Raw genomic sequence first — 98,180 nt, 5'->3', positions numbered from 1 at the left:
ACAGGCTCTCTATACCATTTCCAGCCTTTTTTTTCGGTCATTTTGGTATTGAGACCAGATCTCTATACCATTTCCGGCCTTTTTTACAGTCATTTTGGTACAGAGACCGGGTCTCTATATCATTGCCGGCTTTATTTATTTAACACTTTGTAGCTTCAGCATCGAAATAACTCCTAAAATCGGGCCAATGCTCAAAAAGATAAATACTCTCTCCCATCCAATGTAGTTTTGGATAACGGGTAATAGGTTAATAGAGACCACAGTAATGATAAATCCTATCGCCATTTGAAAAGTTAATGCTGTCCCAACATAGTCATCCTCGGAATGTTCTGTCACCAATGCCGAAAACTGGGCAGAATCCGCTATAACCGATAGACCCCAAATCAATGCCACTATAAGAGTTAACCATAAAGAAATAGCACTAGCAAACCCGACGAATATAGCACAACCTGCACTAATTATCATCGCAACTATGGTAAGCCTTTCTTTTCCTATTTTCTCTCCTAAAGCACCACCTGCGATACAGCCTATGGCACCAGCTATCCCAATGATAATAAAGGAAGCTAAGGCACTATACCAACCCACTTGTTGCGGGTAATCGTTCTTGAAAATTCCTGTTAAAAAGGCAGGCAGCCAGGTCCACATAGCATATAGCTCCCACATATGCCCGAAATAGCCATAGTTAGCCAACATCACTTTCCTGTTCTGAATAACTTTCCTAATTAACCGAATATTAACTTTCGACTTTTTAGATACAATGGAGCAGTCGTGAACGAACCAATACATTATTCCTGCAGAGAAAAGGGATAATACTGAACTCGCCATGATAACCCCACGCCAATTAAATCCTCCCAATAGCGACACAAGAAAGTGAGGAAATGCTGAGCCGAGAGTCAAAGCTGCAATTAATACTCCAATGGCCATTCCTCTCTGATTCGGATAGAGCATAGAGATTAATTTAACCGCTGTCGGATATACCCCAGCAAGTGTTACACCCGTTAAAAATCGCATCATAATCCCTAACCATGCCTCTGAAACAAAGAAAAGAACTCCATTAAGCAATGCACCTAGTAAAGCTGAAATGGCAAATATTTTACGGCTGTTGTATCGATCGGGGAGGCCCAAAAAGGAACTACCTAAGGCACCAACAATAAAACCGATCTGAACAGCGGAGGTAACCCAAGCTGAGGAAGCCTGATTCAAGTCCCAAGCTTCCGTAAGCTCAGGCAAAATAGCAGATGCGCTAAACCAAAGACTTAATCCGAATAATTCCGCTAATGATATCCAAATTAGCGCACTCCAACGATTAATCCACATTTATTTTACCTGATCTCCCAATCGAGATTGGCCAACTCATAAATGGCCCGTGCATAAATGGCAGTCGCCTTTAATAGGTCCTCCATTTCAATATACTCATCCTTTTGATGGGCGGTCATCAATTTACCCGGGAAGCAAGCTCCAAAAGCGACGCCATATTCCATAAATTTTGCATAGGTAGCTCCACCAGTTGACAGAAGCGTCGGTTCCAAATTAGTTTCTTCTTGATATACCTTTTGCAAAACCTTTATCATTGGGTGATCTGCCTCGACATGATGGGGTTGCGACTCTCTTAATCCAGCTATGGTGAAGCCAGACGTTGTTAGGCTATCAGCCAGTTTCTGTTTGGTTAGCTCATAGCGGGTTGAAACCGGGCAACGAATGTTTAATTGTACAGTTCCACCATCTTGTTCAAAGGAAAACACCCCTGGGTTAACCGTTAATGGACCAGTGATAGAGTCTTCATAATTAATGCCCAAAGATTCTCCATAAAAGTCCTCGTGTAGTAGAGTACAGAACGCTAAATATTGATTAGCTGTTTTTTGAAATGGAAACCTTGATAAATAGTTCGCTAAAGCAGTAGCAGCATTTTCACCTTTATGTGGCTCCATTCCATGCGCAGATAGACCAAAAAGTTTTAGCTCCACTTGAGCATCTTTAAATGAGAGTTTATATGGATAGCCATTTTCATGACAAAACAATTCAAAGCCTTCAATAAATTCTTTTTCAATATCTCCTTCTACAATAGCCACTGCACTTTCCGGAACCATATTGATTCTATTTCCCCCTTTAAAGGAATGAAGCACTAATGGACTCTGTGGATAAGGAGAGTCATCTTTTATGGACAACGTAACGTTAATTTGTCCCTTTTCAGCATGAATGATTGGGAAATCTGCATCGGGAGCAAATCCCAAAGCAGGCATCCTTTCAACCTCGCGATAATGCTTGATGCAGCTCATTCCACTTTCTTCGTCTGTTCCGAAAATGATGCGAACGTTATTTTTCATGGGAAGTCCAAGCTCTTTAACCATTTTCAAACCATAAAAAGCTGCGATGGTTGGACCTTTATCATCAATAGCGCCTCTTGCAAAAATTTTCCCATCGCGGATGGTAGGTTGAAAAGGGGGACTCGTCCAATCGCCAGTTGCCGGGACAACATCAAGATGGCATAGTATTCCAATATAATCATCGCTTCGGCTATTTTTATCCTCTAAATAACCGACATAACCATCTAAATTTTTGGTGGTAAAACCGGCTTGAAGAGAAAGGTTTAACATGTAGTCAAGGGCCTCTCCTACTTTTTCGCCCATCGGACGAACTGGTGATTGACTGCTAACATCTTTCACAGACTCGATTTCTAATAAACCAAATAAATCTTTTATAATAGCATCTTTTCTTCGTAAAACTTCTTCGTACCAATTAACCAAAGTATTTCACCTCTCCGTTATCTTTCTTCTCTATATAACTTACCACAGTTTTTAAGGCAGAAAAAAATTCAATCACACGTTTGATTGAATTTTTTGCTAACTTATAAGACTTTACTTAAAAATGATTTAGTACGGTTATGCAGCGGATTTTCGAATAGTTGTTTCGGGACATTTTCTTCAACGATAAGGCCATCGTCCATAAAAATCACGCGATCACCAACTTCACGTGCAAAGCCCATTTCGTGGGTGACGACGACCATCGTCATCCCTTCCTTAGCAAGTTGTTTCATGACTTCCAGCACCTCTCCAACCATTTCGGGGTCGAGAGCCGAAGTTGGTTCATCAAATAGCATCATTTTCGGTTCCATCGCTAACGCCCTGGCAATTGCTACTCGTTGCTTTTGTCCACCTGATAAGGATGCCGGGTAAGTATTTGCTTTTTCCTCAAGTCCAACCTTCCTTAATAATTGCAGCCCTTTTTCCCGCGAATTTTCTTTAGAGGCTTTTCGTACTTTGAGTGGAGCCAACATAATATTATCCAACACGGTCATATGCGGAAATAAATGAAAGTGCTGAAATACCATTCCCACTTCCGTTCTAACCTTATTGATATCCGTTTTCTTATCAGCAACATCGACATCTTCGATAAAAATATGACCATCCGTAATTGTCTCTAACTGATTGATACAGCGTAGGAAGGTTGACTTACCTGAACCCGATGGGCCAATCACGACCACAACCTCTTTGGGCTGGATGACAACGTTAATGTCTTTTAATACTTCGTGTGGACCAAATGATTTTTTTAACCTTTCGACTCGAATCACTCTGTTGTCAGCCTCCTTTCAAGCCGATTTAAGAAGTAGGTTAAAGTAACCGTTAATACTAAATAGATGATAGCAGCGGTTAAATATGGCTCCCATACACGGTAGTATTGCCCTTTGGCTAGTCCAACGTAATACATTAATTCAGGAGCTGCCACAATGGAAATTAACGAAGAATCCTTTAATAAGACGATAAATTCATTCCCGAGTGGCGGGATCATTCTTTTAAAAGCTTGAGGCAAAATGACATAACGCATTGCTTGTACATGAGTCATCCCTAGTGAGCGGGCGGCTTCCATCTGCCCCTTTTCAATCGACTGAATCCCCGCACGAAAAATTTCTGAAATATAGGCTGCCGCATTTAGCGATAAGGCAAGGATTCCTGCGAGAACAGCATTTGTCCCATCCACAATGAGCGTGACCACCCCAAAATGGATAATGAGAATTTGAACAAGCAGTGGTGTACCGCGGAAAAAGGTAATATACGCTTTAAACGGGAAAGCTAGCAACTTATTCTTCATCATATTTCCTAACCCTATAAACAGACCCAAAATAGTCCCGATTACAATACTAGCGATTGATAGACCAATGGTAAGTAAAGTACCCTTTAACAGCAATGGTCCATACTAAACAATGATGTCAAATCGAAAATCCATCATGTCACCTCCACTATTAAAAATTGCGTAACGCATCTCTGAGTTACGCAATCTTGCCGTTTCATATTATTCCGATTACTTATCTTGCTCCGCAATGATGGTGTCTAGGTCTGGCTCTTGACCGAACCATTTTTTATAAATGTCCTTATAGGTGCCGTTTTCAAAAATAGTTTTAATTGCCTTATTAAAATCAACTACAACCTCACTACCTTTTGGAAATAACATTCCGTAAAACTCAGCTTCAAATGTATCACGATCACCACGAACAACTAGCTTTTTATCTGGATTATTTTTTGCATAGGCTTCGATTACACCGTTATCGGCCACAACTGCGTCAGCCCCGCCATTGATTAATTCCAAGATTGCTAGATTGTTATCATCAAATTTCTTGATATCCTTATGATTTTTCCCAAGGATTCCTTCTACAGCAGCGTCACCAGTTGTTGCCTTTTGAACGGCTACAACTTTACCAATCAAATCTTCAGCACTTTGAATAACACTGCCTTCAGGTACTAGAATCTTGTTGGTTGAAAGGAAATATGGCAGAGAGAAATCATAGGATTGTTTTCGTTCGTCAGTGATGGTAATCGATGAAATCCCCACATCGGCACTTCCCTGGCCAATTTCAATAAAAACCGGGTCCCACCCAACATGGGCAATATCAAGTTCGTAGCCTGCTTCCTTCGCAACTGCATGAATGATATCAACGTCAAATCCTACAATCTTGCCTTTATCCTGGTACTCAAATGGAGCATATGCCGCGTCCGTTACTACACGAAGAGTTTTCTTTCCCTCTCTATTTGAACCATTTTTGTCATTTTCCTTATCGCCGCTAGCCTGATTTGTCCCACATGCAGATAAAATGAGCATTAGGACAACCGTCATCACAAACATAAAACCCGATATCTTTCTCATTGCTTTCCCCCTACTATTTTTATTAATATTTTTATGCTGAATATTCTGTTTTTATTAGTGATAGGAAGATTATCTTACTTACAAACTGAAACATTATTTTTTTATTAATTAAAAAAGGTACCGAGATTTTTCTTAAGGTACCTTTTTTAGAGATGATATTTTATTCATATACGGGACTATTTTCAACTAATAGCATCCACTCGAATTGTCGCAGCCTCAATTCAAAAATGGTAATTGGGTCACGGACAATCTCAGGATTTTCCTGATGTTCTAGAAGTGTTGTTTCATCTGTTCTTTTGAGTTGTTTGATTTCATCCATTTTCTGTGATAAGACTTCATATGGCTGTTTAAAGAATAATTTTAAATCTCTATCTAGGCCTTTTTCAAATAAATTAAATTGAACGAGAAACTTTGCAATCATTTCATCTGTTACTTCTTTAAAATCATCTGTCTCAATTAACGTTCTATATTTGCTAGATAACAGTGAGTTTTTCGTAAAGGCACTCAAAAGCTTTCCGGCATTGCTTATCAAAAATTGCGTAGTCTTGAATTTGCGTAAAACATTCAATTCATCGATTGAAGTACCGCTTGTCATTCGTTTAATATCTCTATGCCAATCTTCTATTATCGTAAAATCACAATCTAACGGCAATTTTTTATCTAAAAGAACGTGAAAACCATCTCTCCTATCATGGAGCCATGCTTGACATGTTTCTAACTCTTCCTTTGAAAAATCAAGCCAATACTTTAGTGATTCATAATAATCCGGTAAAATCTTTTCCTCTATATATTGCTGAACACGCCTATTCATTTCTTCGTTTAAAACATTGTTTATTTTTCCAAAATCGCTATCGTCTTTAATAACTTCTGCGCATTCCTGAAGTAGCTTTGGAATTCTCTTTATTAATTCAGACTTGACGATATCTTTACTTTCAAAGAAAACCTTTTTAATTGTTTTCATTTTTTCATCTTGCAAATCCTGTAGTTGATGATTTGCCCCATTTAATTTTGTAAGGATCTCTTCCAAACTACTAATGGAATCCACTAATCGATTTTCCACTTCTATTCTTTTCTCGGACAACTCTGTTATTACTTTTCGCATAGTGGATATGAGTTTTTCAACCGGTTCAGTTTCGGAATATAGCTGGGTTCCTTCGACATCCAGCATGCCCTCATGTTGGATGATCCCATTTGTTTCTGCCCAGTTTAAGATTAATTCAAATAGCGGGAAAATTTCCTTTTCGCTTAGTTGTTGGCCTTTATTGTTATGAAAATGGTACTCAGCCTCATTGACCGTCTCTGATTCCAAGCTAGTTGGAAACAGGTCCTTCCAAGCTAAAATAGCTGACGCAGCAAAATGCGATTGAGTTATTTTAAACCAGTTGCTTAAAAACAAAGGAATCACACGATTTAATTGTGATAATAAATATTGCCCATTCAGCAAATGATGATAGGTATCTTTAAAAAGGTAAGCGATTTTCGGTGATGAAGTTTGGCCATCTTCTACAAGCTCAGCAAATAGCTCATTCATTACGGTTACCCATGCTAAATCATTTCGATAGCTTTCCGAGAGTATCGTAATCAATTCCTCAAAACGATGGCGATCCAATTTATATAATCGCTTTAAAACATTCATAAAAAACGATGGTGCAAGACCCTCTGTGTAGCCATCTTTCACATAGTCTTTCAGGTGATCGAACCAAGACATGCTTTCGGTTCTAAGCGCTTCACTTGCAGCAAGCTCGGCTGCACTCAACCAATCCTTTTGGCTCACAAAAAAATCAAGTGCGATTTTCGTCACATTCGAATAGTTTGGATTTAGCGAAACCACTTTTTTAATCACTTTAAAAGCCGAATCCATCTGCTCTAGAAGCGAGTATAGTGAGAAAAGTTGCAAGCCAATCTCGGTATTTAGCAAAACGGAATCGGAGATGATCGATTTATACCGTTCTTCTGCTTCTTTAAATAATTTCAATTGAACGAGAGCATCCGCCATATTCTTTTTTGCCCAAGGCTCCAATTCGTTTTGGATGTGTTCCCATTTGAAAATTGCTGTTTCAAAATCTTTATGATGAAAATATACTTCTCCCTGAGCAAAGCGAATCGTCGTTAAATCGGGGACCTCTGTACTCTGTTCAGTGATAAAACATTCACCAAGCACCCGAATGGGGTGAGCTAATTCATTATCTTTTATATAATTTTCGTAATAACGCTTTTGAATCAATTGGTTCTCAGACATTTTCTTCCCTCCGAAGCTTAGACTCCAAAGCACTACTTCTCAATATCATTCGTTGAAACATCTCTTTTTCTGCCTGTACAATAAAAAAAGATTAACCATTTGGCTAATCTTTTTTATTATGATTGAGTTCATCCATTAATTGCTTTGTTCTTTTTGCATTTCCTTCGGCAAAATTTTCAAGGCGTTCTTTTAATTCGTCATCATCGTGAATCCGTTCTGCGGTAATCAAGTATGTACGCATCAAGTCCTCTTCGAGCTCAATGGAATGAGAAAGTACTTCTTCAACCGTTTCTTTTTGGTCATTATTTTTATTAAAAACGGACATTTGTAGCCCCCCTTTAACAGTAGATTTCCCAATCTTTCTACCCTTTTATGCAAAAAAGACCGCTTCAAATGGGAGCGATCTTTTGTATAACCTAGGGTTAGCTTTTGACCATTTTAATCACATCTGCAATCGTTGTCTTACTTGTGTATCTCATGACTCCCTTTAAGTAGATTCGATTGGAGATTAGTCCGATTACGAGAATAGAAACTACAAGGATGACTATCGATAAAATAATCTCGAGCAAATACGCTTCACCTAGCACAATTCTAGAGAATGTCACAATCGGTGAGAAAAATGGTATGTAAGATCCAATTAACACCAGCGTATCATTCGGATTTAACATCGATTTCATTCCGAGGAAAAATGCCCCCATTAATAAAAGCGAAATCGGAAAAATAATGCCACCAATATCTTCAATTCGACTAATCACCGATGAAATGGCCGCAAACAATAAGGCGTAAATCATATAACCTAAAGCAAAATAAACGGCTAGGAATAGAAAAATTTTCGCATTCAGGACGGATAAATCCAACGGCATTCCGAATAGAGTTAGCTCGTCTGAAGTCCAGCCAAGGATTCTTGCAATGATATATCCAAGGGCGACCATTCCGATTTGGGTAATTCCCACAAGCATGGAGGAAATGACCTTAGCATATAGCATGGTAATCGGTCGGACCTTTGTAATCATAATCTCCATCACACGGGTCGTTTTTTCCCCTGCAACACTCATCGCTACCTGTTGACCGAACATGATGATGAACATGTACATTAAGAATAGAAAGAAATAGACAAGTCCAGTCGATTCAATATCTTTTAATGGAATTGGCTCTATCGCAACCGGAGTTAATATAGCTTTGACCACATCAGGTTGAACCTGTTTTTCAGTGATGACTTGTTGTAAATATTGTGGTTGTATTTGTGATTTTAATAAATCGAGCAATTCAAAGTTTGGGTTTCGTCTGAAAAAGTATTCGACATTTGGTTGGCCATTTTTTTCACTAATGACCACTAATGCATCAAGCTCACCATCTTTAACCTTGTCTTTTGTTGGGACGATATCATTTTCCCCTACGGAGGTAAATTCAGCAAATTCGCTTGTTTTATTTAGTTCTTCTGCATTAAATTCATACTTGGAACTTGTATTCGCCACGGATACAGTGAGCTTCTCTTCTTTTCCAAAGAAATGGGTAAAAGCAAAGAATCCAAGGATTGCTGCCAGCAAAATAGCTGTAGTTATTCGAAAGCTTTTTGAAGCAAATCCTTCCTTTAAATGAAAACCCAAAACGATATTAAATTTGTTCATGTTTAGCTCACCCTCTCAACGAAAATTTGGTGTAAGCTTGGCTCTAATAAGGAATAGTTTTGTACCGTAATATTTTTTGCCGACAGGGCATTAAGGATGCTCAAACCTTCTGAATCATTATGCACCTTAGTTATGTAAACATTGGCTTTCTTTTCAAACGTTAGGTTCTGTTCTTCAAAGAATTTATCAAGAGAGGCTTCTGAGGTGATGGAAAGATTTTTATAGCCATAGTCGTCTTTTATTTTTTGTAATCGGCCGGAAACAATGATTTTCCCATCTTTCATCATGATAATATTTTTACAAAATGCCTCAATCTGCCCCATTTGGTGACTGGATAAAATAATCGTTTTACCTGCATTGACTTGTTCTTCAATAATTTCGCTCAAAAGAGTGGCATTTACCGGATCTAATCCGCTGAATGGTTCATCTAAAATCACGATTTCCGGATCATGTAAAAGCGTGCAGATAATTTGGATTTTTTGCTGATTTCCTTTTGATAGTTCGCTGGCTAGCTTATTTTTGTACTCTGGAATTTGAAATTTTTCAAGCCAGTAATCGATTTTTTGGTGAATATCCTTTTTACTAATGCCCTCTAGCATCCCAAAATAGCTGAGCTGGTCGACAATTTTCGATTTTGGGTATAAACCGCGCTCTTCAGGTAAGTAGCCCACTGAAAGCTGATCCTTTTTGAATGGTTTTCCTTCCCATAAAATGGTGCCGTTATCAGGTTGGATTAATCCGAGCATCATCTTAATCGTCGTTGTTTTTCCGGCACCATTTCGCCCGAGTAAACCGAGAACCTCACCTTTAGGCAATTGGAGTGAAATATTGTCGACTGCCTTTTTTTCACCATACGTTTTTGTAAGGTTTTGGATTGATAGTGTCATAGTTATTCCCTCCTCTTTTTGTTGAATTTTATTTTTCTAATATAAATTATAGCATTACATGAAATATTTCCCAATAAGTAAGTGTGTAAAAAGTCACAAAAAAGCGGAGATATTGCATCCCCGCTTTTAGTTAGATGTTATATATAATGTTTCTTCCGCTAATTTGATTTGCTCTATCACTTGGGTAGGAGCTGTCCCACCATAGCTGTTTCTTGCTGAGACAACATGTTCAGGCGACAAGATAGTGTAGATGTCCTCTTGGAAAAGTGAGCTAAACTGCTGATATTCTTCCAGAGTTAAATCTAATAAGTATTTGTTATATTGAATAGAATATAAGACTATTTTTCCAATAATCTCGTGGGCATCGCGGAAAGGTAAACCCATTGTGACCAAGTAATCTGCAATATCAGTAGCATTAGAAAAGTCTTGATTAAGCGCCTTTCGCATGACGTCTTTATTGATGGTCATCGTTTCAATCATCGGTGCTAAAAGTTTCAGCGATCCTTCTAGCGTTTCCACTGTATCAAACATGCCTTCTTTATCTTCTTGCATGTCCTTGTTGTAGGCAAGTGGTAGGCCTTTGAGAACTGTTAGCAGTCCGATTAAATTGCCGTAAGTACGGCCGGTTTTCGCACGAAGCAATTCCGGAACGTCCGGATTCTTTTTTTGCGGCATGATGCTTGAACCCGTGCAAAAGGAATCATCTAACTCAATAAATTGAAATTCTTGGCTCGACCAAATCACTAACTCCTCGGAAAGTCTTGAGATATGGGTCATGATGAGTGCACCTATGGATAGGAACTCGACGATAAAATCTCGGTCGCTAACAGCATCCATACTATTTGGGTATATCGTTTGGAACCCGAGGTGGTTTGCGACGCTTGCTCGGTTAATTGGAAAGGTCGTACCAGCGAGGGCACCGGCGCCTAAAGGGAGCCAGTTAATTCGTTTTAGGCTATCTTGGAGCCTTTCCTTGTCACGCTCAAACATCCAAAAGTAGGCCATTAAATGATGGGCAAAGGAAATGGGCTGTGCTCGTTGCAGATGTGTGTATCCAGGGATAAGTGTTTCGATATTTTCCTTGGCTTGGTTGAGAATCGATTGTTGGACTGTTTTGACTAGCTCAATGATCTCAGTCGTTTTGTTTTTTAAGTATAAATGCATGTCAGTGGCGACCTGGTCATTTCTGCTGCGTCCAGTGTGCAGCTTGCCTCCAACAGGGCCAATTTTATCAATTAACAACTTTTCGATATTCATATGAATGTCTTCGTGTTCGATTTTGAACTGAATTTCGCCATTTTTGATCTGTTGTTTGATTTCGAGTAAGGCATTTTTAATGGTCAGGGCATCTTCGGTAGGAATGATGTTACATTCCCCCAGCATTTGGACATGGGCTAAACTACCTTCGATATCTTCGATAGCTAGTTTTTGGTCGAACTGGATTGATGCGGTGAATTCTTCAACAAGTTGGTTCGTCTCTTTGGTAAAACGACCGCCCCAGAGTTTGGACATAGTATGATGACCTCCTTAAATTGTGGGATTGCATATGCGTTTGGCTTGATATTTGGAAGTTAGGCATTTCGTGAAAAACTTGGGCATATGTTCTAAAAGTTGGGCATTTCGGAAAGAACTTGGGCATTTGTCATAAAAAGTTGGGCATAAATCTTGAAAGTTGGACATATCGCACCAAAGTTGGGCATATGTTGAAAAACTTGGTCATATCCAAGATTCATTTTTAGTTAATGTTGAGCTTTTTTATGAAAAAAGGAGAAAATTCTGTTCCTACTAGCGGTTTTTTTTAAAAAAACACCATTAATTACAGTAAAAGTGACTTTTTTCTAGGCTGATTTCCGGTTTATCTTCTAAAAACTCTTAAAATGCAATTATTGGAGAGCCGCTTCCTGAAAAAGCGAGCTCCCTTCTTCAAGCTAGCGTTCTATAATACTTCCTGGCCAACTAAAGTTTCCTTTTTTTGGTTCACTTCGGAGTAAACCTTTGTTGTTAATCCCCATAACTTGATAAAACCTACAGCTGCATTATGATCAAACGCATCGCCTTTTGAGTAAGTCGCTAGTTCTTCATTATAAAGGCTGTGTGTTGATTTACGTCCGACAACCATATGATTGCCTTTGTGGAGCTTTACACGAATTGTTCCGGAAACAACTTTTTGCGTTTCGTCCACAAATGCATCTAATGCTGCTTTTAATGGAGAATACCAAAGTCCGTCATAAATCATTTTCGCCATTTGTTGGTCGATTTGTGTTTTGAATTGAGTGACTTCGCGTGGTAAGGTTAAAAACTCTAATTCCTTGTGGGCATTGATTAAAATTAATGCTGCTGGATTTTCATACACCTCACGAGACTTAATTCCAACTAGACGGTTTTCAATATGATCGATACGGCCGACCCCATGCTTTCCACCTAGGGCATTTAGCGCCTCAATTAGTGGTACAAGATCGACCTTTTCGCCATTTAGTCCGACCGGTACACCCTTTTCGAATTCAATTTCCACATATTCCGGCTCTTCCGGTGCTAAATGAATTGGATTCGTCCAGTCAAAAGCTGCCTCAGGTGCTTCTGCCCATGGGTCCTCTAGCACACCCGCTTCGCAGGCGCGTCCCCAAATATTAGCGTCAATTGAAAACGGATTATCTAAATCTACTGGAATGGGAATTCCCTTTTCGGCTGCATAAGCAATTTCCTCATCACGAGTCATTCCCCACTCACGAACTGGAGCAACAACTTTTATGTTTGGATTTAGCGCTTGGATCGAAACCTCGAATCGTACTTGATCGTTGCCTTTTCCAGTACAACCATGGGCAACTGCCGTCGCCCCTTCCTTTTCGGCAATATCAACTAGAATTTTAGAAATTAATGGACGCGATAATGCAGAGGAAATCGGATATTTCCCCTCATAAAGGCAATTTGCTTTTAATGCAGGCAGGATGTATTCCGTAGCCAACATCTCCTTCGCATCAATCATATAAGATTTAATAGCGCCAACCTTCAATGCCTTATCTTTAATCGCCTCTAGATCCTTCCCTTCACCAACATCTAAACTAACCGCAATCACATCATACCCATACTTTTCTTGAATCCACTTCACTGAAACCGAAGTATCCAGCCCACCAGAATAAGCTAAAACAATCTTCTCCTTAGACATCTAAACCATAACCCCTCTCTTCGCTTTAATGCTTTAGCGCTTTAAATAACGTGGGGACTGTCCCCACACACTTCACCGCGTTAAAGCATAGCGGGACTGTCCCCACATGCTTTAATGTGGTGAAGTGTTTGTTTATTTTTGTTGTATTAATATATAATAATATGAATTTTTATACATTATTTTCAAAAAAAATTTTTAAGACATTAGTAATTTCAGAATAGCTTTTTGAGCATGAAGGCGGTTTTCAGCTTCGTCGAAGACGACCGAGTGCGGTCCGTCAATGATTTCCGCTGTTACTTCCTCACCACGGTGAGCTGGTAAGCAATGCAAGAATAGATAATCATTTTTTGCTAGTTTGCAAAGCTCTTCATTCACTTGGAAGGGTTTAAACACTTCTAGGCGCTTAGCCGTTTCAGCTTCCTGCCCCATGCTGGTCCAGACATCTGTAACCACTATATCAGCATCCTTGATCGCTAATACAGGATCCGCAGTAATCTCTACTAAACTACCACTCAACTTTGCTTCTTCGATCACAGCAGCCGTAATCTCAGCATTCGGCTCGTAGCCAGCAGGACTCGCCACACTAATATGCATACCTACCTTTACAGCACCTTCCATTAAGGAATGCGCCATATTGTTATTTCCATCGCCAACATAGCACATCTTTAGTCCAGCTAATTTCCCTTTATGCTCAAGTATCGTTAATAAATCAGCCATAACTTGTGTTGGGTGATGAGAGTCCGTTAAGCCATTAATGACTGGAACAGTGGCATACTTAGCGAATTCTTCCACAGTCTGATGTTCAAATGTTCTTACCATAATTCCATCCACATATCGTGACAACACTTTCGCAGTGTCCTCAATCGTTTCACCCCTACCTAATTGGATATCCTTCGAGCTAAGAAATATGGCGTGTCCGCCAAGCTGCAGCATCCCAACTTCAAAAGAAACTCGCGTCCGTGTTGAGGATTTTTCAAAAATCATCCCCAGTACTTTTCCAGCCAAATGAGGATGGGCCTTTCCTTGTTTTTGTTGCTTCTTAAGATCCAAAGCCACATTTAATAAATGATGGATTTCTTCAGATGTAAAATCTGACAAGCGCAAAAAGCTCTTTCCTTTTAGTGTAGACTCTACCGAACCAGCCTGACACAGTTTTACAACATTCATCCCATTTGCACCTCACTTTTAGTTAATTCCGCAATAGTGTTTACCGAAACAGAATACTCTTTTAAACCTAACATTGCTCTCACCGTATCTAAATGGGTAAACATAGGAACCTTGTAACGAATCGCCTGTTCACGAATGGCGAAGCCAAACTTATCGTTATTTCGTCCTTGGGTGGCAATGTTAATTACAGCTACTATTTGATTCTTTTTTAGCAAAGAATTCAACTGAATTTCATTGGAAATGACTCTGTCAATAGGAATCCCATTTTCCCCCAGAAATTTTGCAGTACCGGTAGTTGCCATAAGCGAGACATTCATTTGCCTTAGCCTTTTAAAAATCTCCAAACTCTCTAATTTTGCACGATCCGAAATAGAGCATAAAATCGCTCCTTCTCTATGGAGCAGAGGATTCTTCCCATCCTCTAATAGTACCTTCCCTAGTGCCTCCTCTAAAGAAAACCCTATACCAAGTACCTCCCCGGTCGATTTCATTTCTGGCCCTAAGCAATAATCGACGCCTTTCAACTTACTGGAAGAGAAAATCGGCGCTTTCACCGAAAAATATGCGGGTTCCGCTAATAACCCCAATCCCTCACAAAAATCCTTCAGTGAATCTCCTAATTGAACCTTCGTAGCCCATTCAATCATTGGAATTCCAGTAATCTTACTCATGATCGGTACAGTTCTCGATGATCGCGGATTTACCTCTAGAACATAGACCTTATCCTCATGAATGACATATTGAATATTCATTATCCCGATGACCGGCAATGCCTTAGCAATTCGCTCGGCATATCCTATCAAGGTAGTCTTGATCTCCATCGATAAGGACACCGAGGGAAAAATCGAAACACTGTCACCCGAATGGACTCCCGCTTTTTCAATATGCTCGAAGATCCCTGGGACAACAATATCAACCCCATCACTGATGAGATCAATCTCACATTCTAGCCCAGGAACAAACCGGTCAACCAATAATGGCCACAACGCCTTATTCGTCTCTACCTGCTTCGCGTACGCCAAAAGCTCCTCTTTTTCATAAAACGTAAACATGGATTGCCCACCAATAACATAGGATGGTCGAACCAACACCGGAAGGCCAATTTTTTCTGCCACAGCCAATAATTCACTAGCGTCGCTAACTGCTTCACCCTCAATATGCGGAATATCCAATTTCCTTAATAATTGATAAAATTGATCACGATCCTCTAATTGATCAATCGCGTCAACTGACGTTCCTAATAGAGGTACTCCTTCCTCCTGTAAAGCAGCTGCCAGATTAATCGCCGTTTGGCCACCAAACTGAATCAGAACACCGTCTACCTGCTCCTTTTCAATCACACTCAAGACATCCTCGGCAGCTAAAGGCTCAAAATAAAGCTTATCAGCAACCGAATAATCGGTACTTACCGTTTCCGGATTGTTATTTATCACAATCGCCTCAAGACCTTTTTTCTTGATTGCCTCTGCGGCATGAACAGAACAATAATCGAACTCAATCCCTTGCCCGATACGGATTGGTCCGGAGCCGATAACTAATATTTTCCGTTTCGATGAGGTTTCCACCTCATCAGATCCCTGCCAAGTAGAATAAAAGTAGGGTGTTATTGCATCAAATTCGGCTGCACATGTATCAACCATTTTGTAGCCCGTCCTCAAGCCCCATTCCTTCCAGCGGCCACGAACCTTTTTCTGTTTTACTCCATAAACTTCTGCGATGAATTGATCGCTTATATTGTATCGTTTCGCTTTTATTAAAAGTTGTTGCGGGACACTATCCCAGGACCACCTTATCAATTCCTGCTCTAATTCGACAATTGCCTTCATTTTATTTAAAAACCATTGATCAATATCGGTGATTTGGTGAATCTTTTCCACTGTCATCCCTTGAAGCAGCCCGGCCACTATCGCAAACTGTCGTTGATCATTAGCTTGCTCTAAATCTTCGATGGTAAAGGACTTTAACGCAGAAGTACTGAGCCCATATGCATTTATTTCTAACGACCGAATCGCCTTATTTAAAGCCCCTTCAAATGTTCGGTCAATCGCCATTACTTCTCCAGTTGCTTTCATTTGAGTCCCGAGTGTCCGGTCGGCTTCAGGGAACTTATCAAACGGGAACCTTGGCAATTTGACAACGATGTAGTCGAGTGCCGGCTCAAACGATGCGAAGGTATTGCCCGTAATAGGATTCAAAATTTCATCAAGGTGATAGCCAATCGCACATTTAGCAGCCATTCTTGCAATGGGATAACCAGTAGCTTTTGAAGCAAGTGCGGAGGAACGACTCACCCTTGGGTTAACCTCGATAATGTAGTACTGATTGGAATTCGGATCTAACGCAAATTGAATATTACAGCCCCCGATAATGGCAAGCTCGCGAATCACCTTCACGGACGAATCACGAAGCAGTTGGTACTGCACATCAGTTAACGTTTGCGATGGAGCAACAACGATCGAATCGCCTGTATGCACGCCAACCGGGTCGATATTTTCCATATTGCAAACGATGATACATGTATCATTTGCATCACGCATGACCTCGTACTCGACCTCTTTCCAGCCCTTAATGCTTCTTTCAACCAAAACCTGACCAATCGGGCTGGCCGCAAGTCCTTTTTTCAAAACAGCCTCAAATTCCTCATCATCATAGGCAAAACCACCGCCATCGCCACCAAGCGTGTAAGCCGGGCGAATAATGACAGGGTAACCAATCTTCCCTACAAACTCGTATCCTTCATTTACACTCTCCACAATCGTTGATTCCGGAATGGGTTCACCAATCTCAAGCATAAGATTGCGAAATAATTCGCGGTCCTCCCCTTTTTGAATCGAGGCTACCGATGTTCCAAGGAGCTCAACTCCATATTTCTCAAGAATGCCCTGTTCATATAGTTGAACGGTTAAATTTAAACCGGTTTGACCACCAAGCGTGCCAATGAGGCCATCAGGCTGTTCTTTTTTCAAAATTTCCTCAATCGAAGAAAGTGTCAGCGGCTCGATGTAGACCTTATCCGCGATTGCCTCATCGGTCATAATCGTTGCCGGATTGCTGTTGATGAGAATGACCTCGATTTCTTCTTCCTTCAAAGCAATACAGGCTTGCGTTCCTGCGTAATCAAACTCAGCAGCCTGACCAATCACAATTGGACCGGAGCCAATCACTAGAACCTTTTTCAAATCTTTACGTAGCGGCATAATGAAGTTCTCCTATAGAAGTTAATCCTTTTACAAAGTTATTGAATAAATAAACGGTATCATTTGGTCCTGCATGCGCTTCAGGATGGAATTGTACTGATTCAATCGGTAGCGAAACATGCTTTAGGCCCTCAATCGACTGATCATTTACATTACGGAAGGTCACTTGAAACACTCGTTGATTAATACTTTCATCTACCACTACATACCCATGATTTTGCGAGGTGATTTTCACTTTTCCGGTTAATAACTCTTTCACCGGATGATTAGCCCCCCGATGGCCGTAAGCCGATTTACTCGTTTTTGCTCCGTAAGCTAAGGCAATTAACTGATGACCTAGACAAATTCCAAAAGTAGGGTACGCTTGGGTGATTTTTTTAATTTCTAAAAACCAAGGCTCTAATTCCATCGGATCCCCAGGGCCATTGCTTAAAAATATCCCCTCCGGATTTAATGTCTTAATTTGCTTTAGAGTCGTATCGTACGGGACAATGGTTACCGAACAGCCTTCTGCCAACAACGCATTCAAAATTGACTTCTTGTATCCATAATCAATCAACACCACATGGGGTCCTTTACCTGGATAGTGTTTCACTTTTTTCGTTGATACTTTTTCCACCCAAAAGGTTGGTTTTTCTTCACTCTTTGAATAGATTTTTTCCCGACTGATTATTCCTTTAACCGTTCCTTTTGAACGAATTGTTTTCACTAATAAACGGGTATCAATTCCAGTGATTCCCGGGACACCTAACTGTTTAAGATATTCCGATAGACAATGAAGCGCCTGATAATGACTTGGCTCCTCACATATATCACCAATGACAACTCCGGATAATGGTGGATTTTCACTTTCATTATCTTGTGAGTTAATCCCGTAATTCCCGATAATCGGATAACTAAAGGTAATGATTTGACCTGCATAGGAAGGGTCGGTGATGATTTCCTGATAGCCCGTCATACTTGTATTAAAGACGACTTCACCGACAGACTCTTTGATCATCCCGATTAACGACCCGCAGAAAACTTCCCCAGTCTCCAAAACAAGGTACCCCTTTTCCATCTTCATCACTCCTTTAGATCTTCTTTAATACGTTTTCCAAGACAGCAACGACTTTTAATGCTTCCTGTTTTGTTGCTGTTAATGGTGGTAAAATACGAACTACATCTGGCCCCGCTGTCAAAATCAAAACATTTTGGCTCATGGCTTGTTGAACAACCTCCATTGCCTTCCCGGGTACGACTAAACCAATTAACAAGCCCTTGCCTCGAACAGCCTCAATCATTGGGTACTTACCCTTTAAAATCTCTAACTGCTCTAGGAAAAAATCAGCCAGATCATTTACATGAACTAAAAGATTACTAGAAAGAATATGTTCAATGGTTGCCAGCCCCGCAGTTACAGCTAGTGGATTCCCTCCGAACGTGCTTCCATGGCTACCCGGTTCAAAGGCTTGAGCCACTTTTGCTTTAGCAATAATTGCCCCTATCGGAAAACCAGACCCTAATCCTTTAGCTATACTAATCACATCCGGCTCAATCCCATATTGCTCATAGGCAAATAGTGTTCCTGTTCGCCCGATTCCTGTTTGAATTTCATCAACCATGAACAAAATGTCATGTTCTTTACAAATTTGGGCTAATTGGCAGACCCATTCCATGTTTGCCGGAACGACCCCACCTTCTCCTTGAACTAGCTCTAAAAGCACAGCACATGTTTTGGATGATGGTAATGTATCTAATGCGGCAACATCATTAAAAGGTAAATAGCGGAACCCCGGCATTAACGGCAAAAAGCCTTGTTGGATTTTTTCTTGACCAGTTGCCGATAATGTCGCTAACGTTCTGCCATGGAACGATTGTTGAAATGTGACGACTTCGTAGGCATCCGTGCCCTTTACTTTTTGGCTATAGCGGCGAGCTAATTTAATGGCTGCTTCATTTGCCTCTGCACCACTATTACAAAAGAATACTCTGTCGCCACTGCTATTTTCGACTAAAAGAGCGGCAAGTTTTTCCTGGTTCGGGATGTTATACAGATTCGAGCAATGCCAGAGATTCTGCAATTGCTCTTCTAATTTTTGTTTTACACTCTCAGGTACATGCCCTAAATTACAAGTGGCAATTCCAGCCGTAAAATCGATATATTGATCCCCTTGATCATCCCAAACATAACTTCCTTTTCCTTTCACTAAGGTTACCGGGAATCGGTTATAGGTTGACATGACTGGAGAAATTCCTGAACTCACTGTATTATTTGACATAAACAGCCTCCTTGTTTAACACAATTCTCGTACCAATTTGTTCGCCAAGGCAATATTGGAGCAAACTGTCTTCCTTCAGGCCGTTAATGATTGAAACCTCTGGTACAGCGTGAACGAGCCCGTCAAGAGCCGCCCTTACCTTCGGAATCATTCCGCCGTAAATTTGCCCGCTTGCAATTAACGATTCAACCTCCATATTTGTAACGGTCGTTAACACTTCCTTTTGCCCCGCTTTTTCTACATAAATCCCTTCAATATCACTGATATAACAAAGCTTTGCAACTAAAGCGCTAGCGACTGCTGAAGCTGCTATATCACCGTTAATGTTATAGTGCTGACCATTTTCGGCGATTCCGATCGGGGAAATGACAGGAATAAAACCTTGTTCTATCATTCCTCTGATAAGCTCTGTATTTACGTCCACCACCTCACCAACAAGGCCCAACTCTTCGAAACATTTTATTGGTTGGGCTGCTAACAAGGAACCGTCAACACCACTAACACCAAGGCCTCTTCCGCCAACTTCAATCAATCGACGAACTATTTTTTTATTAACTGCCCCACTTAAGACCATTTCGACGAGGTCGAGCACCTGCTCATCAGTCACACGCAAACCGTTCACAAATTTTGGTTCAATGTTCAAAGTTTTAAGCAAAGAATTAATCAGTGGTCCGCCGCCGTGAACAATAATTGGAGTCCACTGTTTCGATTCATGTAAGGCAACGATATTTTTATAAAAGCTTTCCGGAAGTTGTTCCATTACACTTCCACCAAGCTTAATCACTAAACACTTCATACCACTTCCCCCTTAGGTGCGATAGGAAGCGTTGATTTTGACATAGTCATAAGATAAATCGCAACCCCAGGCAGTAGCCTTTTCTTCACCTTGATTCAAATTCACGTAAATTTGTACATATTCTTGCTCTAAATATTTTTTTACGTCTTCCTCAACCATAAAACTAGGCAAACCCTTTTCAACAACAGAGAAAGGTCCAATGGCTACACTAACCAATTGAGGATCCAACAACACACCACTGTATCCTACTGCACACACGATTCTTCCCCAGTTCGGGTCCGTTCCATAGATGGCGGTCTTGACTAGGTTAGAAGAAATAATCGCCTTCCCAACTGCACGTGCCCCATCAAGAGTTGGGGCTCCAGCAACATTCACCTCAACTAACTTCGTTGCCCCTTCACCATCCCTAGCAATTTGCTTGGCAAGAGATTCGCTGACAATCTTGAAACCCTCGATAAAGGTTTCCCAGCCAGGATGCTCTTTCGTTAGTTTCATGTTTCCGGCCATTCCATTTGCTAAAACTAACACCATGTCATTCGTACTAGAGTCACCGTCAACCGATATCATGTTAAATGTTTGATTGGTGATTTCTTTAAGTAATCCCGAAAGCTCGGAATAATCAATATTGGCATCGGTTGTAATAAAGCCAAGCATTGTCGCCATATTTGGATGAATCATTCCAGAACCTTTGGCTGCACCACCGATACTAATGATTCTCCCGTCTAGTTCCAGTTGAACGGCAATATTTTTAACCCCAGTATCAGTTGTTAAAATCGCCTGCTGGAATTGACTTGCACCGCTATATTCTTCTTTGAAAATCTCACCGATTCCCTTTGAAATTTTATCCATTGGCAACGGAACACCAATCACACCGGTAGAGGTTACCGCAACATAATGGTCTTTAATCCCTAGTACGTTAGCAAACTCCTTTTGCATCGTGTACGCGTCATGGATGCCTTGAGTTCCAGTACAAGCATTGGCATTTCCGGAGTTTACTAGAACCGCTTGAATCTTTTGTTCGATTCCAATACTCTTTTGCGTGACGACTAACGGTGCTGCTTGAAATAGATTGGTTGTATAAACCCCAGCAGCGGTTGCCGGAACATCAGAATAGATAAACCCTAGGTCCAGCCTCTTGCGTTTTATGCCTGTATGCATTCCCCCGGCGCTAAATCCCTTTGGTGTTGTCACATTACCTTCTTGTAATATGGTGATTTTCTCTGATGCTAACACCTGCATATTTCTCCATCTCCTTTTATTTTTTATGGATAGACCGGTATTTCTAACAGCCCCGTTCGCACATTCCAACCATTCATTATATTCAGGTTTTGTATCGCCTGGCCGGAAGCTCCTTTTACTAAGTTATCAATCACGGATATTATCGTAAGCCTGCCTGTTCGCTCATCAGCATGCAAACCGATATCACAGAAATTACTGCCTAATACATCTTTCGTTGAAGGGAACTTTCCTTCCGGTCGGACCCTAACAAAAGGGTGATTTTGATAAAATTCAGAGTACAACTCTACCAGTTCACTTGTCTTCATTTCCTTAAGCAAACTAGCATGAATTGTACACATAATCCCCCTAGTCATCGGCACTAAATGGGTCGTAAAGGTAATCGCTTGCGAATCACCAGACTCATCCTCAAGCACCTGTTCAATTTCCGGAATATGCTGATGGCTACCAACTTTATAAACTTTTAAATTCTCATTTATTTCTGAAAAATGTGTTGACAGAGATACGCCTCTCCCCGCCCCAGAAACACCTGACTTTGCATCGATGATAATCGATTTGGTGTCGATCCATTGACTTTTTACCGCCGGGATAAGTCCAAGTAGTGTTGCAGTCGGATAGCAGCCAGGATTGGCGATGAAGGAGGCGGTTTTAATCTTTTCAGGATAAATTTCACTTAAACCGTATGTAGCTTTTGCTACATACTTCTCATCTGCAGCAGGATGCTTATACCAGGCTAAATAGGTGCCAGCTGACCTCAGACGGAAATCACCTGACAAGTCAATACATTTCACACCATTTTCTAGTAATGTAGGCACCAGATTTTTACTTACCCCTGATGGCGTTGCCAAAAATACAACATCGACTGCTTGAGATAATTGTTCAATATCGAAGGATCGTAATGTTTGGTCAATGATGCTTACGGTATGTGGAAATATGTCATCTAACAAACTTCCCGATTGGGAGTTTGAAATAATCGTAGTTACGTCTACAAATGGATGTTGATTCAGTAATCTTAAAAGCTCAATGGAGCTATAGCCAGTTCCACCAATAATGGCAGCTTTCATTTTAATCTTCACTCCCATAAGTATAATTACTGGATTATTATACTTATAGTTTTATAAATATACAATATCTTTTATGAAAAAATATTATCACTCGATAAAACCTACTATTTTTCGCCCTATATATTTATAAAAATACAAAAGGCTGGATTCTTTAGAATCCAGCCCCGAACGATTTCCCCATATTTCATTGTTAAAACCTAGATGTTCCTTTTTCACTAGTATCAATTTAATAGTTTCCTTAATTCTTCATTCGGTACTGGTTGACTAAAATAATAGCCTTGACCAATCCGGCATGTATATTGCGTTAGAAAATTGACTTGTTCTTTCGTTTCAATTCCTTCGGCGACCACAGTATAGTTTAAGTGATGCCCCATGTCGATGATCGTTTTTACAATCGCCCCTTGGCTAGAATGGTGAATAATACCATCAACAAAGGATTTGTCGATTTTAATTTTATCGATAGGGAGGTAATTAAGATAATTTAACGATGAATAACCAGTGCCAAAATCATCGATAGAAATCTTTACCCCAAGCTTCTTTAAATCATTTAAAATAGCCGTTGATCGCTCAATATTAAACATAATACTTTCGGTCATTTCCAATTCTAAATACTTGGCATCCAGTCTAGTCCGATTAAGAATTTGCGCTACTGTCTCAACAAAATGATCATCTTGAAGTTGGCGGGCGGAAATATTAACAGCAACTGGAACAGGTGGAAGACCCTCCTTTTGCCATGCTTTGTTTTGTTCGCAAGCCTTTTGTAAAACCCATTTTCCCAATGAAACTATTAATCCTGTTTCTTCAGCTAAAGGAATAAATTCATTTGGGGGAATGTAGCCAAATACAGGATGTTTCCAGCGAATTAATGCCTCAACCCCGGTAATTTTTCCTGAGGTTAATTCCACCTGCGGTTGATAGTATAGCATTAATTGATTCTTCTCTATCGCCTTTCTTAACCCATTTTCAAGGTCAATTTTCCCTACGGATAGACGATTCGGCTGTGAAGAATAAAATTGGAAATTATTTTTTCCTTTTTCCTTCGCCATATACATCGCAATATCTGCTAGCTTGATTAATGTTTCCTCATCTGTAGCATCAGTTGGATACAGACTGATGCCAATACTTGGTGTTACATAAAACTCTTGCTGTTCTAACTGAAGCGGAAGTGAAAATACCTCCAATATCTTTTCCGTCACGACGGTGACTTCTTCTTTATTCATATTCTTTAAAAGGATGATGAACTCGTCCCCGCCGTGGCGTGAAACAATCCCATCCTTTTCGACTATTGAAACTAAACGTACAGCCACTTGCTTTAATAATAAATCTCCTATGGTGTGCCCCTTTGTATCATTAATAATTTTAAAGCGATCAAGATCCAAAAATAAAACAGCTAGTCTTTCGACATCTGATTGGGTCATTAGTTTATTTAATTCTAAACTAAATTTATTTCGATTAGGAATTCCAGTAAGCGCGTCATAAAAAGCCATTTTTTGAATGAATTCTTCATTTTCTTTTCGGTCTGTAATATCAAATAGCACGCTTGTAAAATCAATTAATTTCCCATGACCATCCAGGGTAGGAATTCCCCTGTCTTGTATCCAGCGAATTTGTCCATCTGGCCGAATGATTCGATAAATGCTAGTAACCGGCTCACCTGAAGCAATTTTCTCTGCTCTTTTATCCAATTCTTGTAGATCATCCGCATGAATCACTTTTTTCCAAAGCTCATTGTCGCGATAAAAGGATTCCGAAGGATAACCATATAATTTTTCAATACCCGGGTTGATTAACAACGTATTCGCTCGTAAATCATGTGACCATATGGCTACATCTAGTGTATCAAATATATTATTTAACCTTTGTTTACTTTTCTGCAATTCGGCCGTCGTATTTCCCATTCCTTTGAGCATGAGGTAGATAACCAAAAGCTTAGTCATGAGAAAAAGTACCTCAATTGTAACCGCCATCACATCATTTGCTTTAAAGGACATAGATGAGGTTTCTTCAAATAATTCGATAATCACAATAATCAGAAAAATATAAGTCCAATTATGCCTGTATAATTCAAATTTTCTTATCAATGAAATTGGCTCCTATTTTGACTTTTTATGATATTCACGGAAATCCTTTAATAATAACATATCAAAAAGGGAGATCCTTTTACAATAAAATTGGAAATAAAAAAAACTGGCCCTACAAGTAGGGTCAGCCTTGTCTATTACCAAAGTGGTACAGGAGGGTCGATAGCTAATACTCTTTCTCCATCAACTGTTAGCCAAATATAGTAATGGTTAATCTCGGTTTTTGTTAATTTTTCAATTTTTGCAATAAGTTTTTCTTGCAGTTCAAAAGAACGCTGAGCTGTTTCTGAGCCTAATGGAATACTTTTTAATCCCATTAGATCGGCAAGTTGGCGTGCTTCTTTTGCTGAAACCTCAAGTTCATAATCGTACTGACTTACGTATGCAGCCTCAGCTGGTTTTACTACAAAAACCACACTTAACAAAAATACCATTAAAACTAAACCAACCTTTTTCACCTTTTCTCCCCCTTATTTCAATAATTTTATTTTATCTTTTAATGCAATGAACACATCGACAATCTTTGGATGATACATCGTTCCTTTACACCTGATAAGTTCCTGGAACGCTTCATCAGTTGTCATTGCTTTTCTGTATACTCGATCGGTAGTCATAGCATCAAAAGAGTCAACCACCGCAATTATGGATGCTTCAATAGAGATTTCTTCCCCTTTTATACCTTTAGGATAGCCTTTGCCGTCATATCTCTCGTGATGTTGCTCTACTACAGGTGCAGCCATTACTAGTAAAGTATTGGCAGATGATTCTAGTATTTCCTTTCCAAAGGTGGAATGCATCTTCATGATATTCCATTCTTCATCCGTTAATTTCCCAGGTTTTTGTAAAACCTCTAAAGGAACTTTTAACTTTCCGACATCATGTAAAAAGGATGCTAAATTTAATCTCATCATTTCTTTTGTTTTTAATCCTAAGGTTTCTCCAACTAGCATCGAAAGTTTATTGATTCGATGACAATGGTCGACCGTATATCCATCCTTTTCTTCAATCGAAACAGAAAGTTCCATGAATTCCTTTGTAATTTGACTATAATGGTGGAAAATCGGCTGTGAAGTTACATATAGAAATTCCGTTATTCCAATGGATTGAAAAATATGATGTTCCTTTACCGGTACTCGATAAAATGAATCCCCACTTTTAATCATTTTAAATCCATCATCGGTTTGTAACTTTAACTCGCCATTCAATACATGCAAAAATTCCATGGCGTCCCAACCTTCAGATGGTTCTAAAGCCCATCTTGTTCCAGGTTGAAGTTTATGATAAATAATCTCTGTACCATCACCGGAAGCAATTAGGGACACTTGCAGCCCTTTCATGTGGACTGTTTCGATGAAACTTGCTTCATTAATTAAGCCCACTTTTCTTTCCCTCTTTCTGTCGAACGAGCAATACTAGGTAGTCTTTCGCCATAATTCGACTTTTACCTATACCATTAGTATAGGGAGAACTTCCTTAAAAATCTAGTAAAATAATACGACAATGCGATTTAAGCATTCTACTTGCTAGAATTGGGGCAATTGATCAAGGTTGTTCTCTTTGATCCCATCCGGTTCACTTCTGATAATCTCTCTTCCATACTTATGAAATACGTCCACATGGGCAATTTTTCCTGATTTTGCTTCAAATAATGCTGTTACATAATCAAGCTCACGGTCAGTATTCGTTTTGAAAGCAATGATATCTCCATCATCGTTTTTTCTTACCGCAATGAACTCCTCCTTACCATCTGCTACGAAATGACTTTTTTCAGAAAGAGCCTGCTGTTCCCCCTGCTGCTTGTACTGCTCATAAATTTTTTCAAAATCATTATTTTCCACATTTTCACCTCCGAACATACGTTTAGTATCTTCGGTTGTGAAGGATTTATGTGTTATCCAGTCCGGAACATCACAAAATTGTAGGGTTGTCTCTGCTTTTTCGTTTTAAACTAATTTGGACAAATATTTTCATCCTTTGTCTCATATGTTTATAGAGACTCTAATTGTACAAGGGAGAACAGTGATGAAGATATTTATTCGAGCGACACTTGTTTTAGCAATAGCCGCTTTTATGGGAGAATGCCTTGAATTTATAATTAATATGGTATTGGCGAAAGAGTTAGGGGAAAAAGGCTTGGGGATGTATATGTCGATTCTGCCAATGATTTTCTTGATCGTTGTCCTAGCAAGCTTAGAACTGCCTGTATCTGTTTCAAAACTTGTCGCCGAAAAGGATGAAAAATACCACCGCAGCATTTTATCGCAAGTGACCAATCTTGCCATTATATGTACCACTTTTTTTATCGTTGTTACAACCATTGCTCTACCGCTCATTCCAGTATTTGATGAATATCATCCCTATGTAAAGTGGCTTGTTTTAGTACTAATCCCTATTGCCACCTTTTCTTCCATAGCTAGAGGATTTTTCATGGGTACGCATGCAATGGGTAAAATCGCCGTCTCAAACTTTTTAAGACGCACTCTGCAGTTATTAGTACTGGTTTTTGTCTTTCAGTGGTTTGAATTTACAATCGAAACCGCTATCCTTCTGTCCCTTTGTGCCATCGTTGCTAGTGAATTTGGCGTGTTTGGTTATTTAATCATAGAGTATATGATTAAGTTACGTTATTTAAATGGCAGACCGGGCAGAGCTTTAAATAAAAAATTTGTACGTGATAGTCTCGTTTCCGTTTCAGTACCGACAACTGGATTAAGAATCTTTCATTCATTAACTCACGCCATTCAACCTTTTCTAATCAAAGCAGCACTTGTGCAAGCCGGGTTAACTGGGGACATGGCTACGGAACAATTTGGTTTATTGGCTGGAGTGGCGATGACAATCGGTTTCTTCCCTGCCTTTATTGCCCATTCCTTGTTGGTGGTGTTGATTCCAACTGTTTCAAAGGCCTACGCCCAAAAAGACCATGTCCTTTTGCAATCCTTATTAAAGAAGGTCATGCAGTTTACTCTTATGTACGGAACACCAGCTGTCGTATTATTTTACTTCTTCTCCGAACCATTAACACAACTATTTTTTGATTCTAATGAAGCTACCTATTATTTACAAATGCTCTGGCCGTACTTTTTATTTCATTTCTTTGTTATTCCGTTGCAGGCCATTCTAATTGGGCTTAATTTAGTTAAGGATGCTTTTTACCATCAAATTTTAGTGTCAGTCGTATCTTTTGGGCTCATGTATTTTCTAGGTTCACTGCAAATCTTTCAAATGGATGGGATTATTATTGGAATGAATACTGGAGCAGTGCTACTTATGTTATTACATTATTTATCAGTTTGTAAGAAAATTGGAGTTAATATGTTCATTACGAAGACTGTAAAAGAAACATGAAAAAACCTGCCCCTATTTATTCGGGCAGGTTCTGTTTATGTCTTTTGTAAAGACCTATTGGCCAATATACTGATCCAAGAATTCCGCTACACCAGTGTAGGCGGTAATATTATTCTTTAACTTAACAAAGAAATGCCCCTCGTCTTCAAAACGGATGTAGCTTACTGGGTGATTCCGCGCTCTCAGCTCTCCTACGATTTGCTCGGCTTCTTCAATTGGCACCCTTGGGTCGTTGGCACCATGAAGGACCATCAATGGACTAGTAATTTTTCCGACATGATGGATCGGGTCAATTTCATCGAAGAAGTCGCCATCGTTTTCGATGCTGCCATATTCAGCTTCACGAAGCTTACGGCGCCATGAACTTGTTTTTTCAAGGAATGTCCGGAAACTTGAGATTCCGACAATTTCAATGGCAGCTGACCAAATATCCGGATAATGAGTAATAGCAGCCAACACAGCGAATCCACCATAGCTACGCCCCATAATCGCGATTTTATTCGGATCAGCGATTTCTTCCTTCTTCAACCATTCAGCTAAGCTGACTAAGTCTTTAATCGCATCCATTCTCTTACGGACATCATCTAAGTGAGAATAGGTTTTTCCGTAACCTGTACTCCCCCTCACATTCGGCGTACACACCGCATAACCGCGATTTAAGAAATATTGTAAGAAAGGATTATAAACAGCACGGATTTGGCTTTCCGGACCACCGTGAACAAAAACGACAACCGGCAGTTTGCCTTCTGCATTTTTCGGCCTATAAAGGAAAGCTGGCACCTCTAATCCATCAAAAGAGGAGAACTTAATTAGTTCCGGTTCAACCAACTGTTCCTGAACGACAGGTAGTTGGGACACATAGGTTAATCTTCTTGTTTGCTCAGATTTCACTTCAAGCTCCCATACATCAGATGGGTTTGTAGCCCCATTAAACACATAGGCAAGCTTGGAGCTATCTGGTGAGAAGGCTAGCTCCGTAATGACACCTATTGGCGTTGACCAAGATTGTTTGATGCCACTATCAAGATGATAGATAATCCCTTTCGAAATGCCACCTTCATTAATCGTGTAAGCAAGCATTCTTTTATCAGGGCTCATCGTCAAGTCTTCCAAATCCCACTTGGAATCGTCTAACCAGGTGATTTCCTTCGTAGAAAGACTAAGCGATGCCAGACCTGTAAATTCGCGATCTCTATTTGTTAAAAAATAAAGCTGTTTGCCATCAGCACTAAATTGTGGATTATCGAAGCTAGCCTCACCGGCATGCTCGGTTAACCATGTAACTTCTCCTGTTTCAATTTCTAACAATCCAAGGTCATTATCCAAATTCGTATTTGACTTTTGAATCAGAAGTGCTTTGCCATCCGGCGTCCATTTCCGTGGATAATAGGAGCCATCATCCTCGAAGACTTGACGAATTTCAAGCGTTTCTAGGTTTTGGATGTATATATCGAAATAGGTGTTATGACGACGATTGCTCGACCAGGAAATCCATTTACCATCAGATGAGCTGCCGCCATAATGATGGATATGGTCAGGCGAATCGGTTAATGGGGCTACATCGCCATTTTCTTTTAATAAAAATAGCTGTTGTCTTTCGTTGACCCCTTCATCCATCCCGAAAATTCGGTTGTTTGTTCCAGCTATGTATTGAATAAAAATAATACGTTCTTCTGTGTAGGTTGCTTGTGACGGCCAAGCCAACTCACTTAAGCCGAGGTCCCAAACCTGAGGTAATCCAGTGTAATCAGTGATAAAGCTTAACTTTTGCCCCGATGGATCGTAAATCGGATTACTTGCCTTACGCACATGTAAATATGGTGCAATTCCAACAGCTTCCATTCGCTTTCACATACCTTTCGTAAATATTGACACTCTAATAGTTCGATAGACGAAAGAAAAACTCCTGCTTAAATTTTTAAATTTTTCAAAAAATAAGCAGCCCTACATGAGCTGCTTGCTTTTTCGATCGGGTAAAATTTCCGAAAGCGAGAATTTTTTTACAAAAGAAAGATTTACATTTCCAAAACAGATTCCGACCAAAATAACCAGAACACCTAGCCATTGGGAGGCGATAACCTTTTCTCCTAATACGAGCATTGAGGCAATAACAGCAACCGGTAGCTCGGAGGCTGTTAGAATGGTTCCCAGACTTGGTCCGACATGAGGCATACCGATTGAAAATAATAGCGGCGGAACAACAACACCAAATAAACCTAAGAAAATACCGTATGGTGTTACAGCTACTAAAACATCCATATTGATTAGGAACGTTGGCGGAAAAAGAAGCATCACGGTTATAAGGCCACCTGTTGAGAGGATGGCGCTTTTTTGCACCGGCGGAAGTTCATTTCCTACTGAACTACTAATATAGATAAATGCTGAAAAAGATAGTGCTGATAGCATTCCCCAAACGACGCCATTTAAAGGAATGTCAGACATCCCTTCTGTTAAAACTCCCGCCGATAAAATCGTGCCGAGAACAAGGACAGCAACTGAAATGAGTTTGCCGAACGATGGTTTCTTTCTAGCAATGACCCATTCTAGTAGCGTGCCAATCCAAACAAATTGAAATAAAAACACAATTGCCAGTGAAGCATCCAGGGTTTGGAGCGATTTATAATAAAATACACCTGTCAACCCAACCGGAATACCGGAGATTAGTAATTTTATTGTTTGCTTTATAGTTAATTTTTGCTTTTTAGTAAAAAGGACAATAAGCCATAGAATCATGGTCCCCATCAATAACTGACTGCCGGTCACCTGTGACATCACAAACCCAGCGGAGTAGGCCAGTTTGACCACTGTCGACAACACTCCGTAACTACAGCCACCTAAAAAAACGATTAATGCATAATGCCAAGCTTTCATTTTGAATCTCCCTTCTTAGATAGAGCTTTACTACCTCAAAAAAACGCAAAAAAGCCACACAAATGTATGAAACATTTGTGTGGCGAAAATAGAGTATCTCTAGAAAAGTCCACGTTCCTATAATAGGTTTTAGTCAATATTTTAACCAAATTCGATTATAGTTTCGTTTATCTCTACTGTCAATACATTTTTAAAGCAGTGGTTTTGTGACTTCCTTTAAACCAACTAATCCTACAATTGTTAAGAGGATTTTCTGAACACCGAAATGGGCATCTGTTGGATTAAAAAATTCTTGAAGTGTATGGCATCCGCCATAATCGCCGCCCCCGCCAAGGGTAACGGCAGGAATTCCTAAACTAATCGGCACATTAGAATCTGTACTGCTTGGATTGTTTAATTTCGGCTCAAAACCTAGTACAGTTGCGGCCGCTAATGCAGATTGAACGATAACCGCGTCTTCTGACTGGCTACCTGCAGGGCGGTCACCGACTAATTCAAGCTCGACCTTAATGGATTCCTTACCCCAGCGTTGGTTTTCATCTTCTGCAGCTTGATGCAATAGATCGATTACTTGTTGTTCTAGTTTTGCAAGTTCAGCTTGGGAAGTGGAGCGCATATCAAGAACCATGCCTGCACGGGCTGCAATCGTATTGACGGAAGTCCCGCCCTCAATCGTACCGACGTTAAAAGTTGTCTTCGGATCCTGGGCAACCTTGATGTCGGCTATTGCCGCAATTGCCCGACCCAGGGCATGAATGGCACTTGGAACTCCAAAATCACCGAAGCTATGTCCACCTGGTCCTGTATAGGTAATTCGATAACGGCGGCTGCCCGTTGCCAAATAAGTAACCTCATTTGGGGTACCCGGTTCGATAGAGATAAAGCCGTCTATATCTTTGTGGTCAGCAAATAACCCTTTCACTCCACGTAGGTCGCCTAATCCTTCTTCTCCAACTGTTGCGACAAAAACAATGTTACCTACTGTTTCGATTCCGGTTTGATTAAAGGCTCTAATAAGAGTTAGTAGCGCAGCAAGCCCACGTCCATCATCAGCAATTCCTGGTGCATAAATTTTTCCATCGATAACCTTCGCAACAACATCAGTCCCCGCAGGAAAAACGGTATCCAAATGGGCTGATACTACGAGTTTTGGTCCGTTTTCTTGGCCACGGCGATAACCGAATATATTTCCGTGCTGGTCGGTACTAACATCCTGTAATCCCAATTCCTTAAAGCGTTTTTCAAAATATTCTCCACGCACCTGTTCTTCAAAGGTTGGTGCCGGTATAGCGGTAAAGTGAATTTGCTCCTTTACCGTATTTTCATTATCTTGCTTTAGAAATTCCAATGCTTCCTTAACAGGTTCTGTTTTTAAAAGCGTTTCAAAGACGGGTAAAAGTTCAGCCGAAATTTGTGTATTAGCGCTCATCTTATGTACTCCTTATTTATTTAGATTGTCTAAATAATAGTTTATAAGAAATTATCTAAAAATTGAAGAAAATTTTAATAATAATATTATTTTCTAGACAAAAAAGAGGCTAACTCTTTCGAATTAGCCCCTCTCGTTCTTTATGCAGTTATCTTTTTAGCATTTTCTTTTTTACCAATAGTCTTACGAATGAACGGTACAACATAGCGGTCAAGTCCGTATCTACCAGCGTTGTAACCAGCTACCATGATGATCATTCCCATTATAATATCTGTAGGGTTGTGAGATACAGTACCTGATAATAAGAAACTGAAGTTCATGACAACCGCGAAGAAAGCAGCAGCAGTAGTTAAGCATCCAAGGATTAATCCTAAACCAATTAAGAACTCACCCCAAGGAACTAAAACGTTAAAAATATCAATATTCGGAAGAGCTACACCTTCAAGGAATGATGCCCACCAGCCGTAAACAACTCCATCTGGTCCAGTTACCGGGTTAGCAACTGCTCCTTTTAAAAACCCACTTGCGTCAAATCCGCCTGTTAATTTATGAAATCCTGCTGTTAACCATGCATAACCTAAATAGATTCGTAGGACTGCAAACAGTGCAGCAGAAACTTTGTTTTCTCTTAACCAATTGACTAACATGTGAATCGCTTCCTCTCGAAAAAGTGAATGAATGATTACACTATTAATATACTACTTCGGTGTTAATAAAGGTTGAGAATGTGATAACGTTCACAATGCTGTAAAAACAATTTGACAAAAATTTGAACTGCCAACTTCTAGGAGTCAAAAAAAAACAGCCCATATAGCTGTGGTAAGTAGATTTATACTAATCCTCATCCTTAATATCGATATCTTCAGGAATTGGTTCATTCAGAACTTCCTCGACAAGCAACTTGTACTTTTCCAACTGATTTAAGTGTGTGTTGAATTGTTCTTTATAAATGAGGTACTGTTCACCGTCGTATAAGGCTCGAATCCGTTTTTGTTGAATAAGCTTTTCGATGGTGGCCTCACTAATTGATAAATATTCCGCTGCTTCTTTTACAGTAAGGTACATGTAGACACTCTCCTCTAACAAAAAAGGCTGGCTTTATTCGCCAACCATTGATCATGTGAATAATAGATTATAATTTTACTACGTTAGATGCTTGAGGTCCACGGTTTCCTTCCACGATTTCGAAAGAAACTTCTTGGCCTTCTTCTAATGATTTGTAGCCATCGCCTTGAATTGCAGTGAAATGAACGAACACATCGTCTCCACCTTCAACAGCAATAAAACCAAAGCCTTTTTCGTTGTTAAACCATTTAACTTTGCCCGTTTTCATGTTCTTCCTCCTATTTAAAGCAAGTGTTAATGTCAAGCAGAAACAACTTAAAGAGTCTGAAAATTTAGTTATTTATACATGACGCTATAAATATACAATAATGGAAACTTCTAGTCAAGAAATTAAAGCTAATTGTATAAAAAACCAAATTCTTACAGACTGTTTTTGTTGACAATGATACCTGTACCATAATAATCTTGAAATCATGTGTATTCTCCCAAAAGTGAGGAAGAGACACGGAAAGAGAGGTTAACAATGACGAAAGATCAGCAAAAAAAGATTGTCATTCTTATGATAAATATGTTTATTGCAATAGGTAGCTTCGGAATCATCATACCGATTTTACCTGCCTATTTAGAATCGATCGGTCAAGGCGGAACGGCTGCTGGATTATTTATTGCGATATTTGCCGGCGCGCAATTTCTGTTCTCGCCGATTGGCGGAAAATGGACCGACCAATATGGCCGTAGAAAAATGATTATTTATGGGTTAGCTGGGCTAACCTTATCCATGTTTATATTCTACGCTGTAAACTCTATTTGGCTTCTATATGCGTCTCGTGCTATCGGTGGTATCGGCTGCGCGCTACTTGTACCAGCGATTTTCGCCTATGTTTCAGACATTACCACACCTGATCAGCGAGCGAAGGGTAATAGCTATGTATCAGCGGCCATGTCGTTAGGAATTGTCATCGGTCCTGGAATTGGCGGGTTTTTAGCAGATTTCGGCCTGAAGTTTCCATTCCTTATTTCAGCCATCGTATCCCTTGTGTCAGTTATTTTTTCCATCTTAGTTTTAAAAGAAAGCGATACAAGTCGAGATGGGGCGAATCCAGCTCTAATCGATAATGAATCGATGGTTCAAAAAATGGCTCGATCCGTCAAAATGCCTTACTTTATTCCATTAATTATTGCACTCGTAATGAGTTTTGGTTTAATTTCCTATGAATCAGTAATCGGCCTTTACCTTGACAATCAATTTGGGTCAACTGCAAAGGATATTGCGATTATGATTACGGCGACCGGTATTGTTAGTGTGATTGTCCAACTATTTGTTGTTGACCGTATTGTCGCCCGATATGGGGAAAAAGCGGTATTGAATGTATTTATTGGGGTAGCTGCAATTGGATTTCTTTTATCCATCTTTGCTACCAGCTATGCATTTTTCTTTGTTATTTCCCTCATTATTTTCTTAGCAACTTCGATTCTTCGTCCAGTCTTAACTACCTTAATCTCGAAAATGGCCGGGAATGAGCAAGGTTTTGCTATGGGGATGAATAATGCTTATCAAAGTATCGGAAATGTTGCTGGACCAACACTTGCTGGAGTCCTTTATGATGTTCGTATAAATTATCCATTTATCTTGGGTGTAGCTCTATTAATATTTACTTTAGCCATTACTGTTGCTTGGCAAAAACGGTCGATGAAAGTAAAAACAGTTGCATAAAAATTCAGTTAAGACTGTGCGAGAAATTTTCGCCCAGTCTTTTTTTTACATTTACCATAGGAATTAGTATTGATTTTTTGTAAAATATTGTTTAGTACATCGAAATATATATAGATTACATAATAAAATTGGAGAGGATTCCTATGAGTGCACCATTAACAAAAGAAGCACAACGGATTGGTCAATCAAAAGAAAAAATTTGGTCCCGCGATTTTGTATTAATTTGCTTATCCAATTTTTTCATCTTTCTAGGTTTTCAAATGACCTTGCCTACGATTCCGTTATTTGTAGAAAAATTAGGCGGGAATGACCAGCTAATTGGGGTTGTCGTCGGCCTTTTTACGTTTTCCGCTTTATTGATTCGTCCGTATGCTGGGCATTCATTGGAATCAAAAGGAAGAAGGTTTGTTTATTTAACTGGCTTAGCGATTTTTGTCATTTCCGTAGGATCCTTCGGAATTTTCGCAAGCCTTTACTTCTTGTTTTTAATGCGAATTATTCAAGGAGTTGGCTGGGGTTTCTCTACGACGGCTTCTGGAACGATTGCTACTGATTTAATCCCGGCAAAACGTCGTGGCGAAGGGATGGGTTACTATGGATTGTCAGGAAATTTAGCACTTGCCATGGGACCAACGCTTGGATTGGCATTAGCTGGAATCTTAACCTTTACGCAACTATTTGTCATTTGTGCTTCACTCGGTTTAATGGCGTTGTTTTTATCATCAAGAATTCAATTCAAGAAAACAGAAAAGCCTGTAAATCTAGTGGCTCGAAAAAAATGGGATTTCTATGAAAAAACGGCTTTACCACCGTCGATTTTGTTATTATTCATTACTGTTACCTTTGGTGGGATTGCTTCCTTTTTACCATTATATACAACGCAAAAAGGAATACAGGGATTAGAATGGTATTTCTTGCTATATGCTCTTGCTCTTATGATTTCACGGCCATTTTCGGGTAGGATTTATGATCAAAAAGGGCACCGGGTGGTATTTCCGATTGGCGCCGGCTTAATTTTGGTTTCAATGGTGCTATTAGCATGGCTGCCAAATAGCTTAGTTCTTTTTATTGCAGCATTTTTATACGGATTAGGATTTGGATCTGTTCAGCCAGCCTTACAAGCTTGGTCCGTTCAAAATGCTCCGGCAAATCGCAAAGGAATGGCCACCGCTACCTTCTTTTCATTTTTCGATTTAGGTATAGGTGTTGGTGCCATTATTTTTGGTCAAATTGCCTATTGGCTTGATTATCATTCGATTTACATCGGTTCAGCCATTTCGGTTTCCATCTGTATCCTGTTATACTACACCATGATTGGTAAAGGGAAGGTTAGGTCTGTTGGATGATTTTACAAGAAAAGTTGCGCAATCTACCCCTGACCCCAGGTGTTTATTTAATGAAGGATTCCCTTGGTGGAATCCTTTATGTTGGTAAGGCAAAAAATTTAAAGAATCGTGTGCAATCTTATTTTCGGAGTTCCGCGAATCATTCTTCTAAGATTCAAAAGTTGGTGAGACACTTAAAGGATTTCGACATCATTTTAACCGATACGGAATTTGAGGCTTTCTTATTGGAATGTAAGTTAATTAAGCAGTTAAAGCCACCGTACAATCGCCAAATGAAAAATCCGTTGTCGTATTGCTATATTGCCATTGAGCCTGTTGGGTTGCACCGGAAAATAGAGATCAAGAGTCACCGCGTTGAGAACGATGGCAAGCTTTATTTTGGACCTTTTACTAAAGTTAAAACGGTTGAAAAGACGCTGACTGATATAAAAGAGACGTTTCGTATTCTTTGTAGCAATCCGGTTGGAAAGGGTTCAGCTTGCCTGAATTACTCATTAGGTATGTGTTGCGGGATTTGTTTAGGTGATGAAAAGGCTTTAGAGCAATATCATATGGTTTTAGATAAGTTCATCGCATTATTGAGTAGAAAGGATTCTAGGCTAATGGATGAAATGATAGAGCTGATGGAACAGGCAGCGGAGAATTTTGATTTTGAGACGGCTGCAAAGTTGCGCAATCGGATTGAGGCGGTTCAATTTCTTTTGTATAAGGAAAAGGTCATTGATTTTACTTCGGAAAATAATAAAGTCGTTGTGATGGAAAAGTTGGATGAGGATCGTGTAAAACTGTTCCTCATTCAAGGAATTGAGGTTGTGTTTAGTAAGATTTTTCTTGAAGAAAACTTACAGGTGGATGCATTAAAGGGTGCTGTTTTAGCAAGCTTTAAGCGTTGTGAAACTCCTCGTTGGTTGACTCGAGATGAAATGGATCAGGCGCAAATTATTTATCGGTATCTCAATAGTAATGAGGGGGCTTTTCTCGTTATTTTGGATCAGTGGCTTTTTTCCGATTATCACGATGAGCTACATTTGGCTCTAGAAGGTTTTATTAATAAAAATTTTAAGGCAAATCATATTAGGCACTGAAATTGCAATGTGTTGGAGAAATTGTCCAACACATATTTTTTTGCTAAAGACCGAAACTAAAAACCTGTTGCTATTTATTCTAAGGGAGCTGGTTTGGGTGAGATGGCAAAAACGAATTTTATCGATGATTCAAGATCGTCAGGACAAAAAAATAGCGCTAGCCGTTGATACCTCAAGTGTTGAGGTTCGAACTATTCTTATCAATAATATTGTGAAATTGTTTGAAACAGTAAAGCCAGATACCATTTTAGTTCAGGCAGACTTTAAAATTCGCAGTATTGCCCCTGCAAAAGCTGATACTATCAAGTACTATTCGCATGGAAAATCATCCTATACGGAAGTGCTTGAATGGGCTGAGAACGAAAACGTCGATACCTTGTTTTACATCACCGATGTGACAGGTTATATCTATGAAGAAATTAAAAACGTTGGATACGAACTATTCTGGCTAGTCCCAGACGAATTCCTCCCGAAAGTCCCATTCGGAAAAGCCATAAAGGTAGCCTAATAATAACGTAAAAAACCCAAAACTTTAGTGCTTTAAAGCATGTGGGGACAGTCCCCACATGCTTTAAAGTGCTAAAGCGGCAGCTACATCATAGTTTCCAGGATCTAGTTCGGTTTGTTCTCCAAGTACTAGTTTGGCTAGTTCAGCACCGAGGTATGGGCCACTGGTTAGTCCTGAGGCACCTAGTCCGTTAGCTAGAAATAAACCTGTAAATCCCGGTACTGATCCAAATATCGGGAGAAATCCTGGAGTAAACGGACGAAAACCAACTCTTGTTTCAAGGATACTCGCTCCTGCCAAGCCAGGAGCAATCTCGAGTGCTTTGGCTAATACTTCATGGACACCACCAACGGTAACACGACCATCAAAACCTGCTTCATCTTCGTGGGTGGCACCGATTACCACTCGTCCAGTTTCAAATCCCAATAAATATTGGTCATTAGGTGGCATTACAACTGGCCAATTCCCTGTGTCCTGATCCTGCACCTCTAAATGAACAATTTGTGCCTTTTGAGGTTTTATGGAAAAATTCAGGCCTAGAGGGTTTAAGATTTCTGTAGCCCAAGCCCCCCCAGTCACAATGACTTTGTCTGCTTGTATCAATTCATCATTTAACATGATTCCTGTAACAGCAGAATCAGGAGCAACAACACTAGCCGAAGCCTCTATAATCAATTTAGCACCGTTTTTCAGCGCCCCATTCACTAAAGAATCGCGCATAGCCCGACCATTCACTCGTGCTCCACCACTTACATAAACCGAGCCATATTCAGAGGTTAATGGCGGAACCAACAAGTTTGTTTCTTCTGGAGTTAAAATTTTTATATCTCCGATTTCAGGAGCATCCTCCCTACGTTTAAATGCCCGCTCCGCCATTTGCTCCAGTTTGCTTCTGTCCTTATGAAGGCTGATGGCTCCTACTCGCTTATAGCCCGTATCCGTTTCACCATCTTCTCTTAGTTTTTCAACTAACAGCGGATAATACCGTGCCCCACCTTTTACAAGCTCATACCAAGCTTTGTTTCGGCGCTGAGATAGCCAAGGGCATACAATCCCGGCAGCGGCATCTGTTGCTTGCCCCCGATCTCCTCTATCCACTAACAGCACATCTCCTCCAGCCTTAGCAAGATGGTAGGCAGTCGATGCACCTAAAATCCCAGCCCCAATAACAACTACTTTCATATAAAGCACCTATTTCCTATTAATTTATCTGCCTATATCATACACCAAAATAAAATTGGTAGGAAATAGGAGAGTGGTGACAGGCACCACCGTTGTCATAGTCTGTCCATTTCATTCATATGGTTTATAAAGGGGGGATTATCATTTATTCGTCGTTTTCCATTATGAAGTTGTTGCGTTATGTGGTTGCGTATGTGTATATTACATCTGGTTTAATGAAGTTGATTAGTGTGGATTTACAGAATTATTTTATGAGTTTGGGGTTACCTTCTTCGCTACATTTGATGTATATCGTAGCTATCATTGAAATTGTATGTGGGGGATTACTTATATCCAATAAATGGATAAGGCAGGCGACGATTCCGTTAATTGTGATTATGATTGCAGCAATCCTTTTAACCAAGGTCCCACTGTTACACACCGGATTTATGCACTTCGCCTTTAATGCAAGGTTGGACATTGTCATGCTTGTTCTGCTGGTTATTCTTTTTACAAATAACAGAAGATAACTAAAATATGCCCAGATGGTAGATCCAACTGGGCTTTACCTATATTTTGGTTGAATGCTCCTTGGTCGTTCTAATTTCAACTGTTAATGTTCCGTCTTTTACAATTGCCTTGATTAATAATGGTATCCCGGTTGTATTTTCAAACCGATAATCAAGACCTCCGTACGATACAGTGGCATCTCGCCCCTTTGGAACATAGCCGACACTGCCCGAATGATGATGCCATTCTACATGTTTCACGCCGAGTTGGTCAACGGCATTAAACAAGGTTGATGATGTCTGACAAATCCCTCCACCAATTCCTTCTACCAGTTTCCCATTCAAATACTCCGGTGCTGGCTGGTAACCATGAGCTGCATCGCTTGGACCAACTGTCGTATTAAATGAAAAGATGTCCCCTGCCCCAATAATCACATTGTTGATGGCCTCCGCAGACAGTTCAATATTCTTTGATCTTCCTGTAACTGAGCTATTAAACTGGGTTGTAAATTTAGCCACTACTTCCTCATCTAAAATTTGCGTTTCTTCCGGTTTATAGCCGCTTTCGGTTACATAAAGAGGAAGTACCACAATTCCGCCTTTTTCTGAAGAACTCAACAATTTATCAATTAACTCTTCTTCCTCTAATATTATCCTAGGGCTACCTTTGATAATTTGACCGTTTGCACCGATTCTATCTGGTATCATCCTTTGGTCATAGCCTGTTGTTTTGTCTGTTCCGCGAGCAATTTCTTTAACCCATTTTTTTAGTTCAGCGCGATATGCATCTTTATTTGTTTCCCAACCCATTGCTAATGGTTCAAAAGTTTTAATAACTTGTTTTGTGGCTGGGTCTACGACTGACACAATAACGGGTTCTGTTTCCTTCATCACTTCTTTACTTGCCTCATATTTTTGAATCGCCTCTTCCTTCGCTTTCCTTTCAGCTTCTAACTGCTTTTCGAGCTTGGAAATTTGGTCCTCCAACTTATCTATTTTGGTTGTATTTTCTGAGCAACCGGTCAGTCCGATTAAACCGACAGCTAATACTGAATAAATCCATCCCTTTTTCCCCATTGTTCTCCCATCATTTCAATTAAATTTTCACTTCACCTCATTCTATTCGTGGGGAGATTGACATATGCGACAAAATCACTAAAAAGCCAGTAAACAGCATAATTCATTTTTCTAAAATATTATATTAATAAAATTATTTATATTTTTTAATCTATTCAAAATACATTTTCTTCTTGAGAAAAAATGTTTAAAACCTTGATTTCTCAACACACTTTAATACATATTTTCAATTTTACCAAAAATAACTTTTGACATACTTTTACTATTAAAAGTATTATGGAATAGTTAAAAAGGAGGAAGCAACATGTCAAACATTAATAGACAGAAAATTGTGGATAGTGTGCCTCAGAAAGGATTTTTTGGACATCCTAAAGGATTATTTACTTTATTCTTTACTGAGTTCTGGGAGCGTTTCTCTTACTATGGAATGAGAGCCATTCTTGTATTTTATATGTATTATGAGGTGTCTAAAGGTGGACTAGGGATTGACCAGAATCTTGCGCTCTCCATTATGTCCATTTACGGTTCACTCGTTTATATGTCCGGAGTTATCGGCGGTTGGCTAGCAGACCGGATATTTGGTACTTCGAAGGCCGTTTTTTACGGTGGAATTCTGATTATGATAGGTCATATTGTTCTATCCGTTCCGGGAAGCTTCACTATGTTTTTGATTTCAATGGTATTAATTGTTTTAGGTACTGGGCTATTAAAACCAAACGTGTCTACAGTTGTTGGAGAATTGTACAGTGAACAAGACGAACGACGTGATGCTGGTTTTACGATTTTCGTAATGGGTATAAACATGGGGGCATTCTTTTCCCCATTAATCGTTGGATCTGTAATGGACTATAGTTTCCACTTAGGTTTTGGAATTGCTGCTATCGGGATGTTTCTAGGATTAGTTATGTTCATGCTAACTAAAAAGAAAAATCTAGGTTTAGCTGGAACAGTGGTTCCTAACCCATTAGATCAAAACGAAAAGAAAAAGGTATTTACTATTATTGGTTTAGTTATTGTTGTGCTTGCAGTAATAATTGCCATTTTAATTTCAACAGGAATGCTCACCTTTGGTAGATTTATTAATTTAGTAACGGTTCTAGGTATTTTGATTCCAACCGCTTACTTCTTCGTTATGTATCGCAGTCCAAAAACAACTGCGGTTGAGCGTTCACGAATTATCGCTTATATCCCGCTATTTATTGCATCAGTTATGTTCTGGGCCATTCAAGAGCAAGGTTCTACGATCTTGGCAAGCTATGCGGATAACCGTACTCAATTAGATTTTGCTGGAATTCATATCTCACCTGCTTGGTTCCAATCCTTAAATCCATTATTTATTATCATTTTAGCGCCAGTTTTTGCTTGGATGTGGGTTAAATTAGGTAATCGACAACCGACAATTCCACAAAAGTTTTCTTTAGCGCTATTATTTGCTGGTATTTCATTTATTGTTATTTTATTACCAGGATATCTTGGCGGGTCGGATTCATTAGTAAACCCATTATGGTTAGTACTTAGCTACTTAATCTGCGTATTTGGGGAATTATGTTTATCACCAGTTGGGTTATCAGCAACAACCAAACTTGCACCAGCAGCGTTCTCAGCACAAACGATGAGCTTATGGTTCTTATCTAGCGCAGCTGCTCAAGCCATTAATGCTCAAATCGTTAAATTCTACTCGGTGGATACTGAAATAACCTACTTTGGCGTCATTGGTGGAGCTTCGATTGTACTAGGAATTATCCTTTTCATCATCTCACCAAAAATCCAAGGATACATGAAAGGCGTAAAATAAGTTTAAATAAAAAGGACAACTCCCTAAGGAATTGTCCTTTTTTGTAGTTTTACTAAAAGCTCTACAAAGAACTAATTTCCTCGTCCCTTTTCACTACCATATTAACAAAACAGTTCCTATAGTTATGACAATGCCACCAATAATCGTATGCTTATGCACCTTTTCCTTTAAAAAGATAAAACTCAATACCATCGTCAAAACCACACTAAATTTATCAATCGGAGCAACAATCGATACTTTTCCCATAGCGATCGCCGCAAAATAGCATAACCACGATAACCCAGTTGCAACTCCCGATAAGATTAAAAATAGATAACCTTTCTTTGAGATCCGTTTCATATCCTTTTGAGTCCCTTTAAAAAATACAAGCACCCACGCAAAAATCAAAATGACAATCGTTCGCAAAAAAGTAGCTAGATTTGAATCGACATTCTCCATTCCTATTTTCGCTAAAATCGATGTTAATGCCGCAAAAACTGCCCCTATAATGGCATACACAATATAAATTTGCGAGCCGGAAAGTCGTTTCTTTTCTTCATTTTTTCCAATTAAAATAAAGGTTCCAATGGCAATGATTGCTCCTCCAGACAAAACCAAAGAATTCGCTGGCTCACCTAGGAAAAATACAGAAAAAGCAATCGTCAAAACTATGCTTGCCTTGTCGATGGGTACTACCTTTGATACATCTCCAATCGCCAAGGCTCGAAAGAAAAAAAGCCAAGAAAATCCAGTCGCCAATCCTGAGAAAAAAATAAACCAAAAAGCACGAATTGATATTTGTGTAATCATATCAAGTTGGTCCGTTAACAACACAACAAAAAATGCCATGATTAATACAACTACTGTCCGAATAGCTGTAGCTAAGTTTGAATTAACATTTTCGATGCCAATTTTGGCTAAAATGGCGGTTAGCGAAGCAAAAAGTGCCGCTAATAAAGCTAATACTATGCTCATTTATTTGCTTGCTCCTTCCAAAAAAATTAGCTCAGTTTATAACTGAGCCAATAGATTTATTAGTTCAACCAATTATCCTATTGCGCATTCGCATCCGGCTGATGAACCCCAAAGACATTTCCTTCAGTATCTAAATAATATCCTTGCCAAGCCATCCCTGGAAGGGCGTGCTTAGCCAATGCCACTTGACCGCCATTTTCAAGTATTCTGGCTTCGGTCGAATCATAATCTTCGACGCCCATTGTACAAGCAAACCCATTCATGGCTTGCCCAGGTTCTGGGGCAGGACCTTGACGCTGCATCAACGCACCGTTAATTCCAGGCGTATTTTCATCACCGGTTACTGCTCCAAAGTACGGCATGCCGGCATACTCGCTCCAATCCTGAAACGTCCAACCGAATACCTCACCGTAAAACTTCTTTGCCCGTTCCATGTCACTAACGTGGATTTCAAAATGAATTAATCTACCCATGGTTCTCCTCCGATTTTCCCAAAATATATTACTCTTAATTCTTCTGTAAGATGTTCTAATTCCCCTCCTATTATCGGGTCTAATTTGGTAAAATATTCGAAAGCCTTTAACATTCTTACATATATGGAGGAGTCAACATGAACAAATTTATGGAAAGAGCAATAGAATTAGCCGTTAACAACGTTAAAGAAGGTGGACAGCCATTCGGTGCAGTCCTTGTGAAGGATAATCAAATGATCACGGAAGGTGTAAATGAATTGCATAAGACATTTGATGTTAGTGGACATGCCGAATTACTCGCCATTAGAAGGGCACAAGAACATTTACAAACAAATAATTTATCTGGCTATACCATGTATGCTAGTGGTCAACCATGCCCAATGTGTCTAACCGCGATGTATTTCGCTGGAATCGAAGAGCTGTATTACTGCCAATCAGTGGAGGATGCTGTTGAGGTAGGATTAGGACGGTCCCAATTTATTTACGAGGAACTAAAAAAGGAGAAAGCCGATCGAACGATCAAAATGACTCAAATGCCACTAAATGAAAAACAAGAAAATCCAATGAAACTTTGGAAATCGCTTTAGCGCTTTAGCGCTTTAAAAGATTCAGGGACTGTCCCCACACGCTTTAAAGCACTAAAGCATGTTTAAAATAAAAGGGCTGACATTTGTCAGCCCTTTTCTTTTTTAGTATACGTCGCGTTGGTAGCGTCCTTGTTTTTGTAGGTCTTTTAGGTATGCTTCAGCATCTTCGCGACTCATTGCGCCTTCTGTTTCAATTACGCTAATAAGTGCATCGTTGACGTCTTTTGCCATCCGCTCTTTATCTCCACAAATGTAGAAGTTGGCACCTTTATCAAGCCACTCAAAAAGCTCTTTGCCGTGCTCGAGCATTTTATGCTGAACATAAACTTTTTCAACACCATCACGGGAGAATGCTGTATCAATTTTTGTTAATACACCATCCTGTAGGTATTTTTCCAATTCATCCTTGTAAAGGTAATCAGAAGCTTCATGCTGGTCTCCAAAGAATAACCATGCACGACCAGATGCTTTTGTAATCGCACGTTCCTCGATAAAAGAACGGAATGGAGCAATCCCTGTTCCTGGTCCAACCATGATAATATCTTGATCCCCTGATTCCGGTAAATGGAAATGTTTATTGGCTTGAACAAATACCGGTAGTGTATCCCCTTCAGCCACACGTTCTGCACATTGTACAGAGCAAACCCCTTTGCGGTCGCGGCCATGTGCTGTGTAACGAACAGCACCAATAGTTAGATGCACTTCTCCAGGATGAGCTGAAATGCTGCTAGCAATCGAATAAAGACGTGCCGTCATTTTTCTTAACATATTAACAACATCTTGTGCCGTTGCTTTCCAAGGACCAAAGTCGCGTAACATATCAAGTAAATCGCGGCCATAGCAGTATTCTTTCAGTTGTGCTGCATTTTCGACTAATAATAGCGTTTTCAATTCTTCATTATCTGTAAACTCAGCTGCCTGTTGCAAAATCTTTTTTGAGATTAAGGTAATTTCGAAGTAATTAGTTAAGGCTTCCTTCAGCGTAAGTGTTTCCCCTTGTTTTCCAACAGTAACAACCGTTTCTCCATCCCACTGCATTACCTCAAGAAGAGAAGCCACAAGTTCAGGATCGTTGGAAGGAAGAATGCCAAGAGCATCACCTGGGTTATAAGAAAGGCCTGAACCTTCTAATGAAAACTCGATATGTCGAGTTTCTTTACTGGAACCCGCCCCGTTTAAATTAATATTTTTAAGGATTTTCGCCTGAAACGGATTAGTTCTTGAATAAGTTGGAGCCGGGTTTTCCTTTTGGGTATTATTGGAATTTTCCAAAGTGGTTTGCATGTTGTTTACCTCCAAAAGTTATATATAATTAGCATAACACTGTAACAGGAGAAAGGATGTGAACTTTTTCTCACAAATTAAATAATTTAATCCCATGTCTAACAGTATTACCCAGAAAAGCGTCATTTCCAACCTCTATTTTAACATTTACTTCCTTGGAATGAAATCCACATAGTCGAATATTGTCAATAAAATATAGCACCTACCCCATGGTAAGTGCTCCATTCAAATTCATCTCCAACTTCTATCTAATGGCAACTCCACGATAAAAATGGTCCCTTGATTTTCAATACTGGTCACATTAATCTGGCCCTCATGAAGTTGGACGATTGTTTTTATAATGGCTAAGCCAAGACCAGTACCTTCGATTGTTCTTGAACGAGATTTGTCCACCCGGTAGAAACGATCAAATATCTTTTCTAATTCAGTACTACTCATCCCTATTCCCGTGTCCTTCATTGTCACAAAAACCGATTGTCCTCTTTCCTCCATCGATATGTCAATACTACCATTTGGATGATTATATTTAATTGCATTCGATAAAAGATTATCCCAAACCGTATATAACAAGGATGGATCACCAATCATCTCGATATCGGCCAAGGAGTAACTTAACATAATCCCTTTTTCACTTACCGCCCATTGATAATTTCGAACCAGTTCCTTTATTTGCGCTCCAAGGTTAAACGGCTGTTTCTTTAAAATATTCTCATTTCGATCTAAAGACGCGAGAAGCAATAATTGTTTAGTTAAGTTCGAAAGCCTTTGAATCTCACTATTGATAATGGAAACGTACTGTTTCTTTTCTTCTTTATTTATGGAGTCATTTTCCAACAAATTTGTATAGCCCTTTATATTAGACAATGGGGACTGTATATCATGTGAAATATTGGAGATAAATTCCTTTCTCATGTCATCAATTTGCTCTAATTCTTTGGCCATTTTTAAAAAGCTATGGGATAATTCACCAAGCTCATCACGGCGCTTCGTATTCAGCTTTACCTTATAGTTACCTTTTGACAACAATTTTGTTGCCCGGGTAAGGTTGGATATCGGTTTTACTAAATAGTTTGTATTAATAATGACCATAACCATCGTTAATGTAAACGATAATACCATGATCCATCCAAATAAAACATGCATCTCGCTAAAAAGAAATTTGATGTCCGGTCTGATAAAAAGGGCAAAAGTTTTCCCATTATGTTGTAGAGGAACACCAATACTATTCTCCAGTTCGTTGGCAAAAAAACCTGTCACAAAGGTTTTTTTCGGGTAATGTAGGATGCCGTGGTATATATCCCCTCCCAATACTTGCTTCTCTGCCCTTGTTGAAAGACTTTTGTCTCTAAACGTTTGACCGAAAAATAATCGGTTACCATATTGATCAATAAGGCATATCTGATATCCAACTTCAGAGATGCTAATTAAATACTCAGTCAAGTTAGCCTCTGGATGTCTCTCGGCAAAAGAAGCAATATCGAGGGCAACTTCGGTATTTTTTTTATCATTAAGAGGCTTTATTTTTTGTTGATAGTACCAATTTGAGGCAATAAAAGCCAAGACAAAGCTGATGAACATCATTCCAATTGTGATGACTATAAATTTCACATAAAGTGTTTTCATTTACCTTTGGCCTCCAGTAAATAGCCAACACCTCTGACTGTTTTGATTTGGAAATCATCCGTTAATTCAGAGAACCGCTCCCGCAATCTTTTAATATGGACGTCCACTGTTCTCTCGTCTCCTTGATAATCCAACCCCCAGATTTGCTCAATGAGATGCTCCCTAGTAAACACTTGCTTAGGATTAGCAATTAGATAGGATAATAGTTCAAATTCCTTTAAGGGTAAAAGATAGGTCCGTTTGCCAATCTGAACCTCATAACTCTTTTTGTTAATCGTTGTTTGACCAACCCGTAATATGAATTCATCCTCATGATGATCGTATCGCCTCAATAGCGCTTTTATCCGGTAACTTAATTCCTTAGGCTCGAATGGTTTAACTAAATAATCATCCGTTCCTGCTTGGAATCCCAGTTCTTTATCTTCGATTTGACTTCGTGCTGTTAAAAGAATAACAGGAATTTCATAAAGCTTTCTTATTTCTTTCGTCAGTTGGTATCCATCCATATAGGGCATCATCACATCCACTACCGCTAAACCACAAGTTTCCCTTTTAAGTATTTCTAATGCTTCCATCCCGTTTTTTGCTGGAAAGACATGATAGCCTTGTTGCGATAAATGAATTTCAACTAGTTTTAATATATTTAAATCATCATCCACGATTAAAATATTTGTCATCAATCATTTCTCCTGTATTTGTAAAATCTGGCCATCACTCATTTTTATGATTCGATCCACAAATGTTAGCATTTCTTGATCATGTGTGACGATTAGAGTTGAAATGTTTAACGTTTTCGTTAGAATTCGCATTAAGTTCATCACATCTTTAGATCTTTTTGAATCTAAACTCGCTGTAGGTTCATCCGCAAAAAGAACTTTAGGTTTGTGGATTATAGCGCGGGCAATGGCCACTCTTTGTTTTTCTCCACCCGATAATGACGACGGATAAGCTTTTTTCCGATGTTCCATTTCAACCAATTCCAAAATGTAGTCAATCTCTCGCTTTTGTTCTCGTTTGTGTAGCTTCGATTCAGAGACTTCCAACATAAGCATCAACTGTTCTTCTACGGTAAGAAACGGAACGAGATGGGCGAATTGAAAAACGAATCCAAATTTTTTGGCTCGGATTTTTCGAACTTGTTCTATATTTAGTTTTGCGATATTTTGGCCTTCAAAAATAATTTGTCCATCAGTTGCAGATTGAAGCCCTGCGGCTATCGTCAAAAGGGTACTTTTTCCGGATCCAGATGCGCCAACTAATGCGGTTACTTCTCCTTCTCTAAGAGAAAAATTTACCCCTTTTAAAATTTCTTCTTCCACTTCGCCGTTTGAAAAGGTTTTTTTTACATCAGTAATGGTAAATAGGATCATTTTATACCTCTCCCTGCTGAATCGCTTGTAATGGTTCAACTTGTTTCATTTGCATACCCGAAATGGTAGCTCCAATAAATCCAATCAATAAAAAAGTGAGCGATAATTGTGTGACCGTTTCAAAAGTTAGACTGAAAGGTAGCCCTTCTGGAGCAACCCTATTAAAAACCTGACTGACGGCAACGGACAAACTAAGGGCGATCACAGTGATGAAAACCATTTGTACCCACATCATTTGAAACAAGGCACTGGTTTTGACCCCGATTGCTTTAAGAATACCGTATAATCCAATTTTTTGGACATTCATCATATAGAAAAAAATCGCAAACAGCATTCCGCTAATAACCACTAGAAACCAAACAATCATATTCAGAGACATTTGTTCTGCTTTATAGCTTGAAATCGTGTTTAGGAATTGCTTTTTTGAAAACGATTGTAAACCTGAGATTTCTAGGGCGGAGTCTTTATCAGGTATAAAAAGCAATTGCATTTCACTAGCCCGATAAATTGCCTTGTAATCTTCTCTATTGATATAAGCAACCGGTGCATGACTGTATTTACTTTTTTCAACAAAACCTTTTACAAAAAATGATTGATTTGATTGATTGTTCATCAATGTGTCTCCCACTTTTATACCGTCATTTTTTAGGGAACTATCCAAAACAATTGAGCCTTTTTCAACCTTTGTGAACATCCTCGAATCGGTTGATGTGACAAAGGCGACACTCCTTTGCTTCCCATCCTGATCATTTACAAATCCCATCTGGATCGAAAATGCCACTGCATTTCGGTGTTTGCTTAAAAACTTCTCCTCGGTTCCTCTATCTATTGTGGACAAATTATGAGTTTGGTCCGCCTCTTTGGTCATATAAAATTGGCCTTCCGGCAAGTTTTTGATTAAAGCCGCATTATCCTGTGATAATCCATTTGCCAGCCCTGATATGATAAAGGTTAATAAACTGACGAGAAAAACAATTGAGCCTAAAATGACAAATTTACCTTTATTTTTCTTCATTTCTTTCCATGCCATGTTCATCTTCATTCCTCCAATCTTGTAACAGCTTTAGTATAAGATTGGAATATGAACTAGATATGAACAAGATTATGAAATCTGGCAAAACAAAAAGCCCATTCCGTTAGAAGGGCTCTTGTTCCTTAATGTTTATTTTGAAAATATAACACCAGTTCAGTGCGATTGTTAAGTTCGAGCTTATCAAGAATCCGGGAGATATAATTTTTCACTGTACCTTCCGTTAAAAATAAGCTACTGGCAATTTGTTTATTGCTTTTTCCCTCCATAACGAGTTCGACTACCTCGATTTCTCTTGCCGTCAATACGTTATCCAATTGTTCCTTAACCTTGTTTTCACTTGTAGGAAAATGATTCATCGCATGCAACACTTTGGAGATTTTCGAGCTCACTTCTGAGTGAAGCAGCATGACCCCTTCACAAACTGCCTTAATTGCTTTGATAATCTCCTTAGAATTGGAGTCTTTGAGAATGTAACTATCTGCCCCATATTTGAGTCCATTAAAAATGAACTCATCTTCATTAAAAGTCGTTAAAATAATTACTTTTACACTCGGATAGGTCTCCTTCACAACCTTTAACGCCTCTATCCCATCCATTACTGGCATCCGAATATCCATAAGAATGACATCAGGAAGCTGCCCGGTCAACAAGCCAAGCAATTCTTCACCATTTTGCGCTTCACCGATAATCTCAATTTCCTCATGTAGGCTCAAAATCATTCTCAGACCTTCTCTAACCATTGCTTGGTCGTCAACAATCATAATTTTTGTCATCTCATACATCTCTCGCTTACTGGCATATTTTTTATGCAGGGATTTCAGCTACTACTTTAAAGCCATGACCATTCTCTGAGGTAAAACTTACCCTTCCATTCATTAAGGCAATACGATCTTCAATTCCAAGAAGACCATTGGATTTCTTGATTTGCCCACAGCCTTGGCCATTGTCTTCCACTACCACACTAACCTTTTCTCCATACTTGCTAATCGTGATGGCAAACTCCTGTGCCTTGCCGTGCTTTAAACCGTTCGTCACTGCTTCACGCACGGAAATATAAATACAATTTTTCATATCTTGATGGCATGATTCCACAGCTTTATCAAAATTCAAACTAAACGATAATTTTTCGGAAGTTTGCAAGCTTTCAATCATGTCACCCAGTAATTCCTCAAGCTCGATTTGGCTGGTGACCGATTGATCTTTTAATACAGCGACCGCCTTACGAAGCTCCTTTATCGATTTTTGTGAAAAAAGATGCGCCTTCGAAAGGGCTTCACTCGCCTTTTCTGGATGAGTCTCAAGCGTATTTTCAGCAAATTCCAAATGCATCCGTAAAGCAATAAGAGAATGCCCAATTGAATCGTGCATTTCCTGTGCGATTCTCGTCCTTTCCTTAGTTATAGTGACTTCTTTCAATTTGGCATGCACCTCTGCCAATTCAGTACTTAGCAATTGTCCTTTTTGCCTTTCTATACTAATTTCCCGAAACAAATAGACTAATAACAACGTAGCCAAATAGGAAAGTAAAGCATTTTGAACGTCCGTTTTGGCCATGTACACTGCAGTCATATAAACAAACATATGAAAGCCTACAATTATAAAGAGGATCTTTCTACCGGTTAAAAAAACCTCAACAATCGGATAAATAAAATAAATACTTATTGCACCAATGTCAAACAGCTCCAAGTAAATACCAGTTGCGGCAATATTAATAATCATCGAGACTATGTATAAAATCCTATGTCGTTCCCTTAAACGATAGTAGGTTCTTAACAGATCATTCCCTTGCATTAGCACAATGCCACCTATCGCAAACGATTTCATTTCCATCGAAAGACTAGCGTAGGTCACAATTTCATACATAATGATAGAAACAAGCACCGCTTTCAAGGCCCACACCATTTTCATAGACTTGCTGCTCAGCATGGGCATCACCTCCAAAGCTATATAATTATGCTCATTATACTATGCCGTTTCTGGAAAGAATAGGTTACAAAGTTAATTCCTAATAGTGACTAAAGTAACATGAAAACTGTTTACCATGGTTACTATTTTTAGTCTAACAAAGGGGATAAAATCAAAGTGTAATCGAAAAACGAGACTAAATCGTCTTAACCATACACTAAAGAATAAAGGGGAATATAAAATGAACGGATCAAATGGATCAATTATTTTCGGTATTATGTTTTTAGTTTTCGGACTGATTATTTGGAGACGAATAAAGGAAAGTCATCGACCAATCAAAGGGTCGGGGATTAGAATCCTACTCCCAATCCTTTCTTTAGTACCGGTGCTTTATATTTTTTCACAACCTCCTTTACAATTAACCATTTGGGAAATTGGTGTAGCCGCTTCGCTTGGGGTTTTGCTAGCCATCCCGCTAGTAATGACGACTAACTATGAAATTCGCCAGGACGGACAAATCTATGCACAAAAAAATAAATCCTTTTTTATCGCATTAGTCGCCGTTTTGGCCATTCGAATCGTAGCTAGACAGTATATTTCCGAAATGGACCCTGCAAGTTTATCCATGCTTTTCATTACAGTCGCTTTTAGCTATATCACTATTTGGAGAACTGCTTCCTTTGTGAAATTTAAAATGGTAAAACAGTCACATGCTATTGATAAAGTCATGATACCAATAAAAGCATAATTGTAAAAAGCCATTCGTGTTTAAAAAGGGAAACACAAATGGCTTTTTTATAAATTTGGTTAAACCACACTATTATAGGGACAAAATAGTTGAAATGAGTAGTAGTCCTGTTCCGCCACCAAGTGAATAGACCATTATTTGAAACGTAAAACACTCCTTCCATTGAATAATCTCTTCATTGGCTGCCATCTGTTTATCAATTTCCAACATAGCTGTTGACCTTTTCATCATTACTCCTTTTATTTTCGTAAATCCTGATAAAAACAGATCCAAAAATCCGCTTCTAGCTACATAAAGGACAGCACCTAGAAGTAATGTCATTAAGCCGGTTAGAAAGATTTTATCTATCAGAATAGTAGATTGGAAGTTATCATAACCAAAGGTGCTCATTATCCCAAAAGCAATCATAACCAACAAAACAGAGCAGAGATACTTTTTCAACGTTTATGTCTCCTTTAAATAAATTCCCTATTCCTTTGTTGAGAATCGGAAATCAGGGTTACTTAGTGGATCAAATCGAATCCCTTTTACATTACTTTTTACTAATGAGTTTTGTGAAGAGAAGTAAATCGGAATGATTGGCATGTCCTCCATTAGTACTGTTTCTGCTTGATGCAATAACTCAAATCTCTTTTCTTCATCTTGTTCAATTAAGGATTGCTCTAATAACTGATCAAATTCTGGGTTTACCCAATTCGTAAAGTTACTGGAGCTTTTGCTGCTATAGAGATTTAATACTGGGTATGGATCAAGGAAGTCTCCAACCCAGCCCATTCTTGCGATTTGGAAATTCTTTTGTTTAAAGGTGTCAATATACGTTTTCCATTCTTGGTTTTCCAATTCTACCGTTACACCAAGGTTTTCTTTGAACATTTCTTGTAGTGCTTCTGCAATTTTCTTATGGTTGCCTTCTGAATTATATTTTAAAGTAACAGTAGGTAGCTTGGACCAACCTTCTTCCTTTAATCCTTCTTCTAGCAATCTCCGAGCTTCTTCTTTATCAAATTGATAATATTCATCTGCATCATCTCTGAAATCATTTCCCGTTGGGGCTGGTACACCGTATGCTACATAACCGTATGCAGGCTTTTCTCCACCTTTTGAGATAAACTCTGTGATGGCTTCTCGATCAATCGCTGAGGCAAAGGCTCTTCTGATTTTCGCGTTGGTAAATGGTTCTTCTTGGACATTGAATGAGTATGTGTAAACACTGAACGAAGGATTGTTATGGTATTCCTCGTTGTTTTTTTCCTGCTCAATCGCATCTGCTTGAATCGATTTAACTAAATCAAGCTCCCCCGATTTGTACATTTGATATTCGGTTGTCGCATCTGCCACCATTTTGAAGGTGACTTTATCCATGGTGATGCTTTCGTTATTCCAATAAGACTTACTTTTTTCAAGAACTAGTTCATTATTGTGATCCCATTTCGCTAGTGAGTATGCTCCATTTGTTACAACTGTTTCTGCATCAGCAGCCCAGTCCTTATTCGCTTCCACAACCTTTTGGTTTACTGGCAGGAATCCTTGGCCAAGTAGTACCTTAGGGAAAAACTTGATAGGTGTTTTTAATTCAACTACTAGCGTTTGATCATCTGTTGCTTTAATTCCTACTTCATCAATACTACCTTTTCCAGTGTTATATTCTTCAGCACCTTTAATATAGTAGAAACTTGAAGGGTCATAGGCAGCTGTCTCCGGATTTAACACACGTTTCCAAGCAAATTCAAAATCTTTAGCTGTTAACAGTTCATCATTTAACCATTTTGCTCCATCACGAATCGTGAATGTGTACGTTTTTCCATCTTCAGAAACGTCTACATTACTAGCCGCTCCTTCCACAATATTTCCTTCTTGGTCATATATGTATAACCCTTCATACAGATTATCAATGACCCAAAAAGAAGTAGTATCGGATGCGAAGGCTGGATCGATTGTATAAGGCTCCCCACCAAGATTGAGCGTTAGCTCTTGTGCAACATTTTCTTTCTTATCTCCACTGCTTGTCTTGCCCGCTTCTTTACCACTGCATCCTGCAATAATTAATACAAATAGTGTAAAAATGATCAATGAAACTTTTTTCATCGTTTGTTCCTCCCAATCTCTAATTAAAATAAATGACAAGCTACCCAGTGTTCCGCCTTTATTTCCTTCCATTTCGGTATCTCTTCCCCGCATTTCTCCATTGCCTTGGGACATCTCGTTCGAAACGGACACCCAGACGGTGGATTTAATGGACTAGGTGGATCACCCGAAAGCACAATTCGTTCCCGTGTCCCCCTTAATTTCGGTTCCGTAACTGGAATGGCCGATAATAACGCATGTGTGTAGGGATGAAGTGGATCTTGGAACAATGTATCACTCGTGGTGAGCTCCACCAATTTCCCCATATACATCACACCGATACGATCACTAATGTGTTTGACCATCGCTAAATCGTGGGCAATGAATAAATAAGTAAGCTCCTGTTCCTTTTGCAGGTCTTCGAGAAGATTAATCACCTGTGCCTGTATTGAAACATCTAGCGCCGAAATCGGCTCATCTGCTACGATAAAGGAAGGGTTAAGTGCCAATGCCCTTGCAATTCCGATTCTTTGGCGTTGCCCCCCACTAAATTCATGAGGAAATCGCTTCGCATGGTCAGCATGTAAACCAACCTTTTCAAGCAATTCAACGACTCTCTCTTTTCTCTCCTTTCCTTTTAAAAGCTTATACGCATCAATCCCTTCAGCAATAATGTCGCCAACTTTCATTCTTGGGTTGAGAGAGGCTGTTGGATCCTGAAAAATCATTTGCATTTGCCTACTCAGCTCTTTTTTCTTTTTTCCGTTAAGATTTGAAGTATTTTCGCCGTTAAAAAGCACATTCCCAGAGGTCGTTTCATAAAGACCGACAATTGTTCGTCCAAGCGTAGACTTCCCACTGCCACTCTCCCCGACTAATCCGAGCGTTTCTCCTTTTCGAATCGCAAAGGAAATTCCATCAACCGATTTCACGGTTTTTTTGGCGCCGATTTTAAAATGCTTTTTGACTTCCTGGACCTCTAACACATATTCAGACAATGTTACTCCCTCCCTGCTGCGATCAATTCTTCAGTTTTTGGTGCTCTGGAATCATTTAGCCAGCAACGAGCCTGATGATGTTCCGAGAACACTTCACTCCCCGGCATATGTTCGAGACAAACTTCCATCGTATAAGGACAACGGGCTGCAAATGGGCATCCTTTAGGAGGGTCAAAAAGATCAGGTGGAGAGCCTTCAATCGGAATCAATCTTTCCTTCTCACTACTTTCTAACTTTGGCACTGAATTTAATAAGCCCCAGGTATAAGGATGTTTCGGGCTTTCAAATATCTCTTCCACCCTTCCACTCTCAACGACCACACCTGCATACATAACAGCTACTCGGTCCGCCACCTCGGCAACGACACCTAAATCATGGGTGATAAGCATAATTGATGTGTTTCTTTCTTCCTGTAGCTTTTTTAATAAATCTAAAATCTGTGCCTGAATCGTCACGTCCAATGCCGTCGTCGGTTCATCCGCAATAATCAGTTCAGGATTGCAGGCTAACGCAATCGCAATCACTACCCTTTGCCTCATACCACCACTAAACTCATGAGGATACTGGGAATAACGACTGAGTGCATCCGATATTCCAACAAGTTTTAGCAACTCAATTGTTTTTTGTTTGGCCTCTTTCTTTGACAACTTTTGATTTCTAATTAAGACTTCATCAATTTGACTGCCAACTTTCATCGTTGGATTAAGAGATGTCATCGGATCTTGGAACACCATTCCAATCTCAGATCCACGGATATTCCTAAAATCCTTCTTGTTAAACTTCGTTAAGTCCTGCCCTTTAAAAAGAATCCTGCCCTCTTTCACTCGTCCATGTGGGGAAGGAACCATCCCCATGATTGCCTGTGCCGTTACACTTTTGCCACATCCGCTTTCCCCTACAACAGCAAGTGTTTCCCCACTCTTAACATGAAAAGAAACACCTCTTAAGGCATGGATTTCACCGCTTGATACTCGGAAAGATACCTTTAAATCTTCTACTTCCAATAAATGACTCAATCAACAAACCTCCTTACTTATTGGATTTAGGGTCAAGTGCGTCCTGCAAACCGTCTCCAAAAGCATTAAATGCAAACATCGTTAGTGAAATCATTAGTCCTGGAAAAAATAATCTCCACCACTGACCACTGAGAATAACTCCTAAAGAATCATTTGCCATCGTTCCCCAACTGGCTGTAGGTGCTTGGACACCCAATCCAAGAAAGCTTAGAAACGACTCTGCAAAAATTGCCGAAGGGATCGTAAACGTTAAATTAACAATGATAATCCCCATCATATTCGGCAGTAGGTGCCTGATTATTATTTTTGCATGCGAGGTTCCGAGCTTTTCTGCGGCTAAGACAAATTCCTGTTGTTTTAATTGAAGGATTTGCCCACGGACAATTCTAGCCATCCCCACCCAACCGGTTATCGATAATGCGATAATCATCGTAGTAAGTCCCGGTTTCATCATGACCATCAATAAAATGACGACAAGTAAATACGGAATTCCATACAAGACTTCAACAATTCTCATTAAGAAATAATCTATTCGGTCTCCTGTCTTTCCGCGACCCGCCATGTAACCGGAGACTCCACCTACAAAAACACCAATAATTAAATCGATCATTGCAGCTGCAAAGCCAATCACTAAAGAGATTCTAGCCCCAGCCCACGTTCTCGCCCATACATCTCTTCCAAGATCATCGGTTCCAAACCAATGCTCACTGGAAAGCGGTAAATTCCCCTGTGTTAAATTCTGTTTGCTTGGGCTATGTGGGACCATATGTGGTCCGAAAATCGATAAAAGAATAATCACCGCTAAGAGAATAAAACCGAAAACAGCCATTTTGTTTTTGATAACTTTCCGGATGACTTCCTTACTGTAGCTCTCGTATGGCCTTCCGATTTTATCGCTTTGTAAGTTTTCTTTATTCGCTGGCCGAAAAAGATGATCTAAATTAGTTTGTGGTTGGCTCATTAGGAGTCACCTCCGCTTGCGATTTTAATACGTGGATCGATAACTCGATACAGTAGATCAATAACAAATAAAGTAACGATTAAAATAGCACTATAGAAAATCGTGGTACCTAGAATAACTGGATAATCACGGTTAAAAATACTATCCACAAAATACTTCCCGATTCCTGGAATCGCAAATATTTTTTCAATCACAAACGTTCCGGTTATCACTGCCGCAAACAATGGACCAATGAATGATATCACCGGAATTAACGCATTTCTCAAGCCATGTTTGATAACGATTTCCCAAGTATGAAGACCTTTTGCCTCAGCTGTTTTAATAAAATTTTGATTAAGAATATCAATCATGCTCGCCCGGACAAACCGAGTAATAATCGCAATCGGACTGACTGCTAAAGCAATGGTTGGCAAAATCGAGTGACTCCATGTTCCCCAAGCAGCTACGGGTAAAAGTCCCCATTCAACAGCGAAGTACTTGATTAATAGGGGAGCCAGTATAAAGCTTGGAAGGGATATTCCGATGATGGCAATAAACATCGACGCATAATCCAATAGGCGGTTATGATTTAAGGCCCCGATAACCCCTAGACCAATCCCCACTACAATCGCAATAATAAGAGATTGAATTCCTAATAAAGCAGAGGGTCCAAAACCATCGGCAATGAGAGTGTTGACATCTCTCGTTTTGGATTGAATGGATGGACCAAGATCCAATTGCACGAGATTCTTTAAATAGAGAAAATATTGGATCGGTAACGGTTTATCCAGATTATATTTCTCTCTCATATTCTGGACAATTTCCTCCGGCAAAGATTTTGCATCGGTTGCAAATGGATCTCCCGGAATCATATGCATAATCACAAAAGTTAAGGTGACAATGATCCATAATGTGACAATCATCGTAAAAAGTCGCTTAAGTAGGTATGACATATTACGAAATCTTCCTCCTTTTCCAAAATCATATGTATTTTTAAACAATCAAAAACACCTAGTTAACATATCGTTTTACTTAGTTTTAGAGTTTAGCAGTGCTATTTGACTCTACGAACCCCCGTAAAAAAGAAAAAGCCTCACAACCATAGATAAGTTGAGAGGTTTTACATACAAACTCTAACTTATCTCTCGGGACTACATTCCCGTGGAATTGGCACAGTGTTCAACAGAACCCGCTGCCGAGGTTTCATAGGGCCATATCCCTCCACCTCTCTGGATAAGAAAATATTATGAAGTTATTCTAGTAAAATTTCGGACGAACAATAGTCACATGTACCTATTCGAAACTAATAAAAACAAAAAATCCTCTTCATAGAAAAGAAGAGGATTGATAAACTGAATCAGCTCTTCTCATCTGCCAGACAAACGTATGTCTGAAGGAATTGGCACAGTATTCATCAGAACCTGTTGCCGAGGTTTCGCAGGGCCATGTCCCTCCACCTCTCTGGATAAGAAAGTAATTATGGAATTTTCAGAAGTTAAATAATTGTCTAGCTAAGAATAACGCATGGTAAGATTTTAGTCAACCGAAATATATTAAAATATTTTATTTTTTATTTACCTCCCTAAAAAAACTGCCCATTTCCCCCTGGACCCTATATCCTCAAAGCCTTCCTCACCTATTAGGTTATGGAAATTCAAAAGATAAGCGCCCCAAAAAATTCCCTTTCTACCATTGCATTTTTTCCATTATTCTTTCATAAATTCTAAATTGAAGAGTTGAGCTACATAGGAAACCAAATATGTTTCTCATTGGAGTTGAAACTGATATGCTAACCTTTTTTAAAATTTTAGAAGCCATTCAACATTCAACAGAAAAGAGCATTCTGGCAACTATTATTCATATCTATGGCTCAGCATACTTAAGAGAAGGGACATCCATGCTTATCATGGAAAATGGTGAGAGGGTTGGAATGGTCTCTCCGGGTTGTCTAGAAGAGGATCTTTTTTTGCGGAGTAAAGATTTATTCTTATCAACCTGTCCGCAAATTGTCACTTATGATTTAAGCAGTGACGATGACTATGGCTGGGGGCAAGGAATGGGTTGTAATGGAGTGATAAAAATTCTGTTGGAACCTATCACCGAACAATTAAGAGCAGATTTACTTTATTTAAAGAGCTCATTAGAAAAGGGATTCTCAGTACTTCATGAAAAGGAATTTTCAGATGACTTCGCCTTCCAAAAATCTACATTTCAAATTTATAAGGACCCAAAAAAACCGAGCATTATTAACCATTTTCGGCCAAGTAGGGAAGGATATAAATATACCTATCTTTTTACGCCACCTCCACGGATTCTCCTATTCGGCGCTGGCGAAGACGCAAAACCATTAGTATCATTAGCCTCAAAAATTGGTTTCAACGTAACACTTTGTGATTGGAGACCTGGACTTTGCAACGAATCCCATTTTCCTTCCGCCAATGAATTCATCATAGGAACCCCACTGCAAATCATCCATTCCTGCCGCATTTCAAAAAATGATTTCATCGTTATTATGAGTCACAATTTTTTAAAGGATCAAGAATTCCTCATAGAACTAATAAATTATCAAGTCCGGTACATCGGTATTTTAGGCTCAACTCAAAGAACGAATCGTCTATTAGGTGAGAGAGTTTGTCATAAAAATTTATTTTTCCCAATTGGACTTCCAATCGGTGCAAAAGGTTCCGAAGAAATAGCCGTCAGTATCATGGCTCAAGTCATTCAACAATTTAGAAAGGGGAACGAAGAGTGAATGATGCTTAAACAAAACAATATAGTCGGAATTTTTTTGGCAGCCGGCAAGAGTACTCGAATGGGCAAGAGTAAATTACTTCTTCCGTTAGGAAACGAAGCATTAGGTACACATGCATTACACACAGCCCTTGGATCCAACCTTTCGCATATCGTTGTTGTGGCAAGAGATGATGACCAATCACTTAACCATTGGCAATCCTTTTTAACAGAGAAAGTAACAGTTGTCTCTTGCTCTGACTCGGTAAAAGGCCTCTCCTATTCTCTTAATTACGGGATTAGTGTCGCAAATTCATCATTGGCTCCAGATGGGGCAATGATTCTTCTTGCGGACCAACCGTTTATTCCCAAAAAGTTAATCAACCAACTCATTGATGTGTTCAATAAAGAAGAAATATTATATGTTGCATCTAGTTATAAAGATATTATTTGCCCCCCTGTTCTGATTGGAAAACCCCTTTTCCCCCTTTTAAAACAATTAAAGAGGGACGAAGGTGTTAAAAAACTTTTAACAGATTATCCCTCCATTAAAGGAAAGGTGATTCAAAATGAATCCCAAGAGCTATTTATAGATATTGATACAATGGAAGATTATGAGGCTGTTCTAACAAAATTCAATCTCCACTAATTCAAGTTATTTTTCATTAACATTTCTTTTTTTCCAATAGGCTTTAGCTTGTTCCTCAAGCACGGTTAACCTTTTATAATAATCAGGAAACTCATTAAGATGAGCCAAAGCAATTTTTCCAGTTAAAATAGGGTCATCTCCAGTAACATTTGTTTGACTATTTATTTTTCCATGCTCCAATTCGATATTAACTCCCGTCCAGAACTCGTTTAAATCAAATTTACTTTTCGTAAAGTCAATTCCTAAAAGTAATGCGATTGCTGCAGCTTCCTCTTTTGAGAAGCTTTTTTCTCGTCCTAGAGAGTCAAAGTTCCTCTTATGATCATTAGATTCTTTATATAATATTATCCATTGTTCATACAATCTTGCAGCTGCATAATAATCTTCATCATTCACCTCAGGATTCTTTTCTAACTTTTGCAATAAATTACGGCATGATTGTTCCCAATCATCTAGACTTTTTAAATCGAAAAGTTTTGAGAATCTAGGTTTCATATTTACCCAATGAGAATATATATGATTACACCATTTTAGCAAGTCTTTACGGTAATCATTTTCTTTTACTATTTCCATAAAACATTCACTCTCCTTGTGAAGTTGTTCTATTAGTCGTGCCGACAATTGCATTCTATGTTACTAATATGTCCTATTTAAAGATATATACCTATTTATATAGGCTCATAATAAATAGTATTCTAGAACTCACGACAAAGCATCCCTCAAACTCTAAGTCTGAGGGATGCTAAAACACTTCAAATATTCATATTAATTCTATTGATAAGCAACCCGAATTAATTAGTAAATACCGACAGAATCAAATCCTGAATGAACTGCTGCCACTTCCTTGCTGCCTTCACCATAAATATCGATTGCTGATTGAACAATCGCCTGACGAGCGTCGCTGAAATTGGAATTTGCTGTTAGATAAACCGTTAAAGCACGATAGTATATTTTCCCCAGCTTTTCCCTTCCAATTTCTTGACCAATCAAGTATGCTGCATGATTTGGAATGGAGGAGTTCACATGGACTCCGCCGTTGTCAACTGAAGTTGGCATATGATAAAATTCATCCATATGGTCTGGATAGACTCCACCATTTGTACTATAGGCCCTTCTTTGCTCATTGCTGACAATCACACTGTTAGGATTACTGAGGCTGCGCAATACTGTTATACCGTTAGCCTTAGCCTCAGGTGCCATAATATCCTCGCCCATTTCCCAATCACTATCATCAACTAATGCACCAAAAACGTCAGCAAAAGATTCGTTTAGCGCACCAGGTTGATTTCGATATACCAAGTTTGCTGAGTGTGTGATGACACCATGCGTCATTTCGTGGGCAGCAACATCAAGACCAGCCGATAGAGAGATCATGAATTTACCGTCACCATCACCATAGGTCATCCAACGCCCATTCCATGATGCATTGTTGTAATCTTTACCATAGTGAACTCTAGAAATAATAGCCATACCTTCCCCATCAAGAGAATTGCGACCATGTTCTTTTAGAAAATACTCATAAACCTTTTCGGAATTATAGTGTGCATCTACAAGCGCTCGATCATAATCGCCGATAAATGCAGCAGAATTCCCAACATAAACGGTATCGTTACTGGAAGTACTATCATTTTTTGCATCATATGTTATGATTCCTCCAAGGTTTTCATGAGAGTAATCGGCTAATGCAAACTTAGTTCCGGAATTCGGTGATTTTACTTGGGAAATATGTAATTCCCTGTGATGACCATGTACTCCTTTACCGGAACCCTTTTGCGTTTTCATTTCTTCCGCATGCATTAGGCCATTATACTTATCAATCACTTCTCCTGTTTTGGCATCCACAAAAACAAACCAGTTACCCGGTTCATCCCCCATAAAGTTTACATTTACTTTATAAGCTGTAAGGTTCTCTCCTTCATAAGGAAGTATGACAAGCTCAGTAGTTGGTTCATAGGTCAGCTCTTCTGGCGCGTTGACAGAAGATAATGCCTCCTTTAGTGCATCATCGCTGCTTAAGGATGTAGTGGTATCAACTACATCAAAATCAGTAATCGTCTGATTCATTCTTCCGTTAACTGATACTACTTCATTATTTTCATTAAAGTGGACAATAATTTCGGACCCTTCAACGTTCACTCCATTTACCGACTGATTAAAGCGGACGTGGGTCATACCCAATTCATCTTTCATGACTTTTTTCACCTTAAGGTTTTTCTCTGGATTTTTTAATCCTAATTTTCCTTGGTTTTTATTTAAGTAATTTAATGCATCGGTAGCAGTGCTAGAAGAAAATTTCACCGCAAACCGCTCCTTCACAAATAAAGGCACGTTTGCTTTTTCATTCCACTCCTTGAAAGCTTGTCCATTACTTACCAAACTCGAATTATCCGGTTTCGCAAAAACAGGGATAGACCCCACCAACATCATTGAAGACAGAACTACAGGTACAATAAACTTTTTCTTCATTATTCCATTCCTCCTATCTATTAAGTCCACTTCATTATAGAGTTTCATAGAATTAATTTCATGAATAATTTGAATTATTTGAAATATCTATAAAAAGTGAACAAATTAGCCTATTTAATCGATTGATACAGGTATAAAACCCTATTATCACAAGGCTACTGGCATGAAAAAGACCCTGATTTCGCAAAAATCTTTTGCGAAATCAGGGTCTTTTTCGAAAGTATAGGAAGATAGGTTTTTACAATAACACTATGGTTTCATTGTTTCCTTTATTCAAGATTTTTTCACTAGTTCTTTTAATTGATAAACCAACATTTCTATTCAATCAAACGATTGATTTAATCAAACGTTTGATTGAATTCACTCATAGTAAAATAGTAAAAACAGGATATCATCACTTGTATTTAGTTTTGGTACTCTATGCCTGATATTTTTTATTATCAATTGAAATAACCCTTGTTTCTGTGGATTGTCTTGCCATGTTCTTCGTTTCTTCCACCAGTTGGGCAATATGTTTACAGCATTTTTGTGCCCCTATGACAAGCAAGGGAACACCAATAAAATCAAGTCCAAGCCCTCTAGAAAAGAATCCACCTAAAGTCATAGGCAGTGGCACGACAGGTGATGTATTGGAAAAGATAATTTTCTCATTAAATTGATAGCCATTAACCATTATTTCACTAAAATGAACAAGAGAGGGGACCACTAGTTTGGAGGAGCGTCTTCCAAGTGTATAGACACGATTTCCCGCATCATCCTCACCATGGAAAATAAAATTTCCAGCATCTTTTTTTGATAATTTATTAAAATAGGGTACAGATAGGATCGTGTCCCTGTCTGGAATTTTTTCAGAATCATTTAGAATGTTTAAATGATAAGCAGCAGCTAATGATGTTGTATGTGTACCGCCAAAGTCATGATAGATAAAAATCATATATTTAGCTGCCCCCTATAAGCCTTTATTTGCGTTTTTAAAGATGCGTATAAACCAACTGCAGCATTTCCGTAGAAAAAACCCATAAAGAATCCTGCCCAAAGATTATGACGATGGGCAAAAAAAATCGAAATAATTAATCCAATTCCATTCGCTACTCCTGGTACCAAAGGTTTTGCTACCGGAAATAGTTTTTTTATGATTTGTGTAAGGATTACCACCAATGGAACAGCAATAACCGCATCCCAAAAGTTTGTATGGATAATTGGAAAAGCCTCCATTTTCCCACCTTCATTTTCTGTAAAGAAGTATAACTCTTTTATATCTTGCTTCATTCTGAAAAAAATAGTCCGAAAAGAGTAAATTATTTTTTTGCCCCTATCCTTTCCTACAATCGATTCCATCTTAGAGCTGTTATCGAATTAAAATTCTTTTAAATAATAGATTGCCAGCTGGGTTCGGTCTCTTAATTGGAGCTTTTCGAGTAGTCCAGTTACATAGTTTCTAACCGTCCCTTCGCTTAAGAACAATTTACTGGCAATTTCTTTGTTAGAGAGGCCTTCGGATACTAGTTGAAGGATTTCCATTTCTCTTGCTGAAATATTTAAATCTTTGGGCGGCTTTTTCTTGTCTGAGAGCATCGCCGATAATGAATGAGCGACTTCTTTTTCGAAAACAATATTTCCTTTTCCGACAGCCCGTAAGCTCTCAATGATGCTATCAGATGGCTGATTTTTTAAAATATAGCCCTCCGCGCCGCTTCTGACGGCATCCTTAATGTATTCATCATCTTTAAAGGTTGTTAAGATAACGATTTTGATATTGCTGTTATATTGTTTAATGAGCCCTGTTCCCTTCACACCATCGACTACCGGCATACGTATATCCATAAGGACGAGGTCAGGATCAAGTGATTTACAAAGTTCCAATGCTTCTTGACCATTTGATGCCGTACCGACTACCTCGAAATCATCCTCTAATTCAATGAGAATTTTCAGTCCTTCACGGATTAATGCATCATCATCAACGATTAATAGTTTCAAAGACTTTGCTCCCTTCTTCTCTTGGAATCATACAAACAATTAAAAAGCCATCCTTTGCCGAGATGGAAGTCGTGCCCCCCACATTTCGCACCCTTTCCTTCATCCCACTTAAACCAAGCCCTTCCTTAATCGAGCCACAGCCGACCCCATTATCTTTTATGAATAATCTTGTGTATTCGTTCGTTACATCGACATTGACGGTGACTCTAGTGGCACCTGAATAACGGGCTGTATTGGTTAGTGCCTCTTTGATATTAGTGCTGATCAACTCCAGATGACTTGGCGGTACCGTGTTAAAGTTACCGCTAAGCTTTAAGTCGACAGGACAATAGGTAAATTGCTTGATAATATTTTCAATATACTCAACACCAAGAGTTTCACGTGGTTTAATATTGTGGACAGTGTTCCTGAGTAATTCTAATGATTTCGCTAATCCAGTTATCGAATTTTGCACAATTTCGAGTGACTTTTCCTGATTTTTGGTATGAAGCTTATACGCTGCCTGAAGCTGAATCAAAATTCCTGCAAGATTATGGCCGATACTATCATGGATGTCCCTGGCAATTCGATTTCTTTCTTTAATTTCGACAATAGCGGCAATTTCCTTCGAAGAATGAAGAAGTCTAGCTTTAGTTTGTTCCAATTCATAACGAAGCCTTCTTTCATTATCGAGCACTTCGCTATAATGAATACTACTTTCCTTCTTTTCTCCAATCACATAAGCTAACAAACTAACAAAAATAAACATCAGAAGACTAGATAATTGGTCTCCTAAATAATAGATCGCACAAAAGAACGTAAGGATGGTGCCGATGTATTGCTTTTTTAAGGTAAAGTCGTAGGAAGCCATCGCAAAAAGGACAGAAAAGCGAATATCCATCGTTGACACCACTATCGTTAATAGTAGCGTTACGATGGATAAGTAGCTGGTAGCCCAAAATCTTTCCTTCAAAATGTTCACCGCAATGATAATCATCAAGATGAATAACTGTTCATACGGTAGAACATCTCCGATGACTAATTCAATAATCAGGTATAAAAATATCAAGGCTTTTACAATGGAGTTCATTTTCCCCTCGTATATTGGATTATTTTTCCTATATTATACAGGATTTCATTTTGAAATATCTACCTTTCTTAATGTTCCAAGTAAAAAGAAGATGACCGCAAAAAGGAGAATAACGAGCATTTCTTTTCCTAACGAAAAGATTGACTGTCCGTAAAGAAGTTGATCAATCCCTTGTAACACCCAAGTAACCGGGGTGAATTGGCTTAAGGTTTGAATAATGTCGGGTGCATAATCGAGCGGGAAGTATGCACCTCCGAGCATTGCCATTGGGGCCACTAAGCAAATTCCAATTAAACACGCTTGAACAACCGACTTAGATGATGAACTTATCGCTACTCCAAAGGAAACAGTCACGAATGAAAACAGCCACAGTAGGATGAAAATGGAAATAGCTGCATCACCCAGATACATGCCGTACACCCACTTAAGCATGATCATGACAAACAAGATTTGAATGAATGAGACAAACAAAAAGCTACAAATGGTTTGAATCATATAGTTTTTTAAACCGATTGGCGCTGTTAGCGTTCGATAAAGGGTATGGTTATTCTTATTAATCAGGATATATAGACCAACAATCATTGACGTGTATAGCATCGAAATAATCAGAAAACCAAGGAGAGATTTTGTCTTGGTTGCCCCTTTATCGATAACAGGAGTGCTTTCTAGTTGAAGCTTCCCATTTGCATCGTATTCGGTGAAGGCGTGCTGAAAGGCCTCAGGATTGCCTTTTACTCCTGCAGCAATCATCTGTGCGTGGCTCAACCATTGGTTCACGAAAGCATGAATGGATGTTGAAAAATTAGACTCTTCAACAGAGTAGGAAGTGATACCTTCCAGTTTTCCGCTTATTAATCTTTCGGTAAAGCCCTTTTTAATCAGAAGAACATAATCTAACTTAAGATTTTGGAGTTTATTTTCAATTTCCTCTTCGCGAATCGTTTTCATATCGGCTTTTGTTTCAAGATTACGAATTAGACCTTTCGTTAGGTCAGTTTGATCTTGGTCAATGACCGCTACTCTTACCATTGGCTCTGATCCAAGGAAGCCTAGGGTCATAAATGCTAATGGAAACATCAAGATGAAAAACACTTGAATTTTATTTCGAAAAATCCTTTTTATCGTATGAATAAAAATACTCACGCTACCTTCCTCCTTCCAAACTGAAACGTACCTACAACAATCAGGCAGGCGTATAACATAAACTGAAGGAGAATAGATGTGGCAATCGTTCCTTCATATATGTTGGTAAATAATAGCTTTTGACTATATGCATTTGGAGAAAACTTGCTTAAAATATCAATCAATTTCCCTTCCATTGGAGAAAATCCACCGGCAACTAGAGTTAATACGGTTGTTCCAACGAAAATGGTTAGCGCTGATATCATCGTATTTCTCGTCACATATCCTAGAATCATTCCCATTCCAATTGAAGTTAAGCAGAATAAGAAAAGTACGAGAAGGATGAGCCACATGCTTGCATTCCAATTGGCTTTAAAAACAAATTTAGAGATACTAAAAATCACCAATGAAATAAGATACAAAGTCAACGTGCTCCCGATTAATTTCCCCATCCTTACTTGCCAAGCTGGTATAGGGGCTGCTAAAAGTCTGGAACTTGTGTGATTTCCAAGATCCTTCGTGATGGCAAACACACCAAATAGTGAACCAAATAGTAGTGCTTGGAACAGAGAGGCAATAGAATAATAGTCAATCCCTCGAGGTGTTTTCCCTTCGGTGACGATTTTTAATTCTTCTACTGAGCTTGTAGCCACTTGCTGAGCTACCGGTGTATCCGATAAGTTCATCATTATTTGGTTAACATTAAAAGTACGGACAAAGCCTTCCAACACAGGTTGGATAAAGGTTCTTTCATCTTTCGTGTACAGCTCAATTGTGGCCTTATTTCCACTTGTCAAATCTTTGGTAAGGTATTGGTTTAAATAGATGAAGGCTTTTAACTCTCCAGATTTCACCAAATCCTTACCACTTTCTATATTTTCAACCTTTTTAATCGTCACTAACTCCTTTATTTCGTTTGCTTCAAACAGTTGCAAAAGCGCATTTTCAACCACCTCTTCATCATCTAAACTAAGCAGCCCTACATTCATAGAATCTACCCTCTTTGGCGTAAACTCGCTATTGAGGGCCGTCCCCAATATGATAATTAATACAATCGGGAGCCCGATAAATGCTAAAACGGATTTATAATCCCGGATATGCCTTAGAAACGTATAGTAAGCAATTGACCAAATTTTCATCTGTTTCCCCACCTTTCTCTAGTCCCTTAGGGAGCGTCCTGTTAGCGTTAAAAAGACCGCCTCAAGGCTTGGTTTTTCTACATTAAAGGACTGGATTTCGATATTTTCATTGGTAATGATCTCAATAACTCTATTCACAAATGGCTCACCTTTTTTGCCAATAACGATTAATTCGTTTCCTCTAGCGCTGCACTCTCTTACACTAGCAATTTGCTTGATGGTTTCTATCATGCTAACGCTTGTGGATGATAACTCTAATACTAGTTTTTGCTCGGAGGATACTAGTGCCGTTAGCTCTTCTTTTGTTCCTTGTGCGATGACACGGCCATGGTCGACAATCGCAATTTTCGTACAAATTTCCTCGACTTCCTCCATATAGTGTGATGTGTAAATAATGGTGGAGCCCATACGATTTAATTCTTTAATCGATTGTAGGATATGATTTCTAGATTGAGGGTCTATCCCAACGGTTGGTTCATCCATAATAATCAACTTTGGATGATGAAGGATGGCAGCTGCTATATTTAACCTGCGTTTCATCCCTCCGGAAAATCCTTTTGGTCGATCTTTCTTACGATCTGTTAACCCCGTGAATTCTAGGGCTTCTTCAATTCTTTCTTTTAAAAGTGTTCCTTTTAATCCGTAGAGACGCCCGAAGTAATCCAGATTTTCATATGCAGTTAAATCCTCAAACAAAGCAATCTCCTGTGGAACAATTCCTAGCTGCTGTTTTACGTCCATTTCGTGACGTTTCACTTCTTTACCAAAAAGAATAACGTCTCCGCTATCGTATTTCGTTAATCCGGAAAGAATACTGATTGTCGTTGTTTTTCCTGCCCCATTCGGACCAAGCAATCCATAAATCTCGCCTTCATTTATTTGAAAATTTATATGATCTAACGCAACAAAATCACCATATCGCTTGACTAAATTCTTTACTTCTAAAACCATTTTTATCGCCTCACTCAATTTGTTTTTCATTTCTTAACTTAATCATAAAAGAAGATCACTAGATTAAGTAGTGAGCAGAGGAATAATTTGGATGTGACAAATGTCATGTTGATTAATGCATGGGAGCATAGTTTTCTCCTGAAATGTTCGCCTTTTAATCCCTAACGGTGTTTGTTCGTATCCAACGCATACGAAAAGGCAGAAGTGATTGTTTCTTCTGCCTTTTTGATTAATATTCTTATGTTCATATTGCTCAGATTAGATGTGTTACCATTTTAATAACTTTATTTACTCTATTTAATTGTGAAGAAGTCAATTCAGATTTTCTACTTTCTAATACCTCCACAAAATCCTGTGAATTGGTAATATCAATGCAAATCATGGCTCGCTCTGCATGTTGTGGTACTTCTTTCGATCTACACTGTGATAAATGGTTAATAATAATTGGAAAAACTTCTTTCATATAATTTTTATCTGCCTTACACAATTTAGCAAAAACACTAATACTATGATCAACGGTTATGACACTACCCACTTCATAGGCTTTTTTAATTATATCTAAATGCGGAAATATTTCATCCGCACTAATTTCTGCTACCGTTCCTAGTGCAATCATACTTCCCCATGAGAGTCGGTTATTTTTCGATAGCAGATTTGACATAAACACCGTTGCATAGGAAGCGATTAATTCCGGTTTTCGATATCCTATTTCATATAGAACTTTAATACAATCATTTACTACTGCTTTATCTTTGGCGTTCAATCCATTCACAATTTCTTCGATTCCGTTTTGGTCTTCTTGTTCACTAAGATATTTTGCTAATTCAATATTGAGTTCTTCATCCTTACGACCAAGGTTACATGCCAATTTTTCAATCATTTTTCCTTCATCCCCTATGCACCAATATTTTACATCCATTATAGTGATTCTTTCAGTACAATAAAAGGATAAACATTTTCACAATAACACTACGGTTTCATTGTTTCTTTTGACCAACATTTTTTCACTAGATCTTTTAGCGGATAATCCTATATTATTTTCAATCAAACGTTTGATTTAATCAAATGTTTGATTGAAAAATGTTTTATTACAAACTTATCTACGGTTAGAAATCAGCTTCCTCTGTTTAAGTTGACATTATATTTTTAGACATATGCAACCGAATGAAAAAGAGGATTTCACAGCCCATGTCACGAAACTAATACCATATCGAAAGGAGAGCTTCTTATGCAACCACCTGTAGCAAAACGCATTCCTCATCAACATGAACTACATGGCGATGTCCGCAAAGACGACTATTATTGGCTGAAGGATCGCACCAATCCGGAGGTCATCCAGTATCTTGAGGAAGAAAATCGGTATTATGATGAAATCATGCGCCCATTGGAGGAAAGAACTGAAAAAATTTTTCAGAGCATGGTTGACCGTGTTCCCGATTCAGAAGTGAAAATCCCGGTGCAGCTTGGACCATTCTTCTACTATTCCCGTTTGGATAAAAACAAGCAATATCCTATCTATGCACGAAAACAGGCAGCAAGCCGTGAGCTTCTGTCAAAAGTACCAGAGGAAGTGGTGCTCGACCTGAATGATTTAGCCGTAGAGGGTGAATATTTAAGCGTAACGGTGCAGCGTTTAAGTACTGATCATAAACGTCTCGCTTATTTGGAGAATCGGGATGGCACGGATCGATATACCATCTACGTAAAGAACATCGAAACGGACGAGCTTTTACCCGAGCGAATTCCGAATGTATTTTTGTATGGCAGTATGGAATGGAGTCGGAGTGGTGAATATATTTTTTATATTACCGTTGATGAGATGCAACGCCCATACCAGTTGTGGCGACATCGTTTGGGCAGTGGTGTAGATAGTGATCAATTGATTTTTGAAGAAAAAGACATCACTTTTACATTAAGTTTAGGAAAAACGCAAAGCGGGAAATTTATTGTTGTGCAGTCAGAATCGACAACGACTAGCGAGATTCGGCTACTAGATGCGGATTCTCCGTTGTCGCCTTTGCAGCTAGTGGATGCAAGAAGTAACGGAATAAAATACGATATTGAGCATTGGGGAGATGACTTGCTCATACTGACAAACGAAGGGGCTATGAACTTTCAGTTACTCCGTTGCCCTCTCAAAGACCTCCATTCACGGGTAAAAGTCGTTGAGTATAGCGAGGACCGCTATCTTCAAGCCATGTACCCATTTCGCGATAAGCTACTTATCGTTGGCCGGGAGAATGGTCTGACGCAAATCTGGGTACTGCGCGACAGTGAACTAGAGCAAATTAAATGGGATGAGCCCCTATACACAGTTTCGATTTTATCTGGTCAAAGCTATGAAACGGCAGAGGTATTAATCCAATATGAGTCCCTACTCACACCAAAAACAATTTACGGACTGAATCTGCAGTCTTTCGAGAAAGAGCGTTTGCAAGTTGCTCCCGTCAGCGGGGAATATGATCGTTCCCGCTATCGCCAAGAGCAATTGTGGGCGGTAGCCGAAGATGGAGTAAAAGTACCGATGACCGTCGTCTATCGGAATGGAGCAATTGATCATGGGCCAGCGCCATTAATTCTACATGGGTACGGATCGTATGGAGCAAATAGCAATCCGCATTTTGACCCGTATCGTCTCCCATTGCTGGACAAGGGGATTGTCTTTGTAACTGCACAAGTTCGTGGTGGTTCCGAAATGGGACGAGGTTGGTATGAAGATGGAAAGATGCAGAAGAAACGAAACACATTCACAGATTTCATTGCAGCAGCGAAACATCTTATTGAGCGTAACTATACAACCCCAAGTCAAATGGCTGCACGCGGTGGCAGCGCTGGAGGTTTGCTCGTAGGTGCAGTTGCCAACATGGCCGGAGAGCTGTTTCAGGTGATTGTTCCGGCAGTACCATTCGTTGATGTAGTCACGACGATGCTCGACACCACGATTCCCCTTACCACCCTGGAATGGGACGAATGGGGCAATCCTCAAGAGCGGGAGGACTATTTCTATATGAAGTCATATAGCCCATATGACAATGTTGAAGCGAAAGACTATCCGCACATGTATGTCACAACCGGTCTTAACGATCCCCGAGTTGCTTATTGGGAACCGGCTAAGTGGGTTGCACAATTAAGAGCGTTAAAAACGGATGACAACGTCCTTGTTCTTAAAACGAACATGGGTGCCGGTCACTTCGGTGCATCAGGTCGTTTCAATCACTTAAAAGAAGCTGCTGCCTGTTATGCGTTTATTCTCGACAAGCTCGGGGTCAAGACCGAATAATATATTCCAAACCCTTGGTATTTTAGGTTTTAAAAGAAACATAGAAAAGGAGAGATAGACAGGTCGCCTATCTCCATCTTTATTGCCAAGCCTGGTGCTAAATGAACAAAAATGACCTCTATCCAATTTTAGATAGAGGTCATTCTGGTTGCTTTATTTATTTAACATTTCACCAATCGTTTGAATGCTCGTTACTTGTTTCTTTGACTAATGTATCAAGAAGTTTTACTACCCGTAAAGTCCTAATGGAGGCACATCGGTTGAATACTCCTACAGTTCCTCTTGACCATCAAGATTCTTTGACACAAATTGATCAAGTAACGCTCGCACTTCATTTGTTGACGCTGTGTTCATTAATTGATTTCTTAATTCACTTGCCCCTCGAAATCCTTTGACATATATTTTGAAAAAGCGATGGAGAGCCTTGAACGATCGTAGCTCTAAGTTTGCATATTTATCATGGAGATCCATATGCAACCGTAAAAGATCTAGCAATTCCTTACTGCTATGTTCTTTCGATTCTTTTTCAAAGGCAAAAGGATTATGAAAAATACCACGCCCAATCATAACCCCGTCAATGCCGTATTGATGAGCGAGCTTTAAGCCAGTTTGACGGTCTGGAATATCCCCATTGATTGTTAAGAGTGTATCTGGTGCAACTTGGTCCCGTAGGTTCTTGATTTCCGGGATTAGCTCCCAATGTGCAGGTACTTTGCTCATTTCATCTCTAGTACGCAGATGAATGGAAAGATTGGCAATGTCTTGTTTCAATATGTGTGTCAGCCAGTCATGCCATTCGTCTATTTTAGAGAAACCAAGCCTAGTCTTCACACTTACAGGCAATCCTCCTGCTTTTGCTGCTTGTATTAATTCGGCTGCAACTTCTGGTCGACGGATAAGACCGCTTCCCTTGCCATGCTGAGTGACATTAGGTACAGGACAACCCATGTTGATATCGATACCTTTAAAACCCATTTCGGCCATACCAATACTCATTTGCCGAAAGTTTTCAGGCTTATCTCCCCAGATATGGGCTACAATGGGCTGCTCATCTTCTGTAAAAGTCAAGCGCCCACGAACACTCTTGATCCCTTCTGGATGACAATAGCTCTCGCTGTTAGTAAATTCTGTGAAAAATACATCTGGTCTAGCTGCCTCACTCACTACATGGCGGAAAACAACATCCGTCACTTCTTCCATCGGTGCCAATATAAAAAAAGGTCGTGGTAAATCACGCCAAAAATTATCTTTCATTTTAAATTCAAATCCTCCATTATGGGATAGCAGGTAAAACCTTTCTCCCAAAATTAAAGTGCAGCATTTATCTGCTTCTCTACACTTATACCATGCCGAAGTACTTTTTATCAAATTAAGAAGGTGGAGACTCCAATAATTGGATTACCTCCTTGACAAGAAATAACTTCAAGTAGAAAATCTAGTCTAAATCTAGTATGATTTCCATATGTGACAATAGATAAGGGGTAAGAAAAATGAGCGTATTAAACGTACAAAATTTAAGTCATGGTTTCGGTGATCGTGCGATTTTTAATAATGTGTCTTTTCGACTTTTAAAAGGAGAGCACGTTGGACTCGTTGGGGCCAATGGTGAGGGTAAGTCTACTTTCATGAATATCGTTACTGGAAAGTTGCAACCTGACGAGGGAAAAATAGAGTGGTCACGAAAAGTTCGTGTTGGCTATTTAGATCAGCATGCTGTCCTTCAAAAAGGTACTACGATGCGTGAAGCTTTGAGTACTGCTTTTCAATATTTATTTGATGCTGAAGCAGAAATCAATGAACTTTACTCAAAAATGGGAGATGAAGGCGCGGATATCGATGCACTCCTTGAAGAAGTTGGAGAGCTACAAGAAACGTTAGATAGTAATGATTTTTATCAGATTAATTCTAAAGTAGAGGAAGTTGCTCGTGGTTTAGGATTAGACGATGTTGGACTTGACCGAGATGTGGATGATCTAAGCGGTGGGCAACGTACAAAAGTTTTGCTAGCTAAGCTTTTGCTAGAAAAGCCTGAAATCCTATTACTAGACGAGCCTACGAACTATTTGGATGAACAGCATATCGAATGGTTGAAGCGCTATTTACAGGAATATGAAAATGCATTTATCTTGATTTCACATGATATCCCGTTCCTGAACAGTGTTGTTAACTTGATCTATCACATGGAAAACCAAGAATTAAATCGTTATGTTGGCGATTATGATAACTTCTTAAAAATTTATGAAATGAAGAAACAACAGTTAGAGTCTGCTTACAAGCGTCAACAACAAGAAATTGCTGATTTGAAAGATTTCGTTGCTCGTAATAAGGCAAGTGTGGCGACTCGTAATATGGCGATGTCTCGTCAGAAGAAGCTCGACAAAATGGAAATCATTGAATTAGGGAAAGAGAAGCCGAAACCAGAGTTTAACTTCAAAGAAGCTCGTTCATCCAGTCGTTGGATTTTCGAGACGGAAGATCTTGTTATTGGTTACAATGAACCCCTTTCTCGCCCTTTGAATTTGAAAATGGAACGTGGACAAAAAATTGCCTTCGTTGGTGCAAACGGTATTGGTAAATCTACTCTTTTAAAAAGTATTCTTGGATTGATTAATCCGATTTCGGGTAAAGTGGAACGCGGAGAGTATCAATACATCGGTTACTTTGAACAGGAAGTGAAACAGTCCAATTACAACACTTGTATTGAAGAGATTTGGAGCGAGTTTCCAAGCATGAATCAGGCTGAAGTCCGCGCCGCTCTTGCAAAATGTGGTTTAACGACGAAACATATTGAAAGTAAGATTGAAGTCCTTTCTGGTGGCGAAAAAGCCAAAGTTCGTTTGTGTAAAATTTTAAACACAGAAACGAATTTATTAATTCTAGACGAGCCTACCAATCACTTGGATGTGGATGCAAAAGAAGAATTGAAGCGGGCTTTAAAGGCTTATCGCGGAAGTATCTTAATGGTATCTCACGAACCTGATTTCTATCTTGAAATTGCAACTGATATTTGGAATTGTGAGGATTGGACAACAAAAGTGTTTTAAATAAATATTAAAGGGTACCCAATGAGTAAAATTTTTACTTGGGTACCCTTTTATTATTACCTGATTATCAAATTGAGTATGGTGAATTTCAACAACACAGTAATCTCACCTACGATATTTGATATGTTTGGCGGCCAAGTCTATCTAGGTGAAAACAGTTTCCAATGCCCTTCAGAGACAACTTCGACCTCTCCGTCTATCACTTTGATGGCAGTTTCATCATCAATCGTATACGACGGACCCTTCATCCCGGCAGCCCATTTCTCTGCGGCAGCCATCGTGTTATGCGGCAGCATCTCGTGATCTAGGTGTGGAAAGATGGAAAAATCGACCAAACCCAGCGTTTCATCGCCACCTGTGGGCGGAGTCCAGCCAACGAAGAATTCCCCGATGTTGGGTGCCATCACCATGCTCCCAGCACTCATTCCCACATAGACTGCGTCTAGAGACGGCAAGAGGTCTGCCAACCCGGATTGCCTCATCCAGTGGAACAGGTAGAGGGCGTCGCCGCCCGACACTAGCAGGACATCCGTCTCCCGGACCAGTGGCACCCAGTGGTCTTCGTTGATGCTTGGCAGCGCTGTGAGCTCCAGCACTCCGACGGACTTCCAACCTAGGTCAACCATGGGATTCTCTTCTTTCCCGCTGATAAACTGCCAGGCTTTGACACCAGGGCCGACCCAGGGGTGTCCGTACATCGCGGTGGGTATGCACAGGGCGTTTGAGTCGGAAATCGGCTTACCCAGCATGTCGACCAGCGCATCGTGAATACTCTTGTTCTTAATACCAGCAGATGTCAGTAAAAATTTCATAACCCAACTCCTTGTTGTGTGTTGCTTTTAAAGTTTTTTATCTCCTAGTTTATATAATATTCTGAAAAATGGACACTTTCAAGTATTGACTAATTGGCTAACCTAAGATTTCTTCTACTTTTACCTTCATTACCTTATATCGCTCATTTAGTGCCTCTAGAATGGTATGATCTGCAGTAAAATGCCTAACGATATTCTGTATATCACGTCTATTGAACATGCCCTGTTCATGAATTTTATATCCTCTGCCATTGAGTTTATACCATATCATAAAACTCTCAGGTTTCCTCCCTTTCATCGGATAAGTTTGTACAAAATGAAGGACTGCTTCTTGGCAAGTACAATCTGGATTCATACAATAGGAATCAGCAACAATAAATAATTTTCCCATATAAGCAAAATGAAAATACTCGTCTGTTGAATCAGGAAACAGTTCAGAATAACAAACTGTCATCCGCTTTGAAATTTTTCTTAAAACGGCTTGCATGATAACACTCCTTTTTAATAACTTTAAATGCGATTAAACCGGCAATTTTCCCATCTATCCACATTAATAATTTAATTAAATGAATTTATTTAAGTAAGGAAATAATTATGAAAAAGCGACATGTTAGTAGGTTTAGAATGATGAAATCATAAGGGGAAATTGCAGTATGGGATGGCAATAAAATCAAAACAAGAAGAAAATCAACATCAAACTTCGATATAAAACTTCAAGCAAAACACACTCTTACAGTGCCCTCTTTTTGTGCGGTAGCTAAACAATTTTGTATAAAGTTCTGAATTTGTTTTTGATCCATTTCACTCCATTCATCTTTTGGCATTGAAACACCCTGATGGTAAAATTGCTTGTAACTATTCAAAGCCTTTTCAATTTGCTGAATAGTGAAGGTAGTACTTCGGCCAGATCCACTGACCCCGGCATGGTATTTGGTTGACTCGAATAAATGATATAAGATAATCGCATTTTGATTCCACATGGCAAATCGAGCATAAGCTATCTCTTCTCCCGCTTTATTGAAGCCGGATATATCGTGCCCCATTGATGGCCCTCCTTTAATAGAAGTATTAATAATAAACAATTGAGTTAATAACCATTGAAATCTTTATTGAAGGATTATCACTCCCTTCGAGTTTAGTTTTAATGTTGAAACTGTTTGTGAAATGATGAAAAAGAATGGGAGATTACAGTAGAAAAAGGGGTAGGTCTAATGATGTCTGTTTTATGAAGAGGGCTTACCCCTGCTACAAGGAAAATCATATCATAATTCATTTCTATTAATTTTAGTCTTTTCTAAATCTTTTCTACAGTTTTGTGAACACTATTTTTAGCTCTAAGAGCATCCGATGTTGATATTTTTTGAAAAAACTAGAAATAATAGCTAGAAATCTATAATATAAATATTGAGATAATTGAATCAATTCAAAAGGGAAGGTGAGTCATCTATGACACAAGATACAAGTCATCAATATTATAAAGAATTAATTGATTTAAAAGATGTAGAAGAGGTCGAAGCGCAAATTCAAAGTTTACTTGATGTTCCGATTGAATCCATTTCTGACCTAGAAAAGTGGTTAATAGATGAAATGAATTTAATGATGAAAATAAATGAGGCAATGACAGGTCACCAAGTTGACTTCTACCGTAATACAGAGGATGCTCTCATCAAGTCAACTTACCTTCACGATCAGCAAACCATCCAACCACTTTTAATGAAATATGAAGCAAAGTTGAACGAGAAATGCTGTGAGTCACCTTATTTTCATCAACTAGATGAAAACCGTTACGGCTTAATGCGACGCGTTCGCGAGTCCAAAGTGAAACTGTTTAGAGATGAAAATATCCCTTTATTTGTACAAGAACAAGAACTCAGTACGAAGTATAGTGAAATTATGGGGGGGCTAACAGTTGAATGGGAAGGGGAGGAAAAACCTTTTCCATTTATTGAAGCCCAACTCGATCATCCTGACAGAGCCGTGCGAGAAAAAGCGTATCGCGCCATGATGTCAACGCTTCGTCAAATTAAGCCCGATTTGGATACCATCATGGACGAACTCGTTCAACTACGCCATCAAATAGCTGTAAATGCAGGCTTTGAGAATTATCGTGATTATATATTTGTGGCCAAAAATCGTGAGTATAGCATTCAAGATTGCTATGATTTTCATAAAAATGTCGAGAAGTATATTATCCCTGCCTGGAATCGACTTGCAGCTGTTTTTAAGTCCAAGCTTGGTGTTGATACCTATCGCCCTTGGGATAACACCGCTAAACTCATGAAAAAACCACCATACTCCGAAGTGTCTACGCTTATGGATGGCGTTTCTGAGATGTTAGGTCAGACTGACCCCTATTTTGAAGACCGTTTTGATTATATGAGAGAGCATGGGTTACTAGATCTTGGCGATCGGAAAGGAAAAAGTCCAGGTGGTTTTTGTACCTCCTTACCTGTTTCAGGGGATACCTTTGTCTTCGCGAACTTTAGTCCATCCTTTTTCTCTTTAATCGCCTTAATTCATGAAATGGGCCATGCGGTGAATGGGTACCTACAGTTTTCCGAGCATGGGGCTATCGAAGAATACAAAATGCGTGCGGAAGTTGCAGAACTGTATTCTCATGGGATGGAATTGCTCTTATTGGATAAGTTGGATCGTTTTTATCCAGAAGAGGAAGATGTTAAGAGTGCACAGCGTGAAGAGTTGAGACGGGCATTTACCATGTTATACGGCCCATTGTCCGGGGACCTTTTCCAGCATTGGATGTATACGAATCCTAATCACACAGCCAAAGAGCGTGATGAAAAATTCTTTGAAATCTCAAAACGTTATGGATTAAACCCTGTCGATACATCTGGGTTTGAGAATGAAATTGGGATGAGTTGGGCTAACACCCTACATTATTTTCAGGTTCCGTTCTATCTGATTGAATACTCCATCTCGATGCTTGGTGCTCTACAATTACTTGATAATTACCAGAACAACCCAGAGCAAGCAATCGAATTCTTTAAAAAAGGGGCAAGTGCGGACTACAATCAATCCATCGCAGCTATCTATAAAGAAACTGGGGTCAGTTTTGATTTTTCAGAGCCAGCTGTTAAGCGAATGGGTGAATTCCTAGAAAAAGTCATTCAAGATATTCATTAAAAAGTCCTTATATCCCAAAGGTACAACTAGTGAGATTTCTAGTTGTACCTTTTGTTTTATGGCAAGGTCGTTTTTATGAATTCCTATCAAAATATTGGCGTTGAAACATACACATTCTAACGGCATTATGGTATTCACCGTCAACGAAAAACTCATCGATTAATTCCCCTTCAAACTGAAAACCGAGTTTTTTATAAATATGAATCGCCTTTTCATTAGACTTATCCACAATTAAATATAACTTATACATGTTTAATACAGAAAAAGCATAGTCCATTGCGAGATAAGTCGCCGCCTTTGCATATCCATGCCCTTGATGAATCGGATTAATAATAATTTGGAATTCAGCCCTACGATGAATATAATCAATCTCTACTAATTCAACCAACCCTACCATTTCAGTTCCTTTTTGTACGATAAATCTTCTTTCACCCTGATCATGGATATGTTTATCATATAAATCCTGCAATTCAACAAATGACTCATAAGGCTCCTCAAACCAATAGGACATGATGTTTGCATTAATATTTAACTTATGGACAAATCCTAAGTCATCTCTTTCTAAAGGCCTTAATTTTACATCGCTCATTACTTTTCCATCCTCCTAAGCCTGCATTTCATTGGTGATGTTCACATTATGATATAGTTTAATATCTCCTTCTTCACTTTGGTTATCAACGATTTAGCAGTAGGTATGGAAGTTGAATACGCCAGTAATGCTAATGATAGATTAAATTCTGCAACTTCACTAATTCCTTTGTTATAGTTGGATATCCTTCTAGTTCCGGAATTGTTTTTTGTGATGATGGACGTTTTAGACTAGCTGGGATTGCCATCATTTCACAAGCATAAAGCAATTGTGAAAGTACATGATCGGAAAGAAGCGGACGGATTTTCACTTTTGAACATTCCTCTAATAGATACGCTAAATGCTCCATTGAATAGACAATGGACCAATAATAATCCAAGGTTTCGCGATGTACCGGAATTTCACCTAAAGCTGTATTATACAATGTTTTTAAATTGGTCATATTAATTAGCATCTTTCTCAATTCCTTACTTCTTCTCGCATTAAAGTGTTTTTCCTGTTCAGAGAAAAGTACCATTAATAATTGTGCCTGACTTCGGATTGTTTTTTCAATAAAATGTGAAATACGGCTGGATGCAGACTTTCTGCCAATCAACCAAACACCGATTAAACCAATCACACCCCCGATCAATACATCGATTATTCTCGCTGAAGCAAAATAAGCAAAGCTAAAGCTGCCTGCCGCTGTACTTTCTGCCATCAAGAGAGCATTCGGAGTAAAAAACAGTGCTGCCAGACCATAATTTTTCACAATAAAAAGTTCTGTAATGAATGTCAATATTAGTATAAAAAAGGCAATTACATACCCGGATGGCTCCAGTGCAAGAATCAAACTGGCAATGATAATTCCAATGACCGTACCAATCGCTCGTTGAATGGCACGATGATGAGTTGCCACAAGAGTAGCACCGGACATAACAGCTACACAGGATAAAGGAACCCAATAAGAGCGTGCCAATTCTAGTTCAAAAGCAATTATTGCAGCAATAATAGTAATAAAACCAAAACGAGTTGCGGTGATAAAAACAATGGAGTTTTTATCAAAAGCCCCTCCAAATATTTCCTTTGTTGATAATTTGATTGGTTGAATGGCTTGATTAATTTTTGCAATTGGTTCATTCATGATCGCATCTGCATCATAAATTTTTGCAAATAACCGACTTACCTCTATATTTATTTCACTAGGCTGAAGAATCTTTTCATAAACACCCTTATTTTTCCTATTAAACGAATCAGCAAGTTCCCTTACTGACTGCCCTAACTCTTTTGGTAATTTATCTTGAGCATCTATAAAATACTCGTTTATGTACATAAAAATATTATTTGCATGTTGATTTAATAGAAACAACCGTTTAAATAAATCTGTTTCCCGCCATGGTATATATCCAGCGGCAATAGTTTCATCTGCCTCCCTTAATACTGACATCATATTATGTCTTGATTCACTAACATTGTTCGTACCTATAGAGTCAATAAATGTCGCCAACTCTATATAAACCCTTTTTACCATTCGTTCTTCTGGACCATGAGGGTCAAATAACCAACCAATCATGGCGATTACCCATGATAGACCCCCACCAAGAAAGACGAGAGCAGCCCGTATAGGAGCTTGTCCCAGGTCAACTGGCATTCCTGAAACCATTGCAAAAACTAAGACAAAAAAGATGGCAGAAGGCCCAGCAATTCGTAAAGATCCAAAAATAAAAATGACTGTGGCTCCAATCACCCCCATTAAAATAGCTACAGCTAGGTGGTAAGGAGCTGCAAACGTTCCTAATACAGTGACCAAAGACATTCCAATCACAACTGAAAATAACTTTTTAGCCCGCTGTGCATAGGGAATATCAAACACATACAAAAAAGTAAAGCCACCCAATCCGGCTATTAATCCATATTCCAGATTACCGAAGAGCAATCCGATCATAACAGGTAGACTTGCAGCTAATCCAGCAGAAAAGGCCTTTACCCATGGAAAAGGCTTCCTGTTTACCTTTAAAGCCTGTTTCAAAATAGATAAGGTTTCAGCGTTTTTATTTTTTTTACGTTCTCCCAAAATGAAATCACTTCTTTCTAAAGAAAAACCATAGACTGTTTATCTACATATCCTCTATTCTCCCACCTCTCTGTATCAAAATATACGTTTTATCGCCTAGTTTTCACCATTATTAAACGAGCAAAAATATTCCTATTTAAACAGGAAAAAGGACCGTATATTTGGCCCTTTTTAATTTATTTTATGATTATTTTTGCTACGCACTCCACATGTGTTGTATGCGGAAACATATCAACCGGCTGCACTTCTAGGGTCTGATATCCGCCTTCTTCAAGGATTCGTAAATCCCTGGCAAGGGTTGCCGGGTTACAGGAAACATATACGACTTTTTTCGGCTTCATTTTTATAATGGTTTGAAGAAGTGCTTCATCACAGCCTTTTCGCGGTGGGTCGACGACCAATACATCCGCTTTATTCCCTTCCTGATACCATTTGGGAATGATGAACTCGGCCTCTCCAACTGCAAAGTCTGCGTTCGTAATCTGGTTTAGTTCCGCGTTTCGTTTCGCATCTTCAATTGCCTCGGGGACAACCTCTACTCCAAAAACCTTTTTTGCCTTTTGAGCTAAGAATAAGGAAATCGTACCAATCCCACAATAAGCATCAATCACTGACTCTTCACCCGTAAGACCAGCATACTCGAGTGCCTTGTCGTAAAGAACTTTGGTTTGTACTGGATTCACTTGATAGAACGACAACGCAGAGATGGCAAACTTGATATCACCGATGTAGTCATAAATCACTTCATTACCCCAAAGCACTTTTGTTTTTTCCCCAAGGATAACATTGGTTCGCTTCGAATTGATATTATGGATGATTGATTTTACCTTTGGGAGTCTTTTCACAATTCCTTCAATCAGTTGATTTATGTTTGGAATATCTGCTGTTCTCGTTATGATGACCACCATCAACTCACCTGTTTGTTTACCATAGCGGGCCATAATATGGCGAAGAACTCCTTTATGGGATTCTTCATCGTAGGCAGGGATCTTTAAGTCATGGCATAATTCCTTCACTACTTGAACTGTTTCATTAATTTCTGGAATCTGAATAAGGCTTTCATCCGTATCGACAATTTCATGGCTTCGGGGCTTAAAAAAACCTGCAATTAGTTTGCCGTCCTTTTCACCGACTGGAACCTGTGTTTTATTTCGATAGTACCAGGGATTGTCCATTCCTAAAATCGGATGAATCTTGACATTGGTCAATTTTCCAATTCGATTCAGGACTTGGCGAACTTGGTTTTCCTTGAACTTTAATTGTCCCCCATAGGTGATATGCTCAAGCTGGCAGCCACCATATTTATTAGCGTCATTACTAAGAATTTCAACTCGATATGGACTTTTCTCATATAATTCCATTAAGCGGCCAATACCATAGCCCTTATTCACCTTGATAACCTTTACTTTTGCTCTTTCGCCAGGCAACCCGTTTGGCACGAAGATTGGGTAGCCGTCTACCTTAGCGACTCCTGCTCCGTCATGGGTCAAATCCTCGAACACCACATCTATATAATCATTTTTTTGTACTGGTAACGTTTGGCTCATTTTGTACTTCCTTTTTTGTTTTTTGATACCATGAATTCTACCATATTTAAAGTTGAAATCGAAATTCTACTTTGTTTCAGTTTGCAATAATTCAGTAACCGTTTTAAACTGATAACCTTTTTCTCTTAAACCCGTTATAATCCCTTCTATTGATTCTAATGATTCTCTTCGAGAGTCATACCAGATATGAAGTAAAATAATCGAGCCAGGCTTTGTATTAGAAATCACATATTTAATAATTTTATCGGAGTCTCTAGCAATATTAGAATAGGATTCAGGTTCAACATCTGCTAAAATCGTCTTCATTTGGCGTTGTTTTAGTTGGTAGGGTAGAATGAATAGTTTTTTGAAATAAGGTGGCCTGAATGTGATGGGACCTTGATAACCTGCAGCTTGTATTTGCTTATTCGTCTGATCCAACTCCTCTTTCACAAATGCGGGAGATTTTAAAACCATTCTCTGATGTGTATAGGAGTGGTTGCCAATTTCATGTCCCGCTTCAACGATCTTTACTGTTTCTGCTGAATATTTTTTCATTTGTTCCCCTATTAAATAAAACGTTGCTTTTACATCATTATCCTTAAGAATTTTCAATATCTCATCAGTCTTTTCATTTGGACCATCATCAAAAGTTAACGCTACAACCTTCTCATCCGTCTCAACATCCTGAACTAACCCACCAAAAAATTGAAAACTGCGAGAATTTATCAGCTTCCAAATACCCCCACCTAAAACACCCAAACATAAAACAGTCACTAACATCACGATAAAAAATCTCTTCATAAAAATCCTCCCTCCTTACACTTTAGCGCTTTAAAGCATGTGGGGACTGTCCCCACATGCTTTAAAGCGCTAAAGTAAGGCTCGTTCCCTAGTGGAACGAGCCTTTGATTTTTTTATGGTCTGTCTTCCGGTCGGATTTTGTTCATTGGGACGAAGACTTCTAGGTGCCGGTATAGGTTTTCGAATTCTGCTGGTAGCAGGCCTCCAAATTCTCCGTCTAGGTTTAATTGGACTTTTTCATTTGATGTGACCTTGATTCGGTTAGCTTGAGTGTAGATGACGTTTTCATCGTAGATATGGTCGCCACGGACGGCCAAGGTTGCAATTCGGATGAAATCGGCTAGGTTTGTCTTTTTTAAGATGAGTAAAGAAAACATTCCGTCGTTTATCGATGAATTCGGAGCTAGTTTCTCAAAGCCACCGACTGAATTGGTCAGTCCGACTAAGAATAGCATCGCTTCCCCTTCAAACAATTTGCCGTCATACTCAATTTTGAAATCCGTTGCTCGAATGGATGGTAGCATCTCCATTCCTTTTAAATAATAAGCTAGTTGCCCTAACATCGTTTTCAGTTTACTTGGTACTTCGTATGTAAGCTCTGTGATGCGGCCGCCACCGGCGATATTAATAAAGTACTTCTCGTTTATTCTTCCAATATCTACAGGTATCGTGTCACCATTTACAATAATGTCCGCTGCTGCTTCGATATCCCTTGGAATATGAAGAGCTCGGGCAAAATCGTTAGTTGTTCCGACTGGAATAATTCCTAGCTTCGGTCGATATTCTTGTTCGGCTAATCCATTGACGACTTCGTTAATCGTGCCGTCTCCGCCTGCAGCTACAACTAGGTCATAGCGACGTTCAACTGCAATTCGGGCAGCCTTAGTTGCGTCCCCAGCACCTGTTGTCGCATGACAGGATGTCTCATAGCCTGCCATTTCGAGTTTTTGTAGCACTTCTGACAAGTTTTTTTTAAAAATCTCACGCCCGGATGTTGGATTATATATGATTCTTGCACGTTTCATACTGATCAACTTCCTATTTTCATAATAGTTTCTGATTAATAAAGATATTCCCATAACATTCCAAACTCTATTTTACCCTAAAGCTGCAGTAACAACAATTTTTATCCTACCCTTTTAAACCCATAAATAACAGTATAACCACAATCACCAATATTAAAAGATACTTTAGCGCTTTACAGGATGTGGGGACAGTCCCCACATCCTTTAAAGCGCTAAAGTATTTTATTTGTTTAGGATGGTGATGGTGCAGGTGTGTGGGACGGTGTGTGTGGTGTTGCTGCCGAATTGTTCTTTGAGTGATTCTAGTAATTCGTTTAGGGCGATTTTGCGGTCTTTTTGGCTCATGTCGGTCATCCATGATAAGGATGCGACCCGGTCCACCCATTCTTCATTGGTGAAGTCTACGGAGTAATGAATTTTGTAAAAATCACGAAGTTCAAATTCGTGTTGGCGCCATTCTTCAAACCATTCTACGGGAAAGCCATTAATTCTCTGCTTGGAAATAGCTTTTGAACCTGCTGGTCTTATTCCACCAGAAATAAATTGATGGATAATTGAAATGGTGTGGACAACAACGGCTGATTCCATTGTAAACCCTGAGTCCATCACGAGTAGCTTTCCTCTTGGTTTAAGAATTCGATTTATTTCTTGAATGGCTCCTTCGCTGTTGAACCAGTGCCATGCACGAAAAACGGTAACAATGTCGTAAAAATTGGATGAAAGTCCTGTACTCTCTGCAGTACCTATTCGATACTCAATCGGAAGATACTCCATTTTACTTATTTCTAATGCCTTTTCAACTAGCTCAGAAGATGGATCCAATCCAACTACCTTTCCATTTCGGATTTTTATTTTCCTTGTTAATGCACCAGTACCACAACCAATATCTACAACTTCTTTTCCTTGAAAAGAAACATTGCGAAGCTCTAAACTATCAAAAAGCTGATAAGGTATATCATTACGAGAACGAGCATAACTATCGGCCACTGTTCCAAAATTAACACTGTTCATCATTCCACCGCCCTATTATTTAAAAATTCTAAATATAAACTATCATACCATTATTAATTTATGTAATTCTATCATGACTATAATTTCTTTAAAGTGATTAAGCTTTAGGACATTATACTCAAAATACAATTTTCAGAAATAATTATCAAAATTAACAATATTTATACATTGTGACGAAATAGTGACAAATGTTAGAATATTTTCAGAAATATAATTATTGTTCATTATTTTCTAAAAGGAGGAAAAGTCATGACGAATGATATCTACCAAATGATTTCGATTGGTATTTATATGGTCGGAATGCTGCTAATCGGTTGGTATGCCTATCGAAAAACAAGCAATCTTACTGATTACATGCTTGGCGGACGTTCATTAGGTCCTGCTGTTACCGCCTTAAGCGCTGGTGCCGCCGATATGAGCGGTTGGCTGCTGATGGGTTTACCAGGTGGCATCTACGTAACCGGGTTAGCTGATGCATGGATTGCCATAGGATTAACCATCGGAGCCTATCTTAACTGGCTTTTTGTTGCTCCACGCTTACGTACTTACACTCAAGTAGCGAATGATTCCATCACGATCCCCAGTTATTTAGAAAATCGTTTTAAAGACAATACTAAGTTGTTACGAATAGTTTCCGGTATTGTTATTCTTATCTTCTTTACGTTCTATATTTCTTCCGGAATGGTCGCAGGAGCAGTATTTTTTGAGAGTTCCTTTCATTTTAATTATCATACCGGATTATTACTCCTTTCCACAGTAGTTATAGCCTATACATTATTTGGAGGATTCCTAGCAGTAAGTTATACAGACTTCATTCAAGGATTAATGATGCTATTAGCCCTTTTGGCTGTTCCAATAATTGGATTCTTCAAGACTGGTGGACCGACAGAAACATTTGAGACAATTCGAATGATTGATCCTACCTTACTTGATTTCTTTAAGGGAACAACCGTTATTGGAATTATTTCTGCATTGGCTTGGGGGCTCGGCTATTTCGGTCAGCCGCATATCATTGTCCGCTTTATGGCGATCACCTCAGTAAAAGAAACCAAAAGCGCACGTCGCATCGGAATGGGCTGGATGATTTTCTCTTTAGTCGGAACGATCTTTACAGCATTTGTAGGTCTTGCCTACTTTAAGCAACAGAATCTTACTCTTAAAAATCCTGAAGCCGTCTTTATTGAGCTTGGCCAGATTTTCTTCCACCCGCTTGTGGCTGGATTTATTTTAGCAGCAGTTCTTGCGGCAATTATGAGCACGATTTCGTCCCAGCTCATCGTAACGTCAAGTGCTTTAGTAGAGGACTTATATAAAGTACTTGCCAAAAAGGATGCCAAAGATAAACAGCTCGTATTCCTCGGTCGAATGGCTGTTTTAGGGGTATCACTTGTTGCAGGCTACTTAGCTTGGGAGCAAAACGACACCATCTTAGGCCTTGTGGCATACGCGTGGGCTGGATTCGGAGCAGCTTTTGGACCCGTCATTATTTTAAGTCTATTCTGGAAAAAGATGACGAATTGGGGGGCTATTACTGGTATGATCGTGGGGGCTGCCACCGTTATTATTTGGTCAAAAGTCGGTCTTGGTGACACCCTTTATGAAATAGTCCCAGGTTTTATTGCCAACCTAATGATCTCCATTATCGTTAGCTTAATTACCTATAAAAAGAACGATGTCATTGAAAAGGAATTTGATGAGGCCGTAAAACTACTAAAGAACGAATCATAATAAAAGGATGGTGCCTGGCACCATCCTCTTTTTTAGCGTTTTTGAATTTCTGCTAGCAATAGCTGATTAACCATTTGGGGGTTAGCTTGGCCCTTGGTCACTTTCATGATTTGCCCAACTAGGAATCCTGTTGCTTTACTTTTACCTGCTTTGAAATCCTCGATGGACTGCGGATTGGCGTCTAAAATTTCACCGATTACCTTTAATAAGGTACTCTCATCGGAAATTTGGACGAGTCCCTTGGCTTTAACGATTTGTTCGGCATTGCCACCGTTTTCGATGAGTTCCTTGAACACAACCTTGGCAATTTTAGAAGAAATTGTTCCGTTTTCAATTAACTTTAACAGCCCGGCTAGGCCTTCAGGAGTAAGCGCGATTTCATGAAGTTCCTTTTGCTCGGCATTTAAATAGGCCGAAACATCTCCCATCAACCAGTTGGAGGCTTGCTTTGGGTCGGCTCCTGCAGCAACGGTTGCTTCAAAATAGTCCGCCATCTCTCGGGTGATCGTTAACACATTGGCATCATAGGCTGGTAGCCCCCACTCTGTGATATAACGATTTTTACGTGCATCCGGAAGTTCTGGAATTTCTGCACGGACACGAGCCTTCCATTCCTCATCAATATAAAGATCGGTCAGGTCCGGTTCAGGAAAATAACGATAATCGTCTGAACCTTCTTTGACACGCATAAGAATGGTTGAACCAGTTGCTTCGTCGTAACGACGGGTTTCCTGTCCAATTGTACCACCTGCAAGTATCACTTCTCGTTGACGCTTTTCTTCGTATTCAAGACCTCTGCGCACAAAGTTAAAAGAGTTTAAGTTTTTTAATTCCGTTTTTGTTCCGAATTCCTTCTGTCCAACTGGACGAATCGAGATGTTGGCGTCACAACGGAGCGAGCCCTCTTCCATTTTGCAGTCAGAAACGCCGGTATATTGGATGATGGATTTTAATTTTTCCAAGTAGGCATAGGCCTCGTTCGGAGTACGGATATCTGGCTCGGAAACGATTTCTACTAATGGGGTTCCTTGGCGGTTAATATCGACCAGTGAATAGCCCTTTTCATGGTTCAGTTTGCCGGCGTCCTCTTCCATATGAATCCTGGTGATGCCGATTTTTTTCTTATAACCATCAACTTCGATTTCAATCCAGCCATGTTCACCAATCGGCTTATCAAACTGCGAAATTTGGTAGGCCTTTGGGTTGTCTGGGTAAAAATAATTTTTTCGATCAAATTTTGTATGGGAAGCAACTTCACAGTTAAGCGCCAGTGCCGCTTTCATTGCATAATCAACGACTTTCTTATTTAAAACCGGAAGCACACCTGGATAGCCAAGGTCAATCACACTTGTATTCGTATTGGGATCGGCCCCAAAATGGTTTGGGCTTGCCGAAAAGATTTTCGATTCTGTCTTTAATTCGACATGGACTTCTAATCCAATCACTGTTTCAAATTCCATTTATCTCACCCCTTACAACGCTGGTTTTTGTTTATGATAATCGGTCACTTGTTCAAAAACATGAGCGACCCGGTAGATCGTGCTTTCGTCAAAGTGCTTACCGATAATTTGCAGACCTAATGGCAGACCATTAGTGAAACCGCATGGTATCGAAATCGCAGGCACACCTGCAAGGTTAACCGGAATGGTTAAAATATCATTAGCATACATCGTTAACGGGTCACTTGTTTTTTCACCAATTTTAAAAGCTGGAGTTGGCGTTGTTGGACCAATAATGACGTCATAATTGGCAAAAACATTCTCAAAGTCCTTCTTAATTAAGGTGCGAACTTGCTGGGCCTTTTTATAATAGGCATCGTAATAACCTGAGCTAAGAGCAAACGTTCCAAGCATAATTCTCCTCTTGACTTCATCACCGAATCCTTCTGCACGTGTTTTCTTGTATAAATCAATTAGATTTTCTGCGTTTGGCGTGCGATACCCGTAGCGAACTCCATCAAAACGGGCAAGATTTGCCGACGCTTCCGATGATGATAGCAAATAATAAGTGGCTAGTGCATACTTGGAATGCGGCAGGCTAACTTCTTCCCATGTCGCCCCTTGCGCTTCTAAAACTTTCAACGCATCTAGCACCGATTTCTTTACTTCTGGTTGAATACCTTCACCAATATATTCCTTTGGCACAGCGATTTTTAGCCCTTTAATATCGCCGGTTAACGACTGAACATAGCTTGGGACGTCGACATTGGCGGAAGTTGAGTCCATTGGGTCAACTCCAGCAATCGCTTCGAGAAGGTACGCATTGTCCTCAACTGTACGGGTAATTGGCCCGATTTGGTCAAGCGATGATGCAAAGGCAATCAGACCGAAACGAGAAATGCGCCCATAAGTTGGCTTCATCCCGACAACTCCACAAAATGCCGCAGGTTGTCGAATCGAACCCCCTGTATCGGAGCCAAGTGAGAAAAGGACTTCGCCGGCGGCAACAGCAGCCGCAGATCCACCTGAAGAACCACCTGGGACCGTCTCTAGATTCCATGGGTTTCGTGTTTTCTGGTAGCCAGAATTTTCCGTTGATGAACCCATCGCGAATTCATCCATATTAAGCTTACCGATTGTTATTGTTTTAGCTGCATTCAAACGTTCTACTACTGTCGCGTTATAAATAGGGTCAAAATTCTCAAGTATTTTACTGCCGCTTGTCGTGCGGATGCCTTTTGTGACGATATTATCCTTTAGACCGATTGGCATTCCGAAGAGCTGACCTTTTAGGTCATCAGTTCCTAGTTTTTTGTCCAGTGTTTTAGCAGTTTGTCTTGCTTGCTCTTCATTAAGTGTGAGAAAGGCTTGTACCTGGTGCTCGACTTCGCTGATTCTTTTAAAGGATTCATCGACTAGATCACTGGCACTTATTTCTTTCTTATGTAAAAGCTGATGAAGCTCGGCCATTTTTTGATCAAACAAACTCATTTTTTGTCCCCTCCTTACTCTAAGATAGATGGCACTTTAAATTGGCCATTCTGATGCTCAGGAGCATTTTTTAATACTTCCTCACGCGGTACTCCTTGTTCAGCCTTATCTTCACGCAAAACATTTTTGATGTCTAACACATGTGAAGTTGGCTCAACACCATCCGTGTTTAATTCATTTAGTTGTTCCGCAAATGTAATAATTGCATCTAGTTGATTTGTAAAGATCTCAACTTCTTCCTCTGAAATGGCTAAGCGTGCCAAATGAGCCACATGCTTAACCTCATCCTGCGAAATTCTCGACATAACCGTCACCTCACGAACTCATAATATTTAACAAATAATATCAAACCTTCTCCACCAAAAGCAACGAAAAACAACGAAAAAGGGGGCTCCTTTAGCGCTTTAAAGGATGTGGGGACAGTCCCCGCACGCTTTAAAGCGCTAATGCGCCATTGCAGGTGTTAGATATTTCCATTATACTATTTCTATTAATCTAGTTATTTTTAGGGGGATTTATCATGATTTATCAGGTTTCGGTTGAGGGTGTTTCGGCTGATATGTTGGAGGGGTTTTTTGTAGGTTGGCCAAATCCACCCGCACCGGAGACACATTTGAAGTTGCTACAAAACAGCTATAAGGTGGTCCTTGCCATTGATGAGGATGCCAATCAAGTTGTAGGGTTTATTACCGCGATAAGTGATGGTGTACTATCAGCCTATATACCTTTACTTGAGGTACTGCCTGAGTACCAAAATAGAGGAATTGGCAAGGAGCTTGTTGAAAGAATGCTTCAGGAGCTAAATGGACTTTATATGATTGACTTATTATGCGATGAAGAGCTTCAGCCTTATTATGAAAAATGTCATATGATTAAGGCTCATGGGATGTTTAAGAGAAATTTTGATAGACAATCTGGAAGATAAGCTCTCCTTTCATAGCCACAAAAATGCAGAGATCCTTAGGGATCCCTGCGTTTGTTTCTGTATATCCACCCCTGATTAAAACAACTTCTTCAACTTTGAAAGTATACCACCTTTCTTGGCTTTTTGGGGTTCCCATTTCACCTGCGAATTTTGTCCATTTTTAATAAAAATCTCTTCTTTATCAACCGCGTAATCATATGCTACAACCAGACCGATATCCGTTTCGACATCCTGATTATTGACCATTGTAAAGGTCATACCAACCTTTCCAGCCATTTTGATATAGCTTGATAGGGCAGGATACTCCATTTGGCCATTCAAATACATATGCGCTTTCGGATTTTCCTTTAAAATTTTTTCAAGCTGTTTGTCAACGTCATTCCCTCTAACTTGCGCCTGTGTTAGGGCTACCACAATTCGTTCGCGTAATGTTCCAAGGAATCTTTTTCTTTCCTCGGGCTTAATCTCCTTTGGTCCGTAAATGCCTTGTTGTAAATATTCATCTACATTTTCTCGTTTCAAACTGCACACCCCCAATTAATTCTACTCATATTTATGATTCTTTAGCAACATTCGTGAAACTAGCGAAGGTTAATTGCCATTATGAAAACTGGGCATAGAATAGAAAAAGCTTGGAACGATTCCCGTTCCAAGCTTTTTTAATGTTTTTCATAATAATCCTGTGAATGATATGCCTTAAAACCACATGATTCATAGAGCCTTAAAGCATTTGCATTCTTTGCTTCCACTTCTAAAAAAATGGGATAACCATTTTGATGCTGTTCCAGTACAACATTGGTCAAAGCCTTTCGACCAATTCCCTTCCCTTGATACCCTGGCAGAACGGCAAAACCAAAAATCCATGCTTCTCCATTTAGATGGGAGAGACGCATTTTCCCAACCGACTTCCCATCCCAGTCGATAATATAGTGATCGTCAACCAAGCGAATTTGATCATTATATTCGCGGGCATCTGTCTCCTCAAAACCAAAGCACTGCACTTCTAGTTGGACCTCTAATTCCAAGTCCTCTGGAGTCGCCAGTCTTAAGTGAACATCCTCTTGTTTCGATAATGGCTTGGCTTCCCATTTCATTTGATGTTCGGAGAACGCATATTCACATGGAATCGTTTGTAAAAACCCTTTGGCGGTTTCCGATGTCGTCGGGGCATTTAAAAGAACTTTCTTGTATTGACGCTCTGCTATTAGTTTTTCGGCTTCATGGAAAAGCTGGGTAAATATCCCGCGCCGGCGATAATCGGGATGGACCATCCCGCATAATTCCACCTTGTTGCCAAAGCCATAAAGTCCAAGAAAACCCACTAATTTGTCATTTTCATAATGAAAAAAATCATGAATTTCGTTTTCTGGACGCGTTTCAAGCATGTCCCAGTTTAATTTCAACTCAAATGGCTCGCCAGCCTCACAAATTTTTTGTAATTCTTTAATATGGACTAGTTGTTTACTTGTTAACAAGTGTTTTCCTCCCAAAGTAGCAAGCTATCTTTACTTTATTCGTGTTTTTTGGGGTAAATTCATGCTGGTTTGAATGCATGGATTAATTATCGAACCTTTTTCGAAGTTTATCGGACCTTTTTAGCCATATATCGAACCGAAACAAATTTATATCGAACCAATTCCCCAATATATCGAACTTTATCACAAAATCGCCACATTTACCTACACCTAGTTTAATAATAAATAACAGGCCGATTCCTCCAGTCGAACGGGGAATCGACCTCATTCCTCTAAAACTGCGCTTCCTCCGTAGACCCCTTCAACGCCGTCGTTGAAGACGTTCCACCCGTTATCACCATTGATACTTGGTCAAAGTAGCCAGTTCCAACCTCACGCTGGTGCCTCGTAGCCGTATAGCCATTCGCTTCACTAGCAAATTCGGATTCCTGCAACTCCGAATAGGCGGCCATTCCGCGCTCTTTATAGCCGCGAGCCAACTCAAACATGCTGTGGTTTAACGCATGGAACCCAGCCAATGTAACAAACTGGAACTTGTAGCCCATCTTTCCAAGCTCCTCTTGGAAATTAGCAATTGTCTCATCGTCCAATTTTTTCTTCCAGTTAAACGATGGTGAGCAGTTATAGGCTAGTAGTTTGCCAGGGAATTTTTCATGAATTGCTTCGGCAAAGCGTCTAGCTTCCTCTAGGTCTGGTTCGGACGTCTCACACCAAACTAAATCAGCATATGGGGCATAAGCAAGTCCTCGAGAGATCGCTTGGTCAAGCCCCGCCTTCACCCGGAAAAATCCCTCCGGAGTCCGTTCCCCCGTAATAAACGGCGCATCATAAACATCCACATCACTTGTAATTAAATCAGCCGCATTCGCATCTGTCCGGGCAACAATTAAGGTCGGTACACCCATTACGTCGGCAGCCAACCGTGCCGCAATTAAGTTACGGACTGCCGTTTGAGTTGGTAGTAAAACTTTCCCGCCTAAGTGACCACATTTTTTTTCAGAGGAAAGTTGATCTTCAAAATGAACCGCCGCTGCACCTGCTTCAATCATTGCCTTCATTAACTCAAATACATTCAACTGACCGCCAAATCCCGCTTCAGCATCAGCCACGATTGGCGCAAACCAGTCAATGGAATTGTCCCCTTCTGAATGGTGAATTTGATCAGCGCGTTGTAAAGCTTGGTTAATTTTCTTTACTACATTCGGAACGCTATTGGCCGGGTACAAACTTTGGTCTGGATACATGTGCCCAGCCAGATTCGCATCGGCAGCCACTTGCCAACCGCTAAGATAAATAGCCTTAAGTCCAGCCTTAACCTGCTGCACCGCCTGATTCCCCGTTAAGGCTCCCAACGCATTCACATAGTTTTCCTCATTGACTAGTTTCCAAAGCTTTTCTGCACCACGACGTGCTAGCGTGAACTCAATATCAACAGTGCCGCGAAGTCTAATTACGTCTTCCGCACTATAGGGTCTAACGACTCCATTCCAACGTGAATCTAACTCCCAGTTTTCTTGTAGTTTTTGTACGCGATTCGTCATTATCCAATTCCTCCTTATAAAATCTCGTAACCAGGCAAGGTTAAAAATTCAATAAATTCATCCTCTAAAATTAAGCGGTCAAACAGCTTTATCGCTTCGTCAAATCGGCCATTCTCGAAAGCAGTCTCGCCCATTTCTAATTTGATTTTTTCAAGCTCTTCATCTTTTATTTGTTGATACATTTCCATTGTTACTTTCCGACCATCATCAAGAATGCCCTTTGGATGACGAATCCATTGCCAAACTTGTGCTCGCGAAATTTCCGCTGTCGCTGCATCCTCCATTAAATGATTAATTGGCGCTGCTCCTCGGCCGCTTAACCATGATGCCACATATTGAATTCCGACATTTATATTGATCCGAACTCCAGCCTCGGTAATCGTCCCGCTGGGAACCTCTAGCAGTTGTTCTTCCGTAATCTCTAATTCTTCTAATCTTTTGGTTGTAATTTGGTTTGGCGTCGGCATCTCCCGGTCAAAAACTTCCATCGCAACCTTTACAAGTCCCGGGTGGGCAACCCATGTCCCATCATGACCATCACGAGCCTCTCGCTCTTTGTCAGCACGAACTTTGGCAAAAGCTTCTTCATTTGCTTGCAGGTCATAGCGTACCGGAATTTGCGCAGCCATTCCGCCAATCGCTGGTGCGTTCCTACGATGACAGGTTTGAATCGTCAATAATGAATAATTTCGCATAAATGGAACCGTCATTGTTACCTGAGAACGGTCTGGTAAAATCACCTTCTCCAGTTGACATAATTTTTTCAAATAGCTAAAAATGTAATCCCAGCGACCGCAATTTAATCCAGCAGAATGTTCCTTTAGTTCATACAGAATTTCATTGATTTCGAAGGCTGCCATAATCGTTTCCAGTAAGACAGTTGCTTTAATCGTCCCTTGCGGTAAACCTAACACATCTTGTGCAAACACAAATATATCATTCCAAAGCCGTGCTTCTAAATGGCTTTCAAGCTTCGGTAGGTAAAAATACGGCCCGCTCCCTTGGGCAACTAACTTGGTAGCATTATGGAAAAAATACAAGCCAAAGTCGAGAAAACTCCCTGAGATTGGTTTCCCTTCTAGGAGTAAATGTTTTTCTTCTAAGTGGAGCCCGCGAGGTCTAACCATTAAGACAGCCGTCTGCTCATTTAACACATATTTTTTTCCGTTCGGATTTTCGAAAGAAATGGTCCCATCTACTGCGTCCCTTAAATTAATTTGACCATCCACGACATTCTCCCAAGTTGGCGATGTCGCATCCTCGCAATCTGCCATAAACACCTTTGCTCCCGAATTTAAGGCATTGATAATCAATTTTCGGTCGGTTGGGCCGGTAATTTCCACCCGGCGATCTAGTAAATCATGAGGTAGGGGGGCAATCGTCCAATCTCCATTTCTTATATTCTCTGTTTCTGTTAAAAATTGAGGCAGTACACCGTTATTGATTTCTAATTGCCGTTTCCTTCTGTTCTGTAACAGTTCCAATCTTCTGTTTCCAAACTTTCTTTCTAATTGTTCCACAAATAGTAATGCCTCGTCGGTAAGAATCTCTGCATATTGCGGTTTCATCTTACCAATCACCACAATCCCCGTCGTCTGAGTGGACATTTAATCCGTCACTCCTTTAATATCGTAGTGTATTATAATACAATATAATCGAATAATGTATTATATAACAGCGTAATCAAAAACGGTACATAAATAGCGGGAAAGCCCTTGCCTTTTTTCTCGACAATAACTGACAGAACTCTAAAACATCTCTCACTTTAGCGCTTTAACGTTGTAAACAAAGAGGGGACAGTCCCCTAGCGCTTTAAAGCACTAAAGGGACTGTCCCCTCTTTCCTTGTATCATCTAACTATTAAAACATTTCTGATGTTGTTTTGGCTTGCATGTGTAGTAGCAAGTAGTCTGGGCCGCCTGCTTTGGAGTCGGTTCCGGACATGTTGAAGCCGCCGAATGGTTGGTAACCAACGATGGCTCCTGTACAGCCACGGTTGAAATAAAGGTTACCGACATGGAAATCTTCACGCGCTTGTTCAATCTTCGCACGATTGCGAGTGAGAACAGCACCTGTTAAGCCGTATTCCGTGTTGTTTGCGATTTCAAGTGCATGGTCGAAGTCACGAGCTTTACTAATACCCACAACTGGTCCAAAGATTTCTTCTTGCATAATACGCGCTTTTGGGTCAAGATCAGCGAACACCGTTGGTTCGATGAAATAACCTGTTGAGCTATCGCCATTACCACCAGCTACTAAACGGCCTTCGCCTTTACCAATTTCAATGTATTCCATAATTTTGTTGAATGCACTTTGGTCGATTACTGGTCCCATGAATGTTTCTTGAAGTTCAGGGTTGCCATATTTCTTTTCTTTTGTAAGTTCCTCGACGCGGCTCAATACTTGATCATACACGTCTTCTACGATAACCG

Annotated in this window: 88 protein-coding genes, 1 pseudogene and 2 riboswitches; of the genes and pseudogenes, 16 read left to right on the top strand and 73 right to left on the bottom strand. The window is 39.5% G+C overall.

From position 1 onward, the window contains the following. Positions 1-135: 135 nt before the first annotated feature. From ACX9YW_RS15870 to ACX9YW_RS15765, 22 genes are all read right to left on the bottom strand, one after another. Positions 136-1,317, bottom strand: a complete 1,182-nt coding sequence (locus tag ACX9YW_RS15870; protein ID WP_460348125.1) for an MFS transporter — start codon at positions 1,315-1,317, stop codon at positions 136-138. Positions 1,318-1,322: 5 nt separating this feature from the next. Further along, positions 1,323-2,744 (bottom strand): dipeptidase PepV, encoded by a 1,422-nt coding sequence (gene pepV / locus ACX9YW_RS15865; protein WP_460348123.1) that lies wholly within the window; start codon positions 2,742-2,744, stop codon positions 1,323-1,325. Positions 2,745-2,845: 101 nt separating this feature from the next. Continuing rightward, positions 2,846-3,568: an amino acid ABC transporter ATP-binding protein gene (locus tag ACX9YW_RS15860; protein WP_460348121.1), complete on the bottom strand. Its 723-nt coding sequence runs from the start codon at positions 3,566-3,568 to the stop codon at positions 2,846-2,848. Then, the gene (locus tag ACX9YW_RS15855) at positions 3,565-4,182 is read right to left on the bottom strand and encodes an amino acid ABC transporter permease (protein WP_460348119.1); all 618 of its coding nucleotides are present in this window, start codon (positions 4,180-4,182) and stop codon (positions 3,565-3,567) included. The genes ACX9YW_RS15860 and ACX9YW_RS15855 overlap by 4 nt, the downstream gene beginning before the upstream one ends. Before the next feature lie 114 nt (positions 4,183-4,296). Continuing rightward, positions 4,297-5,136 carry a basic amino acid ABC transporter substrate-binding protein gene (locus ACX9YW_RS15850; RefSeq protein ID WP_460348117.1) on the bottom strand — a complete coding sequence of 280 codons (840 nt, stop codon included), beginning with the start codon at positions 5,134-5,136 and terminating at the stop codon, positions 4,297-4,299. Positions 5,137-5,296: 160 nt separating this feature from the next. Further along, positions 5,297-7,375 carry a tetratricopeptide repeat protein gene (locus ACX9YW_RS15845; RefSeq protein WP_460348115.1) on the bottom strand — a complete coding sequence of 693 codons (2,079 nt, stop codon included), beginning with the start codon at positions 7,373-7,375 and terminating at the stop codon, positions 5,297-5,299. Positions 7,376-7,478: 103 nt separating this feature from the next. Further along, positions 7,479-7,700: a hypothetical protein gene (locus tag ACX9YW_RS15840; protein ID WP_460348113.1), complete on the bottom strand. Its 222-nt coding sequence runs from the start codon at positions 7,698-7,700 to the stop codon at positions 7,479-7,481. Between the two features lie 97 nt (positions 7,701-7,797). After that, positions 7,798-9,003 (bottom strand): ABC transporter permease, encoded by a 1,206-nt coding sequence (locus tag ACX9YW_RS15835; RefSeq protein ID WP_460348111.1) that lies wholly within the window; start codon positions 9,001-9,003, stop codon positions 7,798-7,800. 2 nt (positions 9,004-9,005) lie between these two features. Beyond that, positions 9,006-9,890: an ABC transporter ATP-binding protein gene (locus tag ACX9YW_RS15830; protein WP_460348109.1), complete on the bottom strand. Its 885-nt coding sequence runs from the start codon at positions 9,888-9,890 to the stop codon at positions 9,006-9,008. Between the two features lie 126 nt (positions 9,891-10,016). Continuing rightward, positions 10,017-11,402 (bottom strand): argininosuccinate lyase, encoded by a 1,386-nt coding sequence (argH, locus tag ACX9YW_RS15825; RefSeq protein WP_460348107.1) that lies wholly within the window; start codon positions 11,400-11,402, stop codon positions 10,017-10,019. A 424-nt stretch (positions 11,403-11,826) separates the two neighbouring features. After that, on the bottom strand, positions 11,827-13,053 hold the full coding sequence (locus tag ACX9YW_RS15820; protein WP_460348105.1) for an argininosuccinate synthase: 1,227 nt from the start codon (positions 13,051-13,053) through the stop codon (positions 11,827-11,829). A 195-nt stretch (positions 13,054-13,248) separates the two neighbouring features. After that, positions 13,249-14,220: an ornithine carbamoyltransferase gene (gene argF / locus ACX9YW_RS15815; RefSeq protein WP_460348103.1), complete on the bottom strand. Its 972-nt coding sequence runs from the start codon at positions 14,218-14,220 to the stop codon at positions 13,249-13,251. Beyond that, positions 14,217-17,417 carry a carbamoyl-phosphate synthase (glutamine-hydrolyzing) large subunit gene (gene carB, locus ACX9YW_RS15810; protein WP_460348101.1) on the bottom strand — a complete coding sequence of 1,067 codons (3,201 nt, stop codon included), beginning with the start codon at positions 17,415-17,417 and terminating at the stop codon, positions 14,217-14,219. The genes argF and carB overlap by 4 nt, the downstream gene beginning before the upstream one ends. Beyond that, positions 17,404-18,477: a carbamoyl phosphate synthase small subunit gene (locus tag ACX9YW_RS15805; RefSeq protein ID WP_460348099.1), complete on the bottom strand. Its 1,074-nt coding sequence runs from the start codon at positions 18,475-18,477 to the stop codon at positions 17,404-17,406. The genes carB and ACX9YW_RS15805 overlap by 14 nt, the downstream gene beginning before the upstream one ends. Positions 18,478-18,490: 13 nt before the next feature. Continuing rightward, positions 18,491-19,678, bottom strand: a complete 1,188-nt coding sequence (gene argD, locus ACX9YW_RS15800; RefSeq protein WP_460348097.1) for an acetylornithine transaminase — start codon at positions 19,676-19,678, stop codon at positions 18,491-18,493. Then, positions 19,668-20,474 (bottom strand): acetylglutamate kinase, encoded by an 807-nt coding sequence (gene argB, locus ACX9YW_RS15795; protein ID WP_460348095.1) that lies wholly within the window; start codon positions 20,472-20,474, stop codon positions 19,668-19,670. Before argB ends, argD begins: the two co-directional genes overlap by 11 nt. Positions 20,475-20,486: 12 nt before the next feature. After that, positions 20,487-21,713 carry a bifunctional ornithine acetyltransferase/N-acetylglutamate synthase gene (argJ, locus tag ACX9YW_RS15790; protein ID WP_460348093.1) on the bottom strand — a complete coding sequence of 409 codons (1,227 nt, stop codon included), beginning with the start codon at positions 21,711-21,713 and terminating at the stop codon, positions 20,487-20,489. Positions 21,714-21,736: 23 nt separating this feature from the next. Next, positions 21,737-22,786 (bottom strand): N-acetyl-gamma-glutamyl-phosphate reductase, encoded by a 1,050-nt coding sequence (gene argC / locus ACX9YW_RS15785; protein WP_460348091.1) that lies wholly within the window; start codon positions 22,784-22,786, stop codon positions 21,737-21,739. 209 nt (positions 22,787-22,995) lie between these two features. After that, positions 22,996-24,855 (bottom strand): putative bifunctional diguanylate cyclase/phosphodiesterase, encoded by a 1,860-nt coding sequence (locus tag ACX9YW_RS15780; protein WP_460348089.1) that lies wholly within the window; start codon positions 24,853-24,855, stop codon positions 22,996-22,998. Positions 24,856-24,992: 137 nt separating this feature from the next. Further along, the gene (locus ACX9YW_RS15775) at positions 24,993-25,313 is read right to left on the bottom strand and encodes an 8-amino-7-oxononanoate synthase (RefSeq protein ID WP_460348087.1); all 321 of its coding nucleotides are present in this window, start codon (positions 25,311-25,313) and stop codon (positions 24,993-24,995) included. 12 nt (positions 25,314-25,325) lie between these two features. Continuing rightward, positions 25,326-26,234 (bottom strand): HD-GYP domain-containing protein, encoded by a 909-nt coding sequence (locus tag ACX9YW_RS15770; RefSeq protein ID WP_460348085.1) that lies wholly within the window; start codon positions 26,232-26,234, stop codon positions 25,326-25,328. A gap of 144 nt (positions 26,235-26,378) precedes the next feature. Further along, positions 26,379-26,693: a DUF3892 domain-containing protein gene (locus ACX9YW_RS15765; RefSeq protein WP_460348084.1), complete on the bottom strand. Its 315-nt coding sequence runs from the start codon at positions 26,691-26,693 to the stop codon at positions 26,379-26,381. Positions 26,694-26,877: 184 nt separating this feature from the next. On the opposite strand from ACX9YW_RS15765, the gene ACX9YW_RS15760 reads away from it, so the two are divergent. Beyond that, positions 26,878-28,203 (top strand): polysaccharide biosynthesis protein, encoded by a 1,326-nt coding sequence (locus ACX9YW_RS15760; protein ID WP_460348083.1) that lies wholly within the window; start codon positions 26,878-26,880, stop codon positions 28,201-28,203. A 54-nt stretch (positions 28,204-28,257) separates the two neighbouring features. Here ACX9YW_RS15760 and ACX9YW_RS15755 read toward each other — a convergent pair whose 3' ends face one another. The 6 genes from ACX9YW_RS15755 to cspD all read right to left on the bottom strand — a co-directional run bounded on the left by ACX9YW_RS15755 (position 28,258) and on the right by cspD (position 33,836). Beyond that, on the bottom strand, positions 28,258-30,045 hold the full coding sequence (locus tag ACX9YW_RS15755) for a S9 family peptidase (protein ID WP_460348081.1): 1,788 nt from the start codon (positions 30,043-30,045) through the stop codon (positions 28,258-28,260). Positions 30,046-30,147: 102 nt separating this feature from the next. After that, entirely contained in the window at positions 30,148-31,074 is a 927-nt protein-coding gene (locus tag ACX9YW_RS15750) for an EamA family transporter (RefSeq protein ID WP_460348079.1), read from the bottom strand. Between the two features lie 190 nt (positions 31,075-31,264). After that, entirely contained in the window at positions 31,265-32,503 is a 1,239-nt protein-coding gene (locus tag ACX9YW_RS15745; protein ID WP_460348077.1) for a M20/M25/M40 family metallo-hydrolase, read from the bottom strand. Between the two features lie 140 nt (positions 32,504-32,643). Next, on the bottom strand, positions 32,644-33,150 hold the full coding sequence (locus ACX9YW_RS15740) for a DoxX family protein (protein WP_460348075.1): 507 nt from the start codon (positions 33,148-33,150) through the stop codon (positions 32,644-32,646). 187 nt (positions 33,151-33,337) lie between these two features. Beyond that, positions 33,338-33,568: a helix-turn-helix domain-containing protein gene (locus ACX9YW_RS15735; RefSeq protein WP_460348073.1), complete on the bottom strand. Its 231-nt coding sequence runs from the start codon at positions 33,566-33,568 to the stop codon at positions 33,338-33,340. A gap of 67 nt (positions 33,569-33,635) precedes the next feature. Beyond that, on the bottom strand, positions 33,636-33,836 hold the full coding sequence (cspD, locus tag ACX9YW_RS15730; RefSeq protein ID WP_460348071.1) for a cold-shock protein CspD: 201 nt from the start codon (positions 33,834-33,836) through the stop codon (positions 33,636-33,638). A 255-nt stretch (positions 33,837-34,091) separates the two neighbouring features. Between cspD and ACX9YW_RS15725 the strand changes: the two genes are divergently transcribed. The 4 genes from ACX9YW_RS15725 to ACX9YW_RS15710 all read left to right on the top strand — a co-directional run bounded on the left by ACX9YW_RS15725 (position 34,092) and on the right by ACX9YW_RS15710 (position 38,221). Next, complete coding sequence (locus ACX9YW_RS15725) at positions 34,092-35,282, top strand: MFS transporter (RefSeq protein WP_460348069.1); 1,191 nt, start codon at positions 34,092-34,094, stop codon at positions 35,280-35,282. Between the two features lie 143 nt (positions 35,283-35,425). Further along, a complete protein-coding gene (locus ACX9YW_RS15720) occupies positions 35,426-36,628 on the top strand; it encodes an MFS transporter (RefSeq protein WP_460348067.1) in 1,203 nt (400 codons plus the stop codon). After that, complete coding sequence (locus tag ACX9YW_RS15715; protein WP_495995321.1) at positions 36,625-37,713, top strand: GIY-YIG nuclease family protein; 1,089 nt, start codon at positions 36,625-36,627, stop codon at positions 37,711-37,713. The genes ACX9YW_RS15720 and ACX9YW_RS15715 overlap by 4 nt, the downstream gene beginning before the upstream one ends. A gap of 97 nt (positions 37,714-37,810) precedes the next feature. Next, positions 37,811-38,221 carry a VWA-like domain-containing protein gene (locus tag ACX9YW_RS15710; protein WP_460348063.1) on the top strand — a complete coding sequence of 137 codons (411 nt, stop codon included), beginning with the start codon at positions 37,811-37,813 and terminating at the stop codon, positions 38,219-38,221. A gap of 63 nt (positions 38,222-38,284) precedes the next feature. On the opposite strand, the gene ACX9YW_RS15705 is transcribed toward ACX9YW_RS15710, so the two are convergent. Further along, on the bottom strand, positions 38,285-39,403 hold the full coding sequence (locus ACX9YW_RS15705; protein WP_460348061.1) for an NAD(P)/FAD-dependent oxidoreductase: 1,119 nt from the start codon (positions 39,401-39,403) through the stop codon (positions 38,285-38,287). A 119-nt stretch (positions 39,404-39,522) separates the two neighbouring features. Here ACX9YW_RS15705 and ACX9YW_RS15700 point away from each other — a divergent pair, with 119 nt between their 5' ends. Next, positions 39,523-39,912, top strand: coding sequence for a DoxX family protein (locus ACX9YW_RS15700; RefSeq protein ID WP_460348059.1), 390 nt, complete (start codon positions 39,523-39,525; stop codon positions 39,910-39,912). Positions 39,913-39,951: 39 nt separating this feature from the next. On the opposite strand, the gene ACX9YW_RS15695 is transcribed toward ACX9YW_RS15700, so the two are convergent. After that, entirely contained in the window at positions 39,952-40,968 is a 1,017-nt protein-coding gene (locus tag ACX9YW_RS15695) for a VanW family protein (RefSeq protein WP_460348057.1), read from the bottom strand. A 304-nt stretch (positions 40,969-41,272) separates the two neighbouring features. On the opposite strand from ACX9YW_RS15695, the gene ACX9YW_RS15690 reads away from it, so the two are divergent. After that, a complete protein-coding gene (locus ACX9YW_RS15690) occupies positions 41,273-42,763 on the top strand; it encodes a peptide MFS transporter (protein WP_460348055.1) in 1,491 nt (496 codons plus the stop codon). A gap of 93 nt (positions 42,764-42,856) precedes the next feature. Here the strand turns inward: ACX9YW_RS15690 and ACX9YW_RS15685 are convergent, their stop codons facing one another. After that, positions 42,857-43,717: an EamA family transporter gene (locus tag ACX9YW_RS15685; protein ID WP_460348053.1), complete on the bottom strand. Its 861-nt coding sequence runs from the start codon at positions 43,715-43,717 to the stop codon at positions 42,857-42,859. A gap of 77 nt (positions 43,718-43,794) precedes the next feature. Beyond that, positions 43,795-44,190, bottom strand: coding sequence for a VOC family protein (locus tag ACX9YW_RS15680; protein WP_460348051.1), 396 nt, complete (start codon positions 44,188-44,190; stop codon positions 43,795-43,797). Positions 44,191-44,327: 137 nt separating this feature from the next. Here ACX9YW_RS15680 and ACX9YW_RS15675 point away from each other — a divergent pair, with 137 nt between their 5' ends. After that, positions 44,328-44,777: a nucleoside deaminase gene (locus ACX9YW_RS15675; protein WP_460348049.1), complete on the top strand. Its 450-nt coding sequence runs from the start codon at positions 44,328-44,330 to the stop codon at positions 44,775-44,777. A gap of 102 nt (positions 44,778-44,879) precedes the next feature. On the opposite strand, the pseudogene ACX9YW_RS15670 reads toward ACX9YW_RS15675, so the two are convergent. The 7 genes and pseudogenes from ACX9YW_RS15670 to ACX9YW_RS15640 all read right to left on the bottom strand — a co-directional run. After that, positions 44,880-46,046, bottom strand: a pseudogene (locus ACX9YW_RS15670) (sulfite reductase subunit alpha); the annotation flags it as partial. 246 nt (positions 46,047-46,292) lie between these two features. Then, positions 46,293-47,684: a HAMP domain-containing sensor histidine kinase gene (locus ACX9YW_RS15665; protein WP_460348047.1), complete on the bottom strand. Its 1,392-nt coding sequence runs from the start codon at positions 47,682-47,684 to the stop codon at positions 46,293-46,295. After that, positions 47,681-48,361: a response regulator transcription factor gene (locus tag ACX9YW_RS15660; RefSeq protein ID WP_460348045.1), complete on the bottom strand. Its 681-nt coding sequence runs from the start codon at positions 48,359-48,361 to the stop codon at positions 47,681-47,683. Before ACX9YW_RS15660 ends, ACX9YW_RS15665 begins: the two co-directional genes overlap by 4 nt. Positions 48,362-48,364: 3 nt before the next feature. Next, positions 48,365-49,054 (bottom strand): ABC transporter ATP-binding protein, encoded by a 690-nt coding sequence (locus tag ACX9YW_RS15655; protein WP_460348043.1) that lies wholly within the window; start codon positions 49,052-49,054, stop codon positions 48,365-48,367. Position 49,055: 1 nt separating this feature from the next. Next, positions 49,056-50,090 (bottom strand): ABC transporter permease, encoded by a 1,035-nt coding sequence (locus ACX9YW_RS15650; RefSeq protein WP_460348041.1) that lies wholly within the window; start codon positions 50,088-50,090, stop codon positions 49,056-49,058. 119 nt (positions 50,091-50,209) lie between these two features. Continuing rightward, positions 50,210-50,860, bottom strand: coding sequence for a response regulator transcription factor (locus tag ACX9YW_RS15645; protein ID WP_460348039.1), 651 nt, complete (start codon positions 50,858-50,860; stop codon positions 50,210-50,212). A 31-nt stretch (positions 50,861-50,891) separates the two neighbouring features. Next, positions 50,892-52,013 carry a sensor histidine kinase gene (locus tag ACX9YW_RS15640; protein ID WP_460348037.1) on the bottom strand — a complete coding sequence of 374 codons (1,122 nt, stop codon included), beginning with the start codon at positions 52,011-52,013 and terminating at the stop codon, positions 50,892-50,894. 220 nt (positions 52,014-52,233) lie between these two features. On the opposite strand from ACX9YW_RS15640, the gene ACX9YW_RS15635 reads away from it, so the two are divergent. Further along, entirely contained in the window at positions 52,234-52,740 is a 507-nt protein-coding gene (locus tag ACX9YW_RS15635) for a cytochrome c biogenesis protein CcdC (protein ID WP_460348035.1), read from the top strand. Positions 52,741-52,812: 72 nt separating this feature from the next. Here ACX9YW_RS15635 and ACX9YW_RS15630 read toward each other — a convergent pair whose 3' ends face one another. From ACX9YW_RS15630 to ACX9YW_RS15605, 6 genes are read right to left on the bottom strand one after another with little or no spacing between them, the layout of a single operon-like run. Further along, a complete protein-coding gene (locus ACX9YW_RS15630) occupies positions 52,813-53,181 on the bottom strand; it encodes a DUF3899 domain-containing protein (RefSeq protein WP_460348033.1) in 369 nt (122 codons plus the stop codon). A gap of 27 nt (positions 53,182-53,208) precedes the next feature. Beyond that, positions 53,209-54,825, bottom strand: coding sequence for a peptide ABC transporter substrate-binding protein (locus tag ACX9YW_RS15625; RefSeq protein ID WP_460348031.1), 1,617 nt, complete (start codon positions 54,823-54,825; stop codon positions 53,209-53,211). A gap of 23 nt (positions 54,826-54,848) precedes the next feature. Beyond that, complete coding sequence (locus ACX9YW_RS15620; RefSeq protein WP_460348029.1) at positions 54,849-55,802, bottom strand: ABC transporter ATP-binding protein; 954 nt, start codon at positions 55,800-55,802, stop codon at positions 54,849-54,851. Positions 55,803-55,804: 2 nt separating this feature from the next. After that, complete coding sequence (locus tag ACX9YW_RS15615; RefSeq protein ID WP_460348027.1) at positions 55,805-56,818, bottom strand: ABC transporter ATP-binding protein; 1,014 nt, start codon at positions 56,816-56,818, stop codon at positions 55,805-55,807. Between the two features lie 13 nt (positions 56,819-56,831). After that, entirely contained in the window at positions 56,832-57,779 is a 948-nt protein-coding gene (locus tag ACX9YW_RS15610; protein ID WP_460348025.1) for an ABC transporter permease, read from the bottom strand. Next, positions 57,779-58,711 carry an ABC transporter permease gene (locus tag ACX9YW_RS15605; RefSeq protein ID WP_460348023.1) on the bottom strand — a complete coding sequence of 311 codons (933 nt, stop codon included), beginning with the start codon at positions 58,709-58,711 and terminating at the stop codon, positions 57,779-57,781. The genes ACX9YW_RS15610 and ACX9YW_RS15605 overlap by 1 nt, the downstream gene beginning before the upstream one ends. Positions 58,712-58,893: 182 nt before the next feature. Next, positions 58,894-58,998: riboswitch (SAM riboswitch) on the bottom strand. Positions 58,999-59,122: 124 nt separating this feature from the next. Next, positions 59,123-59,230: riboswitch (SAM riboswitch) on the bottom strand. 287 nt (positions 59,231-59,517) lie between these two features. Between ACX9YW_RS15605 and ACX9YW_RS15600 the strand changes: the two genes are divergently transcribed. Together ACX9YW_RS15600 and ACX9YW_RS15595 are read left to right on the top strand one after the other, a co-directional pair. Then, on the top strand, positions 59,518-60,510 hold the full coding sequence (locus ACX9YW_RS15600; RefSeq protein ID WP_460348021.1) for an XdhC family protein: 993 nt from the start codon (positions 59,518-59,520) through the stop codon (positions 60,508-60,510). Next, positions 60,511-61,137, top strand: coding sequence for an NTP transferase domain-containing protein (locus ACX9YW_RS15595; protein ID WP_460348019.1), 627 nt, complete (start codon positions 60,511-60,513; stop codon positions 61,135-61,137). It begins immediately after the preceding gene. A 6-nt stretch (positions 61,138-61,143) separates the two neighbouring features. Here ACX9YW_RS15595 and ACX9YW_RS15590 read toward each other — a convergent pair whose 3' ends face one another. The 10 genes from ACX9YW_RS15590 to ACX9YW_RS15545 all read right to left on the bottom strand — a co-directional run bounded on the left by ACX9YW_RS15590 (position 61,144) and on the right by ACX9YW_RS15545 (position 70,741). Further along, complete coding sequence (locus ACX9YW_RS15590) at positions 61,144-61,710, bottom strand: DUF5661 family protein (protein WP_460348017.1); 567 nt, start codon at positions 61,708-61,710, stop codon at positions 61,144-61,146. A 222-nt stretch (positions 61,711-61,932) separates the two neighbouring features. After that, positions 61,933-63,603 carry a M4 family metallopeptidase gene (locus ACX9YW_RS15585; protein WP_460348015.1) on the bottom strand — a complete coding sequence of 557 codons (1,671 nt, stop codon included), beginning with the start codon at positions 63,601-63,603 and terminating at the stop codon, positions 61,933-61,935. A 418-nt stretch (positions 63,604-64,021) separates the two neighbouring features. After that, positions 64,022-64,537: a DUF3189 family protein gene (locus tag ACX9YW_RS15580; RefSeq protein ID WP_460348013.1), complete on the bottom strand. Its 516-nt coding sequence runs from the start codon at positions 64,535-64,537 to the stop codon at positions 64,022-64,024. Next, positions 64,534-64,818: a hypothetical protein gene (locus tag ACX9YW_RS15575; RefSeq protein WP_460348012.1), complete on the bottom strand. Its 285-nt coding sequence runs from the start codon at positions 64,816-64,818 to the stop codon at positions 64,534-64,536. The genes ACX9YW_RS15580 and ACX9YW_RS15575 overlap by 4 nt, the downstream gene beginning before the upstream one ends. A 141-nt stretch (positions 64,819-64,959) precedes the next feature. After that, positions 64,960-65,580 (bottom strand): response regulator, encoded by a 621-nt coding sequence (locus ACX9YW_RS15570; protein WP_460348010.1) that lies wholly within the window; start codon positions 65,578-65,580, stop codon positions 64,960-64,962. Continuing rightward, the gene (locus ACX9YW_RS15565; RefSeq protein WP_460348008.1) at positions 65,561-66,649 is read right to left on the bottom strand and encodes a sensor histidine kinase; all 1,089 of its coding nucleotides are present in this window, start codon (positions 66,647-66,649) and stop codon (positions 65,561-65,563) included. Before ACX9YW_RS15565 ends, ACX9YW_RS15570 begins: the two co-directional genes overlap by 20 nt. Before the next feature lie 45 nt (positions 66,650-66,694). Then, positions 66,695-67,792: an ABC transporter permease gene (locus tag ACX9YW_RS15560; RefSeq protein ID WP_460348006.1), complete on the bottom strand. Its 1,098-nt coding sequence runs from the start codon at positions 67,790-67,792 to the stop codon at positions 66,695-66,697. Continuing rightward, positions 67,789-68,910, bottom strand: coding sequence for an ABC transporter permease (locus ACX9YW_RS15555; RefSeq protein ID WP_460348004.1), 1,122 nt, complete (start codon positions 68,908-68,910; stop codon positions 67,789-67,791). Before ACX9YW_RS15555 ends, ACX9YW_RS15560 begins: the two co-directional genes overlap by 4 nt. An 18-nt stretch (positions 68,911-68,928) precedes the next feature. After that, the gene (locus tag ACX9YW_RS15550) at positions 68,929-69,861 is read right to left on the bottom strand and encodes an ABC transporter ATP-binding protein (RefSeq protein ID WP_460348002.1); all 933 of its coding nucleotides are present in this window, start codon (positions 69,859-69,861) and stop codon (positions 68,929-68,931) included. 253 nt (positions 69,862-70,114) lie between these two features. Continuing rightward, the gene (locus tag ACX9YW_RS15545) at positions 70,115-70,741 is read right to left on the bottom strand and encodes a hypothetical protein (RefSeq protein ID WP_460348000.1); all 627 of its coding nucleotides are present in this window, start codon (positions 70,739-70,741) and stop codon (positions 70,115-70,117) included. 348 nt (positions 70,742-71,089) lie between these two features. Between ACX9YW_RS15545 and ACX9YW_RS15540 the strand changes: the two genes are divergently transcribed. After that, entirely contained in the window at positions 71,090-73,141 is a 2,052-nt protein-coding gene (locus ACX9YW_RS15540; RefSeq protein ID WP_460347998.1) for a S9 family peptidase, read from the top strand. Positions 73,142-73,411: 270 nt separating this feature from the next. Here the strand turns inward: ACX9YW_RS15540 and ACX9YW_RS15535 are convergent, their stop codons facing one another. Next, complete coding sequence (locus ACX9YW_RS15535; RefSeq protein WP_460348129.1) at positions 73,412-74,395, bottom strand: tRNA dihydrouridine synthase; 984 nt, start codon at positions 74,393-74,395, stop codon at positions 73,412-73,414. Between the two features lie 236 nt (positions 74,396-74,631). On the opposite strand from ACX9YW_RS15535, the gene ACX9YW_RS15530 reads away from it, so the two are divergent. Then, positions 74,632-76,185 carry an ABC-F family ATP-binding cassette domain-containing protein gene (locus tag ACX9YW_RS15530; protein WP_460347996.1) on the top strand — a complete coding sequence of 518 codons (1,554 nt, stop codon included), beginning with the start codon at positions 74,632-74,634 and terminating at the stop codon, positions 76,183-76,185. Between the two features lie 140 nt (positions 76,186-76,325). Here the strand turns inward: ACX9YW_RS15530 and ACX9YW_RS15525 are convergent, their stop codons facing one another. The 3 genes from ACX9YW_RS15525 to ACX9YW_RS15515 form a co-directional block, all read right to left on the bottom strand. After that, a complete protein-coding gene (locus tag ACX9YW_RS15525; RefSeq protein ID WP_460347994.1) occupies positions 76,326-76,997 on the bottom strand; it encodes a Type 1 glutamine amidotransferase-like domain-containing protein in 672 nt (223 codons plus the stop codon). A 97-nt stretch (positions 76,998-77,094) separates the two neighbouring features. Continuing rightward, positions 77,095-77,484 (bottom strand): hypothetical protein, encoded by a 390-nt coding sequence (locus ACX9YW_RS15520; protein ID WP_460347992.1) that lies wholly within the window; start codon positions 77,482-77,484, stop codon positions 77,095-77,097. 226 nt (positions 77,485-77,710) lie between these two features. Further along, positions 77,711-78,040, bottom strand: a complete 330-nt coding sequence (locus ACX9YW_RS15515) for a hypothetical protein (RefSeq protein WP_460347990.1) — start codon at positions 78,038-78,040, stop codon at positions 77,711-77,713. Positions 78,041-78,443: 403 nt separating this feature from the next. Between ACX9YW_RS15515 and ACX9YW_RS15510 the strand changes: the two genes are divergently transcribed. Continuing rightward, a complete protein-coding gene (locus ACX9YW_RS15510; RefSeq protein ID WP_460347988.1) occupies positions 78,444-80,141 on the top strand; it encodes a M3 family oligoendopeptidase in 1,698 nt (565 codons plus the stop codon). 73 nt (positions 80,142-80,214) lie between these two features. On the opposite strand, the gene speG is transcribed toward ACX9YW_RS15510, so the two are convergent. The 6 genes from speG to ACX9YW_RS15480 all read right to left on the bottom strand — a co-directional run bounded on the left by speG (position 80,215) and on the right by ACX9YW_RS15480 (position 87,152). Then, entirely contained in the window at positions 80,215-80,730 is a 516-nt protein-coding gene (speG, locus tag ACX9YW_RS15505) for a spermidine N1-acetyltransferase (RefSeq protein WP_460347986.1), read from the bottom strand. Between the two features lie 130 nt (positions 80,731-80,860). Then, positions 80,861-82,783: an FUSC family protein gene (locus tag ACX9YW_RS15500; RefSeq protein WP_460347984.1), complete on the bottom strand. Its 1,923-nt coding sequence runs from the start codon at positions 82,781-82,783 to the stop codon at positions 80,861-80,863. A gap of 176 nt (positions 82,784-82,959) precedes the next feature. Beyond that, a complete protein-coding gene (rlmD, locus tag ACX9YW_RS15495; RefSeq protein ID WP_460347982.1) occupies positions 82,960-84,330 on the bottom strand; it encodes a 23S rRNA (uracil(1939)-C(5))-methyltransferase RlmD in 1,371 nt (456 codons plus the stop codon). Positions 84,331-84,396: 66 nt separating this feature from the next. Next, complete coding sequence (locus ACX9YW_RS15490; protein ID WP_460347980.1) at positions 84,397-85,113, bottom strand: polysaccharide deacetylase family protein; 717 nt, start codon at positions 85,111-85,113, stop codon at positions 84,397-84,399. 113 nt (positions 85,114-85,226) lie between these two features. Next, positions 85,227-86,138 (bottom strand): diacylglycerol kinase, encoded by a 912-nt coding sequence (locus ACX9YW_RS15485; protein WP_460347978.1) that lies wholly within the window; start codon positions 86,136-86,138, stop codon positions 85,227-85,229. A 222-nt stretch (positions 86,139-86,360) separates the two neighbouring features. Beyond that, the gene (locus ACX9YW_RS15480) at positions 86,361-87,152 is read right to left on the bottom strand and encodes a class I SAM-dependent methyltransferase (RefSeq protein WP_460347976.1); all 792 of its coding nucleotides are present in this window, start codon (positions 87,150-87,152) and stop codon (positions 86,361-86,363) included. A gap of 246 nt (positions 87,153-87,398) precedes the next feature. On the opposite strand from ACX9YW_RS15480, the gene putP reads away from it, so the two are divergent. Further along, on the top strand, positions 87,399-88,877 hold the full coding sequence (putP, locus tag ACX9YW_RS15475; RefSeq protein ID WP_460347974.1) for a sodium/proline symporter PutP: 1,479 nt from the start codon (positions 87,399-87,401) through the stop codon (positions 88,875-88,877). A 32-nt stretch (positions 88,878-88,909) separates the two neighbouring features. Here the strand turns inward: putP and gatB are convergent, their stop codons facing one another. Genes gatB through gatC form a run of 3 tightly spaced genes read right to left on the bottom strand, consistent with a single transcriptional unit; the run spans position 88,910 to position 92,112 of the window. Continuing rightward, positions 88,910-90,337 (bottom strand): Asp-tRNA(Asn)/Glu-tRNA(Gln) amidotransferase subunit GatB, encoded by a 1,428-nt coding sequence (gene gatB, locus ACX9YW_RS15470; RefSeq protein ID WP_460347972.1) that lies wholly within the window; start codon positions 90,335-90,337, stop codon positions 88,910-88,912. Between the two features lie 12 nt (positions 90,338-90,349). Continuing rightward, positions 90,350-91,807 (bottom strand): Asp-tRNA(Asn)/Glu-tRNA(Gln) amidotransferase subunit GatA, encoded by a 1,458-nt coding sequence (gatA, locus tag ACX9YW_RS15465; protein WP_460347970.1) that lies wholly within the window; start codon positions 91,805-91,807, stop codon positions 90,350-90,352. A gap of 14 nt (positions 91,808-91,821) precedes the next feature. Continuing rightward, complete coding sequence (gene gatC / locus ACX9YW_RS15460; protein WP_460347968.1) at positions 91,822-92,112, bottom strand: Asp-tRNA(Asn)/Glu-tRNA(Gln) amidotransferase subunit GatC; 291 nt, start codon at positions 92,110-92,112, stop codon at positions 91,822-91,824. A 215-nt stretch (positions 92,113-92,327) separates the two neighbouring features. Here gatC and ACX9YW_RS15455 point away from each other — a divergent pair, with 215 nt between their 5' ends. Beyond that, positions 92,328-92,732, top strand: a complete 405-nt coding sequence (locus ACX9YW_RS15455) for a GNAT family N-acetyltransferase (RefSeq protein ID WP_460347966.1) — start codon at positions 92,328-92,330, stop codon at positions 92,730-92,732. 75 nt (positions 92,733-92,807) lie between these two features. Here the strand turns inward: ACX9YW_RS15455 and ACX9YW_RS15450 are convergent, their stop codons facing one another. The 5 genes from ACX9YW_RS15450 to ACX9YW_RS15430 form a co-directional block, all read right to left on the bottom strand. Continuing rightward, on the bottom strand, positions 92,808-93,263 hold the full coding sequence (locus ACX9YW_RS15450) for a YueI family protein (protein WP_460348127.1): 456 nt from the start codon (positions 93,261-93,263) through the stop codon (positions 92,808-92,810). Positions 93,264-93,391: 128 nt separating this feature from the next. Further along, positions 93,392-94,207, bottom strand: coding sequence for a GNAT family N-acetyltransferase (locus ACX9YW_RS15445; RefSeq protein WP_460347964.1), 816 nt, complete (start codon positions 94,205-94,207; stop codon positions 93,392-93,394). 272 nt (positions 94,208-94,479) lie between these two features. Continuing rightward, positions 94,480-95,748, bottom strand: a complete 1,269-nt coding sequence (gene aceA / locus ACX9YW_RS15440; RefSeq protein WP_460347962.1) for an isocitrate lyase — start codon at positions 95,746-95,748, stop codon at positions 94,480-94,482. 14 nt (positions 95,749-95,762) lie between these two features. Continuing rightward, positions 95,763-97,355, bottom strand: a complete 1,593-nt coding sequence (gene aceB / locus ACX9YW_RS15435) for a malate synthase A (RefSeq protein WP_460347960.1) — start codon at positions 97,353-97,355, stop codon at positions 95,763-95,765. Between the two features lie 253 nt (positions 97,356-97,608). Next, positions 97,609-98,180 (bottom strand): aldehyde dehydrogenase family protein (locus ACX9YW_RS15430; protein ID WP_460347958.1); only part of this gene is annotated, 572 nt, incomplete at its 5' end.

The sequence above is a fragment of the Pseudoneobacillus rhizolycopersici genome (genome assembly GCF_054786815.1).
This window is presented reverse-complemented; position numbering and strand designations above follow the sequence as displayed.

Excerpts from the sequence above, each read along its gene's own strand:
- ACX9YW_RS15820 (WP_460348105.1), bottom strand. The coding sequence starts at position 13,053 with ATGTCTAAGGAGAAGATTGTTTTAGCTTATTCTGGTGGGCTGGATACT.
- ACX9YW_RS15715 (WP_495995321.1), top strand. The coding sequence starts at position 36,625 with ATGATTTTACAAGAAAAGTTGCGCAATCTACCCCTGACCCCAGGTGTT.
- ACX9YW_RS15735 (WP_460348073.1), bottom strand. The coding sequence starts at position 33,568 with ATGTACCTTACTGTAAAAGAAGCAGCGGAATATTTATCAATTAGTGAG.
- ACX9YW_RS15750 (WP_460348079.1), bottom strand. The coding sequence starts at position 31,074 with ATGAAAGCTTGGCATTATGCATTAATCGTTTTTTTAGGTGGCTGTAGT.
- ACX9YW_RS15845 (WP_460348115.1), bottom strand. The coding sequence starts at position 7,375 with ATGTCTGAGAACCAATTGATTCAAAAGCGTTATTACGAAAATTATATA.
- ACX9YW_RS15700 (WP_460348059.1), top strand. The coding sequence starts at position 39,523 with ATGGTTTATAAAGGGGGGATTATCATTTATTCGTCGTTTTCCATTATG.
- ACX9YW_RS15705 (WP_460348061.1), bottom strand. The coding sequence starts at position 39,403 with ATGAAAGTAGTTGTTATTGGGGCTGGGATTTTAGGTGCATCGACTGCC.
- ACX9YW_RS15600 (WP_460348021.1), top strand. The coding sequence starts at position 59,518 with ATGTTTCTCATTGGAGTTGAAACTGATATGCTAACCTTTTTTAAAATT.
- ACX9YW_RS15665 (WP_460348047.1), bottom strand. The coding sequence starts at position 47,684 with ATGAAAACACTTTATGTGAAATTTATAGTCATCACAATTGGAATGATG.
- ACX9YW_RS15760 (WP_460348083.1), top strand. The coding sequence starts at position 26,878 with ATGAAGATATTTATTCGAGCGACACTTGTTTTAGCAATAGCCGCTTTT.
- ACX9YW_RS15745 (WP_460348077.1), bottom strand. The coding sequence starts at position 32,503 with ATGAGCGCTAATACACAAATTTCGGCTGAACTTTTACCCGTCTTTGAA.
- ACX9YW_RS15455 (WP_460347966.1), top strand. The coding sequence starts at position 92,328 with ATGATTTATCAGGTTTCGGTTGAGGGTGTTTCGGCTGATATGTTGGAG.
- putP (WP_460347974.1), top strand. The coding sequence starts at position 87,399 with ATGACGAATGATATCTACCAAATGATTTCGATTGGTATTTATATGGTC.
- speG (WP_460347986.1), bottom strand. The coding sequence starts at position 80,730 with ATGAGCGATGTAAAATTAAGGCCTTTAGAAAGAGATGACTTAGGATTT.
- ACX9YW_RS15580 (WP_460348013.1), bottom strand. The coding sequence starts at position 64,537 with ATGATTTTTATCTATCATGACTTTGGCGGTACACATACAACATCATTA.
- ACX9YW_RS15545 (WP_460348000.1), bottom strand. The coding sequence starts at position 70,741 with ATGATTGAAAAATTGGCATGTAACCTTGGTCGTAAGGATGAAGAACTC.
- ACX9YW_RS15595 (WP_460348019.1), top strand. The coding sequence starts at position 60,511 with ATGATGCTTAAACAAAACAATATAGTCGGAATTTTTTTGGCAGCCGGC.
- argF (WP_460348103.1), bottom strand. The coding sequence starts at position 14,220 with ATGAATGTTGTAAAACTGTGTCAGGCTGGTTCGGTAGAGTCTACACTA.
- ACX9YW_RS15840 (WP_460348113.1), bottom strand. The coding sequence starts at position 7,700 with ATGTCCGTTTTTAATAAAAATAATGACCAAAAAGAAACGGTTGAAGAA.
- ACX9YW_RS15720 (WP_460348067.1), top strand. The coding sequence starts at position 35,426 with ATGAGTGCACCATTAACAAAAGAAGCACAACGGATTGGTCAATCAAAA.
- ACX9YW_RS15680 (WP_460348051.1), bottom strand. The coding sequence starts at position 44,190 with ATGGGTAGATTAATTCATTTTGAAATCCACGTTAGTGACATGGAACGG.
- ACX9YW_RS15605 (WP_460348023.1), bottom strand. The coding sequence starts at position 58,711 with ATGTCATACCTACTTAAGCGACTTTTTACGATGATTGTCACATTATGG.
- ACX9YW_RS15870 (WP_460348125.1), bottom strand. The coding sequence starts at position 1,317 with ATGTGGATTAATCGTTGGAGTGCGCTAATTTGGATATCATTAGCGGAA.
- ACX9YW_RS15540 (WP_460347998.1), top strand. The coding sequence starts at position 71,090 with ATGCAACCACCTGTAGCAAAACGCATTCCTCATCAACATGAACTACAT.
- ACX9YW_RS15675 (WP_460348049.1), top strand. The coding sequence starts at position 44,328 with ATGAACAAATTTATGGAAAGAGCAATAGAATTAGCCGTTAACAACGTT.
- gatB (WP_460347972.1), bottom strand. The coding sequence starts at position 90,337 with ATGGAATTTGAAACAGTGATTGGATTAGAAGTCCATGTCGAATTAAAG.
- ACX9YW_RS15525 (WP_460347994.1), bottom strand. The coding sequence starts at position 76,997 with ATGAAATTTTTACTGACATCTGCTGGTATTAAGAACAAGAGTATTCAC.
- ACX9YW_RS15625 (WP_460348031.1), bottom strand. The coding sequence starts at position 54,825 with ATGAAAAAAGTTTCATTGATCATTTTTACACTATTTGTATTAATTATT.
- ACX9YW_RS15805 (WP_460348099.1), bottom strand. The coding sequence starts at position 18,477 with ATGGAAAAGGGGTACCTTGTTTTGGAGACTGGGGAAGTTTTCTGCGGG.
- gatA (WP_460347970.1), bottom strand. The coding sequence starts at position 91,807 with ATGAGTTTGTTTGATCAAAAAATGGCCGAGCTTCATCAGCTTTTACAT.
- rlmD (WP_460347982.1), bottom strand. The coding sequence starts at position 84,330 with ATGAGCCAAACGTTACCAGTACAAAAAAATGATTATATAGATGTGGTG.
- ACX9YW_RS15830 (WP_460348109.1), bottom strand. The coding sequence starts at position 9,890 with ATGACACTATCAATCCAAAACCTTACAAAAACGTATGGTGAAAAAAAG.
- ACX9YW_RS15565 (WP_460348008.1), bottom strand. The coding sequence starts at position 66,649 with ATGAACTCCATTGTAAAAGCCTTGATATTTTTATACCTGATTATTGAA.
- ACX9YW_RS15510 (WP_460347988.1), top strand. The coding sequence starts at position 78,444 with ATGACACAAGATACAAGTCATCAATATTATAAAGAATTAATTGATTTA.
- ACX9YW_RS15690 (WP_460348055.1), top strand. The coding sequence starts at position 41,273 with ATGTCAAACATTAATAGACAGAAAATTGTGGATAGTGTGCCTCAGAAA.
- ACX9YW_RS15755 (WP_460348081.1), bottom strand. The coding sequence starts at position 30,045 with ATGGAAGCTGTTGGAATTGCACCATATTTACATGTGCGTAAGGCAAGT.
- ACX9YW_RS15725 (WP_460348069.1), top strand. The coding sequence starts at position 34,092 with ATGACGAAAGATCAGCAAAAAAAGATTGTCATTCTTATGATAAATATG.
- ACX9YW_RS15585 (WP_460348015.1), bottom strand. The coding sequence starts at position 63,603 with ATGAAGAAAAAGTTTATTGTACCTGTAGTTCTGTCTTCAATGATGTTG.
- aceA (WP_460347962.1), bottom strand. The coding sequence starts at position 95,748 with ATGACGAATCGCGTACAAAAACTACAAGAAAACTGGGAGTTAGATTCA.
- ACX9YW_RS15480 (WP_460347976.1), bottom strand. The coding sequence starts at position 87,152 with ATGATGAACAGTGTTAATTTTGGAACAGTGGCCGATAGTTATGCTCGT.
- ACX9YW_RS15535 (WP_460348129.1), bottom strand. The coding sequence starts at position 74,395 with ATGAAAGATAATTTTTGGCGTGATTTACCACGACCTTTTTTTATATTG.
- ACX9YW_RS15515 (WP_460347990.1), bottom strand. The coding sequence starts at position 78,040 with ATGGGGCACGATATATCCGGCTTCAATAAAGCGGGAGAAGAGATAGCT.
- cspD (WP_460348071.1), bottom strand. The coding sequence starts at position 33,836 with ATGAAAACGGGCAAAGTTAAATGGTTTAACAACGAAAAAGGCTTTGGT.
- ACX9YW_RS15590 (WP_460348017.1), bottom strand. The coding sequence starts at position 61,710 with ATGGAAATAGTAAAAGAAAATGATTACCGTAAAGACTTGCTAAAATGG.
- argD (WP_460348097.1), bottom strand. The coding sequence starts at position 19,678 with ATGTCAAATAATACAGTGAGTTCAGGAATTTCTCCAGTCATGTCAACC.
- ACX9YW_RS15850 (WP_460348117.1), bottom strand. The coding sequence starts at position 5,136 with ATGAGAAAGATATCGGGTTTTATGTTTGTGATGACGGTTGTCCTAATG.
- gatC (WP_460347968.1), bottom strand. The coding sequence starts at position 92,112 with ATGTCGAGAATTTCGCAGGATGAGGTTAAGCATGTGGCTCATTTGGCA.
- ACX9YW_RS15640 (WP_460348037.1), bottom strand. The coding sequence starts at position 52,013 with ATGCTGAGCAGCAAGTCTATGAAAATGGTGTGGGCCTTGAAAGCGGTG.
- ACX9YW_RS15610 (WP_460348025.1), bottom strand. The coding sequence starts at position 57,779 with ATGAGCCAACCACAAACTAATTTAGATCATCTTTTTCGGCCAGCGAAT.
- ACX9YW_RS15520 (WP_460347992.1), bottom strand. The coding sequence starts at position 77,484 with ATGCAAGCCGTTTTAAGAAAAATTTCAAAGCGGATGACAGTTTGTTAT.
- carB (WP_460348101.1), bottom strand. The coding sequence starts at position 17,417 with ATGCCGCTACGTAAAGATTTGAAAAAGGTTCTAGTGATTGGCTCCGGT.
- argH (WP_460348107.1), bottom strand. The coding sequence starts at position 11,402 with ATGTCCAAACTCTGGGGCGGTCGTTTTACCAAAGAGACGAACCAACTT.
- ACX9YW_RS15685 (WP_460348053.1), bottom strand. The coding sequence starts at position 43,717 with ATGAGCATAGTATTAGCTTTATTAGCGGCACTTTTTGCTTCGCTAACC.
- ACX9YW_RS15740 (WP_460348075.1), bottom strand. The coding sequence starts at position 33,150 with ATGTTAGTCAATTGGTTAAGAGAAAACAAAGTTTCTGCTGCACTGTTT.
- ACX9YW_RS15645 (WP_460348039.1), bottom strand. The coding sequence starts at position 50,860 with ATGACAAAAATTATGATTGTTGACGACCAAGCAATGGTTAGAGAAGGT.
- ACX9YW_RS15635 (WP_460348035.1), top strand. The coding sequence starts at position 52,234 with ATGAACGGATCAAATGGATCAATTATTTTCGGTATTATGTTTTTAGTT.
- aceB (WP_460347960.1), bottom strand. The coding sequence starts at position 97,355 with ATGTCCACTCAGACGACGGGGATTGTGGTGATTGGTAAGATGAAACCG.
- argB (WP_460348095.1), bottom strand. The coding sequence starts at position 20,474 with ATGAAGTGTTTAGTGATTAAGCTTGGTGGAAGTGTAATGGAACAACTT.
- ACX9YW_RS15530 (WP_460347996.1), top strand. The coding sequence starts at position 74,632 with ATGAGCGTATTAAACGTACAAAATTTAAGTCATGGTTTCGGTGATCGT.
- ACX9YW_RS15555 (WP_460348004.1), bottom strand. The coding sequence starts at position 68,910 with ATGAAAATTTGGTCAATTGCTTACTATACGTTTCTAAGGCATATCCGG.
- argJ (WP_460348093.1), bottom strand. The coding sequence starts at position 21,713 with ATGCAGGTGTTAGCATCAGAGAAAATCACCATATTACAAGAAGGTAAT.
- ACX9YW_RS15575 (WP_460348012.1), bottom strand. The coding sequence starts at position 64,818 with ATGGAGGCTTTTCCAATTATCCATACAAACTTTTGGGATGCGGTTATT.
- ACX9YW_RS15485 (WP_460347978.1), bottom strand. The coding sequence starts at position 86,138 with ATGAAACGTGCAAGAATCATATATAATCCAACATCCGGGCGTGAGATT.
- ACX9YW_RS15835 (WP_460348111.1), bottom strand. The coding sequence starts at position 9,003 with ATGAACAAATTTAATATCGTTTTGGGTTTTCATTTAAAGGAAGGATTT.
- ACX9YW_RS15655 (WP_460348043.1), bottom strand. The coding sequence starts at position 49,054 with ATGATCCTATTTACCATTACTGATGTAAAAAAAACCTTTTCAAACGGC.
- ACX9YW_RS15490 (WP_460347980.1), bottom strand. The coding sequence starts at position 85,113 with ATGAAGAGATTTTTTATCGTGATGTTAGTGACTGTTTTATGTTTGGGT.
- ACX9YW_RS15660 (WP_460348045.1), bottom strand. The coding sequence starts at position 48,361 with ATGACAAATATTTTAATCGTGGATGATGATTTAAATATATTAAAACTA.
- ACX9YW_RS15695 (WP_460348057.1), bottom strand. The coding sequence starts at position 40,968 with ATGGGGAAAAAGGGATGGATTTATTCAGTATTAGCTGTCGGTTTAATC.
- ACX9YW_RS15650 (WP_460348041.1), bottom strand. The coding sequence starts at position 50,090 with ATGAACATGGCATGGAAAGAAATGAAGAAAAATAAAGGTAAATTTGTC.
- ACX9YW_RS15550 (WP_460348002.1), bottom strand. The coding sequence starts at position 69,861 with ATGGTTTTAGAAGTAAAGAATTTAGTCAAGCGATATGGTGATTTTGTT.